Source organism: Desulfuromusa ferrireducens (genome assembly GCF_055389805.1).
This window is the reverse complement of sequence record NZ_AP042415.1, coordinates 3,336,225-3,451,567: the sequence shown is the minus strand read 5'-3', so window position 1 is coordinate 3,451,567 and position 115,343 is coordinate 3,336,225. Positions and strand designations below refer to the sequence as shown.

General features: G+C 48.8%; 89 protein-coding genes, 3 tRNA genes, 2 pseudogenes and 2 riboswitches (2 of these 96 cut by a window edge). Of the genes and pseudogenes, 57 read left to right on the top strand and 37 right to left on the bottom strand.

Annotation, left to right across the window (positions count from 1 at the left end):
• From ACZ5PT_RS15495 to ACZ5PT_RS15425, 15 genes are all read left to right on the top strand, one after another.
• Window positions 1-2,758 carry the end of an SDR family NAD(P)-dependent oxidoreductase gene (locus tag ACZ5PT_RS15495; RefSeq protein ID WP_464263929.1) on the top strand. The gene continues 4,031 nt to the left of window position 1, outside the view, so only the last 2,758 of its 6,789 coding nucleotides appear in the window; its start codon lies beyond the left edge, outside the window; its stop codon occupies window positions 2,756-2,758.
• Between the two features lie 2 nt (window positions 2,759-2,760).
• Window positions 2,761-9,693, top strand: a complete 6,933-nt coding sequence (locus tag ACZ5PT_RS15490; RefSeq protein ID WP_464263928.1) for a beta-ketoacyl synthase N-terminal-like domain-containing protein — start codon at window positions 2,761-2,763, stop codon at window positions 9,691-9,693.
• A 176-nt stretch (window positions 9,694-9,869) separates the two neighbouring features.
• On the top strand, window positions 9,870-10,913 hold the full coding sequence (locus ACZ5PT_RS15485) for a 3-oxoacyl-ACP synthase III (RefSeq protein ID WP_464263927.1): 1,044 nt from the start codon (window positions 9,870-9,872) through the stop codon (window positions 10,911-10,913).
• The gene (locus ACZ5PT_RS15480) at window positions 10,913-11,821 is read left to right on the top strand and encodes an alpha/beta fold hydrolase (RefSeq protein WP_464263926.1); all 909 of its coding nucleotides are present in this window, start codon (window positions 10,913-10,915) and stop codon (window positions 11,819-11,821) included. The genes ACZ5PT_RS15485 and ACZ5PT_RS15480 overlap by 1 nt, the downstream gene beginning before the upstream one ends.
• The gene (locus ACZ5PT_RS15475) at window positions 11,818-13,473 is read left to right on the top strand and encodes a fatty acid CoA ligase family protein (RefSeq protein WP_464263925.1); all 1,656 of its coding nucleotides are present in this window, start codon (window positions 11,818-11,820) and stop codon (window positions 13,471-13,473) included. Before ACZ5PT_RS15480 ends, ACZ5PT_RS15475 begins: the two co-directional genes overlap by 4 nt.
• On the top strand, window positions 13,470-14,459 hold the full coding sequence (locus ACZ5PT_RS15470) for an NAD-dependent epimerase/dehydratase family protein (RefSeq protein WP_464263924.1): 990 nt from the start codon (window positions 13,470-13,472) through the stop codon (window positions 14,457-14,459). The genes ACZ5PT_RS15475 and ACZ5PT_RS15470 overlap by 4 nt, the downstream gene beginning before the upstream one ends.
• A 3-nt stretch (window positions 14,460-14,462) precedes the next feature.
• Window positions 14,463-15,152 (top strand): 4'-phosphopantetheinyl transferase family protein, encoded by a 690-nt coding sequence (locus ACZ5PT_RS15465; protein ID WP_464263923.1) that lies wholly within the window; start codon window positions 14,463-14,465, stop codon window positions 15,150-15,152.
• A gap of 95 nt (window positions 15,153-15,247) precedes the next feature.
• Window positions 15,248-16,627: a PQQ-dependent sugar dehydrogenase gene (locus tag ACZ5PT_RS15460; protein ID WP_464263922.1), complete on the top strand. Its 1,380-nt coding sequence runs from the start codon at window positions 15,248-15,250 to the stop codon at window positions 16,625-16,627.
• A gap of 4 nt (window positions 16,628-16,631) precedes the next feature.
• Window positions 16,632-17,426, top strand: a complete 795-nt coding sequence (locus ACZ5PT_RS15455) for a hypothetical protein (protein ID WP_464263921.1) — start codon at window positions 16,632-16,634, stop codon at window positions 17,424-17,426.
• Window positions 17,427-17,487: 61 nt separating this feature from the next.
• A tRNA-Cys gene (locus ACZ5PT_RS15450) sits at window positions 17,488-17,561 on the top strand.
• Between the two features lie 54 nt (window positions 17,562-17,615).
• A complete protein-coding gene (locus ACZ5PT_RS15445; protein WP_464263920.1) occupies window positions 17,616-18,431 on the top strand; it encodes a sulfite exporter TauE/SafE family protein in 816 nt (271 codons plus the stop codon).
• 10 nt (window positions 18,432-18,441) lie between these two features.
• Window positions 18,442-19,245: an AmmeMemoRadiSam system protein B gene (gene amrB / locus ACZ5PT_RS15440; RefSeq protein ID WP_464263919.1), complete on the top strand. Its 804-nt coding sequence runs from the start codon at window positions 18,442-18,444 to the stop codon at window positions 19,243-19,245.
• A 265-nt stretch (window positions 19,246-19,510) separates the two neighbouring features.
• Window positions 19,511-20,905, top strand: coding sequence for a glutamate--tRNA ligase (gene gltX, locus ACZ5PT_RS15435; protein WP_464263918.1), 1,395 nt, complete (start codon window positions 19,511-19,513; stop codon window positions 20,903-20,905).
• Window positions 20,906-21,191: 286 nt separating this feature from the next.
• Window positions 21,192-21,752: a cache domain-containing protein gene (locus tag ACZ5PT_RS15430; protein WP_464263917.1), complete on the top strand. Its 561-nt coding sequence runs from the start codon at window positions 21,192-21,194 to the stop codon at window positions 21,750-21,752.
• Between the two features lie 42 nt (window positions 21,753-21,794).
• Window positions 21,795-23,846, top strand: a complete 2,052-nt coding sequence (locus tag ACZ5PT_RS15425) for a methyl-accepting chemotaxis protein (RefSeq protein ID WP_464263916.1) — start codon at window positions 21,795-21,797, stop codon at window positions 23,844-23,846.
• A gap of 68 nt (window positions 23,847-23,914) precedes the next feature.
• Here the strand turns inward: ACZ5PT_RS15425 and ACZ5PT_RS15420 are convergent, their stop codons facing one another.
• Window positions 23,915-24,289, bottom strand: a complete 375-nt coding sequence (locus ACZ5PT_RS15420; RefSeq protein ID WP_464263915.1) for a PilZ domain-containing protein — start codon at window positions 24,287-24,289, stop codon at window positions 23,915-23,917.
• Window positions 24,290-24,461: 172 nt separating this feature from the next.
• Here ACZ5PT_RS15420 and ACZ5PT_RS15415 point away from each other — a divergent pair, with 172 nt between their 5' ends.
• The 14 genes from ACZ5PT_RS15415 (at window position 24,462) to ACZ5PT_RS15350 (ending at window position 39,661) form a co-directional block, all read left to right on the top strand.
• On the top strand, window positions 24,462-25,061 hold the full coding sequence (locus ACZ5PT_RS15415) for a TetR/AcrR family transcriptional regulator (RefSeq protein ID WP_464263914.1): 600 nt from the start codon (window positions 24,462-24,464) through the stop codon (window positions 25,059-25,061).
• Window positions 25,058-26,611, top strand: coding sequence for a TolC family protein (locus ACZ5PT_RS15410; RefSeq protein ID WP_464263913.1), 1,554 nt, complete (start codon window positions 25,058-25,060; stop codon window positions 26,609-26,611). Before ACZ5PT_RS15415 ends, ACZ5PT_RS15410 begins: the two co-directional genes overlap by 4 nt.
• Complete coding sequence (locus tag ACZ5PT_RS15405; RefSeq protein WP_464263912.1) at window positions 26,598-27,668, top strand: efflux RND transporter periplasmic adaptor subunit; 1,071 nt, start codon at window positions 26,598-26,600, stop codon at window positions 27,666-27,668. Before ACZ5PT_RS15410 ends, ACZ5PT_RS15405 begins: the two co-directional genes overlap by 14 nt.
• Window positions 27,669-27,671: 3 nt before the next feature.
• Window positions 27,672-30,770: an efflux RND transporter permease subunit gene (locus ACZ5PT_RS15400; RefSeq protein ID WP_464263911.1), complete on the top strand. Its 3,099-nt coding sequence runs from the start codon at window positions 27,672-27,674 to the stop codon at window positions 30,768-30,770.
• A gap of 51 nt (window positions 30,771-30,821) precedes the next feature.
• A tRNA-Gln gene (locus ACZ5PT_RS15395) sits at window positions 30,822-30,896 on the top strand.
• Window positions 30,897-31,101: 205 nt separating this feature from the next.
• Complete coding sequence (locus tag ACZ5PT_RS15390; RefSeq protein ID WP_464263910.1) at window positions 31,102-32,067, top strand: tetratricopeptide repeat protein; 966 nt, start codon at window positions 31,102-31,104, stop codon at window positions 32,065-32,067.
• Window positions 32,064-32,213 carry a hypothetical protein gene (locus tag ACZ5PT_RS15385; protein WP_464263909.1) on the top strand — a complete coding sequence of 50 codons (150 nt, stop codon included), beginning with the start codon at window positions 32,064-32,066 and terminating at the stop codon, window positions 32,211-32,213. The genes ACZ5PT_RS15390 and ACZ5PT_RS15385 overlap by 4 nt, the downstream gene beginning before the upstream one ends.
• Window positions 32,214-32,317: 104 nt before the next feature.
• Complete coding sequence (locus tag ACZ5PT_RS15380) at window positions 32,318-33,622, top strand: aminotransferase class I/II-fold pyridoxal phosphate-dependent enzyme (protein WP_464263908.1); 1,305 nt, start codon at window positions 32,318-32,320, stop codon at window positions 33,620-33,622.
• A gap of 122 nt (window positions 33,623-33,744) precedes the next feature.
• Window positions 33,745-35,022 carry a tRNA nucleotidyltransferase/poly(A) polymerase family protein gene (locus ACZ5PT_RS15375; protein ID WP_464263907.1) on the top strand — a complete coding sequence of 426 codons (1,278 nt, stop codon included), beginning with the start codon at window positions 33,745-33,747 and terminating at the stop codon, window positions 35,020-35,022.
• Window positions 35,023-35,061: 39 nt separating this feature from the next.
• Window positions 35,062-35,136, top strand: a tRNA-Gly gene (locus ACZ5PT_RS15370).
• A 334-nt stretch (window positions 35,137-35,470) separates the two neighbouring features.
• Window positions 35,471-35,743: a helix-turn-helix transcriptional regulator gene (locus tag ACZ5PT_RS15365; RefSeq protein WP_464263906.1), complete on the top strand. Its 273-nt coding sequence runs from the start codon at window positions 35,471-35,473 to the stop codon at window positions 35,741-35,743.
• Window positions 35,744-35,752: 9 nt separating this feature from the next.
• The gene (locus ACZ5PT_RS15360) at window positions 35,753-37,351 is read left to right on the top strand and encodes a YfjI family protein (RefSeq protein WP_464263905.1); all 1,599 of its coding nucleotides are present in this window, start codon (window positions 35,753-35,755) and stop codon (window positions 37,349-37,351) included.
• A gap of 249 nt (window positions 37,352-37,600) precedes the next feature.
• A complete protein-coding gene (locus ACZ5PT_RS15355) occupies window positions 37,601-38,830 on the top strand; it encodes a DNA cytosine methyltransferase (RefSeq protein ID WP_464263904.1) in 1,230 nt (409 codons plus the stop codon).
• Window positions 38,831-38,848: 18 nt separating this feature from the next.
• Window positions 38,849-39,661 (top strand): endonuclease, encoded by an 813-nt coding sequence (locus ACZ5PT_RS15350; protein WP_464263903.1) that lies wholly within the window; start codon window positions 38,849-38,851, stop codon window positions 39,659-39,661.
• A 108-nt stretch (window positions 39,662-39,769) separates the two neighbouring features.
• On the opposite strand, the gene ACZ5PT_RS15345 is transcribed toward ACZ5PT_RS15350, so the two are convergent.
• Together ACZ5PT_RS15345 and ACZ5PT_RS15340 are read right to left on the bottom strand one after the other, a co-directional pair.
• A complete protein-coding gene (locus ACZ5PT_RS15345; protein WP_464263902.1) occupies window positions 39,770-40,729 on the bottom strand; it encodes an O-methyltransferase in 960 nt (319 codons plus the stop codon).
• 1 nt (window position 40,730) lies between these two features.
• Window positions 40,731-42,056: an ATP-binding protein gene (locus ACZ5PT_RS15340; protein ID WP_464263901.1), complete on the bottom strand. Its 1,326-nt coding sequence runs from the start codon at window positions 42,054-42,056 to the stop codon at window positions 40,731-40,733.
• Window positions 42,057-42,614: 558 nt separating this feature from the next.
• On the opposite strand from ACZ5PT_RS15340, the gene ACZ5PT_RS15335 reads away from it, so the two are divergent.
• Together ACZ5PT_RS15335 and ACZ5PT_RS15330 are read left to right on the top strand one after the other, a co-directional pair.
• A complete protein-coding gene (locus tag ACZ5PT_RS15335; protein WP_464263900.1) occupies window positions 42,615-42,815 on the top strand; it encodes a hypothetical protein in 201 nt (66 codons plus the stop codon).
• A gap of 595 nt (window positions 42,816-43,410) precedes the next feature.
• Complete coding sequence (locus ACZ5PT_RS15330; protein ID WP_464263899.1) at window positions 43,411-44,235, top strand: integrase domain-containing protein; 825 nt, start codon at window positions 43,411-43,413, stop codon at window positions 44,233-44,235.
• Here the strand turns inward: ACZ5PT_RS15330 and ACZ5PT_RS15325 are convergent.
• Window positions 44,183-45,403 (bottom strand): tyrosine-type recombinase/integrase, encoded by a 1,221-nt coding sequence (locus tag ACZ5PT_RS15325; protein WP_464263898.1) that lies wholly within the window; start codon window positions 45,401-45,403, stop codon window positions 44,183-44,185. The two genes, ACZ5PT_RS15330 and ACZ5PT_RS15325, sit on opposite strands and share 53 nt — an antisense overlap.
• A 1,964-nt stretch (window positions 45,404-47,367) precedes the next feature.
• Between ACZ5PT_RS15325 and ACZ5PT_RS15320 the strand changes: the two genes are divergently transcribed.
• From ACZ5PT_RS15320 to ACZ5PT_RS15305, 4 genes are all read left to right on the top strand, one after another.
• Complete coding sequence (locus ACZ5PT_RS15320; RefSeq protein WP_464263897.1) at window positions 47,368-48,564, top strand: hypothetical protein; 1,197 nt, start codon at window positions 47,368-47,370, stop codon at window positions 48,562-48,564.
• Between the two features lie 652 nt (window positions 48,565-49,216).
• Window positions 49,217-50,023 (top strand): hypothetical protein, encoded by an 807-nt coding sequence (locus ACZ5PT_RS15315; protein ID WP_464263896.1) that lies wholly within the window; start codon window positions 49,217-49,219, stop codon window positions 50,021-50,023.
• The gene (locus ACZ5PT_RS15310; protein ID WP_464263895.1) at window positions 50,020-50,679 is read left to right on the top strand and encodes an undecaprenyl diphosphate synthase family protein; all 660 of its coding nucleotides are present in this window, start codon (window positions 50,020-50,022) and stop codon (window positions 50,677-50,679) included. Before ACZ5PT_RS15315 ends, ACZ5PT_RS15310 begins: the two co-directional genes overlap by 4 nt.
• Before the next feature lie 362 nt (window positions 50,680-51,041).
• Window positions 51,042-52,775 carry an SIR2 family protein gene (locus tag ACZ5PT_RS15305; RefSeq protein WP_464263894.1) on the top strand — a complete coding sequence of 578 codons (1,734 nt, stop codon included), beginning with the start codon at window positions 51,042-51,044 and terminating at the stop codon, window positions 52,773-52,775.
• 440 nt (window positions 52,776-53,215) lie between these two features.
• On the opposite strand, the gene ACZ5PT_RS15300 is transcribed toward ACZ5PT_RS15305, so the two are convergent.
• From ACZ5PT_RS15300 to ACZ5PT_RS15285, 4 genes are all read right to left on the bottom strand, one after another.
• A complete protein-coding gene (locus ACZ5PT_RS15300; RefSeq protein ID WP_464263893.1) occupies window positions 53,216-53,383 on the bottom strand; it encodes a hypothetical protein in 168 nt (55 codons plus the stop codon).
• 301 nt (window positions 53,384-53,684) lie between these two features.
• On the bottom strand, window positions 53,685-54,140 hold the full coding sequence (locus tag ACZ5PT_RS15295) for a hypothetical protein (protein ID WP_464263892.1): 456 nt from the start codon (window positions 54,138-54,140) through the stop codon (window positions 53,685-53,687).
• Between the two features lie 61 nt (window positions 54,141-54,201).
• Complete coding sequence (locus ACZ5PT_RS15290; protein ID WP_464263891.1) at window positions 54,202-54,366, bottom strand: FmdB family zinc ribbon protein; 165 nt, start codon at window positions 54,364-54,366, stop codon at window positions 54,202-54,204.
• A gap of 507 nt (window positions 54,367-54,873) precedes the next feature.
• Window positions 54,874-55,893, bottom strand: a complete 1,020-nt coding sequence (locus ACZ5PT_RS15285) for an IS110 family RNA-guided transposase (RefSeq protein ID WP_464263625.1) — start codon at window positions 55,891-55,893, stop codon at window positions 54,874-54,876.
• A 452-nt stretch (window positions 55,894-56,345) separates the two neighbouring features.
• Between ACZ5PT_RS15285 and ACZ5PT_RS15280 the strand changes: the two genes are divergently transcribed.
• Window positions 56,346-56,930, top strand: a complete 585-nt coding sequence (locus ACZ5PT_RS15280; RefSeq protein WP_464263890.1) for a class I SAM-dependent methyltransferase — start codon at window positions 56,346-56,348, stop codon at window positions 56,928-56,930.
• A gap of 80 nt (window positions 56,931-57,010) precedes the next feature.
• Here the strand turns inward: ACZ5PT_RS15280 and ACZ5PT_RS15275 are convergent, their stop codons facing one another.
• Window positions 57,011-57,895 (bottom strand): LysR family transcriptional regulator, encoded by an 885-nt coding sequence (locus ACZ5PT_RS15275; RefSeq protein ID WP_464263889.1) that lies wholly within the window; start codon window positions 57,893-57,895, stop codon window positions 57,011-57,013.
• A 132-nt stretch (window positions 57,896-58,027) separates the two neighbouring features.
• Between ACZ5PT_RS15275 and ACZ5PT_RS15270 the strand changes: the two genes are divergently transcribed.
• The 5 genes from ACZ5PT_RS15270 (at window position 58,028) to ACZ5PT_RS15250 (ending at window position 62,356) form a co-directional block, all read left to right on the top strand.
• A complete protein-coding gene (locus ACZ5PT_RS15270) occupies window positions 58,028-58,966 on the top strand; it encodes a carbon-nitrogen hydrolase family protein (RefSeq protein ID WP_464263888.1) in 939 nt (312 codons plus the stop codon).
• A gap of 45 nt (window positions 58,967-59,011) precedes the next feature.
• Window positions 59,012-59,467 carry a GFA family protein gene (locus ACZ5PT_RS15265; protein WP_464263887.1) on the top strand — a complete coding sequence of 152 codons (456 nt, stop codon included), beginning with the start codon at window positions 59,012-59,014 and terminating at the stop codon, window positions 59,465-59,467.
• 380 nt (window positions 59,468-59,847) lie between these two features.
• Window positions 59,848-60,666: an N-acetylmuramoyl-L-alanine amidase-like domain-containing protein gene (locus ACZ5PT_RS15260; protein ID WP_464263886.1), complete on the top strand. Its 819-nt coding sequence runs from the start codon at window positions 59,848-59,850 to the stop codon at window positions 60,664-60,666.
• 248 nt (window positions 60,667-60,914) lie between these two features.
• The gene (gene map, locus ACZ5PT_RS15255) at window positions 60,915-61,727 is read left to right on the top strand and encodes a type I methionyl aminopeptidase (protein WP_464263885.1); all 813 of its coding nucleotides are present in this window, start codon (window positions 60,915-60,917) and stop codon (window positions 61,725-61,727) included.
• Window positions 61,728-61,957: 230 nt separating this feature from the next.
• On the top strand, window positions 61,958-62,356 hold the full coding sequence (locus ACZ5PT_RS15250; protein WP_464263884.1) for a hypothetical protein: 399 nt from the start codon (window positions 61,958-61,960) through the stop codon (window positions 62,354-62,356).
• Between the two features lie 591 nt (window positions 62,357-62,947).
• Here the strand turns inward: ACZ5PT_RS15250 and ACZ5PT_RS15245 are convergent.
• Window positions 62,948-63,538, bottom strand: a complete 591-nt coding sequence (locus tag ACZ5PT_RS15245) for a recombinase family protein (RefSeq protein ID WP_464263883.1) — start codon at window positions 63,536-63,538, stop codon at window positions 62,948-62,950.
• Between the two features lie 487 nt (window positions 63,539-64,025).
• On the opposite strand from ACZ5PT_RS15245, the gene ACZ5PT_RS15240 reads away from it, so the two are divergent.
• Window positions 64,026-65,411: a sodium-dependent transporter gene (locus tag ACZ5PT_RS15240; protein WP_464263882.1), complete on the top strand. Its 1,386-nt coding sequence runs from the start codon at window positions 64,026-64,028 to the stop codon at window positions 65,409-65,411.
• Here ACZ5PT_RS15240 and ACZ5PT_RS15235 read toward each other — a convergent pair.
• Window positions 65,404-65,769, bottom strand: coding sequence for a hypothetical protein (locus tag ACZ5PT_RS15235; protein WP_464263881.1), 366 nt, complete (start codon window positions 65,767-65,769; stop codon window positions 65,404-65,406). The genes ACZ5PT_RS15240 and ACZ5PT_RS15235 overlap by 8 nt on opposite strands.
• Window positions 65,770-66,109: 340 nt before the next feature.
• On the opposite strand from ACZ5PT_RS15235, the gene ACZ5PT_RS15230 reads away from it, so the two are divergent.
• The 9 genes from ACZ5PT_RS15230 (at window position 66,110) to ACZ5PT_RS15190 (ending at window position 77,503) form a co-directional block, all read left to right on the top strand.
• Window positions 66,110-66,613, top strand: a complete 504-nt coding sequence (locus ACZ5PT_RS15230; protein WP_464263880.1) for a universal stress protein — start codon at window positions 66,110-66,112, stop codon at window positions 66,611-66,613.
• A gap of 530 nt (window positions 66,614-67,143) precedes the next feature.
• Entirely contained in the window at window positions 67,144-67,959 is an 816-nt protein-coding gene (locus ACZ5PT_RS15225) for a PEP-CTERM sorting domain-containing protein (RefSeq protein WP_464263879.1), read from the top strand.
• Between the two features lie 619 nt (window positions 67,960-68,578).
• Window positions 68,579-68,659, top strand: a riboswitch (cyclic di-GMP riboswitch).
• Window positions 68,660-68,999: 340 nt separating this feature from the next.
• The gene (locus ACZ5PT_RS15220; protein ID WP_464263878.1) at window positions 69,000-70,982 is read left to right on the top strand and encodes a hypothetical protein; all 1,983 of its coding nucleotides are present in this window, start codon (window positions 69,000-69,002) and stop codon (window positions 70,980-70,982) included.
• 851 nt (window positions 70,983-71,833) lie between these two features.
• Window positions 71,834-72,163, top strand: a complete 330-nt coding sequence (locus ACZ5PT_RS15215; protein WP_464263877.1) for a hypothetical protein — start codon at window positions 71,834-71,836, stop codon at window positions 72,161-72,163.
• A gap of 31 nt (window positions 72,164-72,194) precedes the next feature.
• Window positions 72,195-72,668: a tetratricopeptide repeat protein gene (locus ACZ5PT_RS15210; RefSeq protein WP_464263876.1), complete on the top strand. Its 474-nt coding sequence runs from the start codon at window positions 72,195-72,197 to the stop codon at window positions 72,666-72,668.
• Window positions 72,669-73,135: 467 nt separating this feature from the next.
• Window positions 73,136-73,225, top strand: a riboswitch (cyclic di-GMP riboswitch).
• 157 nt (window positions 73,226-73,382) lie between these two features.
• The gene (locus tag ACZ5PT_RS15205) at window positions 73,383-74,450 is read left to right on the top strand and encodes a hypothetical protein (protein WP_464263875.1); all 1,068 of its coding nucleotides are present in this window, start codon (window positions 73,383-73,385) and stop codon (window positions 74,448-74,450) included.
• Between the two features lie 542 nt (window positions 74,451-74,992).
• On the top strand, window positions 74,993-76,288 hold the full coding sequence (locus ACZ5PT_RS15200; protein ID WP_464263874.1) for a hypothetical protein: 1,296 nt from the start codon (window positions 74,993-74,995) through the stop codon (window positions 76,286-76,288).
• A gap of 207 nt (window positions 76,289-76,495) precedes the next feature.
• On the top strand, window positions 76,496-77,242 hold the full coding sequence (locus tag ACZ5PT_RS15195; RefSeq protein ID WP_464263873.1) for a hypothetical protein: 747 nt from the start codon (window positions 76,496-76,498) through the stop codon (window positions 77,240-77,242).
• 12 nt (window positions 77,243-77,254) lie between these two features.
• A complete protein-coding gene (locus ACZ5PT_RS15190; RefSeq protein WP_464263872.1) occupies window positions 77,255-77,503 on the top strand; it encodes a hypothetical protein in 249 nt (82 codons plus the stop codon).
• A 499-nt stretch (window positions 77,504-78,002) separates the two neighbouring features.
• Here ACZ5PT_RS15190 and ACZ5PT_RS15185 read toward each other — a convergent pair whose 3' ends face one another.
• Together ACZ5PT_RS15185 and ACZ5PT_RS15180 are read right to left on the bottom strand one after the other, a co-directional pair.
• The gene (locus tag ACZ5PT_RS15185; RefSeq protein ID WP_464263871.1) at window positions 78,003-78,866 is read right to left on the bottom strand and encodes a DUF6946 family protein; all 864 of its coding nucleotides are present in this window, start codon (window positions 78,864-78,866) and stop codon (window positions 78,003-78,005) included.
• Window positions 78,867-79,132: 266 nt separating this feature from the next.
• On the bottom strand, window positions 79,133-79,723 hold the full coding sequence (locus ACZ5PT_RS15180) for a recombinase family protein (RefSeq protein ID WP_464263870.1): 591 nt from the start codon (window positions 79,721-79,723) through the stop codon (window positions 79,133-79,135).
• 813 nt (window positions 79,724-80,536) lie between these two features.
• On the opposite strand from ACZ5PT_RS15180, the gene ACZ5PT_RS15175 reads away from it, so the two are divergent.
• Window positions 80,537-82,279, top strand: a complete 1,743-nt coding sequence (locus ACZ5PT_RS15175; RefSeq protein WP_464263869.1) for a PEP-CTERM sorting domain-containing protein — start codon at window positions 80,537-80,539, stop codon at window positions 82,277-82,279.
• A gap of 131 nt (window positions 82,280-82,410) precedes the next feature.
• On the opposite strand, the gene ACZ5PT_RS15170 is transcribed toward ACZ5PT_RS15175, so the two are convergent.
• The gene (locus ACZ5PT_RS15170) at window positions 82,411-83,001 is read right to left on the bottom strand and encodes a recombinase family protein (RefSeq protein ID WP_464263868.1); all 591 of its coding nucleotides are present in this window, start codon (window positions 82,999-83,001) and stop codon (window positions 82,411-82,413) included.
• A 516-nt stretch (window positions 83,002-83,517) separates the two neighbouring features.
• Here ACZ5PT_RS15170 and ACZ5PT_RS15165 point away from each other — a divergent pair.
• Window positions 83,518-84,987 (top strand): alpha-amylase, encoded by a 1,470-nt coding sequence (locus ACZ5PT_RS15165; protein ID WP_464263867.1) that lies wholly within the window; start codon window positions 83,518-83,520, stop codon window positions 84,985-84,987.
• 760 nt (window positions 84,988-85,747) lie between these two features.
• Here the strand turns inward: ACZ5PT_RS15165 and ACZ5PT_RS15160 are convergent.
• Window positions 85,748-86,215, bottom strand: coding sequence for a superoxide dismutase, Ni (locus ACZ5PT_RS15160; RefSeq protein WP_464263866.1), 468 nt, complete (start codon window positions 86,213-86,215; stop codon window positions 85,748-85,750).
• Between the two features lie 159 nt (window positions 86,216-86,374).
• A pseudogene (locus tag ACZ5PT_RS15155) lies at window positions 86,375-87,045 on the bottom strand (IS3 family transposase); the annotation flags it as partial.
• Window positions 87,046-87,120: 75 nt separating this feature from the next.
• Here ACZ5PT_RS15155 and ACZ5PT_RS15150 point away from each other — a divergent pair.
• Window positions 87,121-88,277: pseudogene (locus ACZ5PT_RS15150) on the top strand (IS3 family transposase).
• Window positions 88,278-88,755: 478 nt separating this feature from the next.
• On the opposite strand, the gene ACZ5PT_RS15145 reads toward ACZ5PT_RS15150, so the two are convergent.
• The 5 genes from ACZ5PT_RS15145 to ACZ5PT_RS15125 all read right to left on the bottom strand — a co-directional run bounded on the left by ACZ5PT_RS15145 (window position 88,756) and on the right by ACZ5PT_RS15125 (window position 93,233).
• A complete protein-coding gene (locus ACZ5PT_RS15145; protein WP_464263865.1) occupies window positions 88,756-89,352 on the bottom strand; it encodes a hypothetical protein in 597 nt (198 codons plus the stop codon).
• A gap of 86 nt (window positions 89,353-89,438) precedes the next feature.
• Window positions 89,439-89,693 (bottom strand): hypothetical protein, encoded by a 255-nt coding sequence (locus ACZ5PT_RS15140; protein ID WP_464263864.1) that lies wholly within the window; start codon window positions 89,691-89,693, stop codon window positions 89,439-89,441.
• Window positions 89,694-90,847: 1,154 nt separating this feature from the next.
• Window positions 90,848-91,054 (bottom strand): hypothetical protein, encoded by a 207-nt coding sequence (locus ACZ5PT_RS15135; protein ID WP_464263863.1) that lies wholly within the window; start codon window positions 91,052-91,054, stop codon window positions 90,848-90,850.
• A 622-nt stretch (window positions 91,055-91,676) separates the two neighbouring features.
• The gene (locus tag ACZ5PT_RS15130) at window positions 91,677-92,531 is read right to left on the bottom strand and encodes a rolling circle replication-associated protein (protein ID WP_464263862.1); all 855 of its coding nucleotides are present in this window, start codon (window positions 92,529-92,531) and stop codon (window positions 91,677-91,679) included.
• Between the two features lie 378 nt (window positions 92,532-92,909).
• The gene (locus tag ACZ5PT_RS15125) at window positions 92,910-93,233 is read right to left on the bottom strand and encodes a hypothetical protein (RefSeq protein ID WP_464263861.1); all 324 of its coding nucleotides are present in this window, start codon (window positions 93,231-93,233) and stop codon (window positions 92,910-92,912) included.
• A 223-nt stretch (window positions 93,234-93,456) separates the two neighbouring features.
• Here ACZ5PT_RS15125 and ACZ5PT_RS15120 point away from each other — a divergent pair, with 223 nt between their 5' ends.
• A complete protein-coding gene (locus tag ACZ5PT_RS15120) occupies window positions 93,457-93,678 on the top strand; it encodes a hypothetical protein (protein ID WP_464263860.1) in 222 nt (73 codons plus the stop codon).
• Window positions 93,679-93,991: 313 nt separating this feature from the next.
• Here the strand turns inward: ACZ5PT_RS15120 and ACZ5PT_RS15115 are convergent, their stop codons facing one another.
• The 16 genes from ACZ5PT_RS15115 to ACZ5PT_RS15040 all read right to left on the bottom strand — a co-directional run bounded on the left by ACZ5PT_RS15115 (window position 93,992) and on the right by ACZ5PT_RS15040 (window position 114,657).
• Window positions 93,992-95,212 carry a rolling circle replication-associated protein gene (locus ACZ5PT_RS15115; RefSeq protein ID WP_464263859.1) on the bottom strand — a complete coding sequence of 407 codons (1,221 nt, stop codon included), beginning with the start codon at window positions 95,210-95,212 and terminating at the stop codon, window positions 93,992-93,994.
• Window positions 95,209-95,634: a hypothetical protein gene (locus ACZ5PT_RS15110; protein WP_464263858.1), complete on the bottom strand. Its 426-nt coding sequence runs from the start codon at window positions 95,632-95,634 to the stop codon at window positions 95,209-95,211. Before ACZ5PT_RS15110 ends, ACZ5PT_RS15115 begins: the two co-directional genes overlap by 4 nt.
• Window positions 95,635-95,744: 110 nt before the next feature.
• Window positions 95,745-96,707 (bottom strand): NADPH:quinone reductase, encoded by a 963-nt coding sequence (locus tag ACZ5PT_RS15105; protein ID WP_464263857.1) that lies wholly within the window; start codon window positions 96,705-96,707, stop codon window positions 95,745-95,747.
• A gap of 33 nt (window positions 96,708-96,740) precedes the next feature.
• Complete coding sequence (gene recG, locus ACZ5PT_RS15100) at window positions 96,741-98,894, bottom strand: ATP-dependent DNA helicase RecG (protein ID WP_464263856.1); 2,154 nt, start codon at window positions 98,892-98,894, stop codon at window positions 96,741-96,743.
• Between the two features lie 9 nt (window positions 98,895-98,903).
• Entirely contained in the window at window positions 98,904-99,107 is a 204-nt protein-coding gene (locus tag ACZ5PT_RS15095; protein WP_464263855.1) for a DUF1858 domain-containing protein, read from the bottom strand.
• A gap of 140 nt (window positions 99,108-99,247) precedes the next feature.
• The gene (gene greA / locus ACZ5PT_RS15090; RefSeq protein WP_464263854.1) at window positions 99,248-99,724 is read right to left on the bottom strand and encodes a transcription elongation factor GreA; all 477 of its coding nucleotides are present in this window, start codon (window positions 99,722-99,724) and stop codon (window positions 99,248-99,250) included.
• Between the two features lie 81 nt (window positions 99,725-99,805).
• Window positions 99,806-103,063 carry a carbamoyl-phosphate synthase large subunit gene (gene carB, locus ACZ5PT_RS15085; protein WP_464263853.1) on the bottom strand — a complete coding sequence of 1,086 codons (3,258 nt, stop codon included), beginning with the start codon at window positions 103,061-103,063 and terminating at the stop codon, window positions 99,806-99,808.
• A gap of 32 nt (window positions 103,064-103,095) precedes the next feature.
• Entirely contained in the window at window positions 103,096-104,220 is a 1,125-nt protein-coding gene (carA, locus tag ACZ5PT_RS15080; protein ID WP_464263852.1) for a glutamine-hydrolyzing carbamoyl-phosphate synthase small subunit, read from the bottom strand.
• Between the two features lie 82 nt (window positions 104,221-104,302).
• Window positions 104,303-107,506: a carbamoyl-phosphate synthase large subunit gene (gene carB / locus ACZ5PT_RS15075; protein WP_464263851.1), complete on the bottom strand. Its 3,204-nt coding sequence runs from the start codon at window positions 107,504-107,506 to the stop codon at window positions 104,303-104,305.
• Between the two features lie 53 nt (window positions 107,507-107,559).
• On the bottom strand, window positions 107,560-108,834 hold the full coding sequence (locus ACZ5PT_RS15070) for a dihydroorotase (RefSeq protein ID WP_464263850.1): 1,275 nt from the start codon (window positions 108,832-108,834) through the stop codon (window positions 107,560-107,562).
• A 22-nt stretch (window positions 108,835-108,856) separates the two neighbouring features.
• On the bottom strand, window positions 108,857-109,792 hold the full coding sequence (locus ACZ5PT_RS15065; RefSeq protein ID WP_464263849.1) for an aspartate carbamoyltransferase catalytic subunit: 936 nt from the start codon (window positions 109,790-109,792) through the stop codon (window positions 108,857-108,859).
• Between the two features lie 15 nt (window positions 109,793-109,807).
• On the bottom strand, window positions 109,808-110,344 hold the full coding sequence (gene pyrR / locus ACZ5PT_RS15060; RefSeq protein ID WP_464263848.1) for a bifunctional pyr operon transcriptional regulator/uracil phosphoribosyltransferase PyrR: 537 nt from the start codon (window positions 110,342-110,344) through the stop codon (window positions 109,808-109,810).
• A 212-nt stretch (window positions 110,345-110,556) separates the two neighbouring features.
• Complete coding sequence (gene lepB, locus ACZ5PT_RS15055; RefSeq protein WP_464263847.1) at window positions 110,557-111,225, bottom strand: signal peptidase I; 669 nt, start codon at window positions 111,223-111,225, stop codon at window positions 110,557-110,559.
• 3 nt (window positions 111,226-111,228) lie between these two features.
• Window positions 111,229-113,028 (bottom strand): translation elongation factor 4, encoded by a 1,800-nt coding sequence (gene lepA, locus ACZ5PT_RS15050; protein ID WP_464263846.1) that lies wholly within the window; start codon window positions 113,026-113,028, stop codon window positions 111,229-111,231.
• A gap of 156 nt (window positions 113,029-113,184) precedes the next feature.
• On the bottom strand, window positions 113,185-113,634 hold the full coding sequence (locus tag ACZ5PT_RS15045) for a hypothetical protein (RefSeq protein WP_464263845.1): 450 nt from the start codon (window positions 113,632-113,634) through the stop codon (window positions 113,185-113,187).
• Between the two features lie 105 nt (window positions 113,635-113,739).
• The gene (locus ACZ5PT_RS15040; protein WP_464263844.1) at window positions 113,740-114,657 is read right to left on the bottom strand and encodes a DMT family transporter; all 918 of its coding nucleotides are present in this window, start codon (window positions 114,655-114,657) and stop codon (window positions 113,740-113,742) included.
• Between the two features lie 113 nt (window positions 114,658-114,770).
• On the opposite strand from ACZ5PT_RS15040, the gene ACZ5PT_RS15035 reads away from it, so the two are divergent.
• Together ACZ5PT_RS15035 and ACZ5PT_RS15030 are read left to right on the top strand one after the other, a co-directional pair.
• Window positions 114,771-114,926, top strand: a complete 156-nt coding sequence (locus tag ACZ5PT_RS15035) for a hypothetical protein (RefSeq protein WP_464263843.1) — start codon at window positions 114,771-114,773, stop codon at window positions 114,924-114,926.
• Between the two features lie 54 nt (window positions 114,927-114,980).
• A protein-coding gene (locus ACZ5PT_RS15030) for a transporter substrate-binding domain-containing protein (protein ID WP_464263842.1) crosses the window boundary here: on the top strand, window positions 114,981-115,343 show its start. Its footprint extends 438 nt past the window's final position; the window shows 363 of its 801 coding nt (coding positions 1-363); it begins with the start codon at window positions 114,981-114,983; the stop codon falls past the right edge of the window.

Below are 115,343 nucleotides of genomic sequence, written 5' to 3'. Positions count from 1 at the left end.
GACCCTCGGTCAGATTGTCGATTATTTAGCGGCCAATGGTCAGCAGAAAGATGCGACATCGGCACCCTCAACACCACAAATGGGGCAGATTGATAGTGCGACCGTTGCTGCCACTCTGCTTAAGGTGATCGCCGACAAAACCGGTTACCCGGTCGAAATGTTGGAATTGGAGATGGCCCTCGATACCGATCTTGGTATCGATTCGATTAAGCGGGTTGAAATCCTTTCCGCGCTGCAGGAGCAGCTGCCTGGCGCACCGGCGATTAAACCGGAACATTTGGGCACCTTGCAGACCGTCGGGCAGATTGTCGATTTCCTTGCCAGCGTCAGCGGAACAGCTGATTCGGCAAGTACGACGGTTTACGCCGAAAGTGGTAAGGCTGCGGCAGGTATCAGTCGTCAGGTGCTTAAGGTCGTGCCACTGCAGGCCAATGCTGATCGCAAAAAACTGAAACTTGCAGACAGCGCAGAGATCTGGGTCACAGATGATGGCAGCGATTTAACTGATGCTGTTTGTCAGCAGTTGAGTTCAAAAAAACTGCAACCAATCAAGGTGTCGATAGTTAAAGTAGATTCTTTGGTTGTGCCTGGCAACCTGTCGGGATTAATCGTTTTAGCGCCGCGGTCAGGTGTTGACGATCGCTTCCTGGAAAACGTCTTTAGTCTGATGCAAAAAGCTGAAAGCGCCTTAACTGCCAATGCAGAAAAAGCTGCGGCCCTGTGTGTCACGGTCGCCCGGCTCAACGGCAGTTTTGGCCTGTTGGCTGCTGATGGCTCATTTAATCCGCTCGCGGGCGGTCTTGCCGGGTTGGTGAAGACTGCCGGGCATGAATGGCCACGGGTGCAGTGTAAGGCCCTTGATCTAGCTGTCGACATGCAAGACATTTCCAAAGCTGCGGAAATGATCGTCAGCGAGGCTTTGACTGTCGGACCAGAAGAGGTCGGCATCTCGGGGCAGGGGTTACATGCCCTTAAGCTGTCCGAGGTTGCGCTGCCGGAAACGGATCTGCAACTGCCGGTTGCCCAGGGTGATTTAGTGGTCATCAGTGGCGGAGCGCGCGGTGTCACGGCAGAAGTTGCTGTGAGTCTAGCCGCGGCCAGTCAGGCAACTTTATTGCTGCTCGGACGCAGTCCATTAACAGATGCGGAACCGGATTGGCTGGTCGGCTTAACGACGGAGGCGGAAATTAAAAAAGCGCTGATGGTCAATGCCGAGAGCCCGTTAAAACCACGTGATGTCGCTGAGCGCTATCAGCAGGTCAGCAGTAACCGCGAAATTCTCACCAGTATCCGTAGAATTGAGGCGGCTGGGGGGCGGGCAATCTATCGTTCCGTCGATCTGCGTGATGCCGAGAGCGTCGCGCAGGTGATTGCTGCGGCTCGCCAAGAGCACGGACCGGTCAAAGGTCTGATCCACGGAGCCGGCGTGCTTGCTGATCGCTTGATTAAAGACAAAACTCTGGAGCAGTTTAACAGCGTTTATTCAACCAAAATCACTGGCTTGAATGCTTTGTTATCTGCCGTTAGCGATGATGACCTGTCCTTCATGGTGATGTTCTCCTCTTCGACTGGTCGTTTTGGCCGCACTGGACAGGTTGATTACGCAGTCGCCAATGAGGTCTTGAACAAAACCGCTCAGCAGCAAGCAACGTTGCGGCCTAACTGTCGGGTCTTGTCCCTCAACTGGGGGCCATGGGATGGTGGTATGGTGACACCAGCCCTGAAGCAAGTCTTCGCCCAGGAGGGTATTGAGGTTATCGACCTGCAGGCCGGGTCCGATTACTTGATCAAAGAAATTTCCACACCGCCAGGAGGTCCGGTCGAGCTGGTTATTCTTGGTGGTGAGGCCGAAGTCGCACTTGAGGAAGAGGTTCACGCGCATCAGAATATTTACGTTTCCAAAGCGTTTGATCTGGATATCTCCATCGATCAGTATCCGTTCCTCAAATCTCATGTCATCGACCAAAAAGCGGTTCTGCCGATGGCAGTGATCGTTGAATGGATGGCGCACGGTGCTATCCATAATAACCCCGGCTTGCGTTTCCACGGTTTCAACGACTTGCGGATTCTCAAAGGGGTGACCCTTGAGCAGGGGCAGACGCACAATCTGCAACTGATGACCGGGAAATCGATCAAGAGTGCTGGTGTCCATGTGGTGCCGGTGGAACTGTCGGGGACAGCCGCCGATGGCCAGGAGTTTGTGCACGCACGGGCGAAGATCGTCCTTGCCGGTCGTCTTCCGGAAGCCAAGCCGGCGGCAGAGAAGCTTGAACTGGCCGCCTACGCTAGGCCGATAACGCAAATTTACCAGCCTGATCGCCTCTTTCACGGCGCCGATTTCCAGGGCATTCGCGAAATTCTCGGCTGCGCTGCTGAAGGGATCAGTTCACTGGTCTCGCCGGCGCCGTTGCCCGACCAGTGGGTCAAGCAACCGCTGCGCAATTCCTGGTTGGCTGATCCGTTGGTTCTCGACAGTAGCTTCCAGATGATGATCCTCTGGAGCTTTGAGCAATATCAGGCCGGATCTTTGCCGGTGTTTACCGGTCGTTATCGCCAGTATCGGGAGCACTTCCCCGAGACCGGGGCGGAAATCCGCGTGCGAGTGACTAAACAAAATGCCAGCAGGGCGACAGCGGAGATCGATTTCCTCGATCCGCTCAGCGGCTCTTTGGTTGCGCGCATCGATGATTATGAATGTGTCATCGATGCCTCTTTGAATCAGAGCTTCCAGCGCAACAAGCTGCAGGGAGTCGCTTGAGAATGAAGCACGGACAATCAGTTGCTATTGTCGGGGTCGGTGGCATTTTTCCCAAGTCACCGACCCTGGATCGTTTTTGGCAAAACATTATCGGCAATGTCGATACCGCCAGTTTGCCGCCAGAGGGGCGCTGGCTGCTCGATCCTGATGAGGTTTTTGCGCCGGAGATTGCCGCGGCGGATAAAATCTATTCGCAAAAAGCCTGTTTTATCGAGGATGAGACTGATCGCACTTCGATCGCCGGACTGGATATAGATGGCGATTTTCTCGCCAGTCTTGATCCGATGTTCCGTCTGTTGTTACGCGCCGGCAATCAGGCCTTTAGCGATGGTGTAACGCAGCAACTCGACCGCAGCAAAACCGGGATAATCATCGGCAATCTGGCCCTGCCGAGTGAAAAATCCTCCGCACTGGCCCGTGAATATCTGGGCCGTACCTTTGCCGAAAAGCTGCTCGGCCCCCAGGAGAACAACCAACCGCTTGAAGTCGCGCCGCTGAATCGCTACGTCGCCGGTTTGCCTGCCGGTATCCTCGCCAAAGCCCTCGGCCTTGGTGGGACTTGCTTTACCCTCGATGCCGCCTGCGCTTCCTCCCTCTATGCCATCAAGCTGGCTGCTGACGAACTGCTGTCCGGCCGCGCTGATGCCATGCTCAGCGGTGGCCTGTCGCGGCCCGATTCCCTCTATACGCAGATGGGTTTTTCGCAATTGCGGGCGTTGTCGCCGAGCGGCAATTGTTCTCCCTTTGATCAGCAGGGTGATGGCCTGGTCGTCGGTGAGGGTTGCGGCATGTTTTTGCTCAAGCGGACTGAGGATGCAGTGCGCGACGGCGATCATATTTATGCGGTTATTCGTGGCATCGGCCTGTCGAACGATCTTGGTGGCAGTCTACTGGCACCGGTTTCCGAAGGGCAACTGCGGGCGATGCGTTCTGCCTATCAGCAGGCCGGTTGGTCGCCGAGCGATATCGACCTGATCGAATGTCATGCCACCGGAACCCCGGTTGGCGATGCCGTTGAGTTTGCCAGCTTGAAGAGCCTTTGGGGCGAGAAGGGCTGGCAGCGGGGGCAGTGCACCATCGGTTCGGTTAAGTCGAATGTCGGTCACCTGTTGACTGCCGCTGGTTCGGCCGCCCTGATGAAAACGCTGTTGGCGTTCAAAGAGCAAACCCTGCCACCGACCGCCAATTATGACACTCCGGCAGCCGGCATCGATATGGGCAACAGTCCCTTTTGCGTGCGCAACGCCGCGACCCCCTGGCAACCGCGTAAGGCCGATCGGGCCCGGCGCGCAGCCGTCAGTGCCTTCGGCTTCGGTGGTATCAATGCGCACCTGTTGATCGAAGAATGGCTACCGAAAAAACCGGCCAAGCGTTCTTTGGCCTTTCACCCGACCTTCAAGCAAAAGACCCAACCGGTGGCGATTGTCGGCATGGGCACCCATTTCGGCCCTTGGGATTCGCTGGAGAAATTCCAGCAGCGGGTTCTCGGCAGTCAGGAAGACGTGCCGGTGACCGCTCCGCAAAATTGGTGGGGGCTTGATAAGAGTCAGTGGTTCGCTCAAGCGATGGCGGGGAAAACGACCTTCAAGGGACATTTTGTACCGCAGGTGTCCGTGGTGCCGGGTAAGTTCCGCATCCCACCGACCGAACTCGCGGAGATGCTGCCCCGGCAGCTGTTGATGCTCAATGTCGCCGATCAGGCCCTCCAGGATGCCGGGCTTAAAAACGAGGATCTGCTGTTTACCGGGGTCTTTATCGGTACCGGACTCGATCTGAATGCGACCAACTTTTCTTTCCGCTGGGGGATGCAGAAGCAGGCGCGACTCTGGGCCGAGCAGCTTGGGCTGGAACTCAGTGATAAGGAGTTGAAGGAGTGGATCGCCAGTTTACGTGAGGCGGCGGGCCCAGCCTTGACCGCCAATCGGACCATGGGAGCACTCGGCAGTATCGTTGCCAGTCGCATCGCCAAAGAGTTTCGTATCGGTGGCCCCAGCTTTACCCTTTCAAGTGAAGAAAATTCCGGCTTGCGGGCTCTTGAGGTCGGAATCCGCGCCTTGCAGGAGGGTTCGATCAACCGGGCGATTGTCGGCGCGGTCGATCTAGCTGGTGATTTACGCTCAGTGTTGGGTCAGCAGGGAGCAACCGCCTTTTCAGCCAAAGGATTGATCCGGCCATTTGGCAAGGATGCTGATGGGACGATCATCGGTGAAGGGGCCGCTGCAGTGGTCTTGAAGACACTCGAAGATGCCAAGCAGGATGGCGACCGCATTTATGCTGTTCTTAAAGGGGTTGGTACTGCTGTTGGTGGCGACTGCGCAGACACGCAGCCTGATCAACAGGCCTACAGTGTTGCATTGCAACGCACCTGTCAGGATGCTGGCATTTCTCCGGAGACGGTGACTTACCTGGAAACATCCGGTTCGGGAGTCCCGCAAGAGGATGTCGTCGAAGCCCAGGCGCTCGGCGCATTCTTCGGTTCGCAGAAGAATGAAACCCCCTGCTACGTCGGGAGTGTCAAGGCCGATATCGGTCATGCCGGAGCCGCATCGGGTTTGGCGGCGTTGGTAAAAACTGCTCTTTGCCTCGACCGACAGCTGTTGCCACCGCTGCGTAATGTCAGTGCCTTGCGCTATGAATGGATTCGCGGCAAACGTAAATTCTTGCTCCCTTGTGGCCCGCAATACTGGTTGCGCAACCGGGCTGAAGGGCCACGGCAGGCGCTTGTCAGTTCGTTATCTGTTGATGGCAGCTGTTCCCACGCACTCCTTGAATCTTTTGTCGATTCCCCCGGGCGATCGACACCCCAAAGCGTTGATCGTCCGATCGGGTTGTTGGCCGAAGGTCTATTTGCGCTGCCTGCAGAGACTTCGCAAGCGCTATTGGAACAAATTGCCGAGCTGCAAGGGTTTGTCCGGCAAAGCTCCGAGCTGCCGATCGATCAACTTGCCCGGCTGTGGCATTGTTCCAAGCCGCTTGAAGCTCAGCGCAAGCTCTGTCTGGCGATGGTTGCTGATTCACCGCAGCAGTTGGTCGAGCAGCTCGACTATGCCACGACTGCATTGGTTGATCATCCGGATCAGCCCCTTGGTAGAAGCGGCGATCCGGTTCTGTCTGCGGCGATCCGTGATCGAGTGTTTTATAGTCCACGTCCCTTAGCGCTCGATGGCAAGGTGGCATTTGTTTTTCCCGGATCCGGCAATCATTTTGCTGGTATGGGGCGCGAGCTGTCAGCTCTTTGGCCGGCAGTTTATGCCTGTCAGGACCAGAAGAGTGAGTTTTTGGCTGATCAATATCAGCCGCAACATTTCTGGCAACAGCAACTAGGTGACGCCATTTATGAAGACCATAATGCGCTGGTTATCTCCCACGTAGCCTTGTGTACTGCAATCAGCGATCTGGTGCGTAGCTTCGGCATCGAACCGCAGGTGATCAGCGGCTACAGTCTGGGAGAGTCGGCGGGACTGTTTTCCTCCGCGGCATGGCGAGATCGCGATGGCATGCTGAGTCGTTTAAAGGCCTCCAGTCTATTTACTGAGGATCTCGCGGGGGCATGCAAGGCAGCGAAAGAACTCTGGGGTTTATCGGCGAAGCAGCAGGTCGACTGGACGCTGGGGATTGTCGATGCGCCAGCGCGAGAGGTTAGGAAAAAGCTTTTGGCCAAAGACCGAGCCTATCTGTTGATCGTCAACACCTACCGCGAGTCGGTCATCGGTGGTGATCGTCGTCAGGTCGAGAAGCTGGTGCAGGAGCTTGGTTGTCACTTTATCCCGTTAAAAGGGGTCACTACTGTTCATTGTCCGGTGACCAGACCGGTCTCAAAAGCTTACCGTGACCTGCACCTGTTCGATACCAATCCGCAGCAAGGAATCGATATTTACAGTTGCGCGCGGGGCGGGAAATATCAGCCGAGTCGTGACAACTGCGCTGATGTCATTCTTGAGCAGGCACTCGATACGATCGATTATCCGAAACTAATCGAGCAGGCGTATGCCGATGGGGTGCGCATCTTTATCGAAACCGGACCGGGCAATTCTTGCAGTCGGATGATCAATAGCATTCTCGCCGACCGACCGCACCTGGCACGTGCGACCTGCACCGCCAATCAGGATGCCAGCTCGACAATTCTACGCTTGCTGGCGCAATCACTAGCGGAGCGGGTGCCGGTCGACCTTAGGACTTTATATTCTCAAAGACCTGAAACTGCGGCGCAAAACAAAACCGCAATCCAGACCCAGATCGGTGGGAAGGAGTTCGCGCCAATTGTGCCGGCGAAGAAACTTGTCGACGAGGCGCCAGCTTTTGAGCCTGCAGCAACAGCGCCGAAGGTCACTGTAAAAGAAGAGTCCAAAGGGACAACGCAGCCTGCCTTGCAAGATCCACTGCTGCAACAGTTGGCCGCATCGGCGGCCGTCAATGCCCGGACCCACGCCGCCTATTTGAGCTTTTCTGAAACCATGGAGCAGACGCTGACGGAAAATATCGCTCTGCAGATGTCGCTTTTACAGCAGATGACAGCCAATGGCGAAGTAATCCCCAATTTCCAAACTTCTGAGCCGCAGCCGACAGCCTCTGTTGCCCGTCAGACACCGCTGACGGTGGTAGCAAAACAGCCAACCGTGGCCTTTGATCGACAGATGTGCATGGAGTTCGCCGTCGGCTCGATGGCCAAGATGCTCGGACCTGAGTTTGCCGAGATCGATAGCTATCCGACCCGGGTGCGGCTGCCTGATGAGCCGCTGATGCTGGTTGATCGGATTCTCAGCGTCGAGGGTGAGCCGCGTTCCATGACCAGTGGTCGGGTGGTGACGGAACATGATGTAACCGCCGACCGTTGGTACCTGGACGGTGGCCGGATTCCGACCTGTGTCGCGGTTGAAGCCGGTCAGGCTGATCTGTTTTTGTCCGGTTATCTCGGTATCGATTTTATCAGCAAGGGCAAGGCGGTTTATCGTCTGCTCGATGCGGTGGTGACCTTTCATCGTGGCTTGCCGGTAGTAGGTGACACGATCCATTACGATATCAAGATCGAGCATTTCTTCCGTCAGGATCAGACCTACCTGTTCCGCTTTAATTTTGAGGGGAGCGTTAATGGCGAACCGCTCTTATCGATGAAAAACGGTTGTGCCGGCTTTTTCACCGAAGATGAGTTGGCTGCTGGTAAGGGGATTGTGCACACCAAGCTGGATCGGTTGCCGCAACCCGGCAAGCTTCCAGCCGATTGGCGTGAACTGCTGCCATTGCAGGTTGAATCTTACCATGAAGCGCAGGTCAACGCGCTCTACGCCGGGGATCTCGCCAGCTGTTTCGGCGCACGTTTTGCCAACCTTAAGCTGGAGCAACCGTACACGTTGCCGGGTGGCCATCTGAAGCTGGTCGATCGGGTCGTTAAGCTCGATCCTGTCGGCGGACGCTACGGTATTGGGCAGATTGTCGCTGAAATGGACATCAGCCCCGATGACTGGTTTTTGACCTGCCATTTTGTTGATGACCAGGTGATGCCCGGCACCCTGATGTACGAGTGCTGTATGCATACCCTGCGTATTTATCTGCTGCGTATGGGCTGGATTGGAGAAGAAGGGCAGACCTGGTGCGAGCCGATTCCCGGCGTTGACAGCGGGCTCAAGTGTCGTGGTCAGGTTACCGAGACCACCAGGACGGTCACTTATCAGGTCAGTATCAAAGAGCTGGGCTACGCCCCTGAACCTTTCGCCATTGTCGATGCCTTGATGTTTGCCGACGGCAAGGCGATTGTCGAAATTCCGAACATGTCGGTGCGTTTGTCCGGTCTTGATCGGCAAAAGGTTGAAGCGCTCTGGCTGGGGCAGGGGAGCGTTACTCAAGCGCCTGCCCCAAAGCAGGTTCTTTACGATACTGAGCGGATTACCGCTTTTGCTATCGGTAAGCCGTCCGACGCCTTCGGTGAGCCGTATAAGGTCTTCGATCTCGAGCGCAAGATTGCCCGTTTGCCGGGACCGCCGTTCCAATTTCTGGACCGTATCGTCGCCATCGATGGAGAACCTTGGAAGCTGATTTCCGGGCCGACGGTTGAGGCGGAGTACGATGTGCCGAGCGACGCCTGGTATTTTGCCGCCGGACGTCAGCCGGAAATGCCGTTCAGTGTTCTGCTCGAAACCGGCTTGCAGCCCTGTGGCTGGCTGGCTGGTTATCTCGGTTCGGCGTTGACCAGCTCCGTCGACCTGTCCTTCCGTAATCTCGACGGCAATGCCGTGCAGTATCGGCCGGTCACGCCGGAATCGGGAACCTTGACCACCAAGGTCAAAATCACCCGCGTCGCCAGCAGCGGTGGCATGATCATTCAGGCCTACGACTTTGAGATCAGCGACCAGCACGGGCCGGTCTATGGTGGCGACACGGTGTTCGGTTTCTTTTCCGCCGAGTCGCTCGCGCAGCAGGTTGGGGTGCGCGGTGCCTCGCTCTATCAGCCGAGCGCCGCTGAACAGTCCCGCGCCGAACAGTTCGCCTACCCGCAAGAAGCGCCGTTCCCGGAAGCCAAGTTGCGCATGGTCGATACTATCGAACTGCTGATTGCCGATGGTGGCGCGCAGGGCCTCGGTTATATTCGGGGGACGAAGAAGGTTGATCCTGACGAATGGTTCTTTAAGGCGCATTTCTATCAGGACCCGGTTTGTCCCGGCTCGCTCGGGCTCGAATCCTTTCTGCAGCTGCTGAAGGTGGTTGCCGTTAAGCGCTGGGGGGCTACGGCGAAGACACGTTTTGAAACCATTGCCCTGGGCGAGAAGCAGAGCTGGAATTATCGCGGCCAGATTGTGCCGAGCAATGATCTGGTGCAGGTTGAGGCGGTTATTACCGCCATCGATGATGAACAGAGGCTACTTAAGGCGAACGGCTACCTGGCGGTTGATGGTAAAATTATTTATCAATTGAATGATTTTACCCTGCGCCTGCACCCCTGATCAGATGATTTGGCGTAAGTCGGTGATTTAGGCTGGCGGAACCGTTGCTGGGATGAATTTTCATTTTCCCTTCTATTTGCGGTTCCTTCCATGGTACAAACTTTATCCGATTATTGATTCTTTAGGTTGCTGTAACTGGCAATCTTTTTTTGTGACAGTTAAAACCGGTGGAGTTAATGAAGTATTCGCGAGTATTTATAGAGTCGGTCGGTTATGAGTTGGCACCGATTGTGGTGACATCGACCGAGCTGGAAAATCGGCTGCAACCGATGTACGACGCCCTGCACATTGCTCCAGGACAGCTTGAAGCGCTGACCGGAATTCGTGAACGGCGCTGGTGGAAACCGAATACGCGGATCTCCCACGGGGCGATTGCGGCAGCGAAGAAATCGTTGCAGGAACGGAATATCTCACCGGATGATATTGGCGCTGTGGTTTATGCCGGTGTCTGTCGCGAGCATTTTGAACCGGCCACCGCCTGTCAGGTGGCAGCGGCTCTCGGTGTTAAAGGCAATGCCGCTATTTATGATACCTCCAATGCCTGTCTCGGTGTTTTGAACGGAGTGCTCGATATCGCTAATCGTATCGAGTTGGGTCAGATTCGTGCTGGGTTGGTTGTTGCTTGCGAAAGTTCCCGGGAGATCAACGAGATCATGATCCAGCAGATGTTGGATAAGCCCTCCATGGAGCTGTTCACCACCTCGCTGGCGACCTTGACCGGTGGTTCCGGTGCTGCCGCAGTTCTGCTGACTGACGGATCTTTTACTCCATCACGTCGGCCCCGGCTGCTTGGTGGCGTCAATCTCGCCGAACCGCAGCATCACGAACTCTGCCGCTGGGGGATCAGATCCGATTCGCCGGAGAACCATACGCCCTATATGCAGACCGATGCCGTTGCCGTTATGAAACATGGCGTTGAACTGGGCAAGCGCACCTGGGATGCTTTTTCCAAGGAATTGGATCTGACCACCGACAAGATCGACAAGGTCATTTGTCACCAAGTCGGCGAGGCGCATCAGAAACTGATTTTGCAGACCATCGGCATTTCTCCCGAAAAAGATTTCACCACCTTTGAATTTCTGGGCAATATGGGCACCGTTTCCTTGCCGATCACTGCGGCGATCGCCAAAGAGCGCGATGTTCTGTTGCCTGGTGACTGTGTCGGTTTTCTTGGCATCGGGAGTGGCTTGAACTGCTTGATGATGGGGATTCAGTGGTAATGGCGACGACATTGATGGAAAGAGAATATCCCTTCGAGAGTCATTATCTGCAGATGGGGCCGCTCAACTATCATTATCTTGATGAAGGGCAGGGCGACCCGGTGGTGATGCTGCATGGCAATCCCTCCTGGTCATTCTATTATCGCCATCTGGTCAAGGAATTAAGCGTCGATCAGCGGGTTATTGTTCCGGATCATATGGGCTGCGGCTTGTCCGACAAACCGGCCGATTCGCTCTATTCCTTTACGCTTAAACAACGGGTCGATGATCTCGAAGCACTGCTTGATCAGCTCGATGTCAAAACCAATATCACCCTGGTCGTTCACGATTGGGGCGGCATGATTGGGATGGCCTTCGCTTCGCGTTATCCCGAGCGGATTGCCCGGCTGGTCATTTTGAATACCGCTGCCTTTCATCTGCCGCAGAGTAAACCGTTCCCGCCGGCCTTGAAAATCTGCCGCGACACCCAAATCGGTGCTTTTCTGGTGCAGGGTTTTAATCTCTTTGCCCGTGGTGCAGCGTTGGTCGGTTGCAAGCGTAACCCGATGTCGGCCGAGTTGCGCAAGGCTTATTGCAGCCCCTACGACAGCTGGCAGACCCGTATCGCCACCTTACGTTTTGTGCAGGACATTCCGCTGAAACCCGAGGATTCTGGTTACGATATTATCTCGGAGGTGCAAGAAGGTCTGCATCGCTTCCGGCATCTGCCGATCTGTATCTGTTGGGGAGAGAAAGATTTTGTTTTTGATCGTCACTTTCTTCAAGAGTGGCAGCGACATTTTCCGGCAGCAGAAGTTCATTCCTTTGCCGATTGCGGCCACTATATCCTCGAAGATGCCAAGGATGAGGTGCTGCCGATCATCAGCAAGTTTCTCTCTGCTCATCCGATCTTGGCGAAAGCCTCATGACCTCCGGCGAGTTGACCAACATCGCGGCGCACCTGCCGGAGATGGCTCGCCGACAACCAGATACTCCCGCAGTTTATATTCCTACTGGGCGAGATCAGCAATACCTACAATACAGCTTTAAACAGCTCGATCAACAAAGCAACCGCATCGCCCACGGCCTGGAGTCGATTGGTATCGGTCGTGGTGTGCGTACGGTGCTGATGGTTCAGCCCGGCCTCGATTTTTTTGCCCTGACCTTCGCGCTGTTCAAGGTCGGTGCGGTTCCGGTGTTGGTTGATCCAGGTATGGGGGTAAAAAACCTCAAGGTCTGTCTCGCCGAGGCGCAACCGCAGGCCTTTATCGGGATCCCCAAGGCACAGATCGCCCGTTTGTTGCTCGGCTGGGGTAAGGGGACACTGAAAATCTGGTTGACTGTCGGTCAGCGCTTTTTCTGGGGTGGCACGACACTGGAGAAATTGATTGCTGATGTTCCCGCCGAGCGCCCCTATGAAATGACGGCCACCGCTGCCGAGGAAACGGCGGCGATTCTCTTTACCAGCGGCAGTACCGGGGTGCCCAAAGGGGTGGTTTACAGCCACGGTAATTTTGTTGCCCAGGTCGAGCAGTTAAAACAGGTCTACAATATCCGGCCCGGTGAGATCGATCTGCCGACCTTTCCGCTGTTTGCGCTGTTTGCTCCCGCGTTGGGCATGAGCTCGGTGATTCCAGAAATGGATTTCACCCGTCCCGGATCGGTTGACCCGCAAAAGATTATCGACCCGATCAAGCGTTTCAACATCACCACCATGTTCGGTTCACCAGCGCTGATTAATCGCGTAGGCCGGTACGGCCAGGAAAATAATATTCAGTTGCCGTCGCTGAAACGGGCTATTTCCGCAGGTGCTCCGGTGCCCGCAGCGGTGTTGGAGCGTTTTAGCGAAATGCTCACCCCCGGGGTGCAGGTTTTCACCCCCTATGGGGCCACCGAGTCGTTGCCGGTCTGTTCGATCGGTAGCGCGGAAATTCTCACCGAGACCCGATTGGCGACCGATCTGGGCAGGGGGGTCTGTGTTGGCAAACCGGTACCGAGTATTCAGTTGGAAATTATCGGCATCAGTGATGCTGTGATTGAATGTTGGCAGGATGAACTACGCGTTGCTGACGGTGAAATTGGCGAAATCGTCGTTACTGGGCCGCAGGTGACAGGCAGTTATTTCAACCGGGCAGAATCAACGCGGTTGGCCAAGATTGACGATCCGCAAAGCGGCGGGTTTTATCATCGCATGGGCGATCTCGGTTATCGCGATGCGCAGGGGCGGATCTGGTTCTGCGGCCGTAAGGCACATCGGGTTATTTGTGCCGCGCAGACCCTGTTTACCATCCCCTGTGAAGCGATTTTTAATACCCATGCGAAAGTTTTTCGTTCGGCTTTGGTGGGCGTCACCATTGGCGGTGCCTTGCAACCGCTGATCTGCATCGAGCTGGAAAAGGGTGTTGAGAAATCAGCACAATTGCAGATTATCGCTGAACTGCGCACTATCGGCAAGGGGCATGAACTGACCAAGAGCATTCAACATATCCTGCTGCATCCTTCTTTTCCGGTTGATATTCGGCATAATGCCAAAATTTTCCGTGAAAAACTGGCGGTCTGGGCGCAGGAGCAAATCAAATGAAAGCGTTGGTGACCGGAGGTGGCGGTTTTCTCGGTAAGGCTATTATCCGCTTGTTGCTGGCAAACGGGGCTGCGGTTCGCTCTTATTCCCGTAACGAATATCCGGAGTTGACTGCTCTTGGGGTTGAGCACTGCCGTGGTGAACTTGCTGATTTGACAGCCGTCAAAGCGGCGGTGACGGGCTGTGATATCGTTTATCATGTCGCGGCCAAAGCCGGGGTCTGGGGGCCGTTTGACGAGTTCTATCAGGCCAATGTGGTTGGCACTGAAAATGTGATTCGGGCCTGCCGTGAATCCGGCGTCCGACGTCTGGTTTATACCAGCTCTCCAAGCGTGGTTTTTGATGGCACTGACATGGAGGGCGTTGATGAATCGACTCCCTACCCAGACCATTTTCACTCCTTCTACCCACAAACCAAGGCGCAGGCTGAGCAGTTGGTGCTGGCGGCCAACGATCAGTCGTTGGCGACGGTGGCACTGCGCCCGCACTTGATCTGGGGACCGGATGATAATCACTTGGTGCCGAGGATTTTAGAGCGGGGTGCAAAAGGAGCGTTGCGCAAGATAGGCAAGCGGGACTGTCTGGTCGATACCATTTACATCGATAATGCCGCTGAGGCTCATCTTCAGGCTGGTGAAAAACTCGATATTGGTTCGGTGGTTGCCGGTAAGGCCTATTTTCTCTCCAACGATGAGCCGCTTCCGTTATGGGATGTGATCAATCGGATTCTCGCCGCAGGCGCTCTGCCACCGGTGAGCAAAACCATCTCTCCCGCGCTGGCTTATGCGGTCGGCGTTGTGCTGGAAAAAATCTACAGCTCTTTTTCTCTTAAGGGCGAACCGCGAATGACCCGTTTTGTTGCTCGCGAGTTGTCGACGGCGCACTGGTTTGATCTCGGCAATGCGCGCCGGGACTTCGGTTATAATCCAAGCATCTCTATTGCCGAGGGGATGCGCCGGTTGCAGGACTGGCTGGAAACGAGATAGCCGATGCCATTGTCAATCAGCCGTTGGCAAGAGTCTTCTGTCGCCCCCGTTCTTTCTGCCGGACAAGTCCATCTCTGGCGCATTTCCCTTGATCCCTCCCGCCATAGACAAGACTTAAAGCATCTATTGAGTCATGACGAACTTGCTCGTGCAGCGCGACTTATTGACGCGGACAAAAGACAGCAATCAATCTTGACCCGTGGCCGTTTGCGGCAGATTCTTGCTTCTTATCTGCACAATGATCCAGCAGTCGTTGAGTTTTGTTACGGACGTTACGGCAAACCTGCCCTGTCGAATGTTTTAGACCAGGAGATTTTCTTCAATCTGTCGCATTCTGGCCGTTGGATGTTGCTTGCTATAACTCAGGCAGGCGATGTCGGTATCGATGTTGAGAAAATAGATTCTCAGCTCGATTACCTGAAGCTTGCTGCACAATTCTTTACTGCCGAGGAATTAAACCAGTTAAAAGGGCAGGGGCGACAATGGCAACGCAGAGAATTTTACCGACTCTGGACGAGCAAAGAAGCCAAGTTGAAGACGCTCGGTGGTGGCTTTTCAGCGCCGGCGCAAGCGTTGCTTTCTCCGTCCGGTTGGCAGAACCGCACTCTGCCGGTTGCTAGCGGCTATCTTGCTACCCTGGTCTGCCCTGTAGAAATAACCTCAATAGTTCGCCTGCAACTTGTTGATTCCTAGTTGAGTGTGTTTTGTGCTCGGTGATTTCAGCGGAGTCGCCGCTGTTGAATCACTGTGTTATCATTGTGTGATTAAATCCTGTGGGGGTGCTGCTGGTGAAACGACAACTGTTATTGCTTCTTGGCTGTGTTCTTTTGTTGGCCGGCTGGATGAGTGCTTTTTTGATCGGTGCGATTCCTCAGCAGAGTGACCTCTATCACCTGGTTCCGGCCGCTCTGCTGGGTGTCGGTTTCGGACTTGTTCTTAAGCTGCTGAAGATCAAACGCACGATTATCGTTCTGGTCTTAACGGTAGTCGCCTCTATTTTTGCCGTTAATCAAATCTACCCGAGCCGTAAAATATCTCTGACCGGTTTTATGCAGCGGATGGAAACGCCGGTCAGGCAAGGTCAGCCGATTTTGCTTGAAGTGCGTGCTGCCGATCGCATCGGTCCCTTTGCGCCAGAGCGAACCCTCTTCTCCCTCGCCGATATCAGGGTCCAACTCTTCTCCCGTTTGCCCGGAGCGCCGCGCATGCTTGCGTTTGATGAGCAGGGCCGACTCTATGCCAGTATTCCAAACTTAGGTGCCGTGTATCAGCTCTCAGACGCCAACGGCGACGGCTTTGCCGAGCAACCGATCCTTTTCCATGTTGGTATGGATCGCCCGCACGGGTTGGTTTGGCGTGGCGACCAGCTTTATGTCGCTGAAACCGGACGGTTGATACAATTGACTGATAACGACCGGGATAATCAGGTCGATGAGATAAAGGTCCTGTTGGATGATTTGCCGGACGATGGCGGTCATTGGACACGGAGTCTGACCCTTGCTGCCGATGGTTCTCTTTTCCTTTCGATTGGCTCGCGTTGCAATGCCTGTGAAGAAGCTGATCCGCGTCGGGCTGCTGTTCTGCGGGTTGATCCGCTGACCGGCGCGTCGACAATCTTCGCCAAGGGGTTGCGTAATACGGTTGGGCTGACTTTTGCTGCCGATGGGCAAACCCTGTGGGGGAGTGACAACGGCCGCGACATGTTGGGGGATGATTTGCCGCCGGAGGAGATCAACCGTATTGTCAAAGGTGGCGATTACGGCTGGCCGTACTGTTTTGGTGACCGTCTGGTTGACCCGAATCTGGGCAGTAGCAGCCGTTGTGAGCAGACGCTGGCTTCGGCGGTCGATCTGCCGGCCCACTCGGCTCCTTTGGGCATCACCTTTGGCGATCAATTGAAGGCACCAGTGGCATTTCGCGACAGCCTCTACGTTGCCTTTCATGGCTCGTGGAACCGTAGTACGCCGACCGGCTACAAGTTGGTTCGAGTGCCATTTCGCTCGGCAGGGCCGAGCGCTGACGCTCGTGAGTTTCTTTCCGGTTGGTTGCTCGAAGGTAAGGCCTGGGGACGACCGGTCGCGCCGCTTGTCGGCCCGGATGGAGCCCTCTATTTAAGCGATGATCGTGCCAACGCTATTTATCGAATCAGTTGGAACCTGCAGGAGTAATCATATGCGCACCCTGTTCCTGTTTTTGCTTTTGCTGCTGCCGTTTGAGTGCGCAGCTGAAGTGAAACTTATCGAAATCAAGCATCGGGCCGCTGTCGATTTGGTCGCTCAGGTGAGAGAGCTGCTCGATGCTGGTGAAAAAGCACAGGCAGCGGGCAACCACTTGATCCTGATTGCCGATGGCGAGACCCTGCTTGCGGCTGAAAAACTGGTTGCCTTGCTTGATCGACCTCTGGTTAACCTGTTGATCCGGGTTAAGCAGTCAGAAGAACTGCAACAGGTTGGAAAAGAGTCGACCGCGAGTCTCTATTATGGCAACCAGGGGGGCTTGTCGACTTCTGCCGGCGTAGGTTTCAGACGCGGCAATTCAACTACCAGGCAGGAGCAGAGCTTGCAATTGGTCGAGGGGGGAAGGGGACTGATTGAGGTTGGGCAGGAGGTCCCCTATACCGAGCAGTGGTCGGCGATGACAGGGGATATTACCGGTTATTCGGAGAAAATTGCCTACAAGACGATTGCGACCGGTTTTTGGGTTAATCCGGTCGCAATTACGGGAAATAAAGTTTTACTTGAGGTTGAACCTTATATCGGTAGCAGCGATAAGGTTGCAAACAAGCAAGCTCCCACCATCAACTTTACTCAATTGCGCACCCGACTGCTGGTGCCTCTGGGGCAATGGTATTCGCTCGGGAATCAACTGGTACAACGCGATGAAATAAGCCGCGCAATTGTTTCCTGGCGCAGCAGCGACGGGCAGGCTGATCGTGCCCTGCAAATAAGAATAGAAAAGATGGACTGATTTTTCTTGACACTCCCAGTCCTATTTGGTACTTCAATGCGCACGCCAAAACGGCATGAACGGCCTCGTCGCCAAGTGGTAAGGCACTGGTCTGCAACACCATGATCGGCGGTTCGAATCCGCCCGAGGCCTCCAAAAATACAGAGTGTCAGCCCCAACGGTTGGCACTCTTTTTTTTCGGCAGGGATCATGGAACTTCTCTCGCTACAGATCATAGCTCTGACGCTGTTTTTTGGCGCCTCTGCCGGGTTTCTTGCCGGTCTGCTCGGCATCGGTGGCGGGGTTATCCTCGTGCCGCTGTTTCTCTGGCTGTTTCCCCTTGCCGGCTTTCCAGAATCACTGATCGTTCATACCGCCTTCGGCACCAGTCTAGCGATAATCATTCCGACCTCGTTCAGCAGCACCCTGGGACATCGAAAGCGTGGCAACGTCGATTGGCACATGGTGGGCTATTTATCGATCGGCGGAATCGTCGGCGCGCTGCTTGGTTCTACCGCGGCCGCTTATATTCCGGGGCAAACGCTGAAAATCGTCTTCGGCTGTATGCAGATCATTATCGCCCTGAAACTGCTCTTCTATCACCCCTACCTGCCCCCCGAAAGATCGGCTCCGACCCCAGTAAAACAGTCATTGTTGGTTGGCCTGGCTGGTGGTCTGTTCTCCGCCTTTTTCGGTGTTGGTGGTGGCATCGTTGCTGTTCCTTTAATGCTGATCATCATGCAGTTGCCGATACATCTGGCCGTCGGTAATTCCAGCGCACTGATTGTTGTTTCTTCCTTCGCTGGCACTGTTGGCTATGTTTTGCACGGTTTGCAGCAACCAGTAACGGCTCCATTGTCGCTCGGATATGTTAATGTGTTAGTTGCTACTGTGGTCGCGCCGGTGTCGATGGGCTGCGCCCGGTTGGGCGTTAAGCTGGCAAGCCGAACCAGTCAGAAACATCTGATCAAAGTTTTTGCTGTGTTGCTGATATTTATCGGTGCCAGGATTCTTTTCAGCGGATAAAGGGGGTACGATGATACGTCAACCTGTCGTTGCTGGTAGTTTTTACCCGGCCGAACCTGATCGTCTGTCTGCAGAACTTGAGCAACTGTTGCGCACTGATTCACCGCCACAAGGGGCGAAGGCGATTATTGTCCCCCACGCTGGATATATTTATTCCGGTGCGGTCGCTGGTGAGTTGATAGCCGGTACCAAAATTCCCAAAACCGTTGTTTTGATCGGCCCTAATCATCAGGGCACCGGCCACGATGTTGCTGTGACGGGTGCGGATTATTGGGCGACGCCGTTGGGTAAGGTTCCGATTGCCGTTCCTTTACGTGATCTACTTTGTCACGAAATTACCGATCTGGTGGTTGATGAGCGCGCTCACCAAGCCGAACACTCTTTGGAGGTGATGCTTCCCTTGCTGCAAAGGCGTCAACCCGACCTGCAGATCGTTCCGATTTCATTGAGTTCTTTGACTTGCGAAAAGGCCGTCGCCCTAGGGGTCTCTCTGGCCGCGATTTTGCTACGCCAGGAGGAAGATATCTTGCTTTTGGCCAGCAGTGATATGAATCACTTTCTTGATGCGGAAACCACCGAGCAGCTCGATTTTAAGGCGATCTCGGCAATGACCGAATTTGATCCGCAGGCTCTTTACCGGACGGTGCGGGAAAATCGGATCAGCATGTGCGGGGTGTTGCCTGCCGTGGTTGTGCTGCAGGCCGCTAAAACGATGGGCGCAACAGTTTGCTGCCTGGTTCGTTATTCGCACTCGGGACTGGTTAATGGTGACAATAGCCGGGTGGTCGGTTATGCTGCCCTGTCGATCGACTAGGAGGGTGACGGACTATACGGGCAGAAGCGAAAATTTGGAGGTTTGAGACCAGATTTTGGCTCATTTGAGAGCGCATCGCCGTAGCTATGGTCTGAAAAGGAGCTGAAATAAGGGCCAAACAGCCGAATTTGCAGCCTGCTCATGGATAGTCCGACAGGCTCCTATAGCTACTTAAATCGCTTGATTTGATTGAAAATTTCGCTGTATAAAAGGTCAGACCGCTGTCGCGGTCTGTTTTTTTTGTTCAATATCCAAGGAGTAAAAAATGTCCGATTTGCGCGTTCGTTTCGCCCCCAGCCCGACCGGTTATTTACATGTCGGTGGTGCCCGTACGGCCCTATTCAATTATCTGTTGGCAAAAAAGCAGGGTGGAAAATATGTCTTGCGGATCGAGGATACCGACGTGGCCCGCTCTACCCAGGAATCGGTAGACGCTATTCTGGATGCCATGCAGTGGCTCGGCTTGTCCTGCGATGAGGGACCATTCTATCAATCGGACCGGTTCGATCTTTACAAGCAGAAGGTTGAGCAACTGCTTGAGGAGAATAAGGCCTACCGTTGTTACTGTACCCAGGAAGAGCTTGACGCCAAACGTGAAGCGGCAATGAAAGAGGGGCGTAAACCGAAGTACGATGGGACCTGTCGCAATCGCACCGATCAACCCGATGCTCCCTATGTGGTCCGCTTTAAGTTGCCGGAGGACAGATCTGAGACAACCTTCGTCGATAAAATCAAAGGGGCGATCACCGTACGGCATGAAGAGTTGGACGATCTGATTATTGCCCGGACCGATGGAACGCCGACCTACAACCTGGTCGTTGTTATCGATGATGCGGAAATGGGCATCACCCTGGTCATCCGTGGCGATGACCACGTCAACAACACGCCACGGCAGGTTCTGCTCTACGAGGCACTCGGTTATTCTGTTCCGGAGTTTGCCCATGTCCCGATGATTCTTGGCGCGGATAAAAAGCGCCTCTCGAAACGTCACGGGGCAACTTCGGTCATGGTTTATAAGGAAATGGGATATTTACCGGAAGCGATGGTCAACTATCTGGTCAGACTCGGCTGGTCCTTCGGTGACGAAGAAATCTTCAGCATGGACGACCTGATCGAAAAGTTCAGTCTCGATAATGTTGGTCGGTCGGCCGGTGTTTTTAATCCGGAGAAGCTGATTTGGTTGAACAGTCACTACATCAAGACTGGTGACCCGGTGCGTCTGGCTGAACTGCTGACTCCATTCCTGGTTAAAAAGGGGATTGATCTCGCTGCTGGCCCGGACCTGGTGGACGTCGTTAAAAGTCTGCAGGAGCGTGCTGCGACCATGATAGAAATGGCTGATGGTGCAGCTTTCTATTTTGCCGATTCGCTGGCCTATGATGAAAAGGCTCAGGCTAAATTTCTAACTGTTGAACAGAAACCGCTTTTTGAGACTCTGTTGGTCGAGCTCGAAAAGTGTGCGGACTTCAACGAAGAGCAGCTGGAGGGAGCCTTTGCCCTGATCATGGAGGCGAGTGGGCTTAAGTTCGGCAAGGTTGCACAACCGTTGCGGGTGGCCCTGACCGGTGGGACCGCCAGTCCCAGTATCTATGAGGTGCTCAGTGTTTTAGGGAAGGATCGGTCGTTGGACCGCATCAGTCAGGCATTGCAGACTTTGTAGCCGAATCATGTTTAACTTCAAAAGCCCGGCCGTTCTGGTCGGGCTTTTTTTGTTTTTCAGTACCCTCTCAAAAAATGTTTTATATCTGATCTTCTCCTGTCCTGAAGCTATGTACCTTATAAGCTCCCGAAACCATGAAGTTAATCCTGTTTATTTTGTTCGCCTTGGGGTTGTTTAGCCGCTCATATTTTTAATGTTAGAGGTCATTGCACTTTCTATGTAACGCAGTTATATTGTTGGTGTTGGTTAATTCTGTGTGTCAACTTCTATCTGAAGGAGAAAGAGAATGACAGGGAAATATTTGTTCAGGCTGGTATCCGTGATGTTTATTCTGCTCCCATCACTGGTCTTTGCGGCGACGGTTGAGGAGGTCAACCAGGGGAGTGTTGATCGGGCAAAAGCGACCGAATCAACCAAGCCATCAGTTGAAATGATCATGGAGCGGGTGAATGCCGGTGTCGCTGTGATGAATAAGGAAGGGCGGAGTGGCTTTGATAAATTTAAGGGGGCTGACAGTGCGTTTATTTATGCAGGGACTTACATCTGGATTCATTCCCCTACGACTGGCGAAATGTTGATGCATCCAATGAAAACGAAATTGGAAGGGAAAAATGTCAATCCATTACGTGATGCTGCTGGCAAGCTGCTTTTTGTTGAATTCAACCGAGTTGCTACCGAACAGGGGAGTGGTTGGGTCAATTATCAGTGGCCAAAACCGGGTGAAAAGAAACCGAGCATGAAGGTTTCCTTCGTCAAGCTTGCCGAGCACAATGGCGAAAAATATGTCGTCGGATCAGGTGTTTATGACATTACCCTTGATGAGATCAATAAAGCTCTTGGGAAATAGCGATATCCTCAGAGTATGTAAATCGAATAAGGGAGAATAGCCATGCAACTGACCATTAAAATGAAATTGATATTTTTATGTGCCATGGGACTCTCTTTATTAGCGGCAGTCTTGTCAATAGGGTTGTTTTTTAACCGGCAGATCGATACTGCACATAAACTACAACTCGATATTTCCATGATTGCCCAGCAAGTTCAGCAGGCAAGAATTGCAGAAAAAGCCTATCTGCAATTTTATAAAGAGGAGCATATCGAACGTTTAAACCAAACGGTCGATGCCGCTACCGGCAGTCTGCAGGAGGTTGCAGACAAAAGCGACCTGAGCCTGTCGGGATTTAAAACACTCCTTTTGGAATACAAATCATCATTTTCTCAAGTCGTCGGTTTACATCATGAAAATGACGATTTGAACGCTGAGATGATACAGCTTCTGGATCGTGTGACCGTTCTGGTCAACAAAGTGCAGGATGATATCCAGATGAGAGAGTTTGAGCTGCAGATGGAAGGAGAAAGTCTCAGCTCTGCGGAAATCAATCTGCTTAGTTTGACCCGCGATGCACGTAATCTTGCCCTGACATTGCGCAGCAGCCTTCAGCAATTCCTTTTGACAGGCGACCCGGCGCTGATCGATGGCTTTGCCACGCACCTGAAGGAAAATGGGTTGATGGCCCTTTCAGGGCTACAACAGTTCGCGACTTCAACCGGTCGTCCCGATTATGTTTCCACGGCTAACGGCTTCCGCAAGGGGATAGAAGGCGGTGCCGAACTGTTAAATCAGTCAAGGGACCTCTTTCTCCAAGAACAGACGACTGTTGCTTCACTTGACACGATTGGTGGCAATCTGAAATCAGGCGCTGAAGCGATGCTCCAGCAATCAGCGCAAATCATGCAACAGGAGAAAACTCAGGCTTTTACCTATATTGGGATTATCTCGGCCGTTGGGATTATCCTGTTTTTGATTGTTTCCATGCTGATCAATCGTTCAATTACGAAACCTCTCGGACAAGCCATTGACCTGGCGACGACGATCAAAAATGGTGATCTGTCTCAGCGCTTGCATCTGAAGACTTCAGACGAGGTTGGTCAGTTGTGTGCGGCTCTCGATCGCATGGCAGACAGTCTTGAAGGTAAGGCCGCTATTGCACAAAAAATTGCCCAAGGCGACTTATCGATGCAGGTGCCGCTGGAGTCGGACAATGATATCCTCGGAAAAGCCTTTCAGCAGATGATTTCAAGTCTCAACCAGTTGATAAGTCGCATCCATCTGGCTGGTGAGCAGATTGCTGCAGGTTCAGGTGAGATATCGAGTTCCAGCCAGAATCTGTCTCATGGGGCGACCACTTCAGCTAGTTCGCTTGAGGAAATTACCAGCTCAATGGCTGAAATGTCATCGCAAACCAAGCTCAATGCAGAAAATGCTGGACAGGCCAATTCGCTCGCTGATGAAGCCAAATCAGCTGCGGTACGCGGTTCGGAGCAGATGGAGGAGATGGTTCAGTCGATGGTGGAAATTAATGATGCCGGACAGAATATCTCCAAGATTATAAAGGTTATTGATGAGATCGCTTTTCAGACCAATTTATTGGCTTTGAACGCAGCTGTTGAAGCCGCTCGTGCCGGGCAACACGGTAAGGGGTTTGCCGTGGTCGCAGAAGAAGTTCGTAATTTAGCCGCGAGGAGTGCAAAGGCAGCCCAGGAGACCTCTGAGCTGATTGAAGGATCTGTTGAGAAAACGGCGAAAGGAACTGAAGTTGCTGGCCGAACGGAAAAGGTCTTGGATGAAATTGTCGCCAGTGTAAGCAAAGTTACCGATCTGGTTCAGGACATTGCGACTGCAAGTAATGAGCAGGCTCAGGGCATCTCCGAGGTGACGCAAGGTTTAGGACAGATAGATAACGTAACTCAGCAGAACACTGCCAGCGCAGAACAGAGTGCCGCTGCTGCGGAAGAACTCTCCAGTCAGGCGGAAGAATTACGGCATATGTTAAGCGAGTTTACCTTGCAGTCCAGCACTATCGGTTTTGCGGCAGCACAGGAGAGTAAAGATTTTGCTGCTGTTCAGAGTGGCATTGGCTGGGATGAATCAGGTTCGTAGTTGGATCTGAAAAATGATGAAAAAGAAAGGCCTGATGTAAATCACATCAGGCCTTTCTTTTTGTCGCTCTATTGCTCCTGGCTCTTAATCCAGTCGTCGATTTGTTGTGAGACATTCACTGGCATGTCGATAAACTTTAACCCCATCCCCGGTTCAAAGGGCAGAGATTTCCTCAGCGGCCGCCGCCAGACGACTTCACAACGACAACGAACAGTCCCACTAAGATGTTCAGGGAGTGGAATTTCTAAATCGATCTGCTCACCTTTAGCAAGCGGATTTGTTGTCGCGATAAACATCCCGCTTCGGCTGAGGTTTTTGCTGTAGCCAAAAAATACGGTCCGCTCGACATCAACGTGAACCTTTTGGACGATTAATGGCGCGCGTAGGTTTTTGCGTAAATCAGCTTGAGCTTTATCGCTATTGTCCTGCTCCGCACTATTCATGATTTATCCTTAATTATCAGTATATTACTTTATATGATATTTCATTGGGTGTTTGAATGCAATTCTTAAACACAAAATAACTGTTGTTTAACTCGACCCTGGTCGGGAAATTAGTTGACACCGTGACGGACGATGATAAACTCGACCGCGTTCGGGAATCTGGAGGTTAGCTATGGCAGGGATCAGAGAGCGAAAAAAAGCTGAAACACGCAGGGCGATCATTGCATCAGCCGTTCAGTTGTTTACCGAAAAAGGTTTTGATAAAACCAGCATTGAAGATATTGCGCGAATGGCCGGTATTGGCAAAGCAACGGTTTATACCTATTTTGCGACTAAGGACGAAATCTTTCTAACTTTCTGCGACGATGAGTTGCAGGAAGCCTTTACCCATTTACAAACGCCACAAAACGAAAGCATTAATTTAGTCGACCAATTGGTCGATTTTTTTATGCTTAAGTTCCGATTTGTTACCAAAAATCAGGAATTTGGTCGCCAGCTTTTGCGCGAGATGGTGTTTCCGAAAGTGCCCAATGGGAAGGCCAAAGAACATGATCAACGCTATTTTGACATTCTGGAAAATCTGTTTAGGGCAGCGCAAATCAGGGGAGAACTCGCCGAAAAGCACGACCTGTTCCTTTTGTCGGGACATTTTTTCTCGCTCTATTTGGGCGTCTTGGCTGGTTGGTACGGAGGCTATGTCGATACGGTGGAAGAGGTTGAAGAGGCGATGCGTAATCTCTTTAACCAAGTTTTTGAAGGGATTGGGATATGAACAGCCACAGCGTTGTCGGGTTTATTTTTTTACTGCTGGTTTGTTGCCCTGCTTATAGCTCTGCTGCAGGAGTTGGCCCTGCCAGTCTGCGCGAGTTGATTATTGTCGGGTTGCAAGAGAATATCGGTTTGCAGGTTGAGCAGCTGAATATCCCTGTGAGTAGTGAAGCGATTAGGATAAATGAGGCTGTTTTTGACCCGGAGCTGTTTGCCTCAGCTGGATTCACATTGTCCAAAACGCCGATCTCTTCGACTCTCAGTTCTGTTGATCGTAGCGACAGCGAACAAACAACCGCCCAGGTTGGACTGCGGAAAAAATACTATTCCGGTCTCAGCACCTCAATTTCTCTCAACTCAGAGTGGAGCGAGGATAATAGCCAGAGCGATGATCTCGATCCACGCTATCGCAGCTCTGTCAATTTGAACCTAACCCAACCGTTATTGCGCGATTTTGGTCTTGAGACCAATACCACCGGTCTGCAATTGTCACGTAATCAGTCCCGTCAAGCCTCGTTACTGCACCTGCTGCAGGCGCAATCCCTGGCTTTGCAGATTGAAGTTCTGGCCAGTCAAGCGGCTGGCGAAGCCGAGATTGTTGCGCTGCACTCCGAGGCGGTTGCCTTGGCTAAGGATCTTTATGCTGCTAATCAGCGCCGCTTTGATGCCGGAGTGATTCCGGTTTCCGAAGTACAGGAAGCGGAGACCGCGCTTGCCAATCGCGAACTTGATCAGTCTGTAGCCCGCCAGGTCCGTGAGCTGCATTATGAAGATTTGAAACGCCAGTTGAACCACCAGCTGCCGGTAGATTTTGATATCTCCATCTTGTATTCGTTTCCAGCGGATATCCGCACTCAGGATCTGCCCGACATCAATCATATCTTTGATGCAGCACTGGACAAAAACATTAGACTCCAGCTTGGAGAATTCGACATCCGTAATGCAAACATTCAGCAACGTTTCTATCAAAATCAAATGAAACCGCGGCTTGATCTGAATCTTCAGGCCGGCATCAATGGTTTGTCGGGTGATGAACGCAGTGCTGCTGAGGGTAGTCAATATGCTGGTTCCTGGGGCGAATCATTTAACCGCGCTGCTGAAGCAGACGGTTATCAGTGGGGAGCTGGTCTTGAGTTTTCTCTTCCGCTCGGTAATCGCTCGGCTAAATCCCGCTTGCGGCAGGCTGAGCTGCAACGAAAACAAAGCAATTATCGGCAACGTGATCTGCAAACGGAACTGAAGAGCGAATTGCAGCAACAAATGGTCAATTTGAAGCGGGCGTTTGAGCAGGTCAAGATTGCTGAACGTTTTGAACAGTTGTCGAAATTGAGCCTGCACCAGGAGCAACGCCGCCTGGATGAAGGCTTGTCTGACACCTTCCGGATGATTTTGTTCCAGAATAATATGATCAACGCAAAAATCGGCCGGATTAACGCCCTGATTCAATACTATATAGGTGTTGCCCAGTTGTCTTTCACTCGCGGGACCATCCTTGAACAGCACAATATTACTCTGCTGCAAGCGACAGAGGAGAACTCTTTTGAAACGATGTAACTATACGTATCGATTTGCAATGATCTGCTTACTGCCGTTATTGCTGTTACTGAGTGGCTGCGGCAATTCTGATCAGCCGGCAAACGCGACCATTGAAAGACCGGAGAAGGTCGTGCCGGTTGTTTTTGAGCTGGTCACGCTGACAGATTTGACCGAAACCTTCACCTTGCCGGCCAGCCTCGAAGCTTGGGAGGATCTGCTCCTCTCCGCGGAAATCGCCGGGCCGGTCAGGAAGTTTAATTATCAAGAAGGTCAGCGGGTCAAAGTCAATGCTGTCTTGCTGGAGATTGATCCGGAAACGCTGCAAAGCAATCTCGCCAGAGATGAAGAGAACTTCGCTGTTAGCAACAGGAAGCTGCAGCGTTACCGTCAACTGGCTGCCGAGGGGTTGGTCAGCGCACAAGTGCTTGATGAGCTGGAAAACAGTCTGACTGCTGCCGATATGGCGTTACGTTCAACCCGCTTGCAACTGGCTAAATGTTATCCGACCGCACCGATCAGCGGGATTGTCGACCTGCATTATGTTGATCGGGGAGAATTTGTTGATGTTGGAAAGCCTTTGTTGCGACTGGTGCAAATAGACAAGCTCAAGGCCATCGCAGATGTTCCTGAGAAAGATATTCCGTTTCTTAACGTTGGTCAGCACGTCGACGTTATTACGGCAAATATCAATCAGCGAACAGCCGCAATCGCGAAAGGGGTGATCGAGCATATTGCTTTTACCGCTGATGCTACGACGCGCACTTATCGGGCAAAAATCGCTATTGATAATTCCGCCGGAGATTTGCGGCCGGGCATGATTGTTCGGGCAAAATTTGTCCGTCAACAGTTGCAGCAGGTTATTTCTGCGCCGCTCTATTCGGTGCTTGATCGCGATGGGCAGAAGGTCGTGTTTGTTGAAGAGAACGGGCTGGCGAAGCGAATCAAGGTTGAAACCGGCAGTTCTGTCGATCAGCGCATTATCATCACCTCTGGTTTGCAGCAGGGACAAAAGCTGATCGTCAAAGGACAGCAACTGCTGCTCGATGGGGTAAAAATCAAGCCGGGGGAGAATTAACCGATGTTGATTTCCAACGTCGCCATTGATCGGCGCAGCACGGTATTTGCGCTGATGCTGATTATTCTGATTGTCGGCATTTACAGCTATATTGTGCTGCCGCGCGAAGCAACGCCCGATATCACGATTCCCATTGTTTTGGTTATTACGCCCTACGAAGGGGTCTCTTCGGCAGATATCGAAAGCCTGATTACCCATCCGATTGAACGGAAGCTCAAAGGGCTGAAGGACGTTGAAGAATTACGTTCGGTGAGTGCCGAGGGATCGTCGATGATCACCATCGAGTTCACGCCGGATGTTGATATCGATAATGCCCTGCAATGGGTGCGCGACAAGGTTGATCAGGCCAAGGGCGATTTGCCCAAAGACCTTGAAAATGACCCCTCCATTCTGGAAATAAACCTTTCGGAATTTCCGATTTTGTTGGTTGCTGTTTCAGGGCCGGTCGATGAAAACGTCTTAAAAAAAGTCGGCGAAGAACTTGAGGATCGTATCGAGCAGGTCACCGGAGTTCTCGACGTAGTTGTCACCGGCGGTCGAGAGCGCGAGATCCGGGTCGAGTTTGATCCGGACCGGTTATATGCCTATCGTATTTCTCTGAGCGAAGTAATCCGCGCAATTCAGCAGGAAAATGTCAATATTCCCGGCGGTAGTATCGATATAGGCGCAGGTAAATATCTGCTGCGGATTCCAGGTGAATTTACTGATCCGGATGAGATAGACAACCTGGTTCTGACCGAACGGGATGGCCGGATCATCTATTTTAAGGATGTTGCGCAGATTGTCGATTCGTTCGAGGATCGTACCAGCCGCGCCCGCTTAAATGCCAAGCAGAGCGTCACCCTGGCCATCAAGAAGCGCACCGGGGCCAATATCATTGAGGTCGCGGATCAGATTTTCGCTTTGCTGGAAATGGCCGAAGAGCAGATTCCCCCCGGCATTACAGTCGCGGTTACGCTCAATCAGTCAAAAGATATTCGCCGCATGGTTGGCGAGCTGGAGAACAACATCATCACCGGCTTGATTCTGGTGGTGTCGGTCCTGTTTCTCTTTTTAGGCCTGCGCAATTCAATCTTTGTCGCGCTGGCGATCCCTTTTTCCATGCTGATCTCTTTTGCCGTTCTTCAACTGATGGGCATTACCCTCAATAATGTCGTGCTGTTCAGCCTGATCCTGGCGCTTGGGATGTTGGTCGATAACGCCATCGTCATTGTGGAAAATGTCTACCGCCATATGCATGAGGGTCATTCCGGAGTCACTGCCGCCAAGATCGCAACGGCCGAAGTCGGTTGGCCGATTGTCAGTTCTACCTTGACGACCCTGTGTGCTTTTTTTCCGATGATCTTTTGGCCGGGAATCATTGGCGAGTTCATGCAGTACCTGCCGTTGACTTTAATTATAACTTTGACCGCATCATTACTGGTGGCTTTAGTTATTAACCCGACCCTTTGCGGTCACTTTATGTCGTTGGGAAAAAATACCAAACAGATAGAGCGAAAGCCTTCTAAGGTGGTCGACTCCTATAGTAAATGTCTGCAGTTTGCCTTGCTGCATCGTTTGTTGGTTGTTGGCGCTTCAATCTTCCTCTTGATCGGAATCATTATCGCCTACAGTTTTCTAGGTCATGGTGTTGAACTGTTTCCTGACATGGAACCGAATCGGGCTTTTGTCGAAATTAAGGCGCCGGAAGGGACCAATCTTGCTGCCAGCAATGAGCTTGCGACACGCGTTGAGGCTTTTGCCCTTGAAGAAGCCGATGCCCGATTCGTTATTACTGAAGTCGGTGTTTCCAGTAGTGATCGGGGTGGTGGCGACAGTGTGCAGTCGAACCTGAGCAAGGTGACCCTCGATTTTCTTGACCGTGACGATCGGCAGGAGGATTCACGCGATGTTCTGGATCGCCTCCGCCAGCGGGTCGCCCCGATGTCTGGTGCTGAGTTTAAGGTGGCAAGGCAAGAAGAGGGGCCACCGACCGGACCGCCAGTCAGTGTTGAGATCAGTGGTGAAGAGATCCGCGTGCTTGATCGACTGGTGTCGCAGTCAAAACAGTTGATCAAGGATGTCGATGGATTGGTCGATCTAAAGGATGACTTTTCCAAGGCAAAGCCGGAAATCCGCATTGATGTCGATCGCGAAAAAGCCAGCCTGTTGCAACTGACGACGGCAGAGATTTCCGAGATGGTCAAGGCGGCCATCAGCGGCACTAAACTCGGTGTCTATCGGGAAGGGGAGGATGAGTACGACATTATTGCTCGCATGCCGGAGCATCGCCGCACCTCGGTCGCCGATATTGAGAACCTGCTGGTGCCAGCCATTGATGGTTCGCCAGTGCCTTTGTCAACGATTGCCGATATCACCTTGAGTTCCGGCTTCGGTGCGATCCGTCATATCGATCAGAAACGGGTCGTAACGATTACCGCGGATACTTTTGGCCGCAACAGCAATGAGGTCTTAGCCGAGGTGCAGCAGCGTCTGGCCGACCTTGATCTGCCCGCCGGTTATCAGATCAATTATTCCGGCGAGCAGGAAGAGCAGCAAAAGGCGACGGTGTTTCTTTCCAAGGCTTTTATTGGCGCTATTTTGCTGATCATGCTGGTACTGATTACGCAATTTAATTCGGTTCTGCAGACTCTGATCGTTATGACCTCGGTGGTTTTGTCGCTCACCGGAGTTTTTCTCGGTCTGATGATCACCTCAACCCCGTTCGGTATTATTATGACTGGGATCGGGGTGATTTCTCTGGCCGGGGTGGTGGTCAATAACGCCATCGTGCTGATTGATTATATTAATCAGTTGGTAAAAGAAGGGATGGAGCTCAATGCCGCCTTGCTCAGGGCCGGTGTCGTTCGTTTTCGCCCGGTGTTGCTGACGGCTGTGACCACGATTCTTGGACTGCTGCCGATGGCTATTGGTGTCAGTTTTAATTTTAAAACCTTCACCTGGGAAATAGGTGGCGAGTCGGCTGATTGGTGGGGACCGATGGCTGTGGCCGTCATTTTTGGCTTGGCTTTCGCGACCTTATTGACCTTGGTGGTCGTGCCGGTGCTCTATTCCTTGGCCGAATCGGCGCGCGGGAAATTCTGGAGAACAAAAAACGGGTAATTTTCTCTTGACGAGTGTATCTATCTTTGTTAGAAAACCGTTCACGTTTATTGGGGCGTCGCCAAGCGGTAAGGCACCAGATTTTGATTCTGGCATTCCCAGGTTCGATCCCTGGCGCCCCAGCCATTAAAATAACAGGCTCCGCCTGTTCAGAGAATAACGGTTGTCCTGAGGGATGGCTAAAGAAAGGATGAAGTTTCGGCTTCATCCTTTTCTGTTTTCTGCCCGCCAAAAAAAATGCCGCTAAATATGTCCAAGCCGGTTGCTTCTCAACCTACTTTTCAGCTAGATTCAGCGCTCAGACTAATTAATCGCTTAAGGATGGACAGATATGCTAAACGTCGAACAACCTCTCGACCCGGTTGAGTACGGTTTCTGGTTACCGCCCGAAGGAATGACCCTGACCACGGGTCCCGATAATGAAGAAATCAGCGTTGCGCAGATTTTAATTCCCCTGCATGTCAAAGATCTGGAGGCCGCAGCTCAGCCATCGGAGAAAATGATCGGCGAGGGGCTGTACGATTACCTGCGGCGTTTCCCCGATTGTCCGAAAAACCAAGAATACGCCCAAATCCTCAAAGAGGCTTATCCCTTTTATCTTGCCGATCTCGGCTCACAGCTGATCATGCTCGATGCGAAGGAGGTCGATCCGGCCTTTATTCGGCGTAAAATTTCCATGCTGAAAATACTCGCCTTAGTCGATGCGGACAACTTTGCGCTGTTACAGAAAATCGGCACTGCTTACTTCGATTATGCGCTTATTTACACCGAGCTGATTAACGTCAAGCGGGAGCTCGGTGCGGCGCGACTCTGGTTGGAGAAGGCCAGACGCCTGCAGCCCGATGATATCGTTAATCTCAATTATCTGGCCCAGATCTGTTACTTTTCCGGGGGCTATCCGCAAGCCAAACTATATTGGCGGATTATTGCTGATAAGCTCGAAGAGGGTGCATCAAAGAGCGAACTTTTGGCACGTATCAACAAGATCGAGAATGGTGATCTACCAAGGCAGCCGCTGATCGATAGTCTTGAGGCGATTGGTATTGCTATGGAGCATTATCATATCAATGAATACGCTGACGCCTGCTTAATCATGGAAAGATTGGAAGAAGAAGCGACTCTGCCGACGGAATTGCCGAATCCTGAGTTTTTCTATTTTCTCGCTCTTTGTCGGGAAAAAGCAGAAAAACCGGCTGAGGCATTTGAGTCTTTTACTAAGACACTTGAAACTGATCCGCAGCATCAAGCTGCCCAAGAGGGACTTGACCGCATTTTGGCGGCGAATGAGAGGGCATGATGAGTAATGTAACTTTTGCTGATGCTTTGCTGATCCTGCTCATTTCAGTTCTCATTGGTGGGATTTTATTTATGGTCAGTCGGAGCAAGAAGAAGGTTTCCCCAAGCGCTGAAAAGGCATCAAGCGTAGATGGAGAAAATAATTAGCGCTAATCAGTTGATGATCATTGACAGACCAGCAACTTAGCAGTATATCAAAACGTTAGTGATTGCCCCATCGGGCGAATATAAACCCACACAGGAGAACACCAATGAACCCACTTGCTGTGGAATTGAATGAGCAGCTTAGCTCTATCAACCCGAACGTCCTCGACATGCTTTCCGATCTCGGCAAAAACCTATTTTTTCCTAAAGGTATTTTGACCCAATCGGCCGAAGCCAAAGAAAAGGCACACAAGTTTAATGCGACTATCGGGATTGCTACAGAGAACGGTGGCCCGATGTACCTGCAATGTTTTCAGGATAAACTCTCCGGTTTTGATCCAAAGGACATTTATCCCTACGCACCACCGGCTGGTAAGCCGGAATTGCGTTCGTTGTGGCGGGAAAAAATGTTGCGTGAAAACCCCAGCATGCAAGACAAGCATTTCAGTAATCCGATCGTCACCAACGCTTTGACCCACGGTCTTTCGATCGTTGGCGATATGTTTGTTGATGCTGGTGATCATCTGGTGTTGCCGGAGATGCTCTGGGGTAACTACAATCTGACTTTTGGCGTTTGTAACGGCGCCGTCGTTAAGAAATACCCGACCTTTACCGAGGCTGGTGGTTTTAACGTCGCTGCCTTCAAGCAATGCCTCAAGGCGACTGCTGCTGAAAAAGGCAAAGCCATCGTCCTGCTTAACTTCCCGAATAACCCCAGTGGTTATACCCCGACAGACGCCGAAGGCGCTGCGCTGGTCGCGGTGATCAAGGAAGTGGCCGAAGAAGGCTGTAACATCGTTGCTATCACTGATGACGCCTACTTTGGTCTGTTTTACGAAGAGTCGATGAAGGAATCTCTGTTCGGCAAACTGGCCAACCTGCATGAGCGTATACTGACCATCAAGCTTGATGGTGCCACCAAAGAGGAATTCGTCTGGGGTTTCCGCACCGGTTTCATTACCTTTGCCGGGGGTAGCAAAGAGGCACAGCCGGCGCTGCTGACGGCCCTCGAAAAGAAAACCATGGGTATCATCCGGGCAAAAATTTCCAACTGTCCGCACCCCTCACAGACCTTTGTTATCGAGGCCCTGCAGTCACCAGACTTTTTGACGCAAAAAGAAGAGAAGTTCCAGGTCATGAAAGGCCGCGCCTTAAAGACCAAAGAGGTTCTCAATACCGATAAGTACGACGCTGCCTGGACTTACTATCCCTTCAATTCAGGTTATTTTATGTGCCTGAAACTTAAGCGGGTTGACGCCGAGCAACTGCGGGTTCACCTGCTCGACAAGTACGGCGTTGGTGGTATTTCGATCGGCAAGACCGATTTGCGCATCGCTTTCTCCTGTATTGCCAAGGAAGACATTCAAGAGCTGTTCGATCTGGTTTTTCAAGCCGAACAAGACTTGGCCTAAGCACTCTTCCGTTTTTTCTAAAAAAGGCTCGCTTCGGCGGGCCTTTTTTTTTATGGATTTCGGCTTGATCTTAGTCTAGATTAACAGATATATATTGATTCATAGCTTATGCGGTGGGGATTATGGACCTATTCAAACAGCGGCTTAGCGGATTATTTGACAATCACCCGGAGCTGAAAAGGCTCCAACAGCAAGTTTCCAATGCCTGGTTGGTTGGAGGAACTCTCCGTGATTTGTTATTGAATCGACCCGTGGTCGATATCGATATTGCTGTCGATGGTGATCCTACTCCTATCGCCCAGGCCTGGTCTCATGAAGTTGGAGGTCGATGGTTCTGGCTCGATCCCGATCGCATGCAGAGCAGGGTCCTGCTCCCCAATCAATTGAGCGTCGATTTTACCCCCCTTAGAGCGCCAACCATTGCCGAAGATCAGGCCCTGCGCGATTATACGATTAATTCCCTGGCGCTATCACTACAGGGCGATCTCTCTCAATCCGTTCTCCTCGACCCGCTCGGTGGATTAACCCACCTCGAGCAAAACTGTTTGCAGCTCTGCTCGCTACACAGCATCCCAGATGATCCCTTACGCATGCTCAAGGGCGTCAGGCACGCAGTGACCTTGCGGATGGCATTGAGTGAGCTGACGTTACAGAGAATTAAAGCGCAGGCCGGTTCTATCGGCCAGATTTCTGGTGAGCGGATCAGGGATGAGCTGGGAAAAATCCTTTCAGCAGCGCAACCGGTTGCCGGTTTAAAACTGCTGCATGAGAGCGGATTACTGCATGAACTTTTCGGCCCTGGAAATGCTGGGTGGGATGCCGGGCAAACATTCGCGGCTCTGGAGCAATTAGACCTTGATTTGAACAATCTTGAGAGCGTACCTGATGATGAGCCTGCGGTTGAAGATCCCTTCAGTACCCGGGCACTCTTTCTGCTGGCGACCCTCCTGCGTGATTACGCCCCGGAAAATCTGCCTGCGCTGCTGCATGTAAAGCTGCGTCTGAGTAAACAGCAGCAGCGGATCCTGTCAAATCTACAGCAACAACCCCCGCAACAGTGGTTCGATCAGGTCGCCCAAGTCACGACCGGTAGACAAAAAGCACTGCTCGTTGAAGGAATTGGTTTTTTCCCCGATGAGCAATTGCTCTATTGGGCTGTTTATCGGAAGCTCGTCAGTCTGGATAAGGTCCATGATTTACTGCAAGCTTTTCGTGGCCAACAGCAGCTTGGACGGGTGCCAGACCTGTTAAGTGGTCATCAGCTTCGCGAACTGCTTAAGGGGCGTCCAGATAAAGAGATCGGCCTCTGGCAAGAGCGGGTCAAATCTGCCGAACTTACAGGAGAAATAACCACTGAGAGCGATGCTCGTCAGTGGTTGAAAAGTGAAATATCCGATTGACAAAATTGAACCTCAATCTCTATACTGCGCTCCACACATGCGGGAATGACGCAGCGGTAGCGTATCAGCTTCCCAAGCTGAGAGTCGCGGGTTCGAATCCCGTTTCCCGCTCCATAAAAATCAAGGACTTAGCCGATTCGGTTAAGTCCTTTTTTGTTTTCGGGGTACACTCTGGGGTACGCTTTAGGCTTTACGCTATAGAATTTATATTAAAGTTCAAAGCAGAAATAATCTACTTCCTGTAACTTGCCGTAATCAATAAAATTAATATATTGTAACTTTCCCTCCCCAGCTTATAATTTTTTTCATACCACACTCAAGACCGGTACTTAATCCAATAATAACAGATACTTAGGTGTGTTAAAAAGCTTGTCTCCGGCACCTAGCTGATATATCTTCTCGAACCGAAAGCGAGGAAGCCAACTGTGAACGCGACACAGCAGGCTTAATGGAGAAACTGGCTCAGTCGAGAACTCTTCGACTTACTTATTTAAGAGGAGATATTTTTATGCCTAAGAATCATTTCAGTCCATTTGCTACCCAGGACCGCCTAATGCGTTTGCCAGAAGTAATATTATTAACCGGCAGGTGTCGATCATCAATTTATGAAGACATGAAATGTGGGCGATTCCCAAAGCCGATAAAAATTGGACTACGTTCAGTAGCGTGGAGGCTTAATGATATTAACTCTTGGATCAGTAAATTGCTTGATGCTTGCTAGGAGGAAATAATGTTTTTAAAAAGGACTATGAGGCAGGTACTCTCCGGTTTTGATAGTAAAAAGCACATAAATAAAGACGACAATTTAACGGAAGAGATAAAAATTATAACGCATAATAATATACAACCTAAGACAGTCCCGCAAAGTTGGGGCAAGCCTATTTTGTTTGATGAATTTGAGGCTCCAGAAATTTCGGCTGATAATATGCCGGGGATATTAGGCACGTTCGCTAGGGCGCTAGCGCGGGCCACTGAAACCTCAGAGGCTTTGTCCGTTATGCTCGTGCTAGGAACATTGTCAGTGGCAGTCAACAAAGGATTTACGGTGTGCCCTAAGCAAGGATGGAATGAATCACTAAATTTATACATATTTATCGCCTTGGAGTCAGGCAACAATAAAAGCGCTGTATTAAATCAATGCATAGAACCTCTGTTGAAGTGGGAGCAGCATAAAAAATTGATGCTAGAGCAAGTAATCAAGACGCAGAATTCCGATTTAAAAACTCAAGAAAGAATAATTGATGCCATGCGCTCAAGGGCTGCTAAAGAAAAGGATTCAACTGTGCAGGCAGAATTAATTAAGGAAATTTCTGTTAAGGAGTCAAAACTTGAAACTCCTAAAGTCCTTCCACGACTTTTCACAAACGATTCAACACCAGAAACCCTAGCCAAGAAAGTTCATGAGCAGGGCGGGAGATTGGCCATAATCTCTGATGAGGGTGGAATTATTGAGACATTGGCGGGATTATACTCTGGTGGGGTAGCAAATGTAGATATCGTTTTGAAGGGGTATGACGGCGGACATCTCAGGGTGCAGCGTAGCAATCGTGAATTTGATGTTAATCCACTTCTTTCATTTGTCCTTGCTGCTCAACCGAAAAAAGTTCAAGACATGGCCGCAAAACCTTCATTTCAAGGGAATGGGGTAGTTGAGCGGTTCCTATATGTCATGCCTAAGAGCAAAGCCGGGTTCCGTGAGAATGATGACTTTTTTGTTTCAAATGAAATTGTGGAAGAGTATGAACAAAAAATATTGTCTCTTTTGGATATTCCTACATACGAGGGTGGCAAAATTGACCCTAGTAGAGTTCTTTCATTGGATTCGGATGCTCGGGCTACTTGGAAAGCGTTTCAGGCGTCTATTGAGGTTGGACTTAGACCAGGTGGGAAATTCTCATCTTGCCGTGGGTGGGGCAATAAAATATGTGGTACCGTTTTGCGGATCGCAGGCCTCTTGCATATCTCTATGCATGGTAAGGATCTCCCAACAATCGACGTTTCAACCATGTCGAGTGCAGTGAACTTAGGTCTTTTACTGATTGAACATTCTGTTGCGACATTTGGCCTTATGGGCGCAGATCAGCCTACTAATGATGCAAAAGAAGTCTATTTATGGATTGAAGAAATAGGTAGCGACTCATTTCGTCAGTCGGAAGTGACGTATGCTATGCGTCATAAAAAATTTGGCAGGGCGGAAAACCTCAAGAGGGTTCTAAAGGTCTTGATTGAGAGAAATATTATTAGTTCTCCAAGTAAAGAGCAGACTCGGAACCATCCGACAATATACCAAGTCAATCCTGCGATACTTAAAAAAAGTATAAAGAAATAGGAAGCCGGAAAAAGGGAAGTTATGGGCATATTCTTGTTTTGACTTCCCTTTTTTCCGGATTCCGCAGCCTCAACAGTTGAAAATGAGTCTTTCGGGTATTGAACGATTCAAACGCTCGGTTTTAGTTAGAATTGTCCTCTCTGCAACACAATGCAATGCTTGCGATTCGATTGCCCCATAGGTTAAACTTCCGAAAATTATAAAGGCATTAAACTTAAACCAAATCAGTATGAAAGCGATTACTTGCAAATGAGTAGACCAGTAGGGATTGATCTTTTTGCCGGGGCGGGCGGCTTATCATTAGGTTTTGAACAGGCAGGCTTCGATATTGCTGCTGCTATAGAAATTGACCCAGTTCATTGCTCTACGCATGAATTTAACTTTCCGTATTCAACTACTGTTTGTGCCAGTGTCGCAGATTTAACCGGTGAGGACATTCGCAAACGCGCTAAACTCGGCAACGCCGATATCGATGTTGTTTTCGGCGGTGCTCCGTGCCAGGGATTTTCTATGATCGGCAAGCGCGCACTCGATGATCCACGAAATCAGTTGGTATTTCATTATGTTCGCATAGTACGTGAGTTGAATCCGAAATATTGTGTTTTTGAAAACGTGAAGGGCCTCACACTTGGGAAACATGTAAAATTTCTAGGTGAGCTTATAGAAGCTTTGCAAGTTGCTGGCTACGATATATTGTCGCCGTTTAGAGTGCTTAATGCTGCAACTTATGGAGTGCCTCAGAATCGACATAGACTATTTCTTGTTGGTACACGTCGTGGACTCTCACAACCGATATATCCTGAGGCTGAGAATGTTGACGTCTCAGTACAAGAGGCTATAGGCGATTTGCCAGACGCTGACAGTTTCGATGAATTAATTGCGAGCGACAACGTTCTTTTGGACTGGGAAACCGAAGCTCCTTATGCGCGCAAACTTCGAGGCCTTGATCGTGACCCTACAGACTTTGGATATAGGCGCGATTTTGATAACAACAAGCTAACGTCGAGTTTGCGTACCAAACATACTGAATTGTCGCGGAATCGTTTTGTGAATACGAAGCAGGGCAAGACTGAACCCGTTAGCCGCTTTTGTAGACTTGATATGCGTGGTAAATGTAATACGCTGCGAGCGGGAACCGATAGTGCGCGAGGTGCGCATACGTCACCGCGGCCGATTCATCCAATTTTCCCGCGTGTGATCACTGTTAGGGAGGCTGCTCGACTTCATTCTTATCCCGACTGGTTTAGGTTTCACAAAACGAAATGGCATGGTTTTCGTCAGATAGGTAATAGTGTGCCTCCTCTGTTAGGTCGCGCTATTGGCCTTGAGATCATTAAGGTTCTTAATATCAAACCTTCGAAGCCTCGGAAAATTCTACGCCCGCCGAGCGAAGCCTTGTTATCTTTTGGGATGGCCGAAGCTGCAAAGTATTTTAATGTTCCGTACGACACGATTGCACAACGAACTCGTAAATCGTAACAGTTGAGAAAGTAGATAATGATGTCGAGTGACAATGGGCGCAAGCAGAACCGGTATCAGGCGATCATCTCGCGCATATTTTCAAATCATTATAGTAGCGGGATAAGTGAGTTCGAATTTGCGCGCGACGAAATTGTTCCTATCGCCTTGGATCTTGGTATCGATCTACCAAAGAATCTTGGCGACGTTATTTATGCGGTTCGTTATCGCACTGAGTTGCCGCAGGAGGTTCTTGACACGGCAGCAGGCGACCTTGAATGGATTATTGAAGGGGCGGGGCGTGCGCGTTACCGATTTAGGCTCGTGCGCTTAAATCGAATAACTCCTCGCGAAGAGTTGCTGACCATCAAGGTGCCCGATGCAACCCCTGAGATCATAACGGCATATGCTTTGAGCGACGAGCAAGCTCTTCTCGCCAAGGTTCGCTATAACCGCCTGATAGATATCTTTCTTGGGATCACTGCGTATTCGTTGCAAAATCACTTGCGCACTACAGTGTGTGGTGTCGGTCAAATCGAAATTGATGAAATCTACGTTGGTATCGATCGTCACGGGCGGCAGTTTGTTGTGCCTGTACAGGCCAAAGGTGGCAATGACAAGCATGCAATCGTTCAGACACAGCAGGACATTGCCTGCTGTGTTGAAAAATTTCCCGACTTAATTTGTCGTGCAGTGTCCGTTCAGTTTATGAGCGAAGACCGCATCGCCATATTTGAGCTTACAGAACAGGATGGTGAAATAAGAGTAGTCGACGAAAAGCATTATAAGCTTGTTCCAGCCTCTTTTATTTCACCGGAAGATCTTCAGAACTATTCGATACGGACCAACTAAAGAACTTCCAGGGAATAGTTACCAGAGGCAACTATTCCCTAGTGGGGCGACCTATCGGAATAAGAGAGGGCAGACCTTGTCTCAAAAGCAGCATTCAGATGCTCTGAGTCAGATATTGCCTTCCATAAAAACGGGGTAATGTTTATAAAACTCAAAAAAGGCTTTTAGCTGAGACTCCTTTATTTCAAAGGGAATATCGCTAATATCTTCCTTACTCAAAGGCCAAGAGGCAGGAAGGATAGAATCTATAGAGAGTTTTTCTTTTGTAGTTAGTGGAGGGACGTCAATCTTGAATTGATTTTCACCAGTTATGTGTGAGTTGTAGATATAACTTTCATCAATCTTGCTAAAAACAATGTCCTCGCAAACAAGACCACCTATCGTGATCATAGGCGAGTCGTCCTGATATGAAAAATTAAAAAGAGGGATAAATTTATCTATTCGACCAGACTTTCTGATGGATCTATTGATTAACGAGATCATCATCCTTGAAAGAAGTTTTGGGAAACCGCTATTTTGTAAATCAGATCCCTCCAATATTGAGGGCACTAAATCTTTAAAGATCGATCGTAGACCTCTTTCCAGTGCATCTCTTGGAGTCTCATTAGGGCCTTGAGTGTCGGTAATTGATCCCCTGTGGGCATTTATTGTGAAAATTACGAAGCTATTTGTTTTGATGTTTTCACATGTATATCTAACGTCTGATACTACCGATGTGTCTACCGTTCCGTCATAGTCAAGCCATAGAATCGATTCTTTGTCTTGAAGTTTCAACTCAGGTAATACAATGTTGGCTTCTCCGATTTTTATATCTATGCATTTATATGGCTTGTTAAAATTAACTCTTCTTTCAAAACAGGCCTTTTTTTCTATGCTGATAAGATCTGAGATGTTTAAATTTTTGTGTGCAAGTATGAAATCTGAAAAAGTGAATGCACCGAAGCCAATATATCTATAATCGCTTAAATTGAAAATATTAGAGAATCTAGATAAACACTCAAATATTATTTTTCTTTCAATGTTTTTATTAGGACGAATAAAGTAATTAATCTTATCTATAGAAGACATATTAATCATCTACCTCGTTGTCGAAGTAATATTTAAAAGTTTTAAGTCCCGCGTCTTTATTTGTCATTAAGGGAGATCCAAGGGCTCTTTTTACCCTATTTAGTTCCTCAATGGGTTTTATATATGTAATTGAGGTCGTAGCAACCCGCGGTTTAGCCGAAAAGATAGGGGTAATCAGAGTCTGCTGAGTGGGTAAGTCTCTGATTTGTGTGATGATAGACCTTTGCTCTCTTGCCTTCAGATCTTCCACTTCTGTTTTTCTACGATTTGTATAGTCAATCCAAGCTCTTGTGGCTTCTTTCATTTTTAAAATAGCTCTACGGTAGAGCTTGCTCATTGTTTCTATTTCTGTCTTGGTTGTTGTCCAGGGCAGGAGTTTCGGGTCTTCACTGTAGAAAGAAATTAATCCTGCAAAACCATTGTACTGAGGGTGCCATGAAGGGAATCCTTCGTCTCCCCACACTGTATCTTTGGATTTGTCTCCTGCTAATACAACCCGGTCATTACAAGTCACAAACCAGCCATAATAATCAACATCAGCAGGATCAGGAGTATCCGCGTCAGTATCATCGGGAGGTAGTCCGCTCATTCCGGCAGTTAGTGAAACAAGCACCCCATTCTCATCTGCATACTCGAATTTAATAGGCTTGAAATCATCTCCTACTCTGAAACAATATGGATGAGGAATAACATTAGTGCCATTTATAAATACCTTGAATCCTCGTTGGATAATGAATGAATAATCTCTTGCAATATTATTTATAAGGTTATTTACAAAAACTGGATCCGAAAATTCCTCACTTATGTCCTTGTCTAAATTTTTGACCTCTATATGAGTTCCAGGTATATCCTTTTTCCCGATGGTATTAAGGTCAAAATCCCAATCTTCAGCTTCTGCCCAAGCATTTACATCTATTTCTACAGAAAAAGCTTCTTCATCCGTAGAGGAACTTATAATAATGGTTTTACCAAGTTTTAGAATAGCTCTCTTCATGCCAATGCCATAGAGACCTATTCCATAGGATGTGTCTATAGGCGCATTTTTCTTACGTCCGAAGTGAAAAGCGTAATTCACCGCTTCCTCAACTGAAATGCCTCCACAATTGTCAACTATAGAGAAATGCTCAGCATTGAAATCTATGTAGACCTCGTAACCGTTGTAATCTGCCACCCTCAAATCATCGACACCATGTTTTCGAAGACTTTTACTAGCTCCATCAAAAGAATTATCAAGGAGGTCAAGAAGGCATGCCTCCAAAGTAATGTCCTTTGTGATCATGCTGATAAAAAAATCTTTTGTTGGTGAGGCATGTGCTTTTTGTGTCATTTCAGTATTCCTTGTATATGAAAGATAATTTCACTTCATATCCCTTAGGCGCAATATTGTGTTTTGAAAAATAAACGACGTATAGCGTCCCCATTGAGAAGCGATCAATCTTATATTGCCGTCAGTCTCTGGCAATGACCTGGCCCGTAAGTCGCGGCAAAAGGCTGCTAAGAATATGAATATATTGAGAAATTTAAATATGCCGAAATATTACTAGGGAATTAGCTTGGATAAGTAAGCAATGTAAGTCCCCTTTATTATTATGCTGATAACAAATATAACAAAATTTTATTTGTGAGACGTACGATAATGCAGATTTATAGTCATTCTGTTCTAGGTAACATGTTATTCCAAAAAATGAATTTAATCAGTTTCTCAGTAAACTTCCTTCCTGCAAATGAGTACGCCTAGAAGAGACTTCGTGAAGTAGATAATAAACTGCATATCCTATAAATTCATGGTGTGTGTGTTAGGTCATAACTTAACATTAAACCCTAAATTTGTCTCAACTCTTTGTTCATAGTGCTGGGAATATATTGCTAGGAAGGAGTTTATAGTATGGATGATTTTAAATATATGAATGGTCGATGGACAAAGATTGTTGATCATGAGTTTTCGACAGTTGAACTATTGCAGATGTCACATGAAACTGCTGAGTCTTTATGGCTTATGTTTCCCGGAGCAGACAAGCTAAGATTGATGCCAAGGTACAGACAGTCTCGCTTACCTGATGGACGGTATGAATTGGAAATTTTGTAGTTTAACCTTGTAAATGTTCACGATTGTCTGAATTTATGTATAACTCTTCAACGCATTGCGATCAGTAGGCCAAGCCACTCACTAGATGGCATATAAAATAAAATAAATTCATGGTTCTGGCTCCTATTGTGATGGCTCCCTGTCTCTTTTTTTTGCAAAGCTGAAAAAGAGACAGGATGATCCTGGGCCGCATAGGAGCAATATTCAAGAGGTCTTGAAACGCGGGATGGTCGAGGGATGTAAGTTTATATACTCTCTCCTTTATGGCACCCGATTTCCCTTTAACCGCTAGATATGCGGATTAGACGCGCCCGTATATGACCGGTGCATATACGTAGTTAGCCCCATTCCTGCCTAGCGTTGATTAGGCCTGATTTGAGCCCTCACAGAGGGTTGAGATCAGTATCGGGATTGATTCAAATGGCCCCAGGTGTAAGAACTTGGCCCCCATTTGAGAATCTTCGGATTTGGCATTTTCTCTCAACATGCAAGCGTCAACGTGTAGGTGGACCAAGGCCAAAAATGTTCAGCCCAATGGCTTTTGCTGTTGGGCTTTTTTCTTTTAAATATTTATTAGTATGTAAGGAGTTTTAGGATGGCAACGAAAATAGGATATCAGGCAAAGTCACTTTTTGGGAAAATGTATGATAAAGCGGGATCAACAAGGACTGGCCATCAGCATCGGGCCGAAAAAATCGGCGATTTTATGCAGTCTCAGGGGTTGCGTTGCATTGAACATATGAAGTTAAAGCATGTTGAGCGCTATATGGAATTGCAAGTAACTAGGGGATTGAGCGAATCCACACTTGCTAATTATGCCAGCACACTTCGGGCGATAGCTAAGAAGGTTGGCAAGGGGGATATGGTAGCCAAATCAAACGCTGAAGCTTTTGGTTTTTCGCGAGATCTCGGTGCCCGCCGACACCCGATAATGGTTGATCGTGAAAAAGTTTCTGAAGTTGAGAAATTGCTTACTGAGAAGGGTCATGAATGGGCTGGCTTGGCCTATCGCATGACACAAGAATTTGGTCTGAGGCGTCAGGAAGCACTGCTTTCGAACTGTATTATAGTGCGAGAGGGGAAAACATTTCTCATCGTTAAAGGAGCTAAGGGGGGGAGGGCACGTGAAATAGAAGTGAAAAACCAATCTCAGAGAAATGTTCTCGAAAAGGTTCAGGGCCACATAGCGGCCGCTGGTGGAAACTCTCTTTGCCCTTCCTCCATGAATCTTAAGCAGGCAAAGCAATGTTATTCCAACCACGTTAACCGTGCAGGAGGAAAGAAAGTCACTAATTCGCATAGCCATGCAAATCGTCATGGTTGGGCGCAGTTAGAGAAAACTGCTGGTGCCTCTGATTGTGATTTATCTAAAGATCTGGGTCATGGACGTCCAGAAGTTGTAAAGCATTATGTTGAGTAGTTGAATTGATAAGCTCAAGAATTTTTTCCCCCCACGCTTCTGCCATAGTCCTCTTTTCTAGATCGTATTTGTACTTATTATATGTCCGCCTTAGCTTTGGCGGCTTGTGCGATAGGAAGTGGTCGATAATATCGTATCTGTATCCAAGGGCGGCAAGGCCTGTTGAGGCAGTTCTTCTCAGGTCATGAGGCGTCCACTTCTCCATTGGTAGTCTAATGACTCCGCTTTTAGTGGTGCTTAGCAACCGTCTAACTGTATAGCTTAACTTGTTTACACGAGTTTGGCTCCCGGCGCGTGCAGGGAAAACACGGCCTTTTCCTTCCCCTAAAATATCTTTCGCTGTCGCGGATAGGTATACGCGGTGTGGAAGTCCATTTTTTGTTTTATGGGTTGGGATGGTCCACCAGTTCCCATCAATTTCTTCGTATTCGATCCCGAGGCACTCTCCAGGTCTTTGTCCAGTCAATAGGATCAATCGAAGGACTTTAATGGTTTGTGCTCTGCTTGCTATGTCACATTTGCGTCCTGTAGCAATCCCATGCCAGAACTGTTTTATTTCCTCGTCGGACAGGGATCGATCACCCTCGTTTTCCACTCCTGGGCGTTTCATTTTGTGTGCGGGGTTTGACTCCACTCCTGGATAGCCTCTATCTAGTGCAAAATTATAGATAGTGCAAATTTTAGTCAGTGTTATGTTGGCTTGGCGGTCGGCCCCTCGTAGCATGATCTTGTCGATGATTTTTGCGATGTCTCGCCGCGTCACCTCTCCTGCTGGTTTGGAGCCTATTTCCGGTATGACATCCTTTTCAAGGACGCGTCGATCCTCCACACCTTGATCTTTTTTCTTGATTGATCGAAGAGTTAGAAATTCTTCCACTAACATTTCAACTGTGTGTTCCTTTTTCTCAAATAAAGCTTCGGCGGGGTCTTTGCCATTTGCCTTGAGGGCTGATGCCTCTAGGTGTTTTGACTTTGCCTCCCGGATAGAAAGGCCGGGGTATCTGCCAAAAGTAAGGCGCTTCGGTTTCTTGTTAATTTTGTAACGGTACTGAAATACCTTGATGCCAGAAGGGTAAACTCTGACCTGAAAACCATCATTTATGGTGATGTCGTATCGTTTTTGTTTAGGTTTTAATGATTTTATAAAATTGTCTGTTAGGTTTAACATGCTTCTTTCTCCGTGGGGTACACTCTGGGGTACACTCTTGTTGTGGCTGTCTCTGGTTTTTATTGTATCCACACGGAGGTTAGTATGACAACAATTCTAATAAAGTTATTTAAAAACAAGTAGTTAAGTTGTCCATTGGTGTCTATGTATGTCTGCTGAGGGTTGGGTAGATAAAACGTCTACAGCTTCCCAAGCTGAGAGTCGCGGGTTCGAATCCCGTTTCCCGCTCCATAAAAATCAAGGACTTAGCTTAAATGCTGAGTCCTTTTTTTGTGCAAATTTGCTGGGTGTGAATAAAAGTGTGAATTTTACTCTTTTGATAGATACATACGCAGGTAGCTTATGTTTCAGTTGTTGGAGGCGTGGCGATAGCATCATGAATTACACTAGGGAGCCTTCGGGCGGACGGGCGGCACACAATTACCACTAACAGTAAAATCCAATAACTTCATGGCATGACTGATCTGATTTTGGATAAATAACGCTAGTGCCGGGTGGGCGGGGATGAGATGCTTCTGATCGCTGGAACCTTGTCTGTACCATATGGTTTACATAATACCTGTTATGTAAAAGTGGGAACGAGGGTATTCCGGAGGTTTAATCCCGGAACATGTCGCGTAAGGATCCTTACGCGGTGAGCGATAGCGAACGGAACGTGCCGAGTGGAGCGGCTAATTGGTCAGGCTGGTGACAGCTAAACTGTGGTTTGGGTCATGATTGAAGCTCTGGGATGAATTGCTTTATCCATGTGGTCAGGGATCTGTCTTTAAGAATACTATCTGTGGGCAGTGTAGCTGTAGGTGTGTAAGCTTTTAAAGTGTAGATAGCTGTAAAGATTTAATCCCCGCCGAAGCGGGGACGTTAGGGGTTACGCATCTGCCAGTTCAGCAAGCAGGCGAGTCTGCTGTTGCTTGAGCATAGTTGTCGCGAGTTCATCTACACCGTTGACTGCTCGCTCAGTTCCTTCGCAAGTAGCGAGGACAACACGGGATGCACAGTTAACGGACTTAATGATGTTACGGACTGACTCGGGTAGCATAGACTGAGATACAGCTTTCATGATGGACTCCTGATCAGGAAGGTGGGCATACAATATGCCACGATATAAAGAGGGTTGTGATAGATGACCCGAGCTACGAGGGGCATAGTGCTAGGAAACGTCCGGTGAAAAATCGTAGGGCAAAGTTATATTAACCCCCGGGGGGGGCTTTTGAATTTGACCTTTGTGTATATAGTACTGACCCCGTACCCAGATGGCATATTCTGCTGGAACCTGCCAGCCTGTCAGGAGCTCCTAAGGACATCCGAGACTGGTTTTGATACAACATGCGAGATGGCAACTGCTTGGGCTTTGGTCGAGTGCTAGCGTCTGAACACAACTCCATAATTTTGAGACTCAAAAATACCTGACTGAATGTCAATTTAAGCTGCTTTTTCTGATATCGCTCTACCGTCAGCTCCTTGCAATCTCATTAAGTTCTGATAGAAATAGAAACACACAATAGTAAAAAATAATCCCGATAAAACCAATCCTTCCGTGAGGGGGGGGACAGAAAGCGACAGGTCTTTGTTGGCTAATAGATGGCCGAGCGGCAGAAGGATATTAATCCTTATGGAGAGCTCGTCCATTAGGCATTTCGGGCATACCTCAGCATCTGAATAGTGAAGATTTATAGACAGCATACCGGACAGTTCAATGCCTGAACTATGGTGCTATTTAAGGTGTTGAGAACTGATATGGGTGACATCTTCATCAGCTACAAAATGATGTGCACGGCCAAGCTGAAAACCTGGGCTGGTGAGCGCTTTGATGACGTAATTGAAGCAAGGCGCAAGCATAACGTCCTAAAAAGCAAACGGAGTCGGTCATAACTCGAAATCTCGCTGCTCCACCTTCTGGATATACACTGCTGGTGGAATAGGCAATATTTCCCAGTCAGACATGACGATATTGAGGGAAGGCTATGGAAGATTATCGGCTGGAGCGTCATTTCAAGCTCTGGGAAGAGAACAATAAGCAAATAAAGCGTGTAATTTTTCTGACCGTCGCAATCTCGTTGGCCTTGGTTGTGAAGGTGCTCGTCCCGTTTGTCGATTACTCGCAAACCAAAAAACCCATTCTTCAAAGAATAGACTTACTGGAGCAAGAAAAAGAGCGAGTGAATGAGAAAATGGAGGTTATTGAGCGCACAGAGAAGATTCTGAATAACGTAAGTCGGTTTATTTCGGCGCAGCCGTGGCAACAGGAAAAGGAAGTGTTAATCCGGCGCTATCAAGGGATGCGTATAGGCCATGACCGAGCGAGTTACCAGCGCGAGGCGGATCAAACGATTCGTAATATTGCCGCGATGTTGCACGGAAATATCGTCGGCCCTTTGCGACAGAGTTCGGGGGCATCGGGTGGGCGAGATCGTGACCTCGGGCGGCTGAGTGAGGAAATTGAGGCCTTGAGCGCGTTCATCGATGAATGGCAGGCCGAGTACATTGGTAAGCGATGGTATGACACCATCAGAAGAAAAGGCGAAACGATGTCGAGTCTCACTCGGGATCTGAACCAGCGGCTCAATAATTTCTCGAGGGTTGTAAGGCAGGAACTGGCTGCCTTGAAGCAAATAAGGGAGTCTGTTAACAAGGAATCGGAGTCGTTGAATAGCCAGATTGAATCCGAGGGGAGCAACCTAGACGATATTGACAAGGAATTGCAGAGTATCTTGCCGCAGTGGGTGCGCGGGCTGGTGAAGACCTATCAGGTCATTCAACTTTTACCCCTAGTTTTGGTGGCTGTGGCGGCCTACGTACTTGCCATTGGGATGAATCTGACAGGTCACTACAAGGCGTATGCGGCCGGCAAGAAGTTTGACAAAGAACTGATTTCCGAGCCGGCGATGAGCTCGACATGGACCCTACTTCCGCGAGGCAGGTACGGGACGATGCAGACCATCGCAGCCTATTCGGTGTTTTTCGTCTTTTCTTGGCTGTTGCTCGAGAAGTCTATAGGCCTGTTGCTTGATTGGCTGATGGTTGATTCATCGCAGGCATGGATCGCGGCGCCGGCCCTTTGGGAAGGATTTCTTTGGTTCAGCCGAATTGCGTTTGTGATGTTTATCCTCTACGTGTGCACTATGCCATGGCGAACAAAAGATGAGAAAGAACCCTCATGAAATTTCTTAAACACACATTTGGGAACAGTAATCGCCACAAGGCCAATAGACACAGGGGGCAACCGGTGGATGTCTCAAATATCGTGACTTGATCTCATGGCCCCCGACATTTAGAACACAAAATCGGCTCTTTCGCTTTGCTGTAAAATCAGCAGTTTAGCGGAAGGGCCTTTTTGATACGGACTTTCGAGACGGTTTTGGTAGAAATAGCCGTGTGATTTCAGTCGGGTAGGGAGTTCGACAGCTCTTTCAAATGGTGATTCCGGTCGAGCTGACCTCAAAATTGACCGATCTGGCTGGTTTGCCGTCTATAAGGTTCATACATTTGAAACAGGCTACCGTAAGCTCTAAGGAATTACGAAAAATCTATATTGAGTTCATTTGGTAGAGGAGTAAGGAGGCTGAGGACCGGCTTAATTGAGTTAAACGCGCAAAGCTTTCTGACATTGAGAGCTAAATCGCGGGCATTCGAATAAAGATTCAGTAGCCTAGATTGACTTTAGATGATTGACAGATAGAGTCTAGGAACTATTCCTGTTTGTAATTGATGACTCTTTTGTGAGTATTCTACAAATTTAGAGTCGTATGCTGAAAAAAAATAATTTTAAGCTTGCCCTCTTTTTTAAGACCTTCATCAACAGAAACCTATAATATGATATTAGTTTCAGTCGCTGATAAAAACAAAATAAATCAAGAGGCATTGAGCTTATTAATTTTTAGTATAGGACAGAAATCTCCAGCCACTTTTACTGATATTTTCCTTTTATATCCAACTGGAGAAGTAGAAGACACTTTTATCTATTCAATTGAAAAACTTGGTGTGAAACCAATTCCATATCCTCTTGAACGGCTAGATGATCCATATAGGACAAAATTTTTACTATGCTCTTTCTTTAAAGAGTTGCGTTGTACAAATGAATATTTTCTCTACTTAGATCCAGACCATATAGCCCTGAAACCATTCACTTTCAGGCATGAAAAATCGGAGGTTCTTGTTAGTTCTGAACTAAAAACACTTAACTCAATAAAAGTACCTGAAAACATTCTTTCAAATTTAGAAGGCAGACATTTCAATACTTCTATTATTCTTGGCCACATTGGCTCATGGAGAAAGATAATTTCTTTCTGGGAGAATGCATATAGGCAATTGTTAGGTATCATCCCGCCAAGGTACTTAGAAGAGGTTGCTTTTAGTCTTGCAGCCAAACAAGCCAATGTTAATATGCGTCCAATCGATTCAGACGTCCAAGGTAATTTTTCCTGTTTCAACAAAAATTGCTCGTTGTTTCATTATGGTGGGGATAGTCCTGTCGCGATAAAAACTAAGCAGATTTTAGGCTCTAAAGACATCGTCAACAAAAGGCTTGTTCAGCTTCAACAAGGGTCGCGTAGTCCACACGAAAGCTGGTTTCTCGAAGAAATCAATGACCTATTGCTGCACCAAGAGGAGGATGAATGATCCGACACATAGGCCTGATACCAGATGGCAACCGAAGGTGGGCTAAAGAGAATTCCTACACCTATCATGAAGCGTATACTAAAGCCATGCAGCGGGTAACTGAGTGTGCAAGTTTGTTTTATAACGCCGGCTTTTATAGTTGCAGCATCTACCTGCTGAGCACAGCAAATTTATCCAGAGGAAGAGATGACTTAGCTGCTGTTTTTGATGCAGAGACTCTCTTTTTAACTACTATGCTGCCATCCGTAATGGATGATCTTCAGTGCAAAGTAATTCATGCGGGGAGTGGGGCACTGCTGCCCATGCGAATGCAATCTTCCTTGGTTGAACTTTGTGAACAAACGAAACATTTTTCGGAGCGAACGCTATACCTACTTCTAGGTTATGATCCAAGTGATGAATTAAAAGCAGCTATCAAGCTAGTTAAACAGAAAAACGAGTCAGTGGATTTTATTGACCACTTATGGGTGCCAGAACGCGTCGATGTAATTATCCGCACTGCTGGTGGCCCCCCGCTGCTTAGCAACTTCCTTCCATTGCAAAGCGGATACGCTCAGATACATATGATGGAGAAATTCTTTCCAGACTGTACAGATGAGGATTTTATGGAAAAAATCAACAAAGCCAAATCAACAAATATGCTATATGGCAGATAAAAAAATGATTCATCTTAATATTTGATTACGACATTACAATTTAGAAAACAGGTGACATTCCGCCTGGGCTCGATGTGCTGAAGAATTTTACTTGTGATACCGTCGTATTTGGCTTGGCTTCATAATGGGAATAATCAAAAGATCTACTCTGCGAGCTTGCAAGTTGAGCTCTATAGCAAGCTAAAGATTTGAAAAGCGAGCCATACAAAGAATATTACCGCTAAGAAAATTGCAGGGTAGTGATTAACGAAAACAGACAATATCTTTTTAAATTGCTTAAATAAATCAACCCTTGGTCAGTGCAATTAAAATCCCTGCAAGCCAAATCTACCGCTACGAATCAGCGTTCCGGAAGGCATATCATGATAGATCTGCAGCTATCAACAATTACACCATTGGACCTAACAACCCATATTGGCAACCGAGGCTTCGTCGTGATTGTAGGGTCGGGTATTTCAGGCTGGGAGCCGAGTACACTACCAACCGGGCAAGACTTCACCGCTGGAGTTAAAGACGCTCTTTTTTCAACTCCTGGACATCCTTCTATATCTTCAAACGACATCATGTTTTTAAAAGATCATCTCGACAATATTCCGTTCGAAATGATATTGGAGCGGTGCCCTGATCAAGGTCGCATTGGCCAACTCTTATCTAGTCTATATTCTGGCCATTCAGTTAATGAAATCCATCAAGCGCTTGGCGATCTCGCCAGGAGTGGAAAAATACATTCTATCATCACCACAAACTATGATCTTGGGCTAGATGTTGTTTTATCTGGAGGACCGTTACCCACAGTTGTGAGCCAATCCGACGCCCCACCTCCAGGCGACAGGGTGTATTTCAAGATTCATGGGTGCGTCAACTCCCCTGGAACCATGATTTATAGTCTAAGCCAAGAATCTGAGCTGCCGTTATGGAAAAAAAATGTGCTCTCTAGCGTTCTTTCAGGTCGGCCGTTGTTGTTGATAGGTTATTCGGGACTAGATTTTGAGATATGTCCTGAACTCAAACGATGCAGTCCATCTAAAATACTATGGAATTTCTTCTCAAATGCGGACAAAGAACGTTCTCCTGGGCTTAAACATGTGCAGCAACTGAGAACCCCCCAACATGCCTTAATCGGCGATATGCGCAAACTCTTTTCGCTTCTTGGAGTTCCAGTGAGTCCTACTTATGCTAGCGGTGGTGTGCACAATATCGGAGACGAGTTGAGAAGCCTTTTCTCTAGCGATGCCCTACTCTTATGGCGAGCAAGAGTTCTTACTTCCATTGGCCATGCACGTCTCGCATTAGATGCGAACAAACCACTGCTTCTACGGTCTTCAACAGATCCTGACATTGTTGCTGAGTACGCCCAGGCGCTTTTTCAGAATGGGCAATATCGGGCCAGTGCAGATCAGTATTTTTGGGCAGCGAATAATGCGTCTGATTACAATACTAAGCTGCTAAGGAAGCTTGATGCCTGCGACGCCCTTCGATGCTTTGGCGGATTTAGGGAGGCTCGGATGGTTCTGAAGTCTGTCTATTCAGAGGCTCGAAAGATCTCCTCTACCTCACAAAAGGTATTGGTACGTGCAATCCTTAAAGACTTGCTTCTCATTGGAAATCATTGGCTGCGTCGGAAAAAATTATTGAAAGGGTGGGGCTGCCACGCATTAAAAGTTCGTGCTAAGAAACTTATTGAAGAGGGAGCACCTCTTTCGCTTAGTGCTGGATTGTGGCTGGACTTCCAACAGTTTCAATTTTGGGCAGAAAGATTTAATTTCCCAACAGGCACGTTGAGCGCAAGAGGAGGATTTGAGCCTCTGCCAACCATAGATGGCTACAAACATCTTGGCTATTATATACCCCACCTAATGCAAATGTATGATTCACTTTTCGACAAAAGTAAATTCGTATCAAAGGGTGAAGTAGAAAAAGGCTATGACTCAGCAGCGCAAATGGGGTGCCATCCCTTGGCGTGGAAACTTTGTCGGGGGGCCATATATCGATTCAACAACACATCTCGGTGGAAAATTAGGCATAAATTGCACTTTAGCGCTTGTCAATACAAAGCCTCTCAAAAGATAGCCTACAGACTTGCATGGCCTATCTAACAACACATTGAATCGTCGCCAGTTGAGTAGATAACTTCTAGTTTCAATAATTGCAGCAAAATGAAGCCCCGGTTATAGCTGGGGCTTCATTTTTTCTGCGTCTTGAATGTAGTTACATGTGAAAACACCTGAAACTTGCTGTACGAGATTTTCGACTTCCATAAGGTCTAAGTTTTGACAATCACCTACCCCGAGTGCGTTGGAAGTCTTGAACCTTACCCCCCTGTGTCACCATTTAAAGGCACCGAGGGGTAGCTCTATCTATCGGACGCCAAAAGCCCAAGATCAGTTGATCGAGGGCTTTTCTGACTTATCGCTATATTTAGCACAGCGTCTACTTGAATTTTTTCGACCCGTTAGAAACTTTCACGGAATCCCCCTCTAGAGGCAAAATAAAAGAGCTTTCTTCTCGCGAATGCGGATGTATTTCAGCTGGATCATCAAAATGCCATATGAGGGGACATCAGCACGATCAGGGTAAAAACTATCGTGGCAACCAAAATTACCAGAAGAACCGTTTCCCACATCGTTTTCTGCGTGTCCCTGAATTCGTCCAGATCTTCATGGCGAAAACTGTGTTCGTAAAGCCAATTGCTGACACGTCCCATAGCCCCTCTCTTTCTCCCTCTTGCATGTTTATATTGTAGCATGACTGTCTACATTGGCAGTAAGGGCCCACATCATTTCTCCTGCCTTGGAATCAAAAATGTCAGTCCATATTTTCCAACAACGGGTATGCCTGGCTCAATGATAGTTATTTTGTAATATTATTTAAGTGTGGCAGATACTTGAGAAGGACAGATTCACTCTTCACTCTCACAGACTTGAGACATCATCCTCGGGATAGTAGCCAAGCTCTTCCCTGGCGTTAGCAATATCCCAGAGCCCGTCTTTGTTGTTAGAGACACCTTAATAAATCCCGAACCTGATATCGGTGACCAGACTCTTCTGCAGCAACTGAATCAGGTCCCGATGACTGAGCCGGGCTTTACGGCTTCTGGCATTTCTGGTGGGATCGTCATCCCTGACGGCCCGCACCGCTCCCTTAAGCACCGATCCGACCAGCAGCGGACGAAAAGGTTTAAAAAGTTCCAGGTACTGCAGCGCCAACGAACGCAGTTGGAGGAGCAGCTCGGGGAGCAGCTCGGGGAGCAGCTCCCCTTCGTAGCGCTCGATCAGTTGCACCAATTCGGCGTGAACCTCGGCGTTGGAAGGCAGATGTGAGCCGAGGGGGACAGTTTTGTGCCGCCCGAAGCGGCGCGCAGCCTTGCGCTTGGCATCGCGGTATTCCTTGACGCCTTCTTCGAATATGAGACGGGCCGCTTCCTGGGCGATCTCGTCACGTATCCGGTCGATCCGATGCATGACGCAACCATCCTCTCTCCCGGCATCAGGCCGCCGGCACAGGTTTCTGTCGTTAGCGCACTCAGCTCTTTTTACTGGTCTTGGCGAAGAAGGTCGTATACTGCTGAGTCACCTTCTTTCCGTGGCAGCTGGGACACTCGACCCGGCCTTGATCATGTTCAGCCATGCTCAGGACAACCGTGAAAATTTCCTGACATTTCTGACAACGGTATTCGTAGGTAGGCATCAGTTCCTCCTCGCAATAATCATAATCATGTTAATAGGATTATAGGTCGCCTCGACAATGTTGCAAGGCAGAGGAAGCGGTGAGGGAACACCGGTTTGTGCCCTTGTGTTCAGGAAGGCCTCTTTTTTTGCAAAACCCTGTCATCTGCGCTTATGGCAGGCCGGGCATCCAGGTAAGCCGCCGCCAGAAACCAGCTATGAAGATATGATCGAGTTTCAGCGTCTCATATATGGTCTCCCCCCTGCATGCAAGGACTTTGTGATGAATGACAGTGACAAGGTTGCTACCATATATTCGGCCTCTTTTTAGCGGCTTTACGCCGCCGGGCCTTAATGATTTACGCGCGCATCGTCCTTATCAAAAGTTCGGTTTTTAATAACCGTTGAGACGCTCAGGTTTTCAATGCGCCGGTCTGACCTGTTTTGTCATTACTGATCACAGGGTCTTCGCAATTTCTGGTGGGAGTTCTCCTTTCCTCGCTTCGTTAATGCTTGATCGATGCGATGGTTACGCTATGTTCGGCTCATAACATGTGTTGTACTTCAGAATAGCCCAACCGATCCGCGCCATTTTGTTCGCCAACGCAACAACTGCTTTGTTCCACCCTCTTTGTTCTCGGATGCGATTGATCCATCGACTCAAGGGATCATCTCTATTGGCTGCTCGAAGGACGACGGTACGAGCGCCATGGATCAATTGCATGCGAAGGTATTTATCCCCGCGTTTGCTAATCCCCAAAAGAACATTTTTGCCGCCACTGCTGTGCTGACGTGGAACCAGGCCAAGGGATGCCGCTGCATGTCGACCGCGAACATAGGCACGCCCATCACCAATCGTACTGCGAAAGGCACTCGCAACAATCGGACCGAAGCCCGGGATTGTTTGTAATCTCTGGCAGGCATCATCCTGCTGACTTAATAACTCCAGTTCCTTCGTGTAAAACGCAATATGCTCGTCAAGCTCGACGAGCTGCTCATAGCGTCGCGCCAGGAGGTTGCGGAACCGAAAGCTCAACACGTTGTCGGCATCTTCCAGTAGTTCCGGAATCTTTTTGCGTAAAACGGTCAATCCTTTCGAGAAGCTGATACCGTACTCTCCGAGCAAGCCCCGTGTTGAGTTACTCAAGGCGGTGCGATCCCTCAAGCACTGGGAGCGCATCCGATGGATGGCTTGCATGTCATGTTCTTCCACTGTTTTAACAGCGACGAACGCAATTCTGGGTCTGTCAAGTGCCTCGGCAATGGCCCGCGCATCGTTGTAGTCGTTCTTGTTTCCTTGCACTAAAGGCTTCACGTACTGGGGTGGTACCAACTTCACATCATGACCAATGGCACGCAATTCCCGACCCCAGTAGTGTGATGTTGCGCAGGCTTCCATACCGACACGACATGGTGGTAATTGAGCAAAGAATTGAAGGACATGATTACGTCGAAGCATACGTTTCTTGACTTCCTTATTGCGCTCATTGAAACAGACAACATGAAAGACGCTTTTTGCCAAGTCCAAGCCGACAGTGGTAATATTCATTACGGTCTCCTCTCGCTCAACGTTGATGGTTAGCTTCTTACTCTCCATCATGGCGCATAGATGCCGATTTCGGTAGCGGGGGAGACCATTTCATCAAAAGTAGTGATTTAATCTCATGGCCCCCGACATTTGGAACATAAAATAGGCCCTTTCGCACTGCTGTAAATTCAGCAGTTTAGCGGAGGGGCCTTTTTGATACGGACAGTCGAGATAATCTGGCCAGAATTGCTGTGTGATTTCATATATGTAGAAAGTTGGTTACTTCGATTCGGCAGCGTTTTGGTTGATTTGGCTTCAAAATCGGCCAATCTGAACGCTCTACTGTCGATCATCTCCAGAGTTGTAAGACAGGTTTGTTTACACGTTTTAACTTTTGACAAGGCTGTGCGTGTTTAGGATACTGAATTTAATTCGCCGCAGTGGATTACTGCTAGGGACAGAGGTGAAAAAGCATGAAGGAATTTGATCCTGTTGCGTACAAAGAAATGGTCAAATCTTACCAAGCGAGAGACGAACCTACGGGTTGGTTTGATAGTATCTACACTGACGCTCAGGGAGATCATAGCGCTGTTTTCTGGGCAGACCTAGAGCCTTGTCCCTACTTATTGAAGTGGCTGAGAAACTGTACTTTAAAGCATGCAGGACGCAAAGCCATTGCAGTTGGATGCGGCGTTGGTGATGATGCTGAGGCCTTGAGTGAAGCAGGATATGAGGTAACTGCTTTTGATATATCGCCTGAAGCAATACGTCTTTGTAAAAAGCGTTACCCAAAAACCAAAGTCAAATATCTCGTAGCGGATCTTTTTGCCTACCCCGCAGCTTGGGCCGAAAATTTTGACCTGGTCTACGAGTGCAACACCATTCAGGTTTTACCCGGTAAATACAGGATACAGGCGCGAGATGCGATGATCTCGCTCCTGACAGCTCGGGGCTACCTTCTTGTCTCATGCCGAAGCCGGCTCAAGGGGGAACAGGAAGATGACATCCCCCTGCCACTTGATAAAGAGGAAATCGATGGCTTTCTTCGCGTGGCCTAAGCGAAGAAAGCTTTGAGGCTTACGATGACACCCAAGAGCCCCCCGTCCCCCATTTTTTTGCCTCTTACAGGAAGTGATTTTCAGCCATCGCTTTGGGGCATGCGCCCCTCGAACAGATCACGCTTTTCCTGAATGTTTTTGATCATATAATCTTTAAATGTAAGAACCCTCGCTGTTCGCTTCAAGTCAGGGTGTAACAATATCCATAAACCTAAATCATGTTGCGGGTCTGGATCAGAATAGCGCTGTAGTAAGGGGTCTGCATCGCCCATAAAACAGGGTAAATAGGAAACGCCCAGACCTTCCCTGATCGCCGAGAGCGTCAGTAGGGTGTCATCGCTATAAAACGTGTGTACCTGATGATTGCACGATTGCTTTGTCCAGGTTTTGTGGAATTGACAGCAACTCACCCCAATCCATTTGGGTTCGTAGGCCTGAAGGTTGATTTTTTCTAGGTATTCTCGTTTGCCGTAAATGGTTGATGCAACGGTCAGCATCCGCTTCCCAATCAAAGTGTCTGTGGGTGAATTGGTGAGGCGAATGGCGATATCCGCCTCCCGTTGCGCCAGACTGACATCCATATTTGATACGGCGATGTGTAATTCCACCTGAGGATGGTTTTCGGAAAAACGGGCAAAAATTGGCATCAGTACTGACGAAGCCATATTGTTGATGGCGCTCACTCGCAGGGGGCCAACAAGGTTGGCATCTTCCCCCAGGAGCGCCTCATTCACGCCGAGAATTTCCCTTTCCATGCGAATGGCTGACTGTTTGATCTGTTCACCAGCAACGGTGAGTTCATAACCGGACCTTTTTCTCTCAATCAGGCGCGTGCCCAGTTTTTCTTCCAGTGCACGCAACCGTCTGGAAACCGTAGAGTGCTGCACACCCAGTTGTTTGGCTCCACCACTAATGGAACCGCAGCGAGCCACCGCCAGAAAAAACTTCATATCATCCCAGTTCATTGTACCTCCCCACATGTGCATTTTTGCACATTACGTTTCATTATATCGCGAATTGTAAGCAGTTAGGCGCAAAGCCTATGCTTAGTCATAACCGATCACTTAACCCAAGTAGTGAAAACGGGAGGTAGAAAGATGACCAAATTCGCGATCGTACAAAAACCCCCAGTTTTTCTAGATAAGGAAAAATCTATTGCGCTGGCCGTTGATTCCGTAAAGGAGGCCGCAGCACAAAAAGCTGATGCCGTGATCTTCACCGAGGCATTTATCCCCGGCTATCCGACCTGGGTTTGGCGCCTTAAACCTGGCGGCGATTGGACATTGTCTGAAGAGTTGTACAAGCGGTTATTCGACAATGCAGTAAATATGGAGTCGGACGATCTGCTCCCGCTCTACGATGCGGCCCGGAAACATGCTGTCACCATCGTTTGCGGTATCGAAGAGCGCGATAACCAGCTTAGCCGTTCGACTCTCTACAACACAGTCATCACGATAGGTGCAGACGGCTCCCTGTTAAATAAACATCGTAAGTTGATGCCAACCAATCCCGAGCGGATGGTTTGGGGATTCGGTGATGGATCCGGGTTGAAGGTCGTTGATACTCCAGTGGGCCGAATCGGAACCTTGCTTTGCTGGGAAAACTATATGCCGCTGGCAAGACATGCCTTGTATGCCCAGGGTGTAGAGATCTATGTCGCCCCAACCTACGACAGTGGTGACGGCTGGATCGGTAGCCTGCAACACATTGCCCGCGAAGGTCGCTGCTGGGTTGTTGGCTGCGGGAACCTCATGCAGGGCACTGATTTTCCAGAGGATTTCCCGGAAAAATCCCGCCTGTACCCTGATGCTGACGAATGGGTTAACCCAGGAGATTCTGTCGTTATCGCACCCGGAGGTGAAATTATTGCCGGCCCACTACGCAAAGAGTCTGGCATTTTGTATTGCGACATTGATCGGGGCAAAGTCGACATCGCCAGAAGGGTGTTAGATGTCGCTGGACATTATTCAAGACCAGACATTTTCAAACTTCATGTAAACATCCAGCCTCAATCATCCGTAGACTTTGAGGGGTAAATATTTCAGATGTCAAACCTTCAGGAGGGAACGAGGAGCGATATCATGAACCAGACAAGAAACTACAGTGGCAGTTGTTTTTGCGGAGCAGTTGAGTTCAGCGTGAGTGGAAGTCCGGAGGCGATGGCCTATTGCCATTGCGATTCCTGCCGACACTGGTCCGCCGGTCCGATAAATTCTTTCACCCTGTGGCAACCTGATCGATTTAAGCTCATTAAAGGCGAAGGTAACATTGCCTCATACGACAAGCTTGCTGCAACAAACAATGGAACCGGTACAAGTGTCCGCAAGTGGTGTAAAACCTGCGGTGGACACGTCTTTATCGAGCACCCGACGATGGGAGTTGTCGACGTTCCGGCTGCGCTCATCAAGAATTTCTCTTTTGACCCCGGATTTCATGTTCATTATCAGGAAACAGTACAGCCGATGAGAGATGGTTTGCCTAAATTCAAGGATCTTTCCACTGAGGCCGGAGGTACTGGTGATAACCTCCCTGAGTAAATATGCGGGACTTAGCCCCTCTTGTGAACTTATATTTTGAATTGCTGAATCGCCACTATCCGACGAGTCATTTTCCAACCTCAAAAGTTGTAACGAATTGAAGCCCTGGCCTTAACCGGGGCTTCTTCATTTCAGTGTCTCGAATATCGTGAGTTTCATGATAGCCGGATTTATGGCGGAATTTTCTACTCTGCTAAGTGGCAGTAAATAGGCCGGTCAGATAACCTCACTTTACTGCTATCACCCTATGCTAGAATACTTCTTTTCCAAATTTGAGGATGGAATGTATGTTCTCAAGAAAACAGTTAACTAATTTATAACTCACCCGACTCAAAGGTCAGGCTAACTGCAAAAAGAGGGGCCGCAAAATAGCAAATCTGATGGCTATTAAAATACTGAACTCGACATTCTGTGTCTTTTGCCTGATGTCCTGCGTTGCCCTGGGTGCAGATCAGAAGCTGGTGAATTTCGGTCGCTGGAGCGAAACAGAACTGGCACAAATCATTTCAACGGCACACCATGTTAATGCTCCTGGTGACCGGATTGTAGCAATCTCCCGCGACTTCATTGATACACCCTATCTTGCAGACACCCTGATTGGCGAGCCGACAAAAACGGAAAAGTTGGTTATCAACCTGGCGGGGTTTGACTGCTTCACTTTGCTCGATGTGGTCGAAGCCTTGCGTCGCGCATCAGACGTAACCGATTTCCCTGAGCAGTTGAAACAAGTCCGCTATCGTGGTGGCATGGTTACCTATGAAAATCGCAGGCACTTTTTCAGCGACTGGATTGCTGGTGATGCCGCTCTGATCGGTGATGTTACCGCAGGAGTCGGACAAGGAAGAGCTCAAGTTGTCGTCAAGCATCTCAACCTTAAGAGCGACGGTACTCATTGGCTACCAGAGATCTCTGTCACACGGCGTGAGATTACCTACATCCCCACGATAAAAATAGACATAAAAATACTCTCAGCTCTACAGGTGGGGGACTATGTTGGCATTTATAGTAATCACGCTGGTCTTGACGTCAGTCATACCGGGCTGATTGTTAAAATTAAAGGCAACGTCATGCTGCGCCATGCCTCATCGCACGATAAGGTGAGACGGGTCGTTGACGTAGATCTGTTGGAGTATTTACAGGGCAAGTCGGGGCTGGTGGTCTATCGTGTCAAACCGACAAAGAACACGTTTAAAAAATAGTGACATAAGTAAGCCCCGGTTGATGCCGGGGCTTTCAGTTTCTGAATCTCGAATGTAGTGACTTGAAATCAACAAGAATCAAACAGGTCACTTTAGTTTTTGCAGTAAGCATAGAAACATAAGTCTACTTTTGCATCATAGTATTCCGTATCCAGGGCCAACAGTGCGCATTGCGAGGTCAATGCTATGCTGGTGTTATGCTAACGCGATCATGAGCTTGCCCGTGGTCATATAAAGAGTATGGATCGGTGAATAAATTGATTAAAACAGCACAGGAATTAGATGGAATGCGTCGTGCTGGCGCGTTTAATGGTGAGTTGATGGATTACCTTCGTCCCCATGTTAAGGCTGGGATCAGCACTGAAGAGATCAATACCCTTGCGCATGATTATACTCTACAGCATGGCCATATTCCTGCTTGCCTCGGCTATCATGGTTTCCCGAAATCGCTGTGTACGTCGATCAATAAAGTCGTTTGCCATGGCATTCCGTCGCCCGGCGATGTCCTCAAAGAAGGCGATATTGTTAATGTCGACTTGACCACCATTGTCGATGGTTTTCATGGTGATTCATCGGAAACCTTTCTCATCGGTTATGTCAGTAGTCGGGCACGAAAACTGGTCGCGGTAACAGCACGGGCACTGGTAATGGCCATTGAAGGGGTAAAACCGGGGATGCCATTGTCGGCGATTGGTGGGATCATTCAACCATTTGTCGAGTCTTGTGGCTATTCGGTTGTTCGAGACTACACGGGGCACGGTATCGGCCGCGAATTTCACGAAAACTTTACGGTGTTACATCATAAAAACAAAGAGGGTGATCAGGTGATTCTCCGGCCTGGGATGACATTCACCATCGAGCCAATGATTAATATGGGCAAGCATGGCGTGGTGACAGATAAAAAGGATAAGTGGACAGTGCGCACCAAAGACAAGTCGCTCTCCGCACAATTTGAGCACACTGTTGCGGTCACCGACTCAGGTCTTGAGGTATTGACATTGACACCGTCACAACGAGTATCAGGACAAATTCTCAATGTGGTTGGGATGGAGAAATATTAGCGGTTAAAGCTCAGTCGCTGGCACCGGGACTCCAGTTTTGATATCGGGGGAAACCGGATGAATCGTCACGAGGCAAATATACTCTTTCCAGTCTCGAATATAGTAACTTTTTTCCGAGCCCATCCTTAGCGCACGATATTTTCCGTTTAGTGAGCAGCCTCCATTAAGATTCCTGTCAGGCATCATCGGTATACTACGCTGATTGATATTGGTGTGGAGGGAACTGACAAATGAAATACGCTTCGATGATGGTTGCAGCCTACCAAGGCGCAACAGGGAAAACAAAGCATGAGGCTTTGCTTGATTTGGGGATTGATGGTCTTATCCAGGAACACGATTTAAAACCTGTTTCAGAGAATCGTTTTCAATCGGCACTTACCGGTGACGTTGAAGGAGTAATGGCTTGGAGAAGGGAACGCCGAAAGGAACTTGCTAAAAATCCGATCAGAAATATTGTCGATAAAGTTTTGACCTGCCCGATGTGCCACTCTCTTTCAGGCTGCATACTTTCGGACCTAAAAGGTATGACAAAGGGAGAAATTGTTGTTCATTTAAACCAACTACCAGAAACGCGGATAGAAAAGATTCTGGATTATCAAAATAGCTGCCCGTTTAAAAACAGGGTGTGAACCTAATCAAATCAAGTAAATCGTCGCCGGTCGAGTAGGCTTTTCCAGTCTCGTATATTGTAACAAAATGAAGCCTCGGCCAGACCCGGGGCTTTTTCGTTTCTGTGTTTCAAATGTAGTGAGTTAAATGGGGTTGCTGCCAAACGAAAACCATCGACCTGGAAACATTGAATCGACGAGCTAGGCCCTAAGAAGTCCTTAGGGAGTCAACCAACAGAACTCTTATTTGACAGAAAACAAAAGAGTATTACGATTTGTTTGAAATACATACTGTATCATTTCATTTTCATGAGTGGCTTGCTTAGGCCTTAAAGGAGTTTCCATGCTGAAAATGGCAGTGTTCGGGTTCTTGCAGACCCTCTTTTTCGCATTTCTTCTGAAGAGCTATCTCAATCTTCCATGGTCAGCTACACTTATTACTCTGCTAACGATATTTGCCCTGTTGTTCTCTCGTGTATGGTACCTCGTTAAAAATCAAAAAAGATCGCATCATGCACACGAGCACTGAATCGCCAATTTTCGCGTCTTGAAAGTCGTGACTTAATTGCTAAATATGAGGCTGCTGCCGTTTTCGGCGCAGCCTCATTGCTTTCAAGCATGCTGAATTTGATCTTCAAATTCTTGGTCTAGTTTCGCCGCCAAGCGGTACACTGTTGCCCTTGAAACGTTGAACTGTCGAGCCAGATCTTCTTTGCTGATAACGACCGATTCCAGCATTTCTAGCAGTTCTCGTTCTTTCCGTTTTGACAACTTAGGTTTGCGACCGAATTTAACTCCTGCTGCCATTGCTCGTTCACGACCTTCTCTGGCCCGTTCGGTGATCAGTTCACGCTCAAACTCGCCGATTACAGCTAGAACATGAAAGATCAGGCGACCGGTCGGCGTTGAAGTATCAAGTTCTTGATCGAGAGCCTGAAGGTCGCATTTTTTATCTTGGAGAACCTGGGTAATCTGCATCAGTTCAAGAACGGAGCGGGCAAGCCGATCTAGTTTGGTGACAACAAAAACATCTCCGTCCCTGACGTAGTTCATGGCCTCCTCAAGAGCAGGTCTTACAGTACCTCTGGCTCCTGATGCCTTCTCCTCAAAAATCTTGTCGCAGTCTGCCAGTCTGTCTCTTTGCAGGCTGAGGTCTTGGCCGGTTGTGCTGACGCGAGCGTATCCAATCCTTTGTCCGTTCATATCTCGAATCCTCTCTCCCCCTCAGGTTGCTATTTCACTGAAGAATTTTTGAAATTATTCCTCATCCCCAAAGGTATATTTTCGCAAAATACCCGAATTTCTCTGGTCAAAATCGACTTTTCGACTTGGAGTATTTTCAGTTGGTTAGAGGAGTGCTTAGTTTTGATACGACTTACGAGATAACCTGATAGGAGTTTGCTTCGTGATTTTGGTTAGATAGGTAGCTGTTGCTTTGAGAGGACGGAAAAATTGGCTGACTGTGGAATTTCGTCGATAGAATTTTGCCGATTCAGCCAATCAGTTGTCGATCAAGTTCATATATATGAGACAGCCCTCCCGTCAACGGTTTTCTACTTGTCCTTTAACTTGAAAATGCTAGGATCTCTCTCCCGGTTCAACCAAGATATGGAAATACGGGTATCTACGGGCAGAAGGTCGGGAGTTCTAAGTTTCTGCGATTTACAGCATATCTGAAAGGTAACAATAAATGGCTAACACTCAACCGAGAGGGCAGTGGTCATCGCGACTTGGTTTTATCCTTGCTGCTGCAGGTAGCGCGATCGGGCTCGGCAACATCTGGAAATTTCCATATATTACTGGACAAAACGGCGGCGGTGCCTTCGTCCTGGTTTACCTGCTCTGCATCGCTATTGTTGGTTTACCGATTATGATTTCAGAATTGATGATTGGCCGTCATACGCGTAAGGATGCCGTCGGCGCCTTTTTAGCCCTGGAAGGCAAACGCTCCCCCTGGCAATTGGCCGGATGGTTCAGTGTCGCCTCGGCCTTTATTATCCTGTCCTACTACTCTGTTGTGGCGGGGTGGACACTCGACTATGTGTGGCGTGCGGTGCAGGGTGCTTTCGTCGGCCAATCTCCCGAAGCCATTGAGGAGATGTTCGGTGGTTTGATCGGCAATGGCACACGGCAGATCATCTGCCACTTCGGCTTTATCCTGCTCAGTCTTGCTATAGTTATCGGTGGGGTGCAAAAAGGGATTGAGCGTTGGAGCAAAATCCTCATGCCGGTGCTCTTCGCTCTGCTTATTCTGCTGTTTATCAATGGTATGCTCAGCGCCGGTGCCGCCGAAGGACTACGGTTCATGTTCTACCCGGACTTCAGCAAGTTGACTCCGGCCTCTGTTCTGGAAGCTATGGGGCATTCTTTCTATACCCTCTCTCTCGGTATGGCGATCATAATCACCTACGGCTCCTACTTGGACAAAGATTCCAACATCGTCGGCGCCAGTCTGCGTGTCGTCTTGCTCGATACAGGTATCGCCCTGATTGCAGGCCTGGCCATCTTTCCCATCGTTTTTGCCGTCGGTATGCAACCTTCCGCAGGCCCTGGCCTGGTCTTCAAGACTATCCCGATCGTTTTTTCCAAGCTGCCTGGCGGCTACTTTCTGGCTATTCTCTTTTTCCTCTTAATCGCCTTCGCTGCTTTGACCAGCACTATCTCGTTGCTCGAATCCCAGGTCGCCTACTTAATTGACGAACGCGGCTGGGGACGAAAACCCGCTACCGCGTTTTTGGCTGCTCTTTGCTTCATTGTCGGCATCCCTTCTGCCCTGTCTTTTAACCTCCTGGCAGACTGGACTATTCTTGGAGAACGTTCTTTTTTCGATTCAGTTGATCTGATCGCTTCCAATTATCTGCTGCCCCTCTCCGGCCTGCTTATCGCTATTTATGTTGGCTGGTTCTGGAATGGAACAAAAGGGAAAGAGGAGCTGTTGGCTGGTAATGCTAGCTGGGTTTACCCGGTTTGGCATTTCATGATCCGCTTCGTTTCTCCGCTCGCAGTGGCCGTGGTCCTTTATGCAAAAGTCGAGGAATCAGGTCTTTTTTCCTACATTGCATCTTTTTTCAGCTAAGCTGAGAAATCCACTCTTTTTTGTTGGCGATCCGCGCAGCCTTTACAATGATCGCCACTAGGCCAGCAAGAGCCAGTAGGTAGCAATAGTAGACCTTGCCTACGACCTGCAGCGGACTGAGCCCCATGATCGAAGAAACCAGGAGGATCTGGGCACTGTATGGGATAATCTCCTGGATAACACAGGAAAAGATGCCAAGAGTGCTGGCGGCATGACGCGGTGGTATGTCGTTGCGCTCGGCCAGGTTACGGGCTACATCGGCATTGACGATAATAGCCACGGTATTGTTTGCCGTACAGAGGTTGGTCAGGGCGACCACTGAATCGACTGCATTTAGGTAGACACCACTCAGTCTCATATATGGTCACCCCTTATGCAAGGGCCTAGTGATAGAATGTCGCCACCTTCACAATTTTGGGTGGCGGTTTTGTTGTGAGTTTATGTTCAATCATAGAGGTCTGGATCTTCGCCGTTTGATCCTCAGAATTTCTCAAATCAACCTCTAAGCCTGTCATGGCCCTAAATCAATGTACAAATTGCATTCTTGTCTCGGTCCTTATGGACCGGGGCTTTTTCGTTTTAGGCGGCGCGAAAGTAGTCTTTTTTTTCTGCCGTTCGCTGCCGATAACGGAAAACTGCGGCATAATCAAATAAGCTCCCCACTCGTTCCGCTCCAAGAAGAGAAAAGGAGGAGAATTATGCTGCCGAATATCCGCAACATCCTGTTTGCTGTCGGACTGGGCCAAGACACCAGTTACGTTCTTGGCTACGCCCTGAGTCAGGCCCAGAAGTACGATGCCCGCATCCACATTGTGCACAGCCACGAGGCGCTGAATATCAGCGACCAGTCGCAAGCCGAGATCTTCATGCGACAGGAGGGGATCTCCATCGACTTCGAAAAGTCACCACTCGATACCGAAGCGAAAGTCACTGCCTATCTGGAAGAGATCTGTCAAAAGGTGCTGAGTGAATATGCGGTGGCTCCTGGTGTTATCGCCAATATCCGTATCTCCGAGCATGCACCGAAAGCGGCCATACTGACTGCCGCCGATGATTTTCAGGCCGATCTGATCGTCATGGGTTCGCACCGTCACACGGTGGTTTCCGATGCTCTTCTCGGTTCAACAACGATGAAGATCCTGCACAGCACCAAGGTTCCGGTGCTGGTGGTGAGGCTTCCGGATGTTTTGCCTGCCGAATAGTGAGGAGGAGGAAGCTGAATCACCACTGGTCGAGTAGACATTTTCTACGTCGTAAATGTAGTGATTTAATCTCATGGCCCCCGACATTTGGAACATAAAAAAGGCCCTTTCTCTTTGCTGTAATTTCAGCAGATTAGCGGAAGGGCCTTTTTTGAACCAACTTTTGAAACGATCTGGCCGGGAATAGCGGCGTGATTTCGGTCTGGTAGGGGAATAGCAGCATCTATTCGGAAGCACTTTTTGCAGCTCTGGCCTGAAAGCGGGCCGATTCGGACGGCTTACCGTTGAACAAGTTCAGATATTTGCAATAGACGTACTCACGCACGTAATGTCCGTCGTGATTCAGATGTCTATAAATCACCCATTTAAGTCTTGCAAGTGTCGACTTCTTTTACCTTCTGATTATAGATAATAAGCGTATGACAAATTCCCTCATGATTTTGAAGAGATACAAATATGGCGCCATACCTGCATGGAGCTATGTCAATTAAGCTCTTCCATTTTCTCACAACTAACACAAGGAGGCATCAATGAAAAAACTGGCTTTTATGACGCTATTGTGTGCGCTAATTTTCTCGTTCTCTGCTGCAGACGAAACTAACGCTTCAATGATTGGAGTTGATGAGGTAGGCAATCTTTACAATATTTCAACGACAGACGCTTCAGTTTCGCTCGTCGGTAACACAGGGATAATAGATACCTTAGGTGCACTAGAGTATTCGAACGATGGCACTTTATATGCCTTTAATAGCGGTTATAATGCACAGTTATATACGATTGATCCTTTAGCGGCCTCAGCAACAAGTATAGGTTATCTGTCTACCGGCTTCGTGTTTGAGGGTGGCCTTGCTTTTGCGGATGATGGCACAGCATACGGGACAAACCGTGGGTTTGCCTCTAATCCACAGCTCATCACTCTTGACCTGGACTCTGGGGCCGCAACCCCTGTTGGGATAATCAGTGGCGGAGACCATGATATTGATGGTCTCACTATGCGAAGTGATGGGACCCTTATAGGCCTTGATCGCGTTACGAATGCCCTGTTGACAATCGACCCTTTCACCGCAAGCAGCTCCATTTTTATGGACTTGGGTAATCTTTTGGTTGGTGATGTTGGAGGAATGACCTCCAATGGAACCACTGGGTACTTTTCTACCGAGTTTGGTGATCTTTTTTCATTCGACCTCTTTTCTGGGGCACACGATTATGTTGGCAACTTTGGAGTTTTAGGAATGAGTGGTATCGCAATGTCTTCTGCAGCTCCAGTTCCTGAACCCTCGACAATCCTTCTTCTTGGTAGCGGTCTAGCCGGTCTGGCATGGTTCAGCCGCAGGCGTAATAAATAAAAGCTTGTTTTCAAAAAGGTGTAAGAAAAGCGGGGCTCACCGGGCCCTGCTTTTCCGCTTCGAGTTCTCAAAAGTAGTGACTTAATTCTCACTTCTCCATTATGGAACACTAAAATTGGCCCTTTCGCCCTCCTGTACTTTCAGGGGTTTAGCGGAGGGGCCATTTTTGAATGACTTTCGAGACGGCCCAGGTGGAAATAGCTGTGTGATTGCGGCCTGGTAGGAAGTTGGTTGGACTGATCAGGTGGTAATCTGGGTCGACCGGGGTCAGAAACCGACATTTTGGACGGTTTACTGTCGACCATCTCCATATTTTTGAGACGTAAGAGGTCGCCTGCCTTAGTGTGTTGGAAGTGGCTACATATCAGACACACAAACGGCCAACTCGAAATATCGGGTTGGCCGTTCTTATTTATCAGGATCCATAAGAATCTGCCTGCTATCCTCCATTCGACCAGTCAAATGGGGTGGAGCAACATATAAGACAGATGAATCTAGCCGCTAAAACATCAACTACCCCGTCCCTTGGAATGCTGACGATCTGAAAGAATCAAGCAAATGGCATTGCAATCTCATTAAGTTCTGATAGTAGTAAAAGCAAAACAAAATATATCGATAATCCCGAAAAAGCCAATCCTTCTGTGAGGGGGGGACGGAAAGTGACGGGTCTTTGTGGGCAAAAGATGGCCGAGCTGCCGAAGGATCTTAATCCTTATGGTGGGCTCGGCCTTTGTTTTTGACCTTCTGCCATATCCAGGAGGCAGAAATGTCACAGACAGCATTACAATATGGTGTGCCAACACAATGCTTTGGGCTAACAATCTCCGGTACCAGAAACCATCCAGTCCAGCATTTTGATATTCAATAAGGCTATGCCAATAGCGGGGTTAAACAAATATTATATTCGGCTGTTTAGGTGGGGAAGGTCATTAGCAAGTCAAAAAACAGGTCATTTCCTCCTGGCATTTGAGCTCCCGGCTGGGGAGATGCATCGCCGATGCACCCCCTATTGCGTCCAAAAAAACAGATTGGAGGTAAAAATGAGCGAAAGATATATCATTGCTGGCAAAATCCAGAACAGAACCGACGAACCAATGCCTGGCTTGTTGGTGAAAGCCTTTGATGTTGATCGCTTGAGCAATGACGATTTTCTTGGTGAAGGGACCACTGACCGGAACGGGAGATTTACTGTCAAATACCGCAATGCCGACTTTGTAAAAAATATCCTAGAATACTTCATAGAAGGAGGGCCTGATCTGGTTCTCAAGGTCTATGACCCGACAGGCAACCTTCTGCATACCACTTCTCTACGTTCCGGTGCCTCCAGATTTGAAAGCTACCTGATCGAGTTGGACAATCTGTTTCTGAGCCCTGGGGATATACTCATCTCGGACCCAAAGACGAACGCCATCATCCACGTGAATCCGGCTTCAGGCAATCAGTTGGTAGTGTCCTCCGGCGGACTGCTCAACGGCCCCGGGAACCTGGTTCCGGAGGCTGACGGGTGCCTACTGGTGTTGAACCCAGGCAACAGCCCAGAATCTGGCATCATCAGGGTGAATCCGGATACGGGCGAGCAAACGAAGATAACTGAATTTTCTGAATGGGTTGAAGCTCCAAACAAAATAGCCATGGCGGCCGATGGTGAAATTCTGTTGGTTCATGAAAAGGGCATCATTCGGGTAGATCCAGCGACAGGGGCAAGGCTGGGGGGATACGACGGCATTCTTTCCGAAACGGTCGGCCGAGGCATTGCCTCGGAACCTTCAGGTGACATACTGGTAGCGCAATTGAATAGTGTGACCGATGGGCGCGAGATCGTACGGATAAACCCGGGGTCGGCAGCCATGGAATCTGTTTCATCCGGAAATTTGTTGAAATCCTGCTTGAGCCTGGGGGTGGATAACGTTGGTAATATTTTGGCATTGAATGCAAGTTCGCCCGGACTCAACAATGGCGAAATCATTCGCGTAAAACCCGATACGGGGGACCAGATCTCCTTAACTTCCGGATTGTTACTGGCCGACCCGTCCGACCTTGCTCTGAATTCAACAGGGTCCATCTTGGTGGCAACCGGTAACTCTTCAACAATTACCGGCCAGGTTATCCGGGTTAATCCGAATAATGGAGTCCAGGAAGTCGTCTCCTCGGGAGGGAGTTTAAGGGCTCCGACAGGCATTGCAATCGTACCGGGGCTTGATCTGCACCCCGGGGACCTCCTTACCGTAAGCATGCAGGAGGGTGCGATTTATAAAGTCGATCCGGTTACGGGGGGCCAGGTTAGGATTGTAATTGGTGGCTTAATCAAGGCTCCGAATGGCATCACCGTGGATAACGATGGTAATATCCTGGTTGTGAATTGCGGAACTGCTGATTCGCGGATTATCCGGATCAATCCAAGAACGGGAATACAAATCGAACTCGTTGGAGGGGGCGTCCTGGAAGATCCAGACGGCATTATCGTTGCGCCTAACGACGACATTTTCGTGGCTACAGAATTCGCTGTAAAAAAGGTGAACCCGGCGACCGGAGAAGTAACTAGCACGGATTTAGTAGAGGGAGGGGACTTGACCATTGATAATTGTGGAGGAGGGATCGCTTATGAAACAGCCGGCACCATTCTGGTGAAGAACTTTTACCCCTTTGAAGGGGGGCAGGCCCAAATCCTCCGTTTAGATCCTGCGGCGAGAACTCAAACCGTCGTCTCCTCAGGGGGTGAATTGGAGCAGGCCAATGGGCATATAGTGGTTGAATCGACAGGCAAGATACTAACCTGCGGCCCCCACACATCAGGGGTCAACGACGGGAAGATCGTCCAGATTGATCCAGTCAGTGGGGCGCAAACGATAAGATTCTCGGGCAATTTGCTGGTCAGTCCTCACGCTTTAGTATTGGATGGAGCGGGCAACTTATTTGTTGCTGATGGGGCGGGAGTTATCAAGATGGATTCGTTTGGAACTCAGACCACCATTTCATCGGGAGGTCTATTTAATCGCCTTGATGACATTACGATCTTTAAATAACATGAATCGCTCCAAGTTTCCTACCCCCCCCCCCCCGAAGGTGGAAAGGGGACTTGGAGCAGTCCAATAAGCTTTCATTTCAGATTTACAACCGCAAAACATTAGCCCTTAGAGTCACCATCAATCAGACACAAAAAAGCCCATCCGTAAATCGGGAGGGCTTTTATCATTTATCGGGAAGATATGACCAGCCCTGCTCGGGGTTGAAGGTCAGTTACTGGGCGGGAACTATAGTATACAGTTTTGCTACTCTTTCGTAGGTTGTCCCACCAATGAGATTTCTGCTTCCGTTATCAATATCTAAATGGGTGTATCTTTTCTCCTGCCTACTACATCTACGGTAATAGAAAGGAGGAATATCTAATGGTCTCAAACAGAAATCATACACCGACAAGGGAACAATTCGGAATGGTTACTCTGGCTCTGCCGGGCATTTGTCACAAGTGCGAGATATGTCCCTACGCGGACAAAAGACCGGATTCTGCTTTTGGCAAGCTCATGCGATGGCATCGCACATGGTGTCCAGCTTGGGTAGCTCATACAAAAGTCTACGGACGGAAACCCCTTTCCTAAAATTCACCATTTCCAGAACAACACGAGCCTCAACCTGCACATGCGGGCTGAGGCTTTCTTACCAGTTGCTTCATAATGGGGTCTTGGATGAGCTTAGGATTAATAGGCCGTTTTGCATCAAACAAATCTCAAATATCGTAACAATAGTAAGCCCCGGCTAGGTCCGGGGCTTCTTCATTTAGGCATCATAAATCTCAGTCATATCAGTTTGAATTGACAGGAGTTGATATAACGATAGAGTCTATAAAACAACCCATTACATTAGGTTTATCGATTAAATGCTTCCACAGACATATATATTTATCGTTAAGGGTTCAGTGATGATAGCGGGCGTTCTGCTCATCATTTTTGGTGCTTTGATATTACAGAAAAATCAGAAAAGTAATTTTGAGTTCTCGCTTTCTTTTTTTAACAAACTATCAACTAAACTCAAAGGGGGGCAACCTGGCTTGCTAATGATATTACTGGGAGTGGTCTTAATGCTCTCAGTCCTGCTCATACCAATGAAAGCTGAATGGTTAGTGCCTGTTGAGGAAAAAAATCCCCCACCTCCCAAAGAATATATATTTAGACCAGCGGAGGATGTTTTTGGGGAAAAGTCTAAATAAACAAGCAATTTAATTATAGGAGGCATGTAAAATGATGATCATTAAGCAGCGACGATGCATATTGATTCTCATTCTTCTGCTTGCCGTGATATCTAACCCGAGTAAATCTTCAGCAGATTCTCGGACTGAAGCAATTGTAAAATATAATGCTGCGATAGAAGCTTGGAATGATAAGAATTATGGATTGGCTCTCTACAATTTTGAAGAGTCAAATAGATTGTATGCCTATCCTGATTTTCATTACAACGCGGCAGCTTGTTATGATTTGTTGGGAAACTACGATGAGGCATTAAGCCACTTTCAGACCTACTTAAACTTCAACCCGCAGGGCCAGAGAGTCAACTTTGCGAGGAATCGTATTTACGAGATAATATATGCCCCGACCGTTAAAAAGTGGCAACCAGTGAATGCGATGATGGATGGACCGACTGAATACGGGTGGGTGAATGTAAAACAGCCAGCGGCCACAACCTTTTATCTCTATCCTCAGGATTGGATTTACTGAGGCTGCATTTTAAATGCTCTAAACGACAAAACAAGTCTCCACTAGTAAAGTCAAGATTTTCCAGTCCCAAATATCGTGACTTAATCTCATGGCCCCTGACTTTTGGAACACAAAATCGGCTCTTTCGCTTTGCTGCATTTTCGGCAGTTTAGCGGAGGGGCCATTTTTGATATGACTTATGATACAGGGGCAGAGGAAATAGCAGTGTGATTACTGAAAGGTAGGGAGCTCAGCCGATTGCTCAGGTGGTGATTTCGGTCGAACAGGCTCAAGAATGGGCCAAATCATCCGCTCTTCTGTCGATCATCTCCATACTGTTAAGACATGCATCATGTCACCTCCTCTAAGTTTTGATAATCCCCTTTTCCCATGTGCCAACTGAGTAACTTTTGTCTTGTTCTTGCTGATACGTTCTTGCGATTGCGTTGATCTCTGATAATAGTAAAAGCAACATAAGCTTATCAACATCCCGAAAAAGCCGATCCTTCTGTGAAGGGGGACACGGAAAGTTACGGACCTCACCGATTTTTAAACGATCAGGTGGCCGGGCTGCCAAAGGAGATTGAAGCCTTTGGTTTGCCCGGCTTTTTTGTGTCTGGTGATTTGCCCTGGAGGGGCCCTCGCGCAAGGGTGCTGAAGGGGCAAGTGACCGATTCCGTTGTGGTTCACGGCAGTTTTTTGGCGTTTCACCACCAACAATAGGGAGGTAATGGGATGAACGTATTGCGCATTATCATGATCTTGGGGATGGTAACCCTGCTGGTTTCACCGGCCTGGGCGGTTAAAACGGAGAGAAAGATTCCGTCATGGGCGGCAAAAGTGGAGAGAATAAAAGGGGGATTGCCAGCAACACAAGCACAGGTCGACACCCTGCAAGGCCAGATCGACGACCTGCAAAAGCAGATTGACACCATTGAGCTGACACCGGGGCCGCAGGGCGCGACCGGCGCGCAGGGGCCTGCCGGTGAGCCCGGTCCGGTTGGCCGGACCGGTGCTGACGGTACGATGGGACCTGAGGGCCCGGCCGGACCGGCGGGTGTCGCGGGTGCCGATGGCAACAGTGGCGCGATCATGCTTGCCGGCACTGGTGTGCCGGATGATGCCGACGGACTTGAGGGCGATGTTTATCTGGATAACAGCACAGGGGACTTGTGGAGAAAGGAGTTCAGCGGCTGGGAGAAGCAGATGAACATCATGGGTCCTCAAGGGCCTGCGGGTGGTGAAGATTCGGCGGTGACCGGTGCGCTGTGTGACCTGTACAACACGCTTAATCTGCCATTCCCCTCGTTCTGTAGTTATAAGGTAGCCTTTCTTTCGAGTGAGGCCTACACCGGAGACCTCGGAGGTCTGGACGGCGCCGACAGCAAATGTCAACAACTGGCAGACGCGGCAAATCTGTCTGGAACCTTCAAGGCATGGCTCTCCGACGCCGCTGAATCAGCGGCCGAGCGACTGACCCATTCGGATGTTCCGTACGTCACCCCGGGAGACCCAGGGTATGTCATCGCGGACAATTGGGCCGATTTGACTGATGGGAGCCTAGCGCAGGCGATCAGTTATGATGAGGATGGCAACCTCAATGAATTTGCACCAGTCTGGACGGGGACGGACCAATTCGGCCAGGCGCTAAGCCCTGGTGGCGATTTCTGTAACGGCTGGGGATCAGGGTCGGTGGGAGACTGGGCCGTTTACGGCATAACCGCTGCGACCGATGGCCTTTGGACAGCTTTCGATATTGATGATTGCTTCATCAGCCACCGGCTGTATTGTATCCAGCAATGAGTTCGCGATCGCCGGTGAGGATCAGGAATCTGTAGCGGAGGCACCAAAACAATAAAGCAGAGAGTTCGCCAGCGCAGCAGTCCAGCCTCAAATCACCGTCCACAATGCTGCTACAGGCACACGCAAGAACCGGGAGGGGCCGCAAGGTGCCTCCCGGTTCTTGTTCGTAACGTTGGATGAGCCGAAAAACGAACCACTCTAAAGTCTCAAGATTCACCATTCGCAAGACCATAACGGCCCAACCCGATTCCAAATGGTTGGGCCGTCTTGCCTGTTGTGCTGGAATGGGGTCCTGCTTCATCTAAGGATAAATCGCACACATCGGAGTTTCAAAAGTCGGCAGTGTGCTTTTTGAGACGGGCTTCTAGCCATTCGCCCCTGATCTCATAAGTTGTAAAATCCCTTGGGTTTCAATAAGGTGAATAAGGAGCGACCGATATTTACCAGGGGATACAGATTTTATCTGAATTATTGAGGTGCATTATCTTCATTTTCCCGGCAGAATATTTAGCTAAACATCAACTATTCGGAGCCGGTATTTAATGTTGCCAAAATTTAAATCAGCCACTGCATTTTTGCTTTTCGGACTTCTCCTCACTCTACTGGCTGAGGCCAGCTCCTATGCTGGTCCATTGGAAGGCGTGCTTGCCCATCGTGAGATCAACCACAAAGTACAGCAGTTGCTGCAGCATGAAGACTACCAACAACTAGAGGATTTTGCCGAACAGCTGCGGTCGACCAAGCGGCGCTTTACCGATAACAAGTGGCAACTCACCGCGTTCTACTCCAGCTTTTCTGCAACCGCGCCAGCCGAGCAAGTCTGGCTTGAAAGGATCTCCGGGATCGAACGCTGGCGGGACGCCTATCCCCTCTCGGTGACGGCAACGGTCGCCCTTGGGCGGGCCTGGTTGGGATACGGTTGGCATGCTCGGGGAACTGGTTACGCGAAAACCGTCGGCGAGGAGGGCTGGCGGCTCTTCCGTGAGCGGCTGGGGAATGCGCTGCAGCTGGTGGTCGAACCACCGAGCGGTCAAGACTGCCCCGGCAGGCACCATCTGTTGTTGAATCTGACCAGCACGCTTCCCGTGGATGGTAAGCTTTACCAAAGTACTTTCCAGCGGGCCATCGAGTTTGCCCCCGACTATTTCGAATTGTATCGATCTGCCGCTTTCAAGCTGTTACCACGCTGGGGAGGAGCCCCAGGTGCTTGGCTGAGGTTTGCTGAGAAGGCTGCAGCCACGGCCCCTGACGGAGAGCAGGACCTGCTCTACCTGATGATTGTCTCAGGGATTCAGGCCGTTGGAGAGATCAAAAAACTACCCTCGGCCGGAGTGTCCTGGCCGAAACTACGCTCCGGTTTTCAGCAGCTGCAACAGAGGTTTCCCCGCTCCCCCTACAATCTGAATCGTCTGGCCCTGTTCGCTTGCCTGGCGGAGGATACGGCGGTGCTACGACAGACTGTCAACTCCGCCGATTTCATCATCAATACAGCAGCTTGGGTGCATATCGATATGGATCGTTGCCTGAGCATGGTCAAACTTCCTTCGCCAGGAGAACTATCCCTCCAGCAGCTGAATGGCTCGCTGCAGGACATTAGTGCGCAAATCTACCAAGACATGCTGGGCAAGGCCCGCGCAGGCGACCGGCAAGCGATGCGATTGGTTGGGGAGATGCTGGCCCAGGGGGATGGGACTGCCCGCGACGACCTCCAGGCTTACGCCTGGCTGACCTTGGCCGGAGATCAAGAATTAAGAGGCCGCGTTTATCAAAAGCTCTCAATCGAGGATCAGTCGCAGTCGCTGAAGGCGGTCGAGGCGATGAAAAAAATGCTGCAGTAGCCGGGAGATCGGGATCTCCCGAGGCGCCATCTTTCCCGCAGGTCGATCTCAAATGTAGTAAGTTTTGAAACCGCCATTCCTTTATTAAAGGGTGGCGGTTTTGTTATCAGAATCAGTGGCGGATTTTTTGCTTTTTGCATTTAGTTAAGGTCTAATAGCCATATCTGTAGAGCAAACAACAGCAACTGAAGAAGTCAGAAAAGTAAAATGTCTATCACTCCTCAAAAAGTCGAAAATAGCAGCTGGAAGCTCTGGCTCAAAGAAGCGTTCGTCCTGGTTTTCAGGGGGCCTTCCCTATGGGTTACCATTTTATTTGCGATCTCCTTCGTGTCAGCGCCGGTTCCTGCGGAATATTATAACTTCGTTAGGGCTCTTATCTCCTTGCCGGTCCTTGCGACATTGATCATCTGTATGCAGGGAGTTGATAAGGGAGAGGTCTCGGTAGGGCTTTGTTTTGCCGCACTGAAAAACATCCAGGCGGTACTCTCAATCTTTATCGGAATTTCCTTGGTAACCGCCGCTATTTCTTATGCTAAAGCCTTGTCGGCAGCATCAGGGCGCTTGTCTATCGACTACGCGTACTTATGGGATCTGCAGGGGCTGCTAAACAACTGGGCAATCAACCAGGTCGAGTTTTCCTTTTCCCTGTTTGGTCTGGGTCTTGTGTTCTGGTTTGCGCTTCCCTTATGCCTGTTCACTTCCCATGATTTTTCGAAGTGTTTCCGTACCGGTTTGGTAACCATGCGTCTGAATATCATTCCGCTTGGAAGTGTGATTGGTTCGCTGCTATTGCTAGTTGCTGTTTTAGACAAGATCAACAGTCTGTTGGCTATCCCTTTGATCATCTACGTCCCGGCTGTTATGTATGTTAGCTACCGGCACATTTTTCTTGGACAGGCGGAGAATTGCCCGGTCCGGGAGAGCATTTGTGTCGAGGCCGTTGCGCCGACTTAAAGTGAGGTCCCTATGAACCGAGTCATACTGGTCGCTTTGACCTTATGTTTTACCGTCCTAGTTTCTGGACTCTCACAGTGCTTTAAAACAGTAACCAGGACGGCGCCGGAGTTGACAGTGCAAACCGGCAAGCAGGCTTTACGAGTTGTCGGTAAGGAGACCACCCCCTTGCTCGATGAACCGGTCATGAATCGACATGAGTTAAGTAGCCATTCTCCCATTTCAAATGTTGTGACTTCAGGCGAGCGTCAGAACATGTAAGCCGAAACCTAAATCAGGACGTATGAGTCGTTCGCCAGGGGTGGTGAGCAGTAATTGTTTGATCAGCTAGTGAATCACCACTAGCAGAACAGGCTATTCTTAATCTCGAAAATAGTAGTTTTCACACATCAAATCGTCCCTAATAGCGAAAGGCCCGCCACTTGTCGCGCGGGCCTTCTTTATATTCTGCGAGTTTCCCTGATCACGGGCTCTTCCGGCGCTCAATGGTCGCCGGTTGCAGTGTAGTACTCATCATTGAATCGGGCGTAGTTTCGATAGGCAAACCTCCTTGTTGGGGTTAGCGAACCTAAAACATCCTATGTGTTTATTATAGCACTATCTGACTGCCGTTGCGCACGCCACAAGTCAATCAGTCTATTCAGGCAGAGGTGTGTCAAATGTAGTTGCAAGCGGTCCAATCTCAAAACTTCTAAATTCCGTACGATCCTTTTAACTTTTGAGCGAGCGAGGAGAACTAATGATCGAATCGAAGCCCCTGTTAGACTTTTAAGTAACGGGCTTCGCCTTTTGCCCAGCCAAGGTAGAGATCGATCCCCATGCTAGTTGTCACATGGACAAGTTCACCAATGCCTGCTTCTTTCCCATACAACTGAACAAAAGCCTGATAGTCCTCAAGCCACTCGTTTTCTTGGCTAAAAGAATGTACGATCATGACAGCCTTAGTTGCATGAAAACGCTTTGCTTCAATGATTGCAGATGCTGTTCTGTGGAGTAACTGATAGCGAATGTTCGGATTGATGTCACCGGTCAAGCCAAGCTGCTTTTTGAGGTAGGCCAGACGCTCAATTTTTCCTTTGGTTTGTGTGTTCCACTTTCCAAGTGTTTCGCCGAACGGTTCTGAAACCTTTCCCTCTATCGTTATAGAAACGAGTTCGTCGGGCGTTCTCGCGAGAACAAAAGCATCATTTTGCGACTGGGTACTGCCGCCGGGCAGGGGAACTTTGTGTTCTGGAAAAACCAAGGCAGGAACAATGTCAACAAAGTCGCCGCTGTCAGCATGATCGAAAAGTTCTTGTATCTCCTTAGGGAAGCCTGAAGCCTCCTCCCAACAATAGGCGAGAGCTTTTGCTGAATAGCCTGTTTTCCATTGTTTTTCAGGGTCCGCTAGAAATGCTTGCCAACTCTGGGTTCCTGTGGATGGTGTATATATCATTTTTCTTCCCCCCTGTTCAATTTCCTCCCAAAAATCCTTATGGAGTTGGGAAACGATCTCACTGCGGCTCTTTTGTGGATATTCACTTTGATATGCAGCATAGTGGTTGGCTATGAACTTCTGAATCCTTTTTTTAGTTTTACCAATGTTTTTCTCTAAGGTTGGGTCGCGCATTTCTCTGATTATCATTGTTGTTTTTATTCTCCTTTCGATGCCAAGAAGAATACGTAAGGGCTGTGACAAAAAAAGTCACAGCCCTTACGCATCGGGTTTGCACATATCCATGGCGGATTTGACCAATGCCAGATTTCTTTAGTGGCTATCCTTTATCGGCAGGGGAAATTGACTTGTTCTCAAATATCCTAATTATGGAGAAGGCCAGTTCGGGCAAAAAGTTCCTCAACTCGTGACTTAAGTGGAGGCTGCTGCCAAATTGAGGCACAGCCTCCATGCTTTCAACCCTGCTGAACCTGCTCAATAAAATCCCTGTCTAGCTTCGCCGCCAGTCTGTAAACCGTTGCCCTTGATACATTGAACTGGCGAGCCAGATCCTCCTTGCTCATGACTACAGTTTCCAGCATCTCAAGCAGTTCACGCGCTTTCCGCTTTGATAGCTTTGGCTTGCGCCCGAATTTACCCCCCGCTGCCATTGCTCGTTCTCGTCCCTCTTTGGCCCTTTCGGTTATCAGTTCGCGCTCAAACTCACCAATCACTGCCAGAACGTGAAAGATCAGGCGGTCGGTCGGGGTTGAAGTATCAAGTTCCTGATCCAGAACCTGTAGGTCACATTTTTTATCCTGAAGGACTTGGGTGATCTGCATCAGTTCAAGAACGGAGCGGGCGAGTCGATCCAACTTGGTGACAACAAAAAAATCTCCCTCCCTGACGTAGTTCATGGCCTCTTCAAGAGCAGGTCTTACGGTTCCCCTGGCTCCCGATGCTTTCTCCTCAAAAATCTTATCGCAGTCTGCCAGCCTATCTCTTTGCAGACTGAGGTCTTGGCTGTTTGTGCTGACGCGAGCGTATCCAATCCTTTGACCGTTCATATCCCAAATCCTCTCTCCCTCTCAGGTTCCTATTTCACTGAAGATTTTTGAAATGATTCCCCATCCCCAAAGGCTCATTTTCGCAAAATACCCGAATTTTTCTGGTCAAAATCGACTTTTCGACTTGAAGTATTTTCAGTTAGTTAGAAAGGTGTTGAGTTTTGGTACGACTTACGAGATAGCCTAGTTGGAATTTGCTTTGTGATTTTGGTTAGATGGGTAGCTGTCGTATTGAGTTGACGGCTAAATTGGCTGGCTTGGGGATTTCGCCGATAGGTTTTTGCCGATTCAGCCAGTCGGTTGTCGATCAACTCCATACATTTGAGAAGATTAGCCCATCACATCTTCTAAGATTTGCGGAATGTATATCCACTAAGCATGTTGCGCTGGCGAATCGGCGAGGCAGGCTCGTTTCGAGCCGGATATAGAGTCGACTTTCTTTACACAAAAAGTTAACCGCCGCTCCCTCTCTCTAACTACCCTCAATTACTAGGAATCAAGACGGCATGGTTCCTGCTTAAACAACAGAGGTCTGCGCAGTTTACTGGCTATGTACACGCCCATGATTCTATCCACAGCCATGCGAAAGGAGGGGGGGGGGCTGATTCTCTTCTGACCAGAATCGGTCAGACAGCAGAATAATCCTGCGTACGACGGTCTAGAGTAACAATCTTCCCTCATTAGGCCAAAACCTGCACCCACCTACCAGGTCTATCCTTTCGAGTGTCGCAAATGTAAATCCCTTAAATGAAAAGAATGTAGCTTCAGGGAAACCATGAAGATCCATCTTATTTTATCCAAGGGGGCAAGACAATGAATGAAATACTGTATAAAAACAGTACAGGTTTTCAGCGTGCATGGCCTTACAAGAAAAATACTCTGTTTGTTTGCTTGTTTATCTCAATTCTGTTTATGCCGTTAGCCACGGTCCACGCAACATCCTTTTCTGACTGGACGACAGTAGTCAACAACAAAACTGTTGCACCGGTTTCGGGAAAAAAGACCTTCTTCAGCTACAACCAACCTTCGATCAATGATGCCGGAACCGTCGTCTTCCGGGCGCGAGCTAAGACGGACGACGATGGCAACGGCGGCACAACCAGTGGCATATTCACCCGAGACATGTCAGTGGCCAGCGCACCGGTCATCGCAATCGCCGAGAAGAAGGGTGAAATTCCGTCCCCCAACAACATTGAAAAGCCCGGTCCGGCGACTTTCAATGAATTCCCTTCCTTTTCCAGGATAGACGCCTCGTCTGATACCCTGGCCTTCCGGGGGCAATCGCAGCCCTCGTGGAACGTCATCCTAGGCGAAGAGGAGGAAACCCGTAGCGGCACTTCAGGACTTTATGTTGGCTCCGCAGATGGCAGCTTGAGTACGGGGATACGAAATATTGAAGCCGAAAAGGGCTTCCCTGCCTACCTGGTCCCGAATCAAACAGATACCCGTTTTGAGCAGTATCCCGGCGCACCATCCCCAACCGGCAACGTCATTACCTTCAAGGGAAACTGGACTAATTCCGACGGTATTGGACAGACTGGGGTCTATTATAGGGACCTGACCGCCGCCAACGGCGAATCACCAGTTGTCGAGATCGCCAGAAGGGGCGATGAAATCCCGACTGCTGCCCTGCCGCAAGGGACGGTAGCTGCCAAATTCGATTCAACGGCTCCGCCGAGCGCTGCGGCAGGCAAAATGGTCTTCACTGGGCTCGACAATGAAGCTGCCCCAACAGCGGGCGGAATATTCATGGCCGATCTTGTTGAAAACGCTAGCCTGACAACGGTCGCCGGTTTTAATACTAAGGTTCCCAAGGCCGAGAACTACACCTTAAACACTTTTGGAGAAGGCTTGTCGTTCGATGGCCGATACGTTGGCTTCTGGGCTGGTTGGGGGGAGGATACCTTTGAAAAAACGGTCGAGTGCAGATCCGACGGCAACAGCTCCTTGTCTGCTGCATGCAAAGGACAAGATGACAACGGCACAGCCAACGACGGGATATATACTTTTGATGTCATAAAAAACCAGGGCATCTTCCTCGCGGATACAGTGACGGAAGACCTCTTTCTAGTTGCCCAGACCGGAGACCTTTACGAGGACTTCCTGTTCTGGAATTTCTCGGGTAAGCCGGAGGACGCCGGGAACGGTGATGACACCGACGAAGCCGAAGGGGCACGCTGGCGCTCGTCCGCGTTTCTTGCGCTTGACGGTAATGATCTTGTATTCAAGGCCCTTTCCACATCTGGTGAGTCAGGCCTTTACGGAGCGATGGATGTGACCGATCAGTTCGTTTACGATGATCTATTCACCATTCTCACCACTGGAATGGACGGTGGACGGCTCGATTCAATGGCAGAGGGGCTGCCTATTATCTCCCTCGGTATTGAGCGGGATGGTTTCCGCAATGGTCGGCTGGCAATTAATGCCAGTATGGACAACGGTGATGAAAGTTGGGCTGGAATCTATGTCGCCCCGGTTCCAGAACCCTCAACAATTTTCCTTCTTGGCGGCGGTTTAGCTGGCCTTGCTCTTTATCGTCGAAAGGCTAAAAAGTAGCTCCCATTGCATACCTATAAAAAGGCCCCGATTCATTCGAGTCGGGGCCTTTTTACTTTTAGTGCGGGCAGGTCTCATATATCGTGAGTTAAGTGGAGGCTGCTACCATTTTTGGTGCAGCCTCACAGCTTTCAGATTGCCTGAGCCTGATCTTCAAACTCTTTATCAAGTTTCGCTGCCAGCCGGTAAACCGTTGCCCTGGAAACGTTAAACTGGCGGGCCAATTCTTCCTTGCTGATGACCACCGATTCAAGCATATTTAGCAGCTCTTGCTCTTTCCGTTTTGACAATTTCGGTTTCCGACCGAATTTCACTCCGGCAGCCATTGCTCGTTCACGACCTTCTCTGGCCCGTTCGGTGATCAGTTCACGCTCAAACTCGCCGATCACGGCAAGAACATGAAAGATCAAGCGGCCTGTCGGCGTTGAAGTATCAAGTTCTTGATCGAGAGCCTGAAGGTCACATTTTTTATCTTGGAGAATCTGGGTAATCTGCATCAGTTCAAGGACGGAACGGGCAAGCCGATCTAGTTTGGTGACAACAAAAACATCTCCGTCCCTGACATAGTTCATGGCCTCCTCAAGCGCAGGTCTTACAGTTCCCCTGGCTCCCGATGCCTTCTCCTCAAAAACTTTATCGCAGTCTGCCAGTCTGTCTCTTTGCAGGCTGAGATCTAGGTCGGTAGTGCTGACGCGAGCGTATCCAATCCTTTGTCCGTTCATATCTCGAATCCTCTCTCCCTCTCAGGTTCATATTTCACTGAAGGATTTTTTGAAATGAACCCCATATCCAAAGACCCATTTTCGCAAAATACCCGAATTTTTCTGTTCAAAATCGACTTTTCGACTTGAAGTATTTTCAGTTAGTTAGAAAGGTGTTGAGTTTTGGTACGACTTACGAGATAGCCTGGTTGGGATTTGCTTTGTGATTTCGGTTAGATGGGTAGCTGTCGTATTGAGTGGACGGCAAAATTGGCTGGTTGGGGAATTTCGCAGATAGGTTTTTGCCGATTCCGCCAGTCAGTTGTCAATCAACTTCATAGTTTCGAGACGGAAATTCCCTCTAATTGACTGAGTAATATTCGTTTGTTTCATGTTCGCAGGCTCTTGCAATCTCATTAAGTCCTGATAGACGTAAATATATCACAATAATATCGATAAACCCGATAAAGCCAATTCTCGTGAGAGGGAAGAGCAGAAAGCGACGGGTCTTTGCCGTGGCAACTAGAGGAGGAATTCATGTCCATTGAAAACGGGGTGATTTTTCAGTTTTTTCACTGGTATAGCCACTCGGATGGAAATCTTTGGAAGGAATTAAAGAATAAGGCTAGTGAGCTTGCGGACCAAGGGATTACCGCCGTTTGGTTCCCTCCGGCCTATAAGGGGCACAGTGGAGGATATGACGTGGGCTATGGGGTCTATGATCTTTTCGACCTTGGCGAGTTCGATCAACAAAATACCGTTAAAACAAAATATGGGAGCAAAGACGAACTGCTAGAAGCAGTTGAAACCGTTCAGGCCAGCGGGATGAATGTCTATGCGGATGTCGTTTTCAATCACAAGAATGGAGGGGATTTCATAGAAGAAGTGTGGGCCCAGGAGGTTGACTGGAATAACCGGAATATCACCAGGAGTGACTGGCACCCGATATCTGCCTGGACGGGATTCAATTTTCCGGGTAGGGGAAATATTTACTCAAGTATGAAGTGGCATTGGTGGCATTTTGATGCTGTCAGTTACAATGCCGTAACCCGCGATTCATCCAAACTGTATCGGTTGAAAGCACGGGGTTTTGAAACCGAGGTCAGCCAAGAGTATGGCAACTATGATTACCTCATGGCCAGTGACCTCGATATGGGGGAAGACCAGGTGCGCGGCGAACTGATGTACTGGGGCCGATGGTTTATTGACGTCACCAATGTCGATGGGTTCCGCATAGATGCTGTTAAACACATTCGTTCCAGTTTCTTCCGGGATTGGCTCAATCACCTTCGAAACCACTTCGGTGGGCGGGAACTATTCAGCGTGGGGGAATATTGGTCTGGGAAAGTGGAAAATCTGCATCGGTACATAAGCCAGAGTGGTGGCGTCATGTCCCTTTTCGACGTTCCGCTGCACTACAAACTCCATGCGGCCAGTCGCATGGGGGCGGGATTTGACATGCAGTCCATATTCGATGGAACTTTAGTGAAGGAACAACCAGCGCTAGCAGTGACTTTTGTTGAAAACCATGACAGTCAGCCTTGCCAGAAGCTGGAATCTCCTGTGGAACCCTGGTTCAAACCTCTTGCTTATGCCCTTATTCTTCTACGGGGTGATGGCTTCCCGTGTGTTTTTTATGCAGATTACTATGGCGCAAGGTATCCCAATTGCCGTGGAGACTATGATGTTCTTCTCTATTCCCACCGGTGGTTAATAGATAAATTTCTATGGGCGCGCAAGGCTTACGGTTTCGGGGTTCAGTATGACTATTTCGATCATAGAAACACAATAGGATGGACCCGCCTGGGTAATGCTGAACATCCAGGAGCCATGGCAGTTATTTTGAGCAATGGTTCGGATGGACACAAGTGGATGAACGTTTGCCGGGCCAATTCCGTCTTTTACGACATCACAGAACATGTCCCCGAAAAGATCCAGACAAACGCTGATGGCTGGGGATGTTTCCGCTGTAAGGGCAGGTCTGTTTCAGTGTGGTTGCAGGAATAAATGGTGCGATAGGAGGGCTGGGCAACTAATATTAATTTTGGCTATTTACCCCCGCTCCAGTTGAGACATAAAGTGTCACGGAGCGAGATTACTCTGACCTCACTACTTTCGTAAATACTCTTGAGTTATATAAATGATCTCAGCCTTCAGTAAAGCGTCTCAAAAATTCTAACTTTATGTTCACTACCCCCTTTTTGGAAAAGAAAACCGGCCTTTCCACTTTGTTGTGACTTTTTTCTGAATCCTTAGCGTACGTTTTCGTTCCGCTGGGCTTCAAAGGCAATGGCCGGGTAGCTGCATTTCCGGCAAACTTTTCCGGCTACAGATCGTACCCAGTTGTTGTAATGACACGCTTAGCGTACGATTTTTCCGAATTCTGCGTTAGCCCCAATAAGATTGCTTGAGTGGGATTTGAGAGGCCATTTTGTGTGCTGTTGGATAAATTGTGTATAAAGCGCTGTTTGGGTGATGTTATGGACTGCTGGACGCGGGCTGGTCCTCATTGCTTAAATTTTATACATTCGGGTGCGTAAAGTGTTGTTATAAAATTTCGTATGTACGAAATTTCAGGTAGGAACTGGGGCTTGAATTCGGGGTTTGTAGCAGGGCATTATTCCAGCACAAGACATAAAAACGGCCCAACCATTTGAAGTCAGATTGGGCCGTTTTTTTTATGGATGGTATTATATCGTCCGTTTCAATGATTCTGGCAAACCAGGCGAATTTGTGCGCCGACTTTAACCGATGGCATCTTGTGCATTTAGTGCTTGTGTTCGGGATAATAAATAGCCAGAGCCTCAATACTTTCCTTTAGGTTTTTCGCATATTTCATGTCAGCATTTTGCTTGGCATTCATTGCCGCAACGATTACTGCATGGTGCTTTATCAAACGTTCAGCATAGTCCTTTTGATCCGACTTGACTCGCTGCGTCAAAAAATAATCGCTAATTGTAGAAATGATATTTTGAGCATGTTTTTCTTTATTCATTACCCAACGAACCAATTGATTCTGAGACTGTGCATCGGACTTGCCTGATAACTCGACAATTAACTTCACTGACTTTTCAATGGTTGTGACATCTTCGAGCATCAATTGAACTCGGGCATGGTCATCATAAATCCCACATGGGATCTGGCAGTGGGCATAAATTCCTTGCGGCAACACCAGAACCGATCCGATTACAGCAAATACCATCAACAACAACACGTTTTTCAATTGTTTCGTCATCACTTCCTCCGTCGATTAATTTAGACTTCATAAAAGATTTATCAAACCTTTCTGGGAGGTCAAGGACATTGCTGTAAATTAAAATCCGACCTGATTAGTGCTAATCAGGCCCAATGACCGGGTAACTGCGATGAGTGCCAACTATTGATGAACTAGGGTGTCCGTTACCCAGACTTGATTGGGTTCTTGAACATCAAAGTCTTGATTGAGATGGTTCTCGGCAAAAATAGCTGGTTTGCCGCTCTTGAACCGAGGCTTTTTGTAGCCAACCTGCGCTTTAAGTCCAGCCAGCTTCATCAATCTGGCAACACGGTTAGGTCCGCATGTTTCACCATGTTCGCAAAGATCGAGATGAATTTTTCGGTAGCCGTAGATGCAACCGCTCTCCAGCCAGAATTGTTTGATGAGTCCCAACAGTCTTTCGTCGTCTTTTTGCCGAGCTGACTTAGGCTGGTTGGTCCAGGCATAGTAACCGCTACGATGAACATTCATCATGCGGCACAGGTTGCGCGTAGCAAAAACATCCTGTTGCGCCCGGATAAAGGCATACCTCACAGGGACTCTTTGGCGAAGTATGCGGTGGCCTTTTTTAGAATATCTCGTTCTTCAGTGACGCGTTTAAGTTCGTTGCGTAGCTGCCTGATCTCAGCTTGCTGATCATCCAATTCAGCAGCCTTTTGTGGGCCGTGGTCGTACTTCTTGCGCCATGCATAGAGGCTGTGAGTTGTTGTGCCTAAACGATTCGCAACTTCCTGAACCGAATAGCCGCGTTCAGTGATTTGCTTGACGGCTTCAATCTTAAATTCTTCGGTGTAACGCTTGTTGCTCATGTGATCCTCCTGGATGGACTGCCCTCAAAACGCTAGGCACCTCCTAAGGTAGAATTAGATTTTGCGGAGGTGACAATGAGCAACCAGCAGTATCCCAAGGAATTTCGAGAAGAAGCAATCCGCCAGGTGCTGGAACGAGGCTATTCCGTCAAGGAGATATCCGAGCGACTAGGGGTATCGACGCATAGTTTGTACAAGTGGGTCCAGGCAGCAAAACCATCTCCGACAAAGAGCAAAGACGAAGAACTTCTGGAAGCCAAACGGGAGATTCTTAAGCTCAAGGCTGAGCTTCGGCGAACTCAGGAGGAGCGTGAAATACTAAAAAAGGCCGCCGCGTACTTTGCAAGGGAGTCAGAGTAAAGTACGCGTTCATTGATGAGCACCGCGAGAGTTTTGGCATCAAAACTATGTGCCGGGCTCTGAAAATTCATCGCTCGGGCTTTTACGCTTGGACTCATAAGCCTGTGTCTGGCCGGGCCAAGGAGGATTTGCGGCTCCTTGGCCTGATTCGCGCCTCCTATGAGGCCAGTGGCTGCACCTATGGCAGTCGCCGGGTCTATGCGGATCTAAGGGAGGCAGGGGAAGGCTGTGGCATCAACCGTGTGGCCAAGATCATGCGTAAAAATAAGATACGAGCTTTGCGTGGATATAAAAAACCAAGGTATCGTTATAGTAAGCCTCACATGGCGGTTCCAAACCAACTTGAGCAGCAATTTACTGTTGATAGCCCGAACGCCGCATGGGTGACGGACATCACCTACATTCGAACTTGGCAGGGTTGGCTTTACCTCGCCACGGTTCTCGATTTATATGCCCGTAAGGTTGTTGGTTGATCAATGAAAGCAACGCTTGAAAAGGAACTGGTGCTGGATGCTTTACTGATGGCCGTTTGGCGGAGACAATCCAAGAATCAGGTCGTTCTTCACTCTGATCAAGGGTCACAATACAGCAGCGATGAATGGTCACGATTCTGCGAACAGCATAATTTGCCAGTCAGCATGAGTCGGCGTGGTAATTGTTATGATAATGCAGTCGCGGAATCTTTTTTCAGCAGCCTAAAGAAGGAACGCATTCGTAAGCAGATTTACAGAAACCATGACGAAGCACGCATGGATGTTTTTGATTACATCGAAGTGTTATACAATCGTAATCGGCGACATAGCCATCTTGGCGGCATGACCCCAGAAGCATTTGAGCAGAAGTTTGAAAACAGGCAGCAGGTGTCTAGTTAAGGGGGGGTAGTCCATATGGAGTTTTACTGTAAGTCGCCACTTCCAGTAACTCGAGATGAGTTATTTTGATCAAGCGATATAAAATTTACAATTTTGAATATTGTGAAGGGCTGATCATGGTGGGGAAGGGTGTGACAGGCCTAATCTGTGAAATAATTATATTTATTCCTGGGATTCGGGCATGTCTGTAAAATTTCATGACTTAAATCTCACTCATCCATTTTGAAACACCCCAAATGGATTACCGTTTCTAGAGCTACGGTTTACAGGCTGGCAGCAAAGCTTGATAAGGAATTTGAAGAACAGAACCAGGAGGCATGAAACCACGGAGGCTGCTCCTGATTTGGTTGCAGCCTCCGTTAAGTCACAATATATGACACCCGCCGCCAGAACTGTTTACTCAATCTGCGTTACAGGCCCACAACAGCGGCAGAACCAACAAAAAATGGATTTGTCCCATCTCCCAGAGATAGTCCTTTTAGCGAAGCTTTGAAACATGCTTAGCGCTTGCCCAAAATCTCCTCTTCCGATAAGCAAGCCGCCTGCAATAAACCATAATGCAAACCTGTTCCACTCCATAAAGAAGTAACCCAATAAAAAACACCGCCAAAAAGTGTTGTGTCAAAGCTCCAGAGACTGCATAAAAGAAGTAAAATGCCGCCCGATAACCGAGATGTGACCATTTCGGCTGCGGTTCAACTTCACTATCCATCTGCATCAGATCAATCATCAAAACGGAGAAACAATAGGTTACCAAGGCAACACTCACCATAAATGACGGCGGGGGATAACCGAGGAACTGACGAACCGATTCAGAAACTGAGGAGAACAAATCAAAATCTCTCAACAGGAAAGCCCCCATGCTGATGAGGATAAATAGTAGGATGGCCCCAAGTCCTCGGCGCGAAAGGGTTTGGCTTTCTTGCCCTATCTGCTGCTGGATACGACTTAACTCATGTCGTGATGATTCCGTTTCCTGCTTAATTATTCCAATCATACCCCATCCACTTAACGACCAATCTGAGGCGCGTTCAAACGCTATCAGTTCAGGCTTTGCTATGACCTTCTCGATCAATGTGATACATGCGACTCTGAGTGGTCGTCCAATTCTTCTTCCCAACCAGACCACATCAATGACACTTACCAAACAGATCTGATCTCTTAGCTGTACTTGTTTGTCGCGGTTTGTAGTTCATCTTCCATTGATTCTTTCTTGCCGAAGTCCCCTTTAACCAATCTAAAAGCCAACCTAACAACTGGAACAATTTGCAAAAACATAATCAGTCCACAAATACCCAAAAAAAGCCAAATCAGAGCATTACTGCGATCACCTCTTGCGCCAGTCTCAGCTAATACTGGTGAGTAGAAAACCATCATAATGCTGATTGCTGCTACCATTCTTGCTGTCCATGACATAACTTACTCCGTTGTTAAATTTGTTATGGTGATAGGTTATTAAGTTAATGCTGTTTCAAGATCACCAACGGCACATTCTACGACCGAGCGTAGCTCTTCATTGTCTTCATGGCTTAGAGGCGTTAGAGCGGTTTGATTGTTCCACAGAATGTATTTCACAGGTAACTAAGCACTAGACGTGCCAAAGCAAAGATAATTGATATTTCTTATTAGTTTCAATAGGTTGATTGGTACTAAAAATGAGGTGAGCGCCCCTGTTCCACAGGAATTTTCCTGTGGAACAGGAACGTTCTTGCGAAACAGGGTGGGAGTTTTCTTTTTTAACTACGGTCCTATCCACAAAACAAAGCTGCGGTTCAGCAGCGCTGCCACGAATGATTCTGCGTCATTGCGTGCCAACAGCAGGTACGAGCAGTCTCTCAAATTGCTTAAGCGTTGGCTTTGCTGTTGAAATCACAGCAAAGCGAAAGCGCCAATTTTATGTTTCAAATGTCTGGGTGCGAAAATTAAATCTCAATATATGAGAATGATTTTCTGCTGAAGGGGAGGGTGTGCTTTAAGTCTTTACCCTATCCAACACAACATGTGATGAGACGGCCCAACCATTTTGTTGCCGTGCCTCAGGGTATATCACAGCAGATCCGCTTCCTGTAATTGAGTCCCTGTCCGCTGGGTGCCTTAATACAACTGGATAACTGCACTCGCGCGGCAAAGGATGGAGGCGATGATGCTTCCATCGGTTCCGTATGTAAAATCTCACTATAAATCTAATGAATGAAGAAGTGTGTTTGTACTTTTACTTCAGAAAAGTAAGGACTTTTACTTCGTTGTACGGGCGAGGTCATGGACAGCCCCCCGCGAGAATATCTAACGTCGCATAATAGGTGTTCTGTCGATAGACATTTTAATGATGTGGCAGGGCAGGGAGAGGGATTGACACCTCTCGATATACGCATTACAATCACTGAAAATCCTCTTAAACTTTAGCGAGTTGGGGTGGTTTTTTATTGAAACCTCGGAGTTGGCGCTCTGGGGTTTCGTCTTTTAAAGCCTCTCGGAGTTGGCGCTCTGAGGGGCTTTTTCTCTAATGTTTACCTGATCTGATTACCATTGGTGGTAATTGGCGTTACCATTAGTGGTACATAAAGTTGTGGCTATTTTAATTTTACAGCAGACAGCATGTCAAGCTCTGGAGATTCTCCAACGACCTCAAGTTGTAAATTTATCGATTCAAGTTTCTGCTGAACAAACCAAGATGCCGTCCCCCGAGGATATCCACCTTTCTTGATATTTTCCTTAAATTCCTTCCAAACATCCTCATCAATAGAGAGAACTACCCTAGTTTTATTTTTTCCCGTCATTTTGGCCGACCCTTTCTATGTGTTTCCTACGTGCATCAACTGTGACATAACTATCACGGGAGGATATATCCGTCAAATTTATTTTTGATTTAAGGGGACTACGTTTCCATTGTTAGAGCTTACACATTCTCGTTGCATAGGCATGTTTATGTTGATATGGTGCGACAAGTAAAACACTCGATAACATTGGAGTCATTGCCATGCTCAATAACCAGCGTGTAGATCCGCCACGGTGCCCAACCTGTCGACAATCAATAAGGCAAACCCCCAATGGGTTCAAGTGTGGCAATTGTAACTTTATCCTTGAAACTACTAAAAAAAATACCTTAATTCCCCCTTCCTCCCCTTAATAACGCTCGCCTAACGGCTTTGCTGAAGCGTCCCTAAAAGGGAGCTTCTACCGTGATCAGGTTCGCTCCATCCCCCACAAACCCGCAAAAAGCCGCGGGCCTGCGGGTCCCCCGGTCGCTCGGCTTGCGGCCGCCTAATCAGGGGAGGGCGGTACTAGTTTTGGTCGGCATGGCTAACAGGAAGAGACGAATTAACAAGCAGTTTTGGTTGTCCTAAGCATTCTAGCTCGTCTGCAACAGCACACTGGAAAAAACCGCCATTGCCTGACTGTTCAAAAAGGGATGCTATGGTCTGTGCCACCTGATCGATTTTCGAATCCGGAATCTCTTTCCGGACGGTTTGAAGCTGAACAACTAGACGATAGGCTATTTTCTGTAGATTTTTTGTCTGATGATATTTGATTTTTTCTTTGCTCATGATTTTGCCTTTCATTGTTGGGGTGTTTTCCGTATCCCTCAGTAAGGAGATGCAGAAGGAGAGTATTGTCACCAGCCTGAGCAAGTTGACTTGCCATTCCGAATAAAAACTCCAACTGTTCTATATTTTTGAGACCGTCTTTCTGCCTGGACGGAGGTGGAACCCAGAAACCGTAATCGCAAACGAATCCCTTGCCATGCAGGAGGACATTTACATTTTTATCGATATAGGTTTGAACGGTTCGCCGATATTGTGAGCCGCAAGCCCTGAAGGTTTCTGGCTTTGCTTCATCTCGTAGCCCTTGAGAGATGGAGTAGCGATTGCCATAAATACGGTTGCCGTAAAAATTATCTTTCTGTTCTTTAGTGACGTATTTGAGCAGGTAGCGGATGCAGCGGAACGAATCGCCCCTGAGTCTTTTGACATCGACGGAATTGGAAGATTGTTTCCAGATATCAACCAGATAACGGATGTTGAAATATTTATTGGTCAGCAGGTGGTAATGGATATTGCCGGATAGCGGTTGGATCTCAGCGACACAGGTATATTCAAGCTGATGTTCAGGTTTCCCGGTGACGTCTGCTAATCGAGCGTATTTCTTCGACAGGGTATTGAGGAAGCGTTCTTTCTCTTTGTTGGCGTAGTCATGATTGACGGTCCCATCATCATTTAAATCAGAGATTTTCGGATCGAATGTAAGGGTTAACATAGTCTTGAACGGGGTTTTGACGTTTCGACCAATGGACAGACCCCGCATGGGTTTGCTACATTATCAACGTCGCATAATATATAGGGTGGTAACGTTAACCTAAATGTGGCTAAGAAAGGGCAGGGAGAGGGATTGACACCTCCCGATATACACGATAACATCACAGAAAATCCCCTGAAACTTTAGTCGGTTGTGTGGATTTTTTATTGAAACCTCGGAGTTGGCGCTCTGGGGTTTCGCCTTTTAAAGCCTCTCAGAGTTGGCGCTCTGGGGGGCTTTTTCTCTAATGTTTGCCTGACCTAAATACCATTGTTGGTAATTGGCGTTACCAATATCTGGTAGTTCTTCTGGTCGCGATTCTAATTTTCAAACCCTTCTTTAGTCAACTGTGTTCTCTGAATCATCATCCGAAGGACCACTAACCCATAATTCACCAACTGCACCTCGCTGGTCTCCATCTGTCACCAAAACGGAATCACCGACAGAAATGCAAATATCGCTAAAGGTTAGTTGCTCTCCAGAACGTTTTTTCTCAAGAGTATTGGCCAGACGAGGAATAAGCCCGCTACGTAAATATTCGTCGATGACAAGAGAAACGGTCTGCTTAGGGAGTTTCAGCTCTTTAACAAGCTCCTGTGCCCGATCCATACTTTCTTGATCGAGCGTTAAATAATATCGTTTTTTACCTTCTGCTATTGGCATGCGATCTCCTTTGTTTTTCGGAATATACAATGGTGTCACACCCGTGTCAACGGTAAATCGTGTGCCTCTTTTCTACCGTGACAAGATCGACAAATACGAAAAAAAAGAGTAAAGCGCTTTACTATCAGCTACTTACAGAAATTCTACCCTTGATTACTCAACTAAAATAGGTATATGCTTAGGACAGCAAATACTTCATAACAGAGAATACAAGGAGAGCAAAATGGCAGATCGATTGTTGAGAAAAGTAAGAAAAACAGATGCGACGAAACTTGAAGACCTTCTTCTGGTTATGGCCAAAAATGTTGAAAATTCCCTTATCGAAGGAGGAGCAGTACCCGGAAAGGATTATACAATTCGCGATCTCTACACATGGGGACTGCCTTTTGCCCTGTCTGTTTTTGATTCAGAAAAAGCCGATATTGAATTCGCTGTTGAGTTCTGAAATTCACTGGAAGGGTCAAATAGATTTCTTCTGGTCGTTGCGCATTAACATGCTGCACTCCGAAGCGCAAACGCGCTCCGGCCGCGCAGTGCCTCTTGGTCTTCCTCTCGCAGGGGCGAGAAGTCGACCAGTTGGCACCCTTGCTTTCTACGATTATTGAGCCATGGGTGGCGCATCCATTGCCGCTTCGCTTCCAGTTAAAATCTCAAAAGCGCCGACTGGGGAAGGGGGGTTAACAAGCAGTTTTGCCTGTCCCAAGCATTCAAGCTCTTCTGCAACAGCACACTGTAAAAAGCCGCCATTGCCCGACTGTTCAAAAAGGGATGCTAGTGTCTGTGCGACCTGATCGATTTTCGAATCCGGTATCTCTTCGCGGACGGTTTGAAGTTGTATAACAAGACGATAGGCTATTTTCTGTAGATTCTTTGTTTGATGATACTTGATTTCCTCTTTCACCAAATTCGTCGATTTTTTCATGATTTTTCCTTTCATTGTTTGAGGTTTTTCCGTATCCCTCAGTTAAGAGATGCAGAAGGAGAGTATCGTCACCAGCCTGAGCAAGTTGACTTGCCATACCGAATAAGAATTCCAGCTGTTCGATGTTTTTCAGACCGTCTTTCTGCCTGGATGGAGGTGGAACCCAAAAACCGTAATCGCAAACGAATCCCTTGCCATGCAGCAGGGTATTTACGTTTTTATCGATATAAGTTTGAACGGTTCGACGATATTGGGAGCCGCAAGCCCTGAAGGTTACTGGCTTTGCCTCATCTCGAAGTCCCTGCGAAATTGAATAGCGGTTACCGTAAATCTGGTTGCCGTAGGGATTGTCTTTCTGTTCTTTAGTGACGTATTTGAGCAGATAACGAATGCAGCGGATTGAATCGCCCTTGAGCTTTTTTACATCGACAGAATTGGAGGATTGTTTCCAGATATCACCCAGATAACGGAGGTTGAAATACTTGTTTGTCAGAAGGTGATAATGGATATTGCCCGTCTGAGGTTGGATCTCTGCGACACAGGTATATTCAAGCTGAAGTTCAGGTTTTCCTGAGACCTCTGCTAATCGGGCATATCGTTTAGACAGGGTATTGAGGAAGCGTTCTTTCTCTTTGTTGGCGTAATCATGGTTGACGGTGCCATCGTCGTTTAGATCAGCGATTTTGGGATCAAAGGTGAGTGTCAGCATCGTTATGAAGGGAGTTTTTACGTTTCGACCAACACGCCTGATTTTCTTTCGAGCCTCATCGGTTAAATCATCGGTACAGCGTTTTCCACGTTTTGCGCCTTTCGGTTTTAAAGAAGCGCGTTTCGGGGAGAAGTAGCCGCTGGAAATCTCACCGGAGGGATACAGGTTGACGGTGACACCAACAGAAGTTTCATCGACGCAGGAAAAATAAATATCCCGTTGCCACTGTTCAAGATCGTTAGGACTACATAAATACTGGTTATCCTCATCCGCCAAAGGTTCTGTCAGACATTTAGAACTATTATTAAATCCAGAGGCAGGAGCTTCAAACAAGGAGGCTTGGCTCATGGTTGCCTCCGGGGTCGCCCGGGCTGGCCACCACGACCTGCCTCTATAAGTGACGGTCTAACGAGATCGGGGGAACTCCAAGGATGCTTCTCTGCACGTAGATCAGCGGATATCTGCTTGATAGCAGCATTGCGTTTAAGTCCCTGAGAAAGGTAGAGGTCGTACGCTTCGACCAGGCGTGCGTAATATCTCTCTAAGTTTTGTTTTGCTTCCTGGGCGAATATCTCTGAATCAGCAGCAGCACGAGACTTGGCAAGTTTTGACTCTCGATTGATGATCTGGACGAATCCGGTGAGGGAATCGAGCAGCTGTGCATAGTGGTGATAGTGTTCTCGTGGGAGAGTTACGGTTACTTCGAGTTGGCCATCATCGAGGTGATTGACCTTGAGGGTGTCTTGCAGGTATTGAAATAGCGAGGTCATTGAAAGACCCCACTACGGGATGACGCATATTTAACGTCGCATAATATATATTATGTCAACTAAGCTATTTTTTAAATTCTGTAACTTTAAAATGAATGTACTGAGACCTCTCAAGGGATCAGTACGATTTTTCCCTTTGCCCCCGATTCCATCACCTTCATATGCGCCTGAGCAGCGTCCACAAGAGGCATTTCAGCATTGATCACTGGCGCTAGCGAACCATTTTCCATCCCGGCTCGCAGTGCCGAATGGATGCAGAATAACTCTTTCTCTGTCGTATTGAACAATGACATTCCTAAAATAGCGGCGTTACGTCCCATGATCGCGCGTGGATCAATCTCGATGCTGCCGCGAGTACCGATAACCACGACCCGACCAAATTTTGCCAGCAGATTGAGATCCTTTGCCAGGTTGATGTTGGCCAACATTTCCAAAATGACATTAACGCCCTGGCCACAGGTTAATTCATCAATTTCATCACAATAGTCTGGTTTGCTGTGATCAAGTGCAGCAACAGCTCCCTGCTGCTTGATTAGTTTGAGTCCCGCGGGAGTCCCCGCAGTGCCAATAGCACGGATGCCATTGGCACTGGCCATCTGCAATGCCGCCAGACCGACAGCGCCACTGGCACCATGAACCAATATGGTCTCTCCAGGCAGTACCTGCGCTCGATAAAAAATTGCGAAATAGGCAGTCGAATAAGGAACGCCCAGCGCGGCACCAGCATTAAAACTGACATTATCCGGCAACTGATAACAGTTTGTTTCCTTCGCCAGCAGCTGTTCGGCATAGCAACCGGTATCGCTGCCAAAACAATAGACCCGGTCACCAACCTTTCGGTGTTTAACCTCTGGGCCGACAGCGATAACCACCCCAGCAGCATCGAATCCAGGGGTATAGGGTAATTGTGGACTGACGGGATAAATCCCAGCACGGATATAGGTGTCAACCGGGTTGACACCTATTGATTTGATATCGATGTGTAGCTGATTTGCCACCGGTGGGAGCAGCGCGACTTCCTGGAGCTGCATGACACTGGGATCGCCAAACTTATGAACACGGATCGCTTGCATAGAAACCTCCCAACTTAATGAGATGTAAGCATATCAGCCGATACCAGCAAGTTCCAGTCGACCGCCCCAACGGCGGAGTAATTCTGCTTTGACTTGATTTGCTGCGGGATCATTTAGCATATCCGTTTTCTCAAGATAATCGAGGGCTTCCTGACGAGCAGTTTCTAGAATGCGGGCATCACGTAAAAGATTGGCAACCCGAAAATCTGGCAATCCTGCCTGCCGGGTACCAAGGAATTCTCCCGGGCCGCGAATTTCCAGGTCAGTCTCAGCGATACGAAAGCCATCTTCTGTCTCGACCATGACCTGCAAACGTTTGCGAGCATCTTCACTATAATGTTCTGATGGGACTAACAGGCAATGGCTTTTGTCGGCTCCCCGACCGACCCGTCCGCGTAACTGGTGCAATTGAGCCAGCCCGAAACGATCAGCGTGCTCGATCATCATCACTGTCGCATTCGGCACATCGACACCAACTTCAATAACCGTGGTCGCCACCAAAAGATCAAGTTCTTTGCGGCGAAAAGCAGACATGACTAAATCTTTTTCTGCTGCTTTTAATCTACCATGCAGTAGTCCAATGCGGGCCTGCGGAAAAACCTCGTTGGCCAACTGTGTTGCCGCTTCGGTAGCGGCCTGCAGATCAGACTTTTCTGATTCTTCGACCAACGGATAAACAATATAGGCCTGCCTGCCCTGCTCTAGTTCTTCGCGGATCTGCGCGTAAGCTTTGCTGCGTTGCCAGCCACTATAGATTTGCGTTGTCACTGGCTTGCGCCCCGGTGGAAGTTGATCAATGACCGAAATAGAAAGGTCGCCATAAAGGGTCAAAGACAGCGTGCGTGGAATCGGCGTTGCGGTCATCACGAGAATGTCGGGATTACATCCTTTGTGCTTGAGGATACTGCGTTGCTTTACACCGAAGCGATGCTGCTCGTCGACAATTCCCAGACCAAGGCGTTTAAATTCAACCCCTTCCTGTAGAATCGCATGGGTACCGACGACCAGATCGACTTCGCCAGTAGCAATTTTCTCTAACGCTACCTTTTTATCGGAAGCCTTCATACTTCCCTGTAGAAGCAGTGACCTAAGTCCCAACTGTTCAAGCCATCCATGAAAGGTGGCAAAGTGTTGTTCGGCGAGAATCTCGGTCGGTGCAACAATTGCGACCTGGGCATCATTTTCAATCGCGATCAGCGCCGCCATCAAAGCAACCAAGGTTTTACCGCTGCCAACATCCCCTTGTAACAAGCGGTTCATGGGATGGGCAGACATCATGTCCTGTTTGATTTCGCCCAGCACCCGACGTTGTGCCTCCGTCAATTTAAAGGGCAGCATTTTGTTCAGCGGGATGGTGTAACGGTGCTCAACTTTAAAAGCAAACCCCTCTTCCAGTTGTATGCCCTGGCGTTTTAATAAGAGACCAAGTTCCAGATAGAAAAACTCGTCGAAAACCAGAGAACTACGAGCCTGATCCCTCCCCTGCTGCAAAGCAAATAGATCCGTTTGCTTGTCTGGCCAATGCGCCTGAAGGAGCGCGTCAGTCAGCGGCATCAGTTTATGCCGCTGCAGAATGTCGGTGGGAATCTGACTAACGACAAACCTGGCATGATCTGCAACGAGTGGAAACCAGATTTTACGTGATTGTTTCTGACTGAGTCCTTCTGTTAAGGGATAAACAGGGAGAATACGACCGAAATTAAGTGGGTCACTTTCCAATAACTGCATTGGATCGACACCCTCGGGAAGAGGTTCAGCATCGGGATGATAGATTTCTCGCGTGGCGCCATACTGTTTAACTTCGCCGATAAAGACTGATTTCTGGCCGATTGGGAAAAGTTTTTGCAACCAGGGCTTGCGGTAACGAAACCATTTGAGAGAAATCTGACCGCTGTCATCGCCGACAATAATTTCATATATCTGCTTGCGAGTGCGCGCGGTTTTTGCTTCTCCAGCCGCTAGGACCCTGCCGACAAAAACCTCTTGCTGACCGGCACGCAGTTGGGAAATAGACTTAAGTTGCCGACGGTCTTCGTAACGTAACGGGAGATGATAGAGGGCATCTTCGACCGTTTTCAGGCCGAGCTTTTCAAGCTTGGGTAACATTCGCGGACCGACGCCGCGAATGTTACCCAATGAGAGGTTCAGTGCAGAATGGTTTTCTGTCGTTGAAATGGCAGAGGGCATCTGCCCGGCTCAGTTTTCGAAAATAGCGTTCAGAGCAGTGAGGATATCTTCAACATCAAGTCCATGGGCCCGTGCGCCCTGTTCGAGAGTTTCGTTCATCGCCCCCATGCAGCCGACACAGCCGAGATTGAATTCACCGAGGACCCTGGCAACTTCCGGGCTCATTTGCAGTGCCTGGTGAAAGGTCATATCTTTGGTAATCTTCTGGCCCATTATTTTCTCCATTAATTGAATTTATTTGGTAAGTGAAATGTTTAAAATTGTACGAATTGTCACAGAAGAACTCATAAAATGCAAGAAAAACGGGGCAGAGTCAAAAGACCCGCCCCGCCATTCAACTATATTAAAGCAGCTCAGCTGTATTCGATACTGGTGACTTCGTAGACGCGCACACCAGAAGGAACGACAATCTTCACTTCTTCATCGACAGTATGGCCAATCAGGGCCTTGCCGACCGGTGAGGTAACAGAAATCTTACCGATTTTAATATCAGCTTCTTCTTCGCCAACAAGCTGGTAGGTCACCTCTTTTTCTGTGTCGATATCAAAAAGGGTCACCTTGGCGCCAAAAACGATTTTATCGCTGACGATGGTCGCTGGGTTGATTACTTGCGCTCGAGCAATCTTGTCGCCGAGTTCCAGGATACGGCCTTCGACAAATCCCTGGCGATCTTTGGCGGCGTCGTATTCAGCATTTTCAGAAAGATCGCCATGGCTACGAGCTTCTGCGATATCCTGTACAACCTTAGGACGCTCGACTCGGACCAACTGCTTTAACTCTTCCTGCAGGCGCTGATGACTCTCTTCGGTCATCGGAACCGTGTCGTTCATACTTATTTACTCCTGAAAAAATAATAGTGGGCGGGGAAAACCCGCCCACATATTGTTTATATTAATGTTTGTATTAGTTAACTACGATACGGAATAATACTCTTGCAGCGGAGTGACGTCAAGACTTTCTCTCTTCATTGCCAGAATCCCATCAGTCACAGCATCAATTCCAGCGACGGTTGTAAAGTACGCAATCTCTTGCATCAGCGCAGAACGTCGGATCGAATAAGAGTCCGCTACCGATTGAGCTCCAAGAGTTGTATTGAAAACCATACATATTTCCTTACTCTTTAGGGCATCAACGCAATGTGGTCGACCTTCCTTGACCTTATTGACGTATTCCACGGCAATGTCTTTGTCGGCGAGAAATTTAGCCGTACCGCTGGTGGCAACGATGGTAAAACCGGCCGCAATGAGTTTTGTCACCGATTTAAGTATTAACTCTTTATCCGAGTCCTTGACGCTGATAAAAACCTTGCCACTTTCCGGCAGTTTAACTCCGGCACCAAGCTGAGCTTTAGCAAAGGCTTTGCCGAAATCGTAATCAATCCCCATGACTTCACCCGTCGATTTCATCTCCGGCCCAAGCAGGGTGTCAACTCCTGGAAATTTAACGAAAGGAAAGACTGCTTCTTTAACCGAAATATACTTCGGGATGATATCGCCTGAGACGCCAAGTTCGCTCAAGGTTTGGCCGGCCATCACCTTGGCAGCGATCTGCGCCAATTGCCGTCCGGTCGCCTTGGAGACAAAGGGTACGGTTCGACTTGCACGTGGATTGACTTCAATCAGGTAGATAGTCTCCCCTTTAACAGCGAACTGGATATTCATCAGTCCGATGACCTTGAGTTCGAGAGCCAGTTCAATCGTCTGGCGACGAATTTCGGCGACAATTTCCTGCGACAGCGAGTAGGTTGGCAAGGAACAGGCCGAGTCTCCAGAGTGAATCCCTGCTTGCTCGATATGCTGCATTATTCCGCCGATGACGACATCAGTACCATCAGAGAGAGCATCGACATCCACTTCGATCGCTTCCTGAAGAAATTTATCGATCAGAATTGGATGCTCCGGTGACGCCAGAACGGCAAACTTCATGTAGTTGCGTAGCCGTTCAACATCGTAGACGATCTCCATCGCCCGCCCGCCGAGGACGTAGGAAGGCCGAACCACAACCGGGTAACCGATCCGGGCCGCGATTTTCTCCGACTCTTCAAATGAACGAGCCAGACCATTTTCTGGCTGGCGCAGGTTGAGCTTATGCAGCAGCGCCTGGAAACGTTCACGATCTTCGGCACGATCGATGGCATCTGGTGAGGTTCCGATAATTGGCACACCAGACTTTTCCAGCTCAACAGCTAACTTCAACGGCGTTTGGCCACCAAACTGAACGATAACCCCTTCCGGCTTTTCGATTGCGACAATTTCCAGGACATCCTCAAGGGTCAACGGTTCAAAATAGAGCCGGTCGGAGGTGTCGTAATCGGTAGAAACCGTTTCCGGGTTACAGTTGACCATGATGGTTTCGAATCCAGCTTCAGCCAGAGAAAATGCCCCATGCACGCAGCAGTAATCGAACTCGATCCCTTGGCCAATCCTGTTAGGGCCGCCACCCAGAATCATAATTTTGCGCTTATCGGTTGGCTCTGCTTCGCACTCGGTTTCGTAACTCGAATAAAGATACGGAGTAAAGGCTTCAAACTCGGCGCCACAAGTATCGACGCGTTTATAAACCGGGCGAACGGAAAATTTATGCCGCATTTCGCGGACATCCTTTTCGGTCACTTCCCAAAGAGACGCCAGTCTCTTATCCGAAAAACCATATTGTTTGGCACCGCGCAGTAGATCAATGAATTGCTGATCACCAGCAGCCATCAGATTTTTCTGCGTAACAAGCAGCGACTCCATCTCGATGATCTGCTCGATATTATGTAAAAACCAGGGATCGATCCCGGTCAGCTGATGAATTTCATCAATGCTAAAACCGGCGCGAATAGCGTCACCCAGATGCCACATCCGATCACAGTTGGGAATACGCAAGTTGGTGCGCAGTTCATCCAACTCGTTTTGTGACAAGGTGCGACGGTAGTCACCTGGGGTTTCAAACAGACGACTCTCAAAACCGTGCGAACCTATCTCCAATGAACGGAGCGCTTTTTGCAGACTCTCTTTAAAGGTCCGACCGATCGCCATCGCTTCTCCGACCGATTTCATCTGTGTCGTCAAGGTGGCGTCCGCTTGCGGAAACTTTTCAAAGGTAAAACGCGGCACTTTGGTGACCACATAATCGATAGTCGGCTCAAAGGAGGCCAGCGTCTCACGGGTAATATCATTGGTGAGCTCGTTTAACAGGTAGCCGACCGACAATTTGGCGGCAATCTTGGCAATCGGGAAGCCGGTTGCTTTTGAGGCCAGCGCCGAGGAGCGGGAAACGCGCGGGTTCATCTCGATGACCACCAGACGACCGTCTTTCGGGTTAATCCCGAACTGGATATTGGAGCCGCCGGTCTCAACGCCGATCTCACGGATGATCTTTAGCGAAGCATCGCGAAGAATCTGATATTCCTTATCGGTCAAGGTTTGCGCGGGTGCAACAGTGATCGAATCACCGGTGTGGACACCCATAGCGTCAAAGTTTTCAATCGAGCAGATAATGACGACGTTGTCGGCCATGTCGCGCATGACTTCCAGTTCGTACTCTTTCCAGCCGATTACCGATTCTTCAACCAGCACCTCGTCGGTTGGTGAGGCATCAATGCCTGCCATGACCATCCGCTCGTATTCTTCGAGATTGTAGGCAATCCCGCCCCCGGTGCCACCGAGCGTAAAAGAAGGCCTGATGATCGCAGGGAAACCGACCGACTCAATGACCTCCATCGCTTCTTTATGACTATGCGCCAGACCGGAACGGGGCACAGCAAGACCGATTTTTTCCATCGCCGCTTTAAACAGAGTGCGATCTTCCGCTTTTTTGATCGGGCCGAGCTTGGCACCGATAAGTTCGACACCGAACTTATCCAGAATGCCCATTTCAGCAACGGCAACAGCCGTATTAAGGGCAGTCTGGCCACCAAGGGTCGGCAGCACGGCATCCGGGCGTTCCTTTTCGATGATTTTGGCCAGAACTTCCGGGGTAACTGGTTCGACGTACGTCCGATCGGCAAAGTCAGGATCGGTCATAATGGTCGCCGGATTTGAATTCAGCAGGATGACTTCGTAGCCCTCCTCTTTCAGGGCTTTACACGCCTGGGTTCCCGAATAATCGAATTCACAGGCCTGACCGATAATGATCGGGCCGGCACCGATAATCAGAATCTTTTTAATGTCTGTACGCTTGGGCATGGACGTTCCTTATATAAAAAAAATCGATAAAACTAGTTTTTGTGTTTCGCCATCATCTCGATGAAGCGCGCGAACAGATACTGTGCATCGTGTGGACCAGGAGAAGCCTCAGGGTGGTATTGCACAGAAAAAGCCGGCAGCTTTGTATGTTGAATGCCCTCAACAGTGTTGTCATTGAGGTTGATGTGGGTCACTTTAATCTGCTTACTCAGAGACTCAGCATCGACTGCAAAACCGTGATTCTGAGAAGTTATTTCCACCTGCTGGCGCTGATGGTCGAGAACCGGCTGGTTGCCACCCCGATGGCCAAATTTTAGTTTGTAGGTTTTACCGCCAAGTGCAATCGACAACAGTTGATGACCGAGACAGATGCCAAAAATCGGCACCTTGCCGAGCAACTTAACGATATTTTCCTGCGCATATTTAATTGGCTCAGGATCGCCTGGGCCGTTACTCAGAAAAACCCCATCTGGATTCATCTTTAAGACCTCTTCGGCTGGTGTCGCGGCTGGCACGACGGTCACATCGCAACCCGAAGAGACGAGGTTCCGCAGAATGTTCCGCTTGATACCAAAATCATAGGCAACGACCTTGTAAGGGAGCACTTCCGAACTGCGATCAGCGTAACCCTCCCCCAGAGTCCAGACCCCTTCGGAGTAGCTATAAGCAGAATCGCAGGTGACTTTTTTGACCAGGTCACGACCGAGCAGACCCGGTGAATGCCGGGCTTTTTCGATCAGGCGGTCTGGGTCGCTATCAACCGAGGAGACAATCCCGACCTGAGCCCCCTTGGTACGAATGTGACGCACCAGCGCCCGGGTGTCGATGCCTTCGATGCCAACAATGCCTCTTTCTTTCAGGTAGGCATCGAGGGTCATTTCCGAACGGAAGTTACTCGGAAAAGGGCAAGACTCCTTAACCACAAAGGCGGAAAGGAACGGTTTGCACGACTCCACATCTTCCAAGTTGATACCGGAATTACCGATCTGCGGATAGGTCATTGTGACAATCTCTCCGCAATAGGAAGGGTCAGTCAGAATTTCCTGATAACCAGTCATGCTGGTGTTAAAAACCACTTCACCAGAAACTTCACCAGTTGCCCCGAATGCTTTCCCCTCAAAAACCTTGCCGTCGGCAAGGGCCAAAATTGCTTTCATAGATATCACTTTCCTGTTTCAGTTAATGCCTGTTTCAAGCTATCAAACAGCGGTAACCTTCGCTGTATGTTCATACTTGTATTTAGTTTAAATCAGCATGGTATTCCTGCAAACTCTTCACCGCACCTTTACCAACTCCACTGCAGGCGGCAATACCTTCTGCTGCAGCTATTGCTGCTGAAATAGTTGTAATATATGGAACTTTTTGTTTGATCGCAGTTTTTCTAATATAGGAATCGTCGTGCGTACCAAGGCGCCCAATCGGCGTATTGACAACCAGCTGGATATCACCATTCATAATGCTGTCGCCGATATTTGGTCGACCTTCGTGCATTTTTTTGATTTTTTCTGCTGTTATACCATGCTCATTGAGATAGGCAGAGGTGCCCTCGGTCGCGAATACCTTAAAGCCGAGCTCAGCAAAACGTTTCGCAACTTCCAGTCCGCCAACTCGGTCATTTTCATTGACGGTAATCAAAACTGAGCCGCTTTGCGGCAACATAGTTCCTGTCCCCTCCTGAGCTTTAAAGAAAGCGCGACCAAAGTTATCGGACATGCCGAGAACTTCACCGGTTGAACGCATTTCCGGACCCAATACAGGATCAACTTCTGGGAACATGTTGAATGGGAAAACAGCTTCTTTAACACCATAATGTGGCAATTTCTGCGCAACCAAGTTCATATCGGCGATCTTCTCGCCGAGCACTGCCCTCACTGCCAAACGAGCCATCGGGATGTTGCAGACCTTGGAAACCAACGGTACGGTCCGACTGGCTCGAGGATTTGCCTCGATGATGTATACTTTGTCTTCAAAGATTGCATACTGGATGTTCATCAGGCCAACAACGTCCATTTCGACAGCAATTTTTTGCGTATAGCTGACGATGGTATCAATATGTTTCTGTGGGATATTCACGGGTGGAATAACGCATGCGGAGTCCCCAGAGTGAATTCCTGCCATTTCGATATGCTCCATCACTGCCGGGACAAAAGCAGTGGTGCCGTCACAGATTGCATCTGCCTCAGCCTCGATCGCATCCTCCAGGAATTTATCGATCAGAATCGGCCGATCAGGTGACACATCAACCGCTTTGGTTACATATTCTTGAAGCATCTTGTCATCGAAAACCACTTCCATAGCTCTACCACCGAGAACGTAGGAAGGACGTACCATCAACGGATAGCCGATTCGATTTGAAATCTGTAAAGCTTCATCCAGAGTGCTGGCCATGCCGGAATCAGGCTGCGGAATGTCAAGTTTTTGCATCATCGCGTTGAACTGTTCGCGATCTTCAGCCATGTCGATCGTTTGAGGGCTGGTGCCAAGGATTTTCACCCCGGCGGCTTCCAGCTCTGCGGCAATGTTCAGCGGTGTTTGTCCACCGAACTGCACCACCACCCCTTCCGGCTTCTCTTTGTGATAAATCGACAGGACATCTTCAACTGTCAAAGGCTCAAAATAGAGTTTGTCGGAGGTATCATAATCGGTGGAAACCGTCTCCGGATTACAATTGACCATAATCGTTTCATAGCCAGCTTCACGAAGGGCAAAAGCGGTATGCACACAGCAATAATCAAACTCGATCCCCTGCCCAATCCGGTTCGGACCGCCGCCAAGAACCATGACTTTTTTGTTGCTGGAAACATCGACCATGTCGGCAGCGTTGTAGGTGGAGAAGTAGTAAGCGGCGTCCTCAACCCCGCTGACCGGCACCGGTTCCCACGACTCAGCAAGATCCAGTTCCAGGCGTTTTTCACGGATTGTCTGCTCTGGCAGAGCAAGGATCTGACCGAGATACTTATCGGCAAACCCGTCTCTTTTCGCCTGCAGCAACAGTTCGCCTGGTGGGAGTTGACCACGATATTCTAGAATTTGTTCCTCAAGTTCGACCAGTTCCTTCATTTGCTCAAGGAACCATTCCTTGATATGGGTCCGGTTGTGCAGATCCTCAATTGTGGCCCCCTTGCGCAAAGCCTCGTACAGAATAAACTGGCGCTCACTGCTCGGCTCGACTAACTTCTCCATCAACTCCGACAGCGACAAACTGTTAAAATTAGCGGCAAAACCAAGACCATAACGACCACTCTCAAGAGAACGGATCGCTTTTAAAAACGCTTCCTTGTAGTTTTTGCCGATACTCATAACCTCGCCAACGGCGCGCATCTGGGTGCCTAACTTATCTTCAACTCCTTTGAATTTCTCGAAAGCCCAGCGGGCAAACTTAACAACAACATAATCGCCGGAGGGGGTATATTTTTCGAGGGTTCCATCACGCCAGTAAGGAATTTCATCGAGGGTCAGGCCCGCGGCCAGCATTGATGAGACTAAGGCAATGGGAAATCCAGTCGCTTTGGAGGCAAGTGCCGAAGAACGAGAGGTCCGCGGATTTATCTCTATAACAACAACCCGATCGGTGGCCGGATCATGCGCAAACTGGACGTTGGTACCGCCGATCACTTCAATGGCGTCAACGATATCGTAAGAGTATCTCTGCAGCCGCTGTTGTAACTCTTCACTGATTGTCAGCATCGGTGCAGTGCAGAATGAATCACCGGTGTGAACCCCCATTGCATCAACATTTTCAATGAAACAGACAGTGATTTTCTGATTTTTAGCGTCACGAACGACTTCTAGTTCTAACTCTTCCCAACCGAGGACCGATTCTTCAACCAAAATCTGATTGACCGGACTAGCGGATAAGCCGCGTCGAACTAATTCATCGAATTCCTGCATATTATAAGCGAAGCCACCACCGGTACCGCCCATGGTGTACGCAGGTCGAATAACAACCGGAAAGGCAATTCGGGTGATAATGTCTTCGGCAGCCTCTACTGTCGTTGCAATTTCGCTTCTGGCCGTTTCAATCCCCAAACGGTCCATCGTTTCTTTGAAGATCTCGCGATCTTCACCACGTTTAATCGCCTCGAGATTAACGCCGATAACTCGAACCCCATATTTATCGAGAACACCTTCTTCGGCTAAGGCACTGGAAAGGTTGAGAGCTGTCTGGCCGCCCAGATTGGGTAACAGCGCATCCGGTCGCTCTTTTGCAATAATCTCGGTGAGGGTTTTAATGTTAAGAGGTTCTACATAAGTGGCATCTGCCAAGCCGGGATCGGTCATAATTGTTGCCGGATTCGAATTAACCAGGACGATCTGATATCCAAGTTTCCGCAACGCTTTGCAGGCTTGGGTTCCTGAGTAGTCGAATTCGCAGGCCTGGCCGATAACAATCGGACCGGATCCAATAATTAATACTTTTTTTACATCATCACGTCTTGGCATAAAACCTCACCTGTCGGTTAAAAAGATAAACACTAAACACCTATTATAACGATTTAATCCCTACTGAAAACGACTTTCCCGGCACGCAAAGTCTTCATCGCGCACCCCTTCATGGTGTGACCGTCAAAGTAGGTATTTTTGCTCTTTGAGTGCAACTTTGCCGCATCAAGAAGCCACTCTTTATTTGGATTGATCAGAGTGATATCTGCAACGGCACCAACTGAGAGAGTACCACGATCAATGTTGAGAACCTTGGCGGGCCGACAGGTCAGCAGGGCAATCGCCTGTGACAGGCTCAAAATCTTGTCGGCAACCAGTCTTAAGGTCAGCGGGAGGGTCGTCTCAAGTCCGACTATCCCGTTGGCAGCCAAATCAAACTCAACGTTTTTGTCATCAATGTGATGCGGTGCATGGTCGGTAACAATTGCGTCGACCGTACCATCGGCAAGGGCCGCACGAACAGCATCGACATCTTCCTGACAGCGCAGCGGCGGATTCATCTTGGCGTTGGTATTGTAGCCGCGAACTGCTTCGTCGGTCAGCGTGAAGTGATGCGGTGTCGCTTCGCAGGTAACCCGGACACCGCGTGCCTTTGCTTGGCGGATTAATTCCAGACTTGCCCGAGTGGAAACGTGAGCGACATGCAGATGTCCGCCGGTCAGTTCAGCCAGCATGATGTCTCGCGAAGTCATTGCATCTTCAGCGGCATTCGGAATCCCCTTGAGACCAAGCTCTGTGGAAACCTCACCTTCGTTCATTGATCCACCGGCAACCAACGACAGATCTTCGGCATGGGAAATAACTGCGGCACCGAAAGTATTGGCATATTCGAGTGCCCGGCGCATCATTTCGCCATTTTTGATCGGCAACCCGTCATCGGAAAAACCGACACAACCGGCCTCTTGAAGTTCGCCCATCTCCGCAAGGATTTCACCTTTAAGACCCTTGGTCACGCAGCCGATAGGGAAAACGTTTGCGGTGCCTTCGTATTTGGCCTTATTGATGATGAACTGTGCAATCGGCAGATTGTCAATCACCGGGCTGGTGTTCGGCATACATGCGACCGAAGTTACGCCACCGGCGGCGGCAGCCAAGGTCCCGGAAATGATATCTTCCTTGTACTCCAGACCCGGTTCACGCAAGTGAACGTGAATATCGATCAGGCCGGGGGTCACAATAGTCCCGGCAGCATTGATAACTTCAGCATCGCCGGCATCGATATTAGCAGCCAATTCGGCTATTTTCCCGTCGACAATCAGAACATCGAGTTTTTCATCAATATTATTTGCCGGATCAACGACTCTTCCTGATTTCACCAGAACTTTCATAGTTGTCACCTCTATCCTCAAATCAATCTTGTTGCAGTTTTTCGCCACCGGCGGCTAAATAAAGCAGGGCCATTCTTACCGCGACACCATTTTCGACCTGATCGAGAATGACATTCTGCGGACCGTCAGCAACCGAGGTTGACAATTCAACTCCGCGATTGATCGGACCTGGGTGCATGACGATGGCATCTTCCTTAGCCAATTTGAGACGTTCTTCGGTGAGGCTGAAAAACTTACAGTATTCGCGGACCGAAGGGATCAGCGGCGCGCCCTGGCGCTCGCGCTGGATACGGAGCATCATCACCACATCGACGCCGCGAATCGCATCATCGATTTTATTAAAAACTTTGCAGCCGAGCTTTTCAATGCCTGGTGGAATCATGGTCCCCGGACCGGCGATATGGACCGTTGCGCCCAACTTATTCAGGCAGTAGATATTGGAGCGCACCACGCGACTATGTGTGATATCACCGATAATGGCCACCGTAAGCCCCTCAATCTTTCCCTTGTTCTCACGGATGGTGTAGGCATCGAGCAGCGCCTGACTAGGGTGCTCATGCATGCCATCGCCGGCGTTGATGATCGAACAGTCGAGGCGCTCAGTAAGATACTGGCATGCCCCGGAGGCGTTGTGGCGCATGACGATGATATCGGGGTTCATCGCTTCGATATTCTTCGCCGTATCCTCCAGCGTCTCCCCTTTAACCACCGAGGAACCGGAAGCACTGATGTTGATTGTGTCAGCAGAAAGACGTTTGCCGGCAATTTCAAAAGAGGTCCGGGTCCGGGTGCTGGCTTCAAAAAACAGGTTGATGATAGTTTTACCGCGCAGGGTCGGAACTTTCTTGATGTCGCGGCGATTGATCTCTTTAAAGCTGATCGCCGTATCAAGCATGAAGGTCAGTTCCTCAGCGCTGAAGTCTTTAATACTGATAATATGCTTAGGATTGAATGTCATTGAACGCCTCCAGAATTATATTCTTATCAGATGAACGGCTTGCGCGGCATGCTGCTGATCAAAATCGACTTCTATCTGTTCATTTCTGGCCGTTGGCAGATTCCTGCCGATGTAGTCAGGTCGAATCGGCAGTTCACGGTGACCACGGTCAACCAGGATCGCCAGCTGAATACATTTTGGACGACCGAGGTCGGTTAACGCATCCAGAGCGGCACGGATGGTCCGACCGGTGAACAAAACATCATCGACCAGCACCACACTGCGACCACTGAGCGCAAACCGGATATCGGTCTGCCCGACCGACAAGTCACTGCGCGAACCGATATCATCACGGTACATGGTGACGTCAATCGTCCCGAGTGGCACGACATGCCCTTCGATCTCAGAAATTTTTTGTTGTAACTGCGACGCCAGGTAATCACCGCCGGTTCTAATACCGATCAGGACCAGATCATCGACGCCCTTATTCTTTTCCAGGATTTCGTGCGCAATTCGCGTTATCGCGCGATCTATTCCCTCAATATCCAGAATTTCAATTTTTTCAGCGGCCATGGCCCTTCCTCTCCTTGTGTTTCAGACACAAAAAAAGGCACTTGCACACATAATATGCGCAGGTACCTTCGGATAGACTTTAGTTTTAAATAGTACCACTTTTGTTCCCTTGCTGACCTCTCGGATCAGATTAAAGGGTGAAACAAGCTCAAATTTCGCCGACTTTAGCAACCGTGTCGGGCAAAAGTCAATAGCTTATTTTTTAAAAATAATTACTCTATTGGTCGGCCGATACGTTCAAAGCGAACCTTCTCTGTCAGGTCAGCCTTGCCATCCCAGGACCAGTACTTGATGAAAGCAAGTCCCTTGATTTTTGATTTATGGACGAACCCCCAAAAACGGCTATCAAAGGAATGGTCACGGTTATCCCCCATGACAAAATAACTGTCCTGCGGCACTTTGATCGGTTTGGTGAAATCACGCGGACCAGCAACCGAAGGAATCACCTGTCCGTCTTTGTGGATTTCCTGCGGGAGGCTATAGGCTTCGCCGTTAACATAAACCTGCTTGGCTTTAATTTCGACAACATCACCTGGCGTACCGATGACCCGTTTGATAAAGTCACGTCGCTCGAAATAGGATTTCCCTTCATCGTCGGGAAATTCAAAGACAATGACGTCGCCTCGCTCTGGATCTCTCAATTTTAAATAGGTCCCATCAAAAAACGGCAGATGGGTTCCATAGATAAATTTATTGACTAGCAGGTGATCGCCGATCAGCAAAGTATCGAGCATCGATCCCGATGGAATCTTAAACGCCTGAAATAGAAATGTCCTGATAATCAGCGCCAGGACAATGGCAACAATTAACGCTTCAGACCACTCACGATACCAGGGTTTCTTTTCCGTAATGGCAGGGGTTTTCTTATTGAAGAATGACATTGTCTACTCTTTGACTTTGAGGATTGCCAGAAACGCTTCTTGAGGAAGTTCGACACTCCCCACCTGCTTCATCCGCTTCTTACCAGCTTTCTGCTTTTCAAGCAACTTGCGTTTCCGAGAAATATCACCACCATAGCATTTGGCGGTGACATCCTTACGCAATGCTTTGACCGTAGACCGGGCAATGATTTTGCTCCCAATTGCTGCCTGGATGGCGACTTCAAACTGTTGCCGAGGGATAAATTCCTTCATCTTAGCAACCAGGTCACGACCACGATACTGAGCCTTATCCTGATGAACAATAAGGGAGAGAGCATCGACGACTTCGCCATTAATCAGGACATTCAGTCGGACCAACTTACTCAGCCTGAAATCAAGATGCTCATAATCGAGGGACGCATAACCACGCGAAATCGATTTAAGCCGATCGAAGAAGTCGAGAACGATTTCATTCAGCGGCAACTCGTAGACTATCATCACGCGAGTCGAGGTCAAATATTTGATCTCACGCTGAATGCCGCGTTTTTCAATACAGATATTCAACACTGCACCGACAAACTCGTTCGGCACATGAATCGATGCCAGCACAAACGGTTCTTCAATCTTTTCGATGAATTGCAGTTCGGGAAGCATGTTGGCGCTTTCCACCTGTAGCTGTTCACCTTTAGTGGTCGTGACTTTGTAGACAACTGTCGGCGCGGTGGTAATCAGCTCAACATCAAACTCACGCTCCAGACGCTCCTGAATGATCTCCATATGCAGCAGGCCAAGAAAGCCACAGCGGAAGCCGAAACCGAGCGCCAAAGAGTTTTCCGGCTCAAAGGAAAATGCCGCGTCGTTGAGGCGCAGTTTTTCCAAGGCATCGCGGAAATTATCGTATTCACCCGAGTCAATCGGATAGAGCCCGGAAAAAACCATCGGCTGAACTTCTTTATAGCCTTCCAAAGCCGTTTCGGCAGGACGGTGCAGATGGGTAACCGTGTCCCCAACCTTGGCATCCTCAACAACCTTGATGCCAGCGATAATAAAACCAACTTCTCCGGCTGCCAGTTGCGGTAACTCTAGCGGGTGCGGGCTGAAAGCTCCAACCTTAAGCACCTCATAGGTCCCACCAGTAGCCATCAATTTGATTTTCTCACCTTTTTTGACGGTTCCTTCCATGATGCGAACCAGGACAATAACGCCCTGATAGGAGTCGTACCAGGAGTCGAACATCAAGGCTTGAAGTGGAGCACTTGGATCGCCGCCAGGAGCAGGAACCCGAGCGACAACTGCCTCAAGAATATCCTCAATCCCAATGCCATCTTTGGCGCTGGCAAGAATGGCATCACTGGTATCGATGCCGATGATCTCTTCGACCTCTGCCTTGATACGTTCTGGCTCAGCACTCGGCAGATCGATCTTATTAAGCACCGGGAAAATTTCCAGATCCTGATCGATGGCCATGTAAACGTTGGCCAGAGTCTGGGCTTCAACCCCTTGAGCGGCATCAACCACCAACATCGCACCTTCACAGGCAGATAGCGAGCGGCTTACTTCATAGGAGAAATCGACATGCCCGGGCGTATCAATCAGGTTCAGAATATAATCTTCACCATCTTTAGCATGGTAGTTCAAACGAACGGCCTGTGCTTTGATGGTAATCCCGCGCTCTTGCTCAAGTTCCATCTTATCGAGATATTGAGCAGACTTTTCACGATCAGTCAGTGCCCCCGTCATCTCTAACAAGCGATCGGCAAGGGTCGATTTTCCGTGATCTATATGGGCAATAATGGAAAAGTTGCGAATATTATTTTGTTTCATGCATTCTCAAACAGTACGAAAAAAGATTAATGACAACCTAAGTGAACCGCAGATAGTAGCCTTGTCGACAGAGATTTGTAAAGGGGAAAGGAATGTCGAGATTACAACCCTAGACCATTATGCCAAAGTGCCACAAATACATGCCGACATGGCAGATCAATGAACGACCCGCGCGACATCGTAGAGTGTGTGAATTCGATCAATCTCCAACTGTTTTTCATCTAGAATAAGATCGAATAATGCATGCGCTTCGGGGTCGGATTCTCTTTTTTTCAGATTCACATAGAGATTGAAAACCATTTGTTCGGTTTGCAGAATATAGTTATAGCTACCCAGGTCGTTGCGGATGCCGTAATCATCAAGCAATTCGCAACTGCCAGCCCTATTTTTTCGAACCTGAGTTGGCGGTCGTTCCTTGCGCAACTGCAGAGAATTGTTGCTGGGATCATCTTTCAATTGCTGTAGCTTCTGTAGCAGAATACGTTCTTTGGTCGCCACGGTCTGAAACACAGAGCGAATAGCATCATCCCCACTACACTCAGCCAGTCGCCGATAAAGATCCTGCTCAGCCTGCTCAACATTAATGACAAAATCGAGGATTCTCATGCATTGCTCCTCTATTTAAATATTAGAAATGCAAATGACATTTCATATAGCGATAATTTCATTATAAATGTAGACCGGATTATAACAATGTGCATAAGCGCAAATTTACGAAAGTTTTGCGCTAAGTTTTTTTAATTTTTGCTTGGCAGCAAGCAGTGGCCAGGTTTCAGCGACAATCATTCCGGTAACAATAAGTGCGCCACCTGACCAGCCCAATGGAGTCAGCCGATCTCCGGCCAACCAGATCGAGAATATTGCGGCAAAAACAGGTTCGAGGGTGTAGATCAGGGCTGCCCGGGTCGGTGTTGTGCGGTTCTGGTAGGTGGTCATTGCCCAAAAAGCATAAGCGGTGGCAAACACAGACGTAATGACAAAGGCAAAAATCAAAGAATCGGTCCACTGTTGTGGCCATGAAATCGGCTCAAAACAAAGACTGCCAAAACATCCAAGGACCGCCATCGTCGCAATTTGCACAAAAGTCAACGCCCGCCCATCGTACCCCTTGGTAAAAACATCCAATCCAAGAATATGTAGTGCCACAAAAAATGAGCAGATAACCACGAGCAGATCCCCGAAATTAATTGTCCAGGGGGTGTGCCAGGTGAGCATCAGCAGACCAGACAGCGCCAGGGTAACTCCTACCTTGGAGCCGAAAGCTGCGGGTTTCTTCAAAAACGGACCGGCCATCAATGGAACCCAGACAACACCTAGTCCAGTCAAAAAACCAGCATTGGCAGAGGAGGTCCGCTCTAGGCCAAAAGTCTGGAATACGTAGGAAAGAAATAACAGCATCCCGAGCAAAATACCAAGCCGCCAGCCCCGGCGATCGAGGGTTGCAAACCCTGCCCGGCCAGCCATGACGGCCAGAATAACTGAAGCCATGGCAAAACGAACCCAAAGAAACGCCATAACTGGCATCTCGCTGATGGCTTCCTTGACGATTGGAAAGGTGGCCCCCCAAAAGAGCGTTACCGTGGCTAGCATAAATTCGGCGAAATATTGTCGTTTTTGCTGCGGGTTCATGAAGTATCCAGGAAAAATGCTAGACTCTTGTTTCCGACAAAGACGCTATGGTATAAGCAGAATTCCGTTAATTCAAATGTTTTTTTGAGGTTACCAAGCTTGGAGGCTCATGGATGAAACGTGGCAGAAAAGAACCGGTGGAAATTATCTGCCCCAAATGCCGCTATACCAAAATTATTTACCTGCCGATTGAAGACCTACCTCGCTGTCCCGAATGCAACACCCCGATGTTGATCAACGAACTCCTTGATGAAGGTAAATCTTACTAGTCACCGACCGTCTGATGCGGTCTTGTTTCCCTATTATGTACGGAGGAAAATTCTATGAAACATCTGAAAATTGTTATTGCCTGCTTGTTGTCACTCTGTGTTGTTCTTCCCGGCTTTGCCGTAGCCGACACCCTGAACAATATTCTTGATCGTGGCGTACTGCGGGTCGGTATGGAGCCTGGCTACATGCCATTCGAAATGACCAACAAAAAAGGTGACATTGTCGGTTTTGATGTTGATATGGCCAAGCGCATGGCAAAAGCCATGGGTGTAAAGCTGGAACTGGTGAGCACTGCCTGGGATGGTATTATTCCGGCTCTATTGACCGAAAAGTTCGATATTATCATGAGCGGCATGACCCTTACTCAAGAACGCAACATGAAGATCAGCTTTGCCGATCCCTATATTGTTATCGGT

What these genes read in the sequence shown, in the direction of transcription:
- ACZ5PT_RS15490 (WP_464263928.1), top strand. Translation starts at nt 2,761, where the DNA reads ATGAAGCACGGACAATCAGTTGCTATTGTCGGGGTCGGTGGCATTTTT.
- ACZ5PT_RS15485 (WP_464263927.1), top strand. Translation starts at nt 9,870, where the DNA reads ATGAAGTATTCGCGAGTATTTATAGAGTCGGTCGGTTATGAGTTGGCA.
- ACZ5PT_RS15480 (WP_464263926.1), top strand. Translation starts at nt 10,913, where the DNA reads ATGGCGACGACATTGATGGAAAGAGAATATCCCTTCGAGAGTCATTAT.
- ACZ5PT_RS15475 (WP_464263925.1), top strand. Translation starts at nt 11,818, where the DNA reads ATGACCTCCGGCGAGTTGACCAACATCGCGGCGCACCTGCCGGAGATG.
- ACZ5PT_RS15470 (WP_464263924.1), top strand. Translation starts at nt 13,470, where the DNA reads ATGAAAGCGTTGGTGACCGGAGGTGGCGGTTTTCTCGGTAAGGCTATT.
- ACZ5PT_RS15465 (WP_464263923.1), top strand. Translation starts at nt 14,463, where the DNA reads ATGCCATTGTCAATCAGCCGTTGGCAAGAGTCTTCTGTCGCCCCCGTT.
- ACZ5PT_RS15455 (WP_464263921.1), top strand. Translation starts at nt 16,632, where the DNA reads ATGCGCACCCTGTTCCTGTTTTTGCTTTTGCTGCTGCCGTTTGAGTGC.
- ACZ5PT_RS15445 (WP_464263920.1), top strand. Translation starts at nt 17,616, where the DNA reads ATGGAACTTCTCTCGCTACAGATCATAGCTCTGACGCTGTTTTTTGGC.
- amrB (WP_464263919.1), top strand. Translation starts at nt 18,442, where the DNA reads ATGATACGTCAACCTGTCGTTGCTGGTAGTTTTTACCCGGCCGAACCT.
- gltX (WP_464263918.1), top strand. Translation starts at nt 19,511, where the DNA reads ATGTCCGATTTGCGCGTTCGTTTCGCCCCCAGCCCGACCGGTTATTTA.
- ACZ5PT_RS15430 (WP_464263917.1), top strand. Translation starts at nt 21,192, where the DNA reads ATGACAGGGAAATATTTGTTCAGGCTGGTATCCGTGATGTTTATTCTG.
- ACZ5PT_RS15425 (WP_464263916.1), top strand. Translation starts at nt 21,795, where the DNA reads ATGCAACTGACCATTAAAATGAAATTGATATTTTTATGTGCCATGGGA.
- ACZ5PT_RS15420 (WP_464263915.1), bottom strand. Translation starts at nt 24,289, where the DNA reads ATGAATAGTGCGGAGCAGGACAATAGCGATAAAGCTCAAGCTGATTTA.
- ACZ5PT_RS15415 (WP_464263914.1), top strand. Translation starts at nt 24,462, where the DNA reads ATGGCAGGGATCAGAGAGCGAAAAAAAGCTGAAACACGCAGGGCGATC.
- ACZ5PT_RS15410 (WP_464263913.1), top strand. Translation starts at nt 25,058, where the DNA reads ATGAACAGCCACAGCGTTGTCGGGTTTATTTTTTTACTGCTGGTTTGT.
- ACZ5PT_RS15400 (WP_464263911.1), top strand. Translation starts at nt 27,672, where the DNA reads ATGTTGATTTCCAACGTCGCCATTGATCGGCGCAGCACGGTATTTGCG.
- ACZ5PT_RS15390 (WP_464263910.1), top strand. Translation starts at nt 31,102, where the DNA reads ATGCTAAACGTCGAACAACCTCTCGACCCGGTTGAGTACGGTTTCTGG.
- ACZ5PT_RS15385 (WP_464263909.1), top strand. Translation starts at nt 32,064, where the DNA reads ATGATGAGTAATGTAACTTTTGCTGATGCTTTGCTGATCCTGCTCATT.
- ACZ5PT_RS15380 (WP_464263908.1), top strand. Translation starts at nt 32,318, where the DNA reads ATGAACCCACTTGCTGTGGAATTGAATGAGCAGCTTAGCTCTATCAAC.
- ACZ5PT_RS15375 (WP_464263907.1), top strand. Translation starts at nt 33,745, where the DNA reads ATGGACCTATTCAAACAGCGGCTTAGCGGATTATTTGACAATCACCCG.
- ACZ5PT_RS15365 (WP_464263906.1), top strand. Translation starts at nt 35,471, where the DNA reads ATGGAGAAACTGGCTCAGTCGAGAACTCTTCGACTTACTTATTTAAGA.
- ACZ5PT_RS15360 (WP_464263905.1), top strand. Translation starts at nt 35,753, where the DNA reads ATGTTTTTAAAAAGGACTATGAGGCAGGTACTCTCCGGTTTTGATAGT.
- ACZ5PT_RS15355 (WP_464263904.1), top strand. Translation starts at nt 37,601, where the DNA reads ATGAGTAGACCAGTAGGGATTGATCTTTTTGCCGGGGCGGGCGGCTTA.
- ACZ5PT_RS15350 (WP_464263903.1), top strand. Translation starts at nt 38,849, where the DNA reads ATGATGTCGAGTGACAATGGGCGCAAGCAGAACCGGTATCAGGCGATC.
- ACZ5PT_RS15345 (WP_464263902.1), bottom strand. Translation starts at nt 40,729, where the DNA reads ATGTCTTCTATAGATAAGATTAATTACTTTATTCGTCCTAATAAAAAC.
- ACZ5PT_RS15340 (WP_464263901.1), bottom strand. Translation starts at nt 42,056, where the DNA reads ATGACACAAAAAGCACATGCCTCACCAACAAAAGATTTTTTTATCAGC.
- ACZ5PT_RS15335 (WP_464263900.1), top strand. Translation starts at nt 42,615, where the DNA reads ATGGATGATTTTAAATATATGAATGGTCGATGGACAAAGATTGTTGAT.
- ACZ5PT_RS15330 (WP_464263899.1), top strand. Translation starts at nt 43,411, where the DNA reads ATGGCAACGAAAATAGGATATCAGGCAAAGTCACTTTTTGGGAAAATG.
- ACZ5PT_RS15325 (WP_464263898.1), bottom strand. Translation starts at nt 45,403, where the DNA reads ATGTTAAACCTAACAGACAATTTTATAAAATCATTAAAACCTAAACAA.
- ACZ5PT_RS15320 (WP_464263897.1), top strand. Translation starts at nt 47,368, where the DNA reads ATGGAAGATTATCGGCTGGAGCGTCATTTCAAGCTCTGGGAAGAGAAC.
- ACZ5PT_RS15315 (WP_464263896.1), top strand. Translation starts at nt 49,217, where the DNA reads ATGATATTAGTTTCAGTCGCTGATAAAAACAAAATAAATCAAGAGGCA.
- ACZ5PT_RS15310 (WP_464263895.1), top strand. Translation starts at nt 50,020, where the DNA reads ATGATCCGACACATAGGCCTGATACCAGATGGCAACCGAAGGTGGGCT.
- ACZ5PT_RS15305 (WP_464263894.1), top strand. Translation starts at nt 51,042, where the DNA reads ATGATAGATCTGCAGCTATCAACAATTACACCATTGGACCTAACAACC.
- ACZ5PT_RS15300 (WP_464263893.1), bottom strand. Translation starts at nt 53,383, where the DNA reads ATGGGACGTGTCAGCAATTGGCTTTACGAACACAGTTTTCGCCATGAA.
- ACZ5PT_RS15295 (WP_464263892.1), bottom strand. Translation starts at nt 54,140, where the DNA reads ATGCATCGGATCGACCGGATACGTGACGAGATCGCCCAGGAAGCGGCC.
- ACZ5PT_RS15290 (WP_464263891.1), bottom strand. Translation starts at nt 54,366, where the DNA reads ATGCCTACCTACGAATACCGTTGTCAGAAATGTCAGGAAATTTTCACG.
- ACZ5PT_RS15285 (WP_464263625.1), bottom strand. Translation starts at nt 55,893, where the DNA reads ATGAATATTACCACTGTCGGCTTGGACTTGGCAAAAAGCGTCTTTCAT.
- ACZ5PT_RS15280 (WP_464263890.1), top strand. Translation starts at nt 56,346, where the DNA reads ATGAAGGAATTTGATCCTGTTGCGTACAAAGAAATGGTCAAATCTTAC.
- ACZ5PT_RS15275 (WP_464263889.1), bottom strand. Translation starts at nt 57,895, where the DNA reads ATGAACTGGGATGATATGAAGTTTTTTCTGGCGGTGGCTCGCTGCGGT.
- ACZ5PT_RS15270 (WP_464263888.1), top strand. Translation starts at nt 58,028, where the DNA reads ATGACCAAATTCGCGATCGTACAAAAACCCCCAGTTTTTCTAGATAAG.
- ACZ5PT_RS15265 (WP_464263887.1), top strand. Translation starts at nt 59,012, where the DNA reads ATGAACCAGACAAGAAACTACAGTGGCAGTTGTTTTTGCGGAGCAGTT.
- ACZ5PT_RS15260 (WP_464263886.1), top strand. Translation starts at nt 59,848, where the DNA reads ATGGCTATTAAAATACTGAACTCGACATTCTGTGTCTTTTGCCTGATG.
- ACZ5PT_RS15250 (WP_464263884.1), top strand. Translation starts at nt 61,958, where the DNA reads ATGAAATACGCTTCGATGATGGTTGCAGCCTACCAAGGCGCAACAGGG.
- ACZ5PT_RS15245 (WP_464263883.1), bottom strand. Translation starts at nt 63,538, where the DNA reads ATGAACGGACAAAGGATTGGATACGCTCGCGTCAGCACAACCGGCCAA.
- ACZ5PT_RS15240 (WP_464263882.1), top strand. Translation starts at nt 64,026, where the DNA reads ATGGCTAACACTCAACCGAGAGGGCAGTGGTCATCGCGACTTGGTTTT.
- ACZ5PT_RS15235 (WP_464263881.1), bottom strand. Translation starts at nt 65,769, where the DNA reads ATGAGACTGAGTGGTGTCTACCTAAATGCAGTCGATTCAGTGGTCGCC.
- ACZ5PT_RS15230 (WP_464263880.1), top strand. Translation starts at nt 66,110, where the DNA reads ATGCTGCCGAATATCCGCAACATCCTGTTTGCTGTCGGACTGGGCCAA.
- ACZ5PT_RS15225 (WP_464263879.1), top strand. Translation starts at nt 67,144, where the DNA reads ATGAAAAAACTGGCTTTTATGACGCTATTGTGTGCGCTAATTTTCTCG.
- ACZ5PT_RS15220 (WP_464263878.1), top strand. Translation starts at nt 69,000, where the DNA reads ATGAGCGAAAGATATATCATTGCTGGCAAAATCCAGAACAGAACCGAC.
- ACZ5PT_RS15215 (WP_464263877.1), top strand. Translation starts at nt 71,834, where the DNA reads ATGCTTCCACAGACATATATATTTATCGTTAAGGGTTCAGTGATGATA.
- ACZ5PT_RS15210 (WP_464263876.1), top strand. Translation starts at nt 72,195, where the DNA reads ATGATGATCATTAAGCAGCGACGATGCATATTGATTCTCATTCTTCTG.
- ACZ5PT_RS15205 (WP_464263875.1), top strand. Translation starts at nt 73,383, where the DNA reads ATGAACGTATTGCGCATTATCATGATCTTGGGGATGGTAACCCTGCTG.
- ACZ5PT_RS15200 (WP_464263874.1), top strand. Translation starts at nt 74,993, where the DNA reads ATGTTGCCAAAATTTAAATCAGCCACTGCATTTTTGCTTTTCGGACTT.
- ACZ5PT_RS15195 (WP_464263873.1), top strand. Translation starts at nt 76,496, where the DNA reads ATGTCTATCACTCCTCAAAAAGTCGAAAATAGCAGCTGGAAGCTCTGG.
- ACZ5PT_RS15190 (WP_464263872.1), top strand. Translation starts at nt 77,255, where the DNA reads ATGAACCGAGTCATACTGGTCGCTTTGACCTTATGTTTTACCGTCCTA.
- ACZ5PT_RS15185 (WP_464263871.1), bottom strand. Translation starts at nt 78,866, where the DNA reads ATGATAATCAGAGAAATGCGCGACCCAACCTTAGAGAAAAACATTGGT.
- ACZ5PT_RS15180 (WP_464263870.1), bottom strand. Translation starts at nt 79,723, where the DNA reads ATGAACGGTCAAAGGATTGGATACGCTCGCGTCAGCACAAACAGCCAA.
- ACZ5PT_RS15175 (WP_464263869.1), top strand. Translation starts at nt 80,537, where the DNA reads ATGAATGAAATACTGTATAAAAACAGTACAGGTTTTCAGCGTGCATGG.
- ACZ5PT_RS15170 (WP_464263868.1), bottom strand. Translation starts at nt 83,001, where the DNA reads ATGAACGGACAAAGGATTGGATACGCTCGCGTCAGCACTACCGACCTA.
- ACZ5PT_RS15165 (WP_464263867.1), top strand. Translation starts at nt 83,518, where the DNA reads ATGTCCATTGAAAACGGGGTGATTTTTCAGTTTTTTCACTGGTATAGC.
- ACZ5PT_RS15160 (WP_464263866.1), bottom strand. Translation starts at nt 86,215, where the DNA reads ATGACGAAACAATTGAAAAACGTGTTGTTGTTGATGGTATTTGCTGTA.
- ACZ5PT_RS15140 (WP_464263864.1), bottom strand. Translation starts at nt 89,693, where the DNA reads ATGTCATGGACAGCAAGAATGGTAGCAGCAATCAGCATTATGATGGTT.
- ACZ5PT_RS15135 (WP_464263863.1), bottom strand. Translation starts at nt 91,054, where the DNA reads ATGACGGGAAAAAATAAAACTAGGGTAGTTCTCTCTATTGATGAGGAT.
- ACZ5PT_RS15130 (WP_464263862.1), bottom strand. Translation starts at nt 92,531, where the DNA reads ATGTTAACCCTTACATTCGATCCGAAAATCTCTGATTTAAATGATGAT.
- ACZ5PT_RS15125 (WP_464263861.1), bottom strand. Translation starts at nt 93,233, where the DNA reads ATGCCAATAGCAGAAGGTAAAAAACGATATTATTTAACGCTCGATCAA.
- ACZ5PT_RS15120 (WP_464263860.1), top strand. Translation starts at nt 93,457, where the DNA reads ATGGCAGATCGATTGTTGAGAAAAGTAAGAAAAACAGATGCGACGAAA.
- ACZ5PT_RS15115 (WP_464263859.1), bottom strand. Translation starts at nt 95,212, where the DNA reads ATGAGCCAAGCCTCCTTGTTTGAAGCTCCTGCCTCTGGATTTAATAAT.
- ACZ5PT_RS15110 (WP_464263858.1), bottom strand. Translation starts at nt 95,634, where the DNA reads ATGACCTCGCTATTTCAATACCTGCAAGACACCCTCAAGGTCAATCAC.
- ACZ5PT_RS15105 (WP_464263857.1), bottom strand. Translation starts at nt 96,707, where the DNA reads ATGCAAGCGATCCGTGTTCATAAGTTTGGCGATCCCAGTGTCATGCAG.
- recG (WP_464263856.1), bottom strand. Translation starts at nt 98,894, where the DNA reads ATGCCCTCTGCCATTTCAACGACAGAAAACCATTCTGCACTGAACCTC.
- ACZ5PT_RS15095 (WP_464263855.1), bottom strand. Translation starts at nt 99,107, where the DNA reads ATGGGCCAGAAGATTACCAAAGATATGACCTTTCACCAGGCACTGCAA.
- greA (WP_464263854.1), bottom strand. Translation starts at nt 99,724, where the DNA reads ATGAACGACACGGTTCCGATGACCGAAGAGAGTCATCAGCGCCTGCAG.
- carB (WP_464263853.1), bottom strand. Translation starts at nt 103,063, where the DNA reads ATGCCCAAGCGTACAGACATTAAAAAGATTCTGATTATCGGTGCCGGC.
- carA (WP_464263852.1), bottom strand. Translation starts at nt 104,220, where the DNA reads ATGAAAGCAATTTTGGCCCTTGCCGACGGCAAGGTTTTTGAGGGGAAA.
- carB (WP_464263851.1), bottom strand. Translation starts at nt 107,506, where the DNA reads ATGCCAAGACGTGATGATGTAAAAAAAGTATTAATTATTGGATCCGGT.
- ACZ5PT_RS15070 (WP_464263850.1), bottom strand. Translation starts at nt 108,834, where the DNA reads ATGAAAGTTCTGGTGAAATCAGGAAGAGTCGTTGATCCGGCAAATAAT.
- ACZ5PT_RS15065 (WP_464263849.1), bottom strand. Translation starts at nt 109,792, where the DNA reads ATGACATTCAATCCTAAGCATATTATCAGTATTAAAGACTTCAGCGCT.
- pyrR (WP_464263848.1), bottom strand. Translation starts at nt 110,344, where the DNA reads ATGGCCGCTGAAAAAATTGAAATTCTGGATATTGAGGGAATAGATCGC.
- lepB (WP_464263847.1), bottom strand. Translation starts at nt 111,225, where the DNA reads ATGTCATTCTTCAATAAGAAAACCCCTGCCATTACGGAAAAGAAACCC.
- lepA (WP_464263846.1), bottom strand. Translation starts at nt 113,028, where the DNA reads ATGAAACAAAATAATATTCGCAACTTTTCCATTATTGCCCATATAGAT.
- ACZ5PT_RS15045 (WP_464263845.1), bottom strand. Translation starts at nt 113,634, where the DNA reads ATGAGAATCCTCGATTTTGTCATTAATGTTGAGCAGGCTGAGCAGGAT.
- ACZ5PT_RS15040 (WP_464263844.1), bottom strand. Translation starts at nt 114,657, where the DNA reads ATGAACCCGCAGCAAAAACGACAATATTTCGCCGAATTTATGCTAGCC.
- ACZ5PT_RS15035 (WP_464263843.1), top strand. Translation starts at nt 114,771, where the DNA reads ATGAAACGTGGCAGAAAAGAACCGGTGGAAATTATCTGCCCCAAATGC.